General features: G+C 49.1%; 97 protein-coding genes, 2 tRNA genes and 2 pseudogenes (1 of these 101 running past the window's edge). 47 read left to right on the top strand and 54 right to left on the bottom strand.

Annotation, left to right across the window (positions count from 1 at the left end):
* Nucleotides 1–965: the start of an alpha-amylase family glycosyl hydrolase gene (locus CIL02_RS06055; RefSeq protein ID WP_094399926.1), read on the bottom strand. It extends 1,297 nt beyond the left edge of the window; only the first 965 of its 2,262 coding nucleotides appear in the window; the start codon lies at nt 963–965; the stop codon falls past the left edge of the window.
* Nucleotides 966–1,541: 576 nt separating this feature from the next.
* Between CIL02_RS06055 and CIL02_RS06045 the strand changes: the two genes are divergently transcribed.
* The 11 genes from CIL02_RS06045 to CIL02_RS05995 all read left to right on the top strand — a co-directional run bounded on the left by CIL02_RS06045 (nt 1,542) and on the right by CIL02_RS05995 (nt 14,316).
* Nucleotides 1,542–2,813, top strand: coding sequence for a replication-associated recombination protein A (locus CIL02_RS06045; RefSeq protein ID WP_094399922.1), 1,272 nt, complete (start codon nt 1,542–1,544; stop codon nt 2,811–2,813).
* Nucleotides 2,814–2,845: 32 nt separating this feature from the next.
* Entirely contained in the window at nt 2,846–3,814 is a 969-nt protein-coding gene (locus CIL02_RS06040; RefSeq protein ID WP_094399920.1) for a D-2-hydroxyacid dehydrogenase, read from the top strand.
* A gap of 3 nt (nt 3,815–3,817) precedes the next feature.
* Nucleotides 3,818–4,453, top strand: coding sequence for a trimeric intracellular cation channel family protein (locus CIL02_RS06035; protein ID WP_094399918.1), 636 nt, complete (start codon nt 3,818–3,820; stop codon nt 4,451–4,453).
* Between the two features lie 113 nt (nt 4,454–4,566).
* Nucleotides 4,567–8,118, top strand: a complete 3,552-nt coding sequence (gene ileS, locus CIL02_RS06030; protein ID WP_094399916.1) for an isoleucine--tRNA ligase — start codon at nt 4,567–4,569, stop codon at nt 8,116–8,118.
* Between the two features lie 68 nt (nt 8,119–8,186).
* On the top strand, nt 8,187–8,567 hold the full coding sequence (locus CIL02_RS06025) for a molecular chaperone DnaK (RefSeq protein WP_094399914.1): 381 nt from the start codon (nt 8,187–8,189) through the stop codon (nt 8,565–8,567).
* Nucleotides 8,564–9,250 (top strand): lipoprotein signal peptidase, encoded by a 687-nt coding sequence (locus tag CIL02_RS06020; RefSeq protein ID WP_094399912.1) that lies wholly within the window; start codon nt 8,564–8,566, stop codon nt 9,248–9,250. Before CIL02_RS06025 ends, CIL02_RS06020 begins: the two co-directional genes overlap by 4 nt.
* Entirely contained in the window at nt 9,231–10,274 is a 1,044-nt protein-coding gene (locus CIL02_RS06015) for a DUF4296 domain-containing protein (RefSeq protein ID WP_094399910.1), read from the top strand. Before CIL02_RS06020 ends, CIL02_RS06015 begins: the two co-directional genes overlap by 20 nt.
* 54 nt (nt 10,275–10,328) lie before the next feature.
* Nucleotides 10,329–11,177, top strand: a complete 849-nt coding sequence (gene nadC, locus CIL02_RS06010) for a carboxylating nicotinate-nucleotide diphosphorylase (RefSeq protein WP_094399907.1) — start codon at nt 10,329–10,331, stop codon at nt 11,175–11,177.
* Nucleotides 11,178–11,213: 36 nt separating this feature from the next.
* Nucleotides 11,214–12,881 carry a dipeptidase gene (locus CIL02_RS06005; protein WP_094399905.1) on the top strand — a complete coding sequence of 556 codons (1,668 nt, stop codon included), beginning with the start codon at nt 11,214–11,216 and terminating at the stop codon, nt 12,879–12,881.
* An 80-nt stretch (nt 12,882–12,961) separates the two neighbouring features.
* On the top strand, nt 12,962–13,801 hold the full coding sequence (gene ispE, locus CIL02_RS06000; protein WP_094399903.1) for a 4-(cytidine 5'-diphospho)-2-C-methyl-D-erythritol kinase: 840 nt from the start codon (nt 12,962–12,964) through the stop codon (nt 13,799–13,801).
* An 8-nt stretch (nt 13,802–13,809) separates the two neighbouring features.
* Nucleotides 13,810–14,316, top strand: coding sequence for an NUDIX domain-containing protein (locus CIL02_RS05995; RefSeq protein WP_094400049.1), 507 nt, complete (start codon nt 13,810–13,812; stop codon nt 14,314–14,316).
* Between the two features lie 463 nt (nt 14,317–14,779).
* Here CIL02_RS05995 and CIL02_RS05990 read toward each other — a convergent pair whose 3' ends face one another.
* Nucleotides 14,780–17,983: a beta-L-arabinofuranosidase domain-containing protein gene (locus CIL02_RS05990; RefSeq protein WP_240513547.1), complete on the bottom strand. Its 3,204-nt coding sequence runs from the start codon at nt 17,981–17,983 to the stop codon at nt 14,780–14,782.
* 368 nt (nt 17,984–18,351) lie between these two features.
* Between CIL02_RS05990 and CIL02_RS05985 the strand changes: the two genes are divergently transcribed.
* Nucleotides 18,352–18,684: a hypothetical protein gene (locus tag CIL02_RS05985; protein WP_094399900.1), complete on the top strand. Its 333-nt coding sequence runs from the start codon at nt 18,352–18,354 to the stop codon at nt 18,682–18,684.
* A gap of 77 nt (nt 18,685–18,761) precedes the next feature.
* Here CIL02_RS05985 and CIL02_RS05980 read toward each other — a convergent pair whose 3' ends face one another.
* From CIL02_RS05980 to CIL02_RS05950, 7 genes are all read right to left on the bottom strand, one after another.
* On the bottom strand, nt 18,762–18,977 hold the full coding sequence (locus CIL02_RS05980) for a hypothetical protein (protein ID WP_094399898.1): 216 nt from the start codon (nt 18,975–18,977) through the stop codon (nt 18,762–18,764).
* A 26-nt stretch (nt 18,978–19,003) separates the two neighbouring features.
* Nucleotides 19,004–19,678, bottom strand: a complete 675-nt coding sequence (locus CIL02_RS05975; RefSeq protein WP_170935025.1) for a DUF4840 domain-containing protein — start codon at nt 19,676–19,678, stop codon at nt 19,004–19,006.
* A 156-nt stretch (nt 19,679–19,834) separates the two neighbouring features.
* A complete protein-coding gene (locus CIL02_RS05970) occupies nt 19,835–22,396 on the bottom strand; it encodes a TonB-dependent receptor domain-containing protein (RefSeq protein WP_240513545.1) in 2,562 nt (853 codons plus the stop codon).
* A 108-nt stretch (nt 22,397–22,504) separates the two neighbouring features.
* Nucleotides 22,505–25,063, bottom strand: coding sequence for an outer membrane beta-barrel family protein (locus CIL02_RS05965; protein WP_094399893.1), 2,559 nt, complete (start codon nt 25,061–25,063; stop codon nt 22,505–22,507).
* On the bottom strand, nt 25,060–25,896 hold the full coding sequence (locus tag CIL02_RS05960; RefSeq protein ID WP_094399891.1) for a DUF4974 domain-containing protein: 837 nt from the start codon (nt 25,894–25,896) through the stop codon (nt 25,060–25,062). The genes CIL02_RS05965 and CIL02_RS05960 overlap by 4 nt, the downstream gene beginning before the upstream one ends.
* Nucleotides 25,893–26,468, bottom strand: a complete 576-nt coding sequence (locus CIL02_RS05955; RefSeq protein ID WP_094399889.1) for a sigma-70 family RNA polymerase sigma factor — start codon at nt 26,466–26,468, stop codon at nt 25,893–25,895. The genes CIL02_RS05960 and CIL02_RS05955 overlap by 4 nt, the downstream gene beginning before the upstream one ends.
* A gap of 187 nt (nt 26,469–26,655) precedes the next feature.
* Nucleotides 26,656–26,847 (bottom strand): Abi family protein, encoded by a 192-nt coding sequence (locus CIL02_RS05950; RefSeq protein ID WP_240513551.1) that lies wholly within the window; start codon nt 26,845–26,847, stop codon nt 26,656–26,658.
* A gap of 101 nt (nt 26,848–26,948) precedes the next feature.
* On the opposite strand from CIL02_RS05950, the gene CIL02_RS05945 reads away from it, so the two are divergent.
* The 4 genes and pseudogenes from CIL02_RS05945 to CIL02_RS05930 all read left to right on the top strand — a co-directional run bounded on the left by CIL02_RS05945 (nt 26,949) and on the right by CIL02_RS05930 (nt 31,028).
* A complete protein-coding gene (locus CIL02_RS05945) occupies nt 26,949–28,313 on the top strand; it encodes a sigma factor-like helix-turn-helix DNA-binding protein (protein WP_240513544.1) in 1,365 nt (454 codons plus the stop codon).
* Between the two features lie 75 nt (nt 28,314–28,388).
* Nucleotides 28,389–29,456: a radical SAM protein gene (locus tag CIL02_RS05940; RefSeq protein ID WP_094399883.1), complete on the top strand. Its 1,068-nt coding sequence runs from the start codon at nt 28,389–28,391 to the stop codon at nt 29,454–29,456.
* A pseudogene (locus tag CIL02_RS05935) lies at nt 29,456–30,501 on the top strand (Gfo/Idh/MocA family oxidoreductase). The gene CIL02_RS05940 and the pseudogene CIL02_RS05935 overlap by 1 nt, the downstream one beginning before the upstream one ends.
* Before the next feature lie 14 nt (nt 30,502–30,515).
* On the top strand, nt 30,516–31,028 hold the full coding sequence (locus CIL02_RS05930; RefSeq protein WP_094399881.1) for a hypothetical protein: 513 nt from the start codon (nt 30,516–30,518) through the stop codon (nt 31,026–31,028).
* A gap of 54 nt (nt 31,029–31,082) precedes the next feature.
* Here CIL02_RS05930 and CIL02_RS05925 read toward each other — a convergent pair whose 3' ends face one another.
* From CIL02_RS05925 to CIL02_RS16290, 3 genes are all read right to left on the bottom strand, one after another.
* A complete protein-coding gene (locus CIL02_RS05925; protein WP_094399879.1) occupies nt 31,083–31,412 on the bottom strand; it encodes a helix-turn-helix transcriptional regulator in 330 nt (109 codons plus the stop codon).
* Nucleotides 31,413–31,414: 2 nt separating this feature from the next.
* Nucleotides 31,415–31,753 carry a type II toxin-antitoxin system RelE/ParE family toxin gene (locus CIL02_RS05920; protein WP_094399877.1) on the bottom strand — a complete coding sequence of 113 codons (339 nt, stop codon included), beginning with the start codon at nt 31,751–31,753 and terminating at the stop codon, nt 31,415–31,417.
* Between the two features lie 759 nt (nt 31,754–32,512).
* The gene (locus CIL02_RS16290; protein ID WP_170935024.1) at nt 32,513–32,650 is read right to left on the bottom strand and encodes a hypothetical protein; all 138 of its coding nucleotides are present in this window, start codon (nt 32,648–32,650) and stop codon (nt 32,513–32,515) included.
* Nucleotides 32,651–33,322: 672 nt separating this feature from the next.
* Here CIL02_RS16290 and CIL02_RS05915 point away from each other — a divergent pair.
* Nucleotides 33,323–33,411: transfer RNA gene (locus CIL02_RS05915), tRNA-Ser, on the top strand.
* A 146-nt stretch (nt 33,412–33,557) separates the two neighbouring features.
* Here CIL02_RS05915 and CIL02_RS05910 read toward each other — a convergent pair.
* Nucleotides 33,558–34,796 carry a DUF4861 domain-containing protein gene (locus CIL02_RS05910; RefSeq protein WP_094399875.1) on the bottom strand — a complete coding sequence of 413 codons (1,239 nt, stop codon included), beginning with the start codon at nt 34,794–34,796 and terminating at the stop codon, nt 33,558–33,560.
* A 247-nt stretch (nt 34,797–35,043) separates the two neighbouring features.
* Between CIL02_RS05910 and CIL02_RS05905 the strand changes: the two genes are divergently transcribed.
* Entirely contained in the window at nt 35,044–35,862 is an 819-nt protein-coding gene (locus CIL02_RS05905) for a gliding motility protein GldB (RefSeq protein ID WP_170935023.1), read from the top strand.
* Here the strand turns inward: CIL02_RS05905 and CIL02_RS05900 are convergent.
* Entirely contained in the window at nt 35,830–36,732 is a 903-nt protein-coding gene (locus CIL02_RS05900) for a TIGR01212 family radical SAM protein (protein WP_094399873.1), read from the bottom strand. The genes CIL02_RS05905 and CIL02_RS05900 overlap by 33 nt on opposite strands.
* Before the next feature lie 111 nt (nt 36,733–36,843).
* Here CIL02_RS05900 and CIL02_RS05895 point away from each other — a divergent pair, with 111 nt between their 5' ends.
* From CIL02_RS05895 to CIL02_RS05880, 4 genes are all read left to right on the top strand, one after another.
* Nucleotides 36,844–39,048 (top strand): S9 family peptidase, encoded by a 2,205-nt coding sequence (locus tag CIL02_RS05895; RefSeq protein ID WP_094399871.1) that lies wholly within the window; start codon nt 36,844–36,846, stop codon nt 39,046–39,048.
* A gap of 23 nt (nt 39,049–39,071) precedes the next feature.
* Nucleotides 39,072–40,286 carry a DUF4861 domain-containing protein gene (locus CIL02_RS05890; protein WP_094399869.1) on the top strand — a complete coding sequence of 405 codons (1,215 nt, stop codon included), beginning with the start codon at nt 39,072–39,074 and terminating at the stop codon, nt 40,284–40,286.
* A 7-nt stretch (nt 40,287–40,293) separates the two neighbouring features.
* On the top strand, nt 40,294–40,530 hold the full coding sequence (locus CIL02_RS05885; RefSeq protein ID WP_094399867.1) for a hypothetical protein: 237 nt from the start codon (nt 40,294–40,296) through the stop codon (nt 40,528–40,530).
* Between the two features lie 32 nt (nt 40,531–40,562).
* Nucleotides 40,563–40,633: transfer RNA gene (locus CIL02_RS05880), tRNA-Cys, on the top strand.
* Nucleotides 40,634–41,005: 372 nt separating this feature from the next.
* Here the strand turns inward: CIL02_RS05880 and CIL02_RS05875 are convergent.
* The 5 genes from CIL02_RS05875 to CIL02_RS05855 form a co-directional block, all read right to left on the bottom strand.
* On the bottom strand, nt 41,006–44,995 hold the full coding sequence (locus CIL02_RS05875; RefSeq protein WP_094399865.1) for an autotransporter-associated beta strand repeat-containing protein: 3,990 nt from the start codon (nt 44,993–44,995) through the stop codon (nt 41,006–41,008).
* Nucleotides 44,996–45,045: 50 nt separating this feature from the next.
* Nucleotides 45,046–45,678 (bottom strand): SagB/ThcOx family dehydrogenase, encoded by a 633-nt coding sequence (locus CIL02_RS05870; RefSeq protein WP_094399863.1) that lies wholly within the window; start codon nt 45,676–45,678, stop codon nt 45,046–45,048.
* A gap of 27 nt (nt 45,679–45,705) precedes the next feature.
* A complete protein-coding gene (locus tag CIL02_RS05865) occupies nt 45,706–46,521 on the bottom strand; it encodes an SDR family oxidoreductase (RefSeq protein ID WP_094399861.1) in 816 nt (271 codons plus the stop codon).
* 70 nt (nt 46,522–46,591) lie between these two features.
* Nucleotides 46,592–47,815: a mannonate dehydratase gene (uxuA, locus tag CIL02_RS05860; protein ID WP_094399859.1), complete on the bottom strand. Its 1,224-nt coding sequence runs from the start codon at nt 47,813–47,815 to the stop codon at nt 46,592–46,594.
* A 32-nt stretch (nt 47,816–47,847) separates the two neighbouring features.
* Nucleotides 47,848–49,032, bottom strand: a complete 1,185-nt coding sequence (locus tag CIL02_RS05855; protein ID WP_094399857.1) for an ectonucleotide pyrophosphatase/phosphodiesterase — start codon at nt 49,030–49,032, stop codon at nt 47,848–47,850.
* Between the two features lie 277 nt (nt 49,033–49,309).
* Here CIL02_RS05855 and CIL02_RS05850 point away from each other — a divergent pair, with 277 nt between their 5' ends.
* The 3 genes from CIL02_RS05850 to CIL02_RS05840 all read left to right on the top strand — a co-directional run bounded on the left by CIL02_RS05850 (nt 49,310) and on the right by CIL02_RS05840 (nt 52,449).
* Nucleotides 49,310–49,819, top strand: a complete 510-nt coding sequence (locus tag CIL02_RS05850) for a helix-turn-helix domain-containing protein (protein WP_094399855.1) — start codon at nt 49,310–49,312, stop codon at nt 49,817–49,819.
* A complete protein-coding gene (locus CIL02_RS05845) occupies nt 49,791–51,767 on the top strand; it encodes a dihydrofolate reductase (RefSeq protein ID WP_094399853.1) in 1,977 nt (658 codons plus the stop codon). The genes CIL02_RS05850 and CIL02_RS05845 overlap by 29 nt, the downstream gene beginning before the upstream one ends.
* A gap of 61 nt (nt 51,768–51,828) precedes the next feature.
* Nucleotides 51,829–52,449: a DNA alkylation repair protein gene (locus tag CIL02_RS05840; protein ID WP_094399851.1), complete on the top strand. Its 621-nt coding sequence runs from the start codon at nt 51,829–51,831 to the stop codon at nt 52,447–52,449.
* A gap of 37 nt (nt 52,450–52,486) precedes the next feature.
* Here CIL02_RS05840 and ccsA read toward each other — a convergent pair.
* A pseudogene (ccsA, locus tag CIL02_RS16665) lies at nt 52,487–52,699 on the bottom strand (cytochrome c biogenesis protein CcsA); the annotation flags it as partial.
* A gap of 22 nt (nt 52,700–52,721) precedes the next feature.
* On the opposite strand from ccsA, the gene CIL02_RS05830 reads away from it, so the two are divergent.
* Nucleotides 52,722–53,222: a DUF255 domain-containing protein gene (locus CIL02_RS05830; RefSeq protein WP_094399849.1), complete on the top strand. Its 501-nt coding sequence runs from the start codon at nt 52,722–52,724 to the stop codon at nt 53,220–53,222.
* 468 nt (nt 53,223–53,690) lie between these two features.
* Here the strand turns inward: CIL02_RS05830 and CIL02_RS05820 are convergent, their stop codons facing one another.
* Complete coding sequence (locus CIL02_RS05820) at nt 53,691–53,978, bottom strand: HU family DNA-binding protein (protein ID WP_094399845.1); 288 nt, start codon at nt 53,976–53,978, stop codon at nt 53,691–53,693.
* A 183-nt stretch (nt 53,979–54,161) separates the two neighbouring features.
* Between CIL02_RS05820 and CIL02_RS05815 the strand changes: the two genes are divergently transcribed.
* The 3 genes from CIL02_RS05815 (at nt 54,162) to CIL02_RS05805 (ending at nt 56,389) form a co-directional block, all read left to right on the top strand.
* The gene (locus tag CIL02_RS05815) at nt 54,162–55,202 is read left to right on the top strand and encodes a TerC/Alx family metal homeostasis membrane protein (RefSeq protein WP_094399843.1); all 1,041 of its coding nucleotides are present in this window, start codon (nt 54,162–54,164) and stop codon (nt 55,200–55,202) included.
* Nucleotides 55,203–55,314: 112 nt separating this feature from the next.
* Nucleotides 55,315–55,788, top strand: coding sequence for an RNA polymerase sigma factor (locus tag CIL02_RS05810; protein ID WP_094399841.1), 474 nt, complete (start codon nt 55,315–55,317; stop codon nt 55,786–55,788).
* A gap of 4 nt (nt 55,789–55,792) precedes the next feature.
* On the top strand, nt 55,793–56,389 hold the full coding sequence (locus tag CIL02_RS05805; protein ID WP_141210143.1) for a hypothetical protein: 597 nt from the start codon (nt 55,793–55,795) through the stop codon (nt 56,387–56,389).
* Nucleotides 56,390–56,683: 294 nt separating this feature from the next.
* Here CIL02_RS05805 and CIL02_RS05800 read toward each other — a convergent pair whose 3' ends face one another.
* Genes CIL02_RS05800 through CIL02_RS05790 form a run of 3 tightly spaced genes read right to left on the bottom strand, consistent with a single transcriptional unit; the run spans nt 56,684 to nt 59,609 of the window.
* The gene (locus CIL02_RS05800; RefSeq protein ID WP_094399837.1) at nt 56,684–57,781 is read right to left on the bottom strand and encodes a glycosyltransferase; all 1,098 of its coding nucleotides are present in this window, start codon (nt 57,779–57,781) and stop codon (nt 56,684–56,686) included.
* Nucleotides 57,781–58,761, bottom strand: a complete 981-nt coding sequence (locus tag CIL02_RS05795) for a glycosyltransferase (protein WP_094399835.1) — start codon at nt 58,759–58,761, stop codon at nt 57,781–57,783. The genes CIL02_RS05800 and CIL02_RS05795 overlap by 1 nt, the downstream gene beginning before the upstream one ends.
* Nucleotides 58,713–59,609, bottom strand: coding sequence for a glycosyltransferase family 2 protein (locus CIL02_RS05790; protein ID WP_094399833.1), 897 nt, complete (start codon nt 59,607–59,609; stop codon nt 58,713–58,715). Before CIL02_RS05790 ends, CIL02_RS05795 begins: the two co-directional genes overlap by 49 nt.
* A gap of 112 nt (nt 59,610–59,721) precedes the next feature.
* On the opposite strand from CIL02_RS05790, the gene CIL02_RS05785 reads away from it, so the two are divergent.
* From CIL02_RS05785 to CIL02_RS05755, 7 genes are all read left to right on the top strand, one after another.
* Entirely contained in the window at nt 59,722–60,894 is a 1,173-nt protein-coding gene (locus tag CIL02_RS05785) for a DUF418 domain-containing protein (RefSeq protein WP_094399831.1), read from the top strand.
* Nucleotides 60,895–60,990: 96 nt separating this feature from the next.
* The gene (locus tag CIL02_RS05780; protein WP_094399829.1) at nt 60,991–61,512 is read left to right on the top strand and encodes a DUF4494 domain-containing protein; all 522 of its coding nucleotides are present in this window, start codon (nt 60,991–60,993) and stop codon (nt 61,510–61,512) included.
* The gene (locus CIL02_RS05775) at nt 61,509–62,186 is read left to right on the top strand and encodes a YggS family pyridoxal phosphate-dependent enzyme (protein WP_094399827.1); all 678 of its coding nucleotides are present in this window, start codon (nt 61,509–61,511) and stop codon (nt 62,184–62,186) included. Before CIL02_RS05780 ends, CIL02_RS05775 begins: the two co-directional genes overlap by 4 nt.
* A 30-nt stretch (nt 62,187–62,216) precedes the next feature.
* Entirely contained in the window at nt 62,217–62,699 is a 483-nt protein-coding gene (locus CIL02_RS05770) for a Fur family transcriptional regulator (RefSeq protein WP_094399825.1), read from the top strand.
* 7 nt (nt 62,700–62,706) lie between these two features.
* Nucleotides 62,707–63,984 (top strand): adenylosuccinate synthase, encoded by a 1,278-nt coding sequence (locus tag CIL02_RS05765; protein WP_094399823.1) that lies wholly within the window; start codon nt 62,707–62,709, stop codon nt 63,982–63,984.
* Nucleotides 63,985–63,987: 3 nt separating this feature from the next.
* On the top strand, nt 63,988–65,349 hold the full coding sequence (gene hisS, locus CIL02_RS05760) for a histidine--tRNA ligase (RefSeq protein WP_094399821.1): 1,362 nt from the start codon (nt 63,988–63,990) through the stop codon (nt 65,347–65,349).
* 196 nt (nt 65,350–65,545) lie between these two features.
* Nucleotides 65,546–66,547: a rhamnogalacturonan acetylesterase gene (locus CIL02_RS05755; RefSeq protein WP_240513543.1), complete on the top strand. Its 1,002-nt coding sequence runs from the start codon at nt 65,546–65,548 to the stop codon at nt 66,545–66,547.
* Between the two features lie 38 nt (nt 66,548–66,585).
* On the opposite strand, the gene CIL02_RS05750 is transcribed toward CIL02_RS05755, so the two are convergent.
* From CIL02_RS05750 to yihA, 3 genes are read right to left on the bottom strand one after another with little or no spacing between them, the layout of a single operon-like run.
* The gene (locus tag CIL02_RS05750) at nt 66,586–67,887 is read right to left on the bottom strand and encodes a GTP-binding protein (protein WP_094399819.1); all 1,302 of its coding nucleotides are present in this window, start codon (nt 67,885–67,887) and stop codon (nt 66,586–66,588) included.
* A 49-nt stretch (nt 67,888–67,936) separates the two neighbouring features.
* The gene (abc-f, locus tag CIL02_RS05745; RefSeq protein ID WP_094399817.1) at nt 67,937–69,733 is read right to left on the bottom strand and encodes a ribosomal protection-like ABC-F family protein; all 1,797 of its coding nucleotides are present in this window, start codon (nt 69,731–69,733) and stop codon (nt 67,937–67,939) included.
* Nucleotides 69,734–69,735: 2 nt separating this feature from the next.
* Nucleotides 69,736–70,332: a ribosome biogenesis GTP-binding protein YihA/YsxC gene (gene yihA, locus CIL02_RS05740; protein WP_094399815.1), complete on the bottom strand. Its 597-nt coding sequence runs from the start codon at nt 70,330–70,332 to the stop codon at nt 69,736–69,738.
* A 99-nt stretch (nt 70,333–70,431) separates the two neighbouring features.
* Between yihA and CIL02_RS05735 the strand changes: the two genes are divergently transcribed.
* The 3 genes from CIL02_RS05735 (at nt 70,432) to CIL02_RS05725 (ending at nt 73,452) form a co-directional block, all read left to right on the top strand.
* Nucleotides 70,432–71,415, top strand: a complete 984-nt coding sequence (locus tag CIL02_RS05735; RefSeq protein WP_094399813.1) for a Gfo/Idh/MocA family protein — start codon at nt 70,432–70,434, stop codon at nt 71,413–71,415.
* A 61-nt stretch (nt 71,416–71,476) separates the two neighbouring features.
* The gene (locus CIL02_RS05730; protein ID WP_240513542.1) at nt 71,477–72,577 is read left to right on the top strand and encodes a DUF4421 domain-containing protein; all 1,101 of its coding nucleotides are present in this window, start codon (nt 71,477–71,479) and stop codon (nt 72,575–72,577) included.
* Complete coding sequence (locus tag CIL02_RS05725) at nt 72,574–73,452, top strand: N-acetylmuramoyl-L-alanine amidase-like domain-containing protein (RefSeq protein ID WP_094399809.1); 879 nt, start codon at nt 72,574–72,576, stop codon at nt 73,450–73,452. Before CIL02_RS05730 ends, CIL02_RS05725 begins: the two co-directional genes overlap by 4 nt.
* Nucleotides 73,453–73,458: 6 nt before the next feature.
* Here the strand turns inward: CIL02_RS05725 and CIL02_RS05720 are convergent, their stop codons facing one another.
* Nucleotides 73,459–74,127: a DnaJ domain-containing protein gene (locus CIL02_RS05720; RefSeq protein WP_094400036.1), complete on the bottom strand. Its 669-nt coding sequence runs from the start codon at nt 74,125–74,127 to the stop codon at nt 73,459–73,461.
* 278 nt (nt 74,128–74,405) lie between these two features.
* Here CIL02_RS05720 and CIL02_RS05715 point away from each other — a divergent pair, with 278 nt between their 5' ends.
* On the top strand, nt 74,406–76,097 hold the full coding sequence (locus CIL02_RS05715; protein ID WP_094399807.1) for a SulP family inorganic anion transporter: 1,692 nt from the start codon (nt 74,406–74,408) through the stop codon (nt 76,095–76,097).
* A gap of 685 nt (nt 76,098–76,782) precedes the next feature.
* On the opposite strand, the gene CIL02_RS05710 is transcribed toward CIL02_RS05715, so the two are convergent.
* Nucleotides 76,783–78,576 (bottom strand): hypothetical protein, encoded by a 1,794-nt coding sequence (locus CIL02_RS05710; protein ID WP_141210142.1) that lies wholly within the window; start codon nt 78,574–78,576, stop codon nt 76,783–76,785.
* A 239-nt stretch (nt 78,577–78,815) separates the two neighbouring features.
* On the opposite strand from CIL02_RS05710, the gene CIL02_RS05705 reads away from it, so the two are divergent.
* The 5 genes from CIL02_RS05705 to CIL02_RS16010 all read left to right on the top strand — a co-directional run bounded on the left by CIL02_RS05705 (nt 78,816) and on the right by CIL02_RS16010 (nt 83,126).
* Nucleotides 78,816–79,376, top strand: coding sequence for a T9SS type A sorting domain-containing protein (locus CIL02_RS05705; protein WP_170935022.1), 561 nt, complete (start codon nt 78,816–78,818; stop codon nt 79,374–79,376).
* A 65-nt stretch (nt 79,377–79,441) separates the two neighbouring features.
* On the top strand, nt 79,442–80,503 hold the full coding sequence (locus CIL02_RS05700; protein WP_094399802.1) for a radical SAM protein: 1,062 nt from the start codon (nt 79,442–79,444) through the stop codon (nt 80,501–80,503).
* The gene (locus CIL02_RS05695; protein ID WP_094399800.1) at nt 80,500–81,531 is read left to right on the top strand and encodes a Gfo/Idh/MocA family protein; all 1,032 of its coding nucleotides are present in this window, start codon (nt 80,500–80,502) and stop codon (nt 81,529–81,531) included. The genes CIL02_RS05700 and CIL02_RS05695 overlap by 4 nt, the downstream gene beginning before the upstream one ends.
* 3 nt (nt 81,532–81,534) lie before the next feature.
* Nucleotides 81,535–82,230: a hypothetical protein gene (locus tag CIL02_RS05690; protein WP_094399798.1), complete on the top strand. Its 696-nt coding sequence runs from the start codon at nt 81,535–81,537 to the stop codon at nt 82,228–82,230.
* A gap of 251 nt (nt 82,231–82,481) precedes the next feature.
* On the top strand, nt 82,482–83,126 hold the full coding sequence (locus CIL02_RS16010; RefSeq protein ID WP_141210141.1) for a hypothetical protein: 645 nt from the start codon (nt 82,482–82,484) through the stop codon (nt 83,124–83,126).
* A gap of 1,072 nt (nt 83,127–84,198) precedes the next feature.
* Here the strand turns inward: CIL02_RS16010 and CIL02_RS05675 are convergent.
* From CIL02_RS05675 to CIL02_RS05665, 3 genes are all read right to left on the bottom strand, one after another.
* Nucleotides 84,199–84,942, bottom strand: coding sequence for a hypothetical protein (locus CIL02_RS05675; RefSeq protein WP_141210140.1), 744 nt, complete (start codon nt 84,940–84,942; stop codon nt 84,199–84,201).
* 197 nt (nt 84,943–85,139) lie between these two features.
* Nucleotides 85,140–86,834, bottom strand: coding sequence for a putative transporter (locus CIL02_RS05670; RefSeq protein WP_094399790.1), 1,695 nt, complete (start codon nt 86,832–86,834; stop codon nt 85,140–85,142).
* Between the two features lie 18 nt (nt 86,835–86,852).
* Complete coding sequence (locus tag CIL02_RS05665; RefSeq protein ID WP_094399788.1) at nt 86,853–87,725, bottom strand: RNA polymerase sigma factor RpoD/SigA; 873 nt, start codon at nt 87,723–87,725, stop codon at nt 86,853–86,855.
* Between the two features lie 207 nt (nt 87,726–87,932).
* Between CIL02_RS05665 and pyk the strand changes: the two genes are divergently transcribed.
* A complete protein-coding gene (gene pyk, locus CIL02_RS05660) occupies nt 87,933–89,372 on the top strand; it encodes a pyruvate kinase (RefSeq protein ID WP_094399786.1) in 1,440 nt (479 codons plus the stop codon).
* 32 nt (nt 89,373–89,404) lie between these two features.
* On the top strand, nt 89,405–89,944 hold the full coding sequence (locus CIL02_RS05655; protein ID WP_240513541.1) for a hypothetical protein: 540 nt from the start codon (nt 89,405–89,407) through the stop codon (nt 89,942–89,944).
* 148 nt (nt 89,945–90,092) lie between these two features.
* On the opposite strand, the gene leuB is transcribed toward CIL02_RS05655, so the two are convergent.
* The 22 genes from leuB to CIL02_RS05550 form a co-directional block, all read right to left on the bottom strand.
* The gene (gene leuB, locus CIL02_RS05650; RefSeq protein ID WP_094399784.1) at nt 90,093–91,154 is read right to left on the bottom strand and encodes a 3-isopropylmalate dehydrogenase; all 1,062 of its coding nucleotides are present in this window, start codon (nt 91,152–91,154) and stop codon (nt 90,093–90,095) included.
* A gap of 83 nt (nt 91,155–91,237) precedes the next feature.
* On the bottom strand, nt 91,238–92,812 hold the full coding sequence (locus CIL02_RS05645; RefSeq protein ID WP_094399782.1) for an alpha-isopropylmalate synthase regulatory domain-containing protein: 1,575 nt from the start codon (nt 92,810–92,812) through the stop codon (nt 91,238–91,240).
* Nucleotides 92,791–93,381 (bottom strand): 3-isopropylmalate dehydratase small subunit, encoded by a 591-nt coding sequence (leuD, locus tag CIL02_RS05640; RefSeq protein ID WP_094399780.1) that lies wholly within the window; start codon nt 93,379–93,381, stop codon nt 92,791–92,793. Before leuD ends, CIL02_RS05645 begins: the two co-directional genes overlap by 22 nt.
* A 6-nt stretch (nt 93,382–93,387) precedes the next feature.
* A complete protein-coding gene (gene leuC / locus CIL02_RS05635) occupies nt 93,388–94,782 on the bottom strand; it encodes a 3-isopropylmalate dehydratase large subunit (RefSeq protein ID WP_094399778.1) in 1,395 nt (464 codons plus the stop codon).
* Between the two features lie 13 nt (nt 94,783–94,795).
* Nucleotides 94,796–96,295 (bottom strand): 2-isopropylmalate synthase, encoded by a 1,500-nt coding sequence (locus CIL02_RS05630; protein ID WP_094399776.1) that lies wholly within the window; start codon nt 96,293–96,295, stop codon nt 94,796–94,798.
* A gap of 357 nt (nt 96,296–96,652) precedes the next feature.
* Nucleotides 96,653–98,170: a replicative DNA helicase gene (gene dnaB, locus CIL02_RS05625; protein WP_094399774.1), complete on the bottom strand. Its 1,518-nt coding sequence runs from the start codon at nt 98,168–98,170 to the stop codon at nt 96,653–96,655.
* A 156-nt stretch (nt 98,171–98,326) separates the two neighbouring features.
* Nucleotides 98,327–98,620, bottom strand: coding sequence for a hypothetical protein (locus CIL02_RS05620; protein ID WP_094399772.1), 294 nt, complete (start codon nt 98,618–98,620; stop codon nt 98,327–98,329).
* Nucleotides 98,621–98,682: 62 nt separating this feature from the next.
* On the bottom strand, nt 98,683–99,246 hold the full coding sequence (locus tag CIL02_RS05615) for a Maf-like protein (protein ID WP_094400032.1): 564 nt from the start codon (nt 99,244–99,246) through the stop codon (nt 98,683–98,685).
* 26 nt (nt 99,247–99,272) lie between these two features.
* Nucleotides 99,273–99,791, bottom strand: a complete 519-nt coding sequence (locus CIL02_RS05610) for an HAD family hydrolase (protein ID WP_094399770.1) — start codon at nt 99,789–99,791, stop codon at nt 99,273–99,275.
* Between the two features lie 244 nt (nt 99,792–100,035).
* Nucleotides 100,036–100,734, bottom strand: coding sequence for a tetratricopeptide repeat protein (locus CIL02_RS05605; protein WP_170935021.1), 699 nt, complete (start codon nt 100,732–100,734; stop codon nt 100,036–100,038).
* 46 nt (nt 100,735–100,780) lie between these two features.
* Nucleotides 100,781–102,703, bottom strand: a complete 1,923-nt coding sequence (locus CIL02_RS05600) for an NAD(+) synthase (RefSeq protein WP_094399768.1) — start codon at nt 102,701–102,703, stop codon at nt 100,781–100,783.
* A 19-nt stretch (nt 102,704–102,722) separates the two neighbouring features.
* Nucleotides 102,723–103,928, bottom strand: coding sequence for a DUF2027 domain-containing protein (locus tag CIL02_RS05595; RefSeq protein WP_094399766.1), 1,206 nt, complete (start codon nt 103,926–103,928; stop codon nt 102,723–102,725).
* A 67-nt stretch (nt 103,929–103,995) separates the two neighbouring features.
* Nucleotides 103,996–105,270, bottom strand: a complete 1,275-nt coding sequence (locus CIL02_RS05590; protein WP_094399764.1) for an S-adenosylmethionine:tRNA ribosyltransferase-isomerase — start codon at nt 105,268–105,270, stop codon at nt 103,996–103,998.
* Between the two features lie 5 nt (nt 105,271–105,275).
* Nucleotides 105,276–105,959: a phosphatase PAP2 family protein gene (locus CIL02_RS05585; protein ID WP_371589026.1), complete on the bottom strand. Its 684-nt coding sequence runs from the start codon at nt 105,957–105,959 to the stop codon at nt 105,276–105,278.
* Nucleotides 105,960–105,995: 36 nt separating this feature from the next.
* Nucleotides 105,996–108,527, bottom strand: coding sequence for a BatD family protein (locus tag CIL02_RS05580; RefSeq protein WP_240513540.1), 2,532 nt, complete (start codon nt 108,525–108,527; stop codon nt 105,996–105,998).
* A complete protein-coding gene (locus CIL02_RS16660) occupies nt 108,478–108,735 on the bottom strand; it encodes a hypothetical protein (protein ID WP_240513538.1) in 258 nt (85 codons plus the stop codon). The genes CIL02_RS05580 and CIL02_RS16660 overlap by 50 nt, the downstream gene beginning before the upstream one ends.
* 4 nt (nt 108,736–108,739) lie before the next feature.
* Nucleotides 108,740–109,453, bottom strand: coding sequence for a tetratricopeptide repeat protein (locus tag CIL02_RS05575; protein WP_141210139.1), 714 nt, complete (start codon nt 109,451–109,453; stop codon nt 108,740–108,742).
* Between the two features lie 16 nt (nt 109,454–109,469).
* The gene (locus tag CIL02_RS05570; protein WP_094399758.1) at nt 109,470–110,492 is read right to left on the bottom strand and encodes a VWA domain-containing protein; all 1,023 of its coding nucleotides are present in this window, start codon (nt 110,490–110,492) and stop codon (nt 109,470–109,472) included.
* A gap of 48 nt (nt 110,493–110,540) precedes the next feature.
* A complete protein-coding gene (locus CIL02_RS05565; protein ID WP_094400026.1) occupies nt 110,541–111,539 on the bottom strand; it encodes a VWA domain-containing protein in 999 nt (332 codons plus the stop codon).
* A 5-nt stretch (nt 111,540–111,544) separates the two neighbouring features.
* Nucleotides 111,545–112,627: a hypothetical protein gene (locus CIL02_RS05560; RefSeq protein WP_094399756.1), complete on the bottom strand. Its 1,083-nt coding sequence runs from the start codon at nt 112,625–112,627 to the stop codon at nt 111,545–111,547.
* A gap of 110 nt (nt 112,628–112,737) precedes the next feature.
* Nucleotides 112,738–113,607, bottom strand: coding sequence for a DUF58 domain-containing protein (locus CIL02_RS05555; protein WP_094399754.1), 870 nt, complete (start codon nt 113,605–113,607; stop codon nt 112,738–112,740).
* 69 nt (nt 113,608–113,676) lie between these two features.
* Nucleotides 113,677–114,672, bottom strand: a complete 996-nt coding sequence (locus CIL02_RS05550) for a MoxR family ATPase (RefSeq protein WP_094399752.1) — start codon at nt 114,670–114,672, stop codon at nt 113,677–113,679.
* Nucleotides 114,673–115,343: the final 671 nt, after the last annotated feature.

Below are 115,343 nucleotides of genomic sequence, written 5' to 3'. Positions count from 1 at the left end.
TCACCGAACATGAAGAATGGACTGTCACCACGTTTAGCCTTTGCTTCTGCCGATTCTGCCGCTTCTTGGAATTGCGGCAAGAAATTGTTGTTGAACGACAGACGCGGGAGGTGTCCAGCGGTGTCGATACGGAAGCCGTCAACGCCCATCTTGATGAAGCGTGAGTAGCATTCCACGATGTAGGAGCTTACTCCGGGATGCTCTGTGTTAAGATCCACGCAGTCGCCTGCTATCTGTCCCCACCAGCGTGACGGGTCGTCCCAGTCAAACCACGCCTTGTGGTGCCAATAGTTGTGAATGTCATTGTTCTTGTAATCCGTATTCTTCATTAGTGCCAAGCGTGAGCCGTACTGCTCTGTCGGCTTCATAGAGGCATAGTTCTCCGGAAGCATGCCGCCTTCACTCTGCGGCACCACTTTCATGCAGCTGATGTGTCCAAGGTCTTTAGAATAGTCCTTTTCAAACATCTTGCAAAGACGTGCTTCGCCGAAGTTGCCGGTATGTTGCAGCACAACGTCAAGAATAATCTTCATGCCGCGTCTGTGCACCTCGTCAATGAGCGTCTGGAATGCTACGTCAGCATCAGCATCAGTGTTGGACTTTCCTACGTATCGGTGGTCTATTTTAGAGAAGTCCATGGCATGGTAGCCGTGATAGTCGAGTCCGGAAGCGTTCTCAACGATAGGCGTAATCCATACGGCAGTAAATCCGAGAGCCTTGATGTAGTCGAGCTTGTCGATAAGTCCTTTGAAGTCGCCGCGCCATTCCGGGTCGTTCACGTTAAGCACTCCGTCCCAGCAGTAGGTGTTGTTTGTTGGGTCGCCATCGTAGAAGCGGGTGGTCATGGCAAAATAGATTGTCTCGTCGCGGAAATCCGTGCGATCCCCTATAAACGTTGCAGCGTTTGTAATAAGTGCTGATGTGACCAGCAATGCACTTAGCAACAATCGGTAAGTCTTTTTCATATTCAAATATGTTTTATGGTTATGTAATATATTGGAGTTTTGTAGCTCTTCTATTGACCCTTATTGCCGTAATACTATAGTTTAACTTTGTAAGTACTTGGACAACAAAATGTTCTTGCTTGTGGCAAACGGCAAAGCCGAGTGTCTCATTAAACTGTCATATCAGTTATTTCTACCTACTCATTGTGTTGCAAATCAAAATAATTATAAAACCCAAAGACATGGCAAAGATAGCAAAAAATCCGAAAAGATCACTCTTTTTTGGGGATATTTTTCAATCCTGAAGCAATTTGACTCTAAACATTCTTCCGTAATAGACTCAACCTTTGGTATTAGGTGCAAGCAGTATGGTTATCCCGACGGTATGTGCTGAATATATAATGTCTATAAAACATCCGTCACTGGTGACACACACATACTGTGAAGGGATGTTTTTTAATGTGTTGATTGTAAATAGTTGTATAACCCCGACAACGTCAACTCGTTTGCAAGGATAGTGAATGTAGTATGATTTTAATGTAAAAAATTGGGGAAATGTTTCTTTGCAATACGGAAAATTGTTACCTTTGCAACAATATGAGTGAACCATTAGCAGAACGTATGAGGCCCAGGACGCTCGACGATTATGTCGGCCAGCGTCATTTGGTAGGCGAGGGTGGTGTGTTGCGTAAGATGATAGATTCCGGGCACATTTCCTCGTTCATACTTTGGGGTCCCCCAGGTGTAGGCAAGACAACTCTGGCACAGATAATTGCCAACCGTCTTGAGACTCCATTCTTTACGCTGAGCGCCGTGACGAGTGGAGTGAAGGATGTACGCGAGGTGATTGAGCGCGCCCGCAAGGGACGTTTCTTCAATTCAGCATCGCCAATACTCTTCATTGATGAGATCCACCGTTTCTCTAAGTCACAGCAGGACTCGCTTCTTGGAGCTGTAGAGAAGGGCGTTGTCACGCTGATAGGAGCGACGACTGAAAATCCCTCGTTCGAGGTAATCCGTCCGCTGCTGTCCCGTTGCCAGCTGTATGTCCTAAAGTCGCTCGACAAAGACGACCTGCTGTCGCTTATACAACGTGCCGTCACCACAGACCCAGAGCTCACCAAGCGGAACATTCGCTTGGAGCAGACTGATGCGCTGATAAGATATAGTGGTGGTGATGCGCGCAAGCTGCTCAACATCTTGGAACTTGTCGTCGGAGCGGACACCTGTGAGCAGGTGGTTATCAATGACGATACCGTGAAGGAACGTCTGCAGCAAAATCCGTTGGCTTACGACAAGGACGGGGAGATGCACTACGACATTATATCGGCATTCATAAAGAGCATAAGAGGCAGCGACCCTGATGCGGCCCTTTACTGGATGGCAAGGATGATAGAGGGTGGTGAAGATCCTAAGTTCATTGCCCGCAGGATTGTAATCTCGGCTGCAGAGGACGTGGGACTTGCAAATCCCAACGCACTTCTTCTTGCCAACGCCGCCTTTGATGCGGTAAACAAGCTGGGGTGGCCGGAAGGACGCATACCACTTGCCGAAGCCGTGGTGTATCTGGCGGCAAGCCCAAAGAGCAATTCGGCATACCTGGCCATAGATGCAGCATTGGCCAAGGTAAGGGCAACAGGCAACCTGCCTGTGCCGCTTCACATACGGAATGCTCCCACAGAGCTAATGGCAAGCCTGGGATACCATGACGGATATAAGTACAGCCACGACTATCCAGGGCATTTTGTGGAGCAGCAGTATTTGCCCGATGAGCTGCAAGGAGAGCGGTTCTGGAACATACAGCACTCTCCGGCAGAGGAAAAGCTATATAAATATATGACGGGCTGCTGGGGGAAGAGATATGAATAGTTTTATTGTTTAGTATTTAATTTGATAGGATAATGAAAATTGTAGAATTAGACGGATACGCAGCTAATCCTGGTGACTTGAGCTACTCGGCTTTTGAAGAATTGGGAGAATTTGTAGTTTATCCAAGGACAGCGCCCGACGAGGTTGTTGAGCGTGCCAAGGATGCTGACATCATATTGGTAAATAAAGTAATAATTGACGAGAATGTTATCAACTCGTTGCCAAAGCTAAAGTATATCGGTGTTATGGCGACAGGATATAACGTTGTTGACCTTGAGGCAGCCTCTCGTCGTGGTATAGTCGTGACAAACATACCGGCTTACAGCACGGCAAGCGTGGCGCAGATGACTTTTGCGCTCATACTTAGCATCACAAACAGGGTGGACCACTATGCCTCAAAGAACCGTAACGGACGTTGGAGCTACAATCAGGACTTTTGCTATTGGGACTCGCCTCTGCATGAGCTTATGGGTAAGACGATAGGAATTGTAGGACTCGGAAATATCGGTATGCACGTTGCTGCCATAGCAAAGGATTTCGGCATGGACGTATTCGCGTATACGAGCAAGAATTCCGCTGACCTGCCTGCAGGAATACAGAAGACAACCCTCGACGGATTGTTTGCTGTTAGCGATGTGCTCACATTGCATTGCCCGCTTACGGAGAAGACAAAGAATATGATAAATGCTGACACTTTAGCAAAGATGCGAGATGGAGCCATACTTATCAATACCGGGCGTGGACCGTTGGTTGACGAATATGCTGTGGCTCAGGCTCTTCACGAAGGGAAATTGGCAGGATATGGAGCGGACGTTATGAACGAGGAGCCACCATCGGCAGACAATCCGCTCTTCGCAGAGCCTAATGCTTTCATTACTCCTCACATAGCCTGGGCTACTGTTGAGGCACGTAGCCGACTGCTTGAGATTGCCGCAGGCAATATTAAGGCTTTCCTTGATGGGAAACCCGTAAATGTAGTGAACAACATTTTGTTACGCTGACAGATGATACCACAGGATCAACATTTCATCAACATGGTTCTCTATATTATAGAGGTAATGGGAACCTTCGCTTTCGCCATATCCGGAATCAGGCATGCCGCATCAAAGCAGTATGACTGGTTTGGAGGATTTGTCTGTGGTTTTGCTGTCGCCATTGGTGGTGGAACAGTGCGTGATGTTATGCTCGGTATTACACCTTTCTGGATGACTACTCCCATGTATATGACCTGCTCCTTTGCGGCTCTTTTCTTCACAATTGTTTTTTCAAAATATCTGAAAAAATTGGATAATGCATGGTTTGTCTTCGATACCTTTGGCTTGGCTCTCTTTACCATAGCCGGTATTCAGAAGACCATAGACTGCGGTCATCCTTTCTGGGTAGCCATTGCCATGGGCTGCATTACGGGTTCGGCGGGTGGTGTCATTCGTGACGTGCTTCTTAACAAGGAGCCCGTGATATTTCACAAGGAGATTTATGCCCTTGCAAGTGTTGCCGGTGGTTTTGTATACTGGGGCATGACTATGCTTGGCATCAATTTTGCCCTTACGGCATTCGTAGTGTTCGTACTCGTTTGTGCGATAAGGTTCCTTGCGGTAAGATACCATATCTCCCTGCCCATCATAAAGCTGAAGGAATAAGGTCTGAGGACATTAGCAAAAAGATTAAAAGAATATTGCTATAATTTTGATAATACGTTTTTTTTATTTACCTTTGCGCATTATTTTAATAACGTTACTAAATAAAGTTGAGAATGGCTAAGAAGTTTGCCGAACATAGCGGATTGGATTTGACCGCTACTAACAAAGAAGTTCTTAAGGAATGGGAGAAGAATGATATCTTCCATAAAAGTATTGATGAAAGAGAAGGATGCCCGCAGTTCATATTCTTCGAGGGACCTCCTTCTGCAAACGGCCATCCCGGCATCCACCACGTTCTCGCACGCTCCATTAAGGATACATTCAACAGATATAAGACCATGAAGGGGTTCCAGGTTCACCGCAAGGCCGGATGGGACACCCACGGACTGCCCGTTGAGCTTGGAGTGGAGAAGGAGCTTGGCATCACAAAGAAGGATATCGACAACAAGAACTCGGACAAGTACATAAGTACCGAGGACTACAATGCCAAATGCCGTGAGAACGTGATGAAGTTTACTGCCGAATGGAGGCAGCTTACTGAGGAGATGGGATATTTCGTTGACCTCGACAACCCCTACATCACATACGACAACAAGTATATGGAGACGTTGTGGTGGCTGCTGAGCCAGCTCTATAACAAGGGACTCCTCTATAAAGGCTATACCATACAGCCTTACTCCCCAGGCGCAGGTACCGGACTGTCCAGCCACGAGCTTAACCAGCCCGGCTGCTACCGTGACGTGAAGGACACTACCGTTACGGCTCTCTTCAAGGCCGTAAACCCGAAGGAGGAGTGGACAAGGTGGGGAACGCCATACTTCGTGGCCTGGACAACAACTCCATGGACCCTGCCCTCAAACGTTGCCCTGTGCGTTGGCCCCAACATCGATTATGTGGCCATAGAGACATACAACTCATATACCGGCGAGCCAATAACGGTCGTAATGGCTGAGAGCCGCATCAACGCATACCTCTCACCAGAAGGCCTTCTCACCGACGACGAGCCATTGCCAGCGTACGAGAAGGGAAAGAAGTTCGTGCCTTACAAGATTGTTGGCCGATATAAGGGTACCGACCTTGAGGGACTGCGTTTCGCACAGCTCATGCCGTGGGTGAAGCCATGCGCAAAGGTCGACAACAACGCACCAGCATTTGTCGCTGAATATGCGCAGGGCAATCCTGACAAGGTGTTTGTGGCTGAGAACGGCAAGGATAAGTTCGTTGAAATGGCCGACTGCGCATTCAGGGTAATCCTTGGCGACTATGTTACCACAGAGGATGGTACGGGTATCGTACATATTGCTCCAACCTTCGGTGCCGACGATGCAAAGGTGGCAAAGGATGCCAAAATACCGTCACTCTTCCTTATCGACAAGAAGGGTGAGACAAGGCCAATGGTTGACCTTCAGGGCAAGTATTATGAGATAGCTGACCTTGACGCCAACTTTGTGGCAAAGTGCCTAAGCAAGGATGCTTACAGCCATCATGCCGGCGACTATGTGAAGAACGCTTACGACCCGCAGTTCAATCCCGACGGCAAGTGGGATGTGAAGGCCTCAGAAAAGGCTGAGGACCTGAACATCGTCATCTGCATGGAGATGAAGGCCGAGGGTACGGCATTCAAGATAGAGAAGCACGTACACAACTACCCGCATTGCTGGCGCACGGACAAGCCGATACTCTATTATCCTCTCGACTCGTGGTTCATCCGCTCTACCGCAATGAAGGAGCGTATGGTGGAACTCAACAAGACAATAAACTGGCAGCCAATGTCAACAGGTACCGGACGCTTCGGCAACTGGCTCGAGAACCTCAACGACTGGAACCTGTCGCGCTCACGTTTCTGGGGTACTCCACTGCCAATATGGCGTGACGAGGACGGCGAGGAGATATGCATTGGCTCTTTGGAGCAGCTATATGCCGAGATAGACAAGGCGGTGGAAGCTGGTATCATGGCTTCAAATCCTCTTAAAGACCGTGGCTTCGTGCCTGGTGACTATTCGCAGGAGAACTACGACCGCATAGACATCCATCGCCCGTACGTCGACAACATCGTGCTCGTCAGCAAGACCGGCAAGCCAATGAAGCGCGAGAGCGACCTCATTGATGTGTGGTTCGACTCAGGCTCGATGCCATATGCCCAGATACACTATCCTTTCGAGAACCGCGAGAAGATTGACGAGGGCAAGGCATTCCCTGCCGACTTCATTAACGAGGGAGTGGACCAGACACGCGGATGGTTCTTTACACTGCATGCCATCGCTACGATGGTGTTCGACTCCGTAGCGTTCAAGAACGTCATCTCTACGGGTCTCGTTCTCGATTCCAAGGGCGACAAGATGAGCAAACACAAAGGTAATGTTGTCAATCCATTCGACATGATACATACCTATGGTGCAGATGCCGTGCGCTTCTACATGATGACCAACTCCGAGCCATGGGACAACCTGAAGTTTGACGCCAATGGCGTGGATGAGGTTCGCCGCAAGCTCTTCGGTACATTATATAATACGTACAGCTTCTTCGCTCTCTACGCCAATGTGGACAATTTTGATATCGATGCTCCACAAGTGGAGTTCAGCAAGCGTCCGGAGATAGACCGATGGATATTGTCTTGCCTGCACACACTTATTAATAAGGTGGAGGCAGAAATGGACGGCTACGACCCGACACGCGCAGGAAGGCTCATAGACAATTTCGTCAACGACAACCTGTCCAACTGGTATGTCCGCCTAAACCGCAAGCGTTTCTGGGGTAAGGAAATGAGCGAGGACAAGCTGTCGGCATATCAGACACTCTACACCTGCCTGATGACAGTGTCAAAACTGCTGGCTCCTTTGGCTCCATTCTTCACTGACCAGCTCTATCACGACCTTGGCGGAGAGCTGCTGAGCGTTCATCTTGAGAAGTTCCCCGTTGCCGATGCTTCGTTCATCAATACCGACCTCGAGGCACGCATGGAGGTGGCACAGAAGATTACATCTATGACGCTGGCCCTGCGCCGCAAGGTGAACATCAAGGTGAGACAGCCGCTGCAGCAGATAATGATTCCTACAGTTTCGGTAGAGCAGAAGAACCATATCGAGGCCGTCAAGGACCTCATTATGAGCGAGGTAAACGTCAAGGAACTGAAGTTCGTCGAGGGTGAGGATATACTTGTTAAGTCCGTTAAGTGCAACTTCCGCACCATGGGCAAGAAGTATGGTAAGCTGATGAAGGGTGTTGCTGCCCAGATGGCGACTCTCGACCAGAAGCAGATCTCACTTCTCGAGACCTCTGGCTCACTGACCATACAGGTGGACGGACAGGACGTTGTTGTTGATGCGGCAGACGTTGACATCATCAGTGAGGACATTCCCGGCTGGCTGGTGAGCAACGAGGGCAATCTTACCGTTGCCCTTGAGGTTGAGCTTAGCGATGAGCTTATCAACGAGGGTATGGCCCGCGAGATTATCAACCGTATACAGAACCTGCGCAAGGACAGCGGACTGGAGATTACCGACCGCATAAAGGTTGTCATTGCGCCTAACGAGCAGACAAACGCCGCCCTGGCTATGTATGGTGAGTATATCAAGGGACAGGTTCTTGCCGATGACATAACCATTGCTGATAACGATGGAGTCATAGAGAAATTTGATGTTAATATCACTATTGAGAAAGTATAATTATCATGGTACGGGGGAGCCATTGATACACGCCCCCGTACCATCACACATCTTAAATATATACAGCTATGGCAGAAAAAACACGTTACACAGACGAGGAACTGGAAGAGTTCCGTCAAATCATCAATGAGAAGCTGAGGTTGGCACGCCTTGACTACGAGGACATGATGAAGCAGCTAACCAATGCCAACAGCAATGATGTTGTCGATACCTCACCCACCTATAAGGCACTTGAGGAGGGCAGCACAGGACAGACCAAGGAGGAATTGGTGCAGATGGCGCAGCGGCAGCAGAAGTTCATCATCGCACTTGAGGCAGCGCTCATGAGAATTGACAACAAAACCTACGGCATCGACAGACTCACGGGTGAGCTGATACCAAAGGAGCGTCTGCGCATAGTTCCTCATGCTACGCTGAGTGTTGCATCGAAGAACGCCAGAAAGAAATGAAGAAGGCACAAATGACTGACGGTAGGCTCGCCTGGATAATAGTCATCGCTATTCTTGCAATTGACCAGATCATAAAGATAGAGGTGAAAACATCAATGTGTCTTGGCGAGTCCATACGTCTTACAGACTGGTTTTATATCAATTTTATCGAGAACAAGGGTATGGCATACGGTATGTCGTTCATGCCCAAGATATTGTTGAGCGTTCTCCGTCTGGTGGCTATATCGGTCATCGGATGGTACATCCACCTTGTTGTCCGGGAAAAGGGGCGCACGCTCTACATTGCCCTGTTGGCCATGATAGTGGCTGGGGCAGCAGGCAATGTTATTGACTGTATGTTCTATGGACTCATCTTCAATGCCTCGTCACCATTCTATGTCTCCTATTTTGTGCCCTTTGGCACGGGGTATGCAGACTTCCTGATGGGCAAGGTCGTAGACATGTTCTACTTCCCGCTGATAGTAACCACTTGGCCCCAATGGGTACCGTTCTTCGGAGGCGAGGAGTTCATATTCTTCTCCCCGGTATTCAACTTCGCTGATGCGTGCATCAGTGTTGGTGTAGTGCTGATGCTGCTGTTCTGTCGCAAGGATATGGAGGGCATCGGCGATACGTTCAGACGTGGACTGCAATTAAAGGTAACAAGTAAGGAGACTGTTTCTGATGACGAACAGGACAAATAATAGTATAGCGGTAGTAGTTGTCCTTCTGATACTCGTCTTTTCGGGTTGTAAGCCGTCGGTACCAAGCGATTTCCTGCAACCCGACGAGATGGAGGATGTACTCTTTGACTACCATCTGGCTGACGCCATGGCAGCCCAGACGGACAACTATGGCTATTATCAGGTGCTATACCGTGAGTCAGCGTTGAGAAAGCACGGTGTCACCAGTGCTGAGTTCGACTCGTCAATGGTATACTACATGCGTCATACCGAGCGTCTACACGACATATACGAGTCTCTGGCAGACAGGCTCCACGACGAAGCCATAGCACTTGGAGCCTCCGAGAGCGACATAAACAAGTTTAGCGGAGCATCGGACAATGGAGATACTACCAACTTGTGGAATGGCAACAAGGCTATTGTACTCATGCCCATTGCTCCGTATAGCGTGTATTCTTATAGTATTGTTGCCGACAGTTCATACCGTGCTGGCGACAGTTTCGTACTGTCTTTCCGTACAAACTTCATTTATCAGGACGGCATGCGTGACGGCGTAGCGGTACTTGTTGCGAAATATGCGAATGACAGTGTTACAAGCCAGTTCATACGCATATCCTCCTCTTCATCCTACAGCATGAGGATAAACAACGATGGAAACCTTAAGGTGAAGGAGGTAAAGGGATATTTCCTGCTCAACTCTGGAAGCGGTATTGGCAGCAAGTCGACAACCCTGAAGCTGATGTCTGTTTATGACATACACCTTGTAAGACTGCGCGCAGTGAAAAAATCACCATCATCCGTACAGCAGGCAGACAAAGATAGTGCTGAGCGGACAAGGGTGCGGAAAGACTCCTTGGAACAGCGGCCTTCCGGCAACTCCATGCCTGCTGGGCCTATGGGTAAAGAGCCAATCAGACTTGAGGCAAAGGACAGGATGTTGCCACCATCACATGGCAACAGGATGTTCAGGCGAATACCTGCTGATGCTAAGCTGGAGATGACAACGCCAAGGAAAATGGAGAACGTGCAGCAAATGCAGAGATAAGCAAGCCAGATAACGATACGCTTAAAAGAAATACTTTAGAAAAATATAATTATTATGTTATCAGTAAACGAATTGGAAGACCGCCTCATAGACCTTGCTTTTGCTGAGGATATAGGTGATGGGGACCATACAACGCTATGTTGCATTCCCGAGACAGCCATGGGCAAGAGCCATCTCCTGATAAAGGAAGAAGGCATCCTTGCAGGTGTGGAAGTAGCTAAGAAGGTATTCAACCGTTTCGACCCAACCATGCAGGTGGAAGTCCTCATTGGTGACGGAGCACATGTGAAGGTTGGAGACGTCGCAATGGTAGTGACCGGCAAGACACGCTCGCTGCTCCAGACGGAGCGTCTGATGCTGAACATCATGCAAAGGATGAGCGGTATCGCCACAATGACCAACAGATATGTGGAACGACTAAAAGGTACCAACACTCGCATTCTCGATACCCGCAAAACCACTCCTGGACTGCGCATGCTTGAGAAGCAGGCAGTGAAGATTGGTGGAGGAGTAAACCACCGCATAGGACTCTTCGACATGATACTCCTCAAGGACAACCATGTTGACTTTGCCGGAGGCATCACCAATGCCATTGACAGATGCCATGCCTATCTGCAGGAGAAGGGCCTTGACCTGAAGATAGAGATTGAGGTACGTAACTTCGACGAGCTCAACCAGGTGCTTACCCACGGAGGTGTCAACCGTATAATGCTTGACAACTTCTCCGTCAGCGATACCAAGAAGGCTGTAGACATTATTGCCGGACGCTACGAGACAGAGTCGAGTGGGGGAATAACCTACGACACTATCCGCGACTATGCCGAGCAGGGTGTAGACTTCATCAGTGTTGGCGCATTGACACATTCTGTCAAGGGTCTCGACATGAGCTTCAAGGCCTGCTGATTTTCTGTTGACCCGTCAACTTAAAATAAGATACAAATGAATATTTTAGGAGAAAATACCCACCGTTTCGTGCGCTCCCTCGCAATTGCCGCCCTCGCACTGGTGGCAGAGACCTCGCACGCATGTACCAATTTCATTGTCGGAAAGAAAGCCTCCGCAGACGGTTCTGTGATGTGTACGTATAATGCTGATGACTATGGTATGTTCATCGGACTGTGCCACTATCCTGCCGCCAAGCATCCCAAGGGTACTATGCGCCAAATCATAGATTGGGACACTCATGTCTATCATGGAGAAATTCCTGAGGCAGAGGAAACGTACAACGTTATCGGAAACATCAACGAGTATCAGGTAACTATTGGGGAGACTACTTATGGCGGAAGGGAAGAGATGGTCGATAACACCGGCATACTCGACTATGGCTCGCTCATATATATTGCTCTCCAGCGTTCCAAGACTGCCCGTGAGGCCATCTGCGTGATGACAACCCTTGCACAGACCTATGGCTATTGCTCCGAGGGCGAGACCTTCACCATCTGTGACCCCAACGAGGCATGGATAATGGAGATGATGGGAAAGGGACCGGGCAGCAAGGGTGTTGTTTGGGTGGCCATGCGCATACCCGACGATGCTATCTGTGCCCATGCCAACCAGAGCCGCATTGGCAAGTTCGACATGAAGGACAAGGAGAATGTGCTCTATTCGAAGGATGTCATAAAGTTCGCACGCAAGCAGGGATGGTTCACAGGCAAGGATGCTGACTTCTCATGGAAGAACACATATGCAAAGCCCGACTTTTCAGGTCGCCGCTATTGCGATGCACGTGTGTGGTCATTCTTCAACCACTACAAGGACATGAGCAGCTACCTCCCGTGGGCACTTGGCATTGACGAGAACGCCGAGGACATGCCCCTGTGGATTATCCCCAATCGCAAGCTGAGTGTCAAAGACCTGGAGGCCGACATGCGCGATCATTACGAGAACACACCATTAGCCCTCGACTCTGCTGATATGGGTGGAGGAATATGGCAGATGCCATACCGTCCAACGCCATTGTCGTTCACTGTCGATGGCAAGAAGTATTTCAACGAGCGTCCAACAAGTACCCAGCAGACAGGTTTCTCCTACGTCAGCCAGATGCGTAGCTGGCTGCCACGTGAGATTGGTGGTATTCTGTGGTTCGGCAACGACGATGGCAACATGATAGCCTATACGCCAGTCTACTGCTGCTCTACGGAACGCCCCGAATGCTACAATACTCCCGGAGCCGATGCCGTGACGTTCTCCATGCGTAACGCCTATTGGGTATGCAACTGGGTGAGCAACATGGTATATCCCAGATATTCCATGATGTTCCCAAGCCTGGCTGCTGTACGTGACAGCCTTGAGCAAAGCTATTTCGCAGCCCAGCCGAATATTGAGGCACACGCTGCCCAGCTATATGCCGAGAACCCTGAGAAGGCGCGCAAGTACCTCAACGACTATTCCGTTGAGAAGGCGCAGCAGATGCTCCATCGCTGGCAGCAACTGGCAACATATCTGATAGTGAAATACAATGATATGGCAGTAAAGCCCGAGGAAAACGGACAATTCAAGCGTACACCAGAGGGCATCGGAGCACGCGTCTCACGCCCCGGCTATCCCGCAGCATTTGCACGTAAGCTGGTAAAGGCCACAGGCAATAAGTATCAGTGTCCTGAGTAAAATTCTAAGGTCTAAGGTCGAAAGTCTAGACCTTAGTCCTTAACTCTTCTACCATACAACCTATTTTAATCCCCAATAATATGATAAACTTTCCATGCGCTAAAATCAATCTGGGACTGAACGTTGTCTCCAAGAGACCCGACGGTTATCATGATCTTGAGACTGTATTCTATCCAGTCAACCTCACGGACGCGCTTGAGATAAAGCTCATGGGCGACCAGTTCCCTTCCGACACAGCCTGCGACCTCAAGATTACAGGCAACGCCATAGACTGCAGCGAGGGAGACAACCTCGTTGTAAAGGCTTATGACTTGCTTGCCCACGATTTCAATATCCCCCGTGTTCACGCTCATCTCTTTAAGCGAATACCATCACAGGCTGGATTGGGCGGAGGCAGTAGCGATGCTGCCTTCATGATAAGATTGCTCGACGAACGCTTCCGACTCAATATCGGCAATGCCGAGATGGAGAGATACGCCGCAATGCTCGGTGCCGACTGCGCGTTCTTCATTACTGCCGACCCGTCTTTTGCCACAGGCATAGGCAATATCCTTGAGCCTGCAGACGGAGTAGAGGAACAGCTGCGGGGACGTTACATCGCAATCGTAAAACCCGATGTGCAGATTTCCACAAAAGAAGCATACAGCAATATCCGTCCCGCTGCACCCGCAAAATGCTGCAAGGAAATAGTCAGTCAGCCCATAGAAACATGGAGGACAGAACTGACCAACGACTTCGAACAGCCTGTCTTCAAGATGTGCCCTGTACTGAAAACTATTAAGGATAAGCTATACACCCTCGGTGCCATTTATGCGCAGATGAGTGGAAGTGGCAGCGCCCTGTATGGCATCTTCAGCGAACGGCCAGACCATCTTGACGCTCATTTCAGAGGGTGTTTTACATATATAAGCAGGCTATGAATGGAACCATGAGCGACAATGCCAATGAGCTGTTCCCTACCGTAGACGATCAGGGCAACGTTACGGGATGTGTCACTCGAGGAGAGGCCCATGGAGGAAGCATGATACTACATCCTGTAGTTCACCTTCATGTCTTCAATGCCCATGGCGATCTGTTCCTTCAGCACCGACCAGTATGGAAAGATATACAGCCCGGCAAGTGGGATACAGCATGCGGAGGCCACGTAGCATATGGAGAGACTATAGAACTGGCCCTCAGTCGGGAAGTAAGCGAAGAACTCGGCATAACAGACTTCACGCCTAAGTTCATCGGACGATACATCTTCGAGAGTAGCCGGGAACGGGAATTGGTGAATGTCCACATTACAACATACAGTGGTATTATTACACCCGATGCCAACGAACTTGACGGAGGCCGGTTCTGGAGCCGTGCGGAGATATTGGCAAACATTGGCAGTAATGTCTTTACACCAAACTTTGAAAGCGAGTACCTCCGCTTCTTTTCACCCTCCTAAAGACAACCTTAAAGGAAGGTCGAAGGACGAAGGTCGGATGATTGATTATAGATTATTGATGGTTGAAGATTGATGATTGATGATACCATTATCGAGGGGTTCGAAGGTCAAAGGTCAAAGATAATTATCGCGCTGTAAGCGCAAAAGAACATAGCCCAGGGTAGAGCGTAGCGACACCCTGGGTTATTGCATGTAGTTGATGGTCGCCCTGAAAGGGCAAAAGCGTAGACACCAGCAGGACAGATAACGCTTTTGCGCTTACAGCGCGCATTGATTATAAACCCTTATACCCAGGGTGCCGCTACGCTTTACCCTGGGCTGTGCGCTTCTGCGCTTACAGCGCGTGCAGCCTGCGGTATTCGCTGAACATTTATTGCAGAGTGTTAAGAGGGACTAAGATCTAAGGACTAAGGTCGAAGGTCTAAGGACTAAGGTCTAAGGTCGAAGGACTAAGGTAAAAGGTCTAAGGTCGAAGGTTATTCACCTGCTTCTTTCCATTTTTTATGTATACGCCTTTGTAATTGCCATGTTTCCTGATGCCTGAGAGAGTATAGGCGGGGGAGGATACTTGTGGGTTGATGGTTTGTAGGGTGACGGCAGTTGATGTTATAAAGTCATCAATGGAGCTTTCGAAACCAATGTAGTCTATGGTTGAAGTACCTGTTGTGGATGTCAGTCCGAAGATGGTCATACCGTTGCAGATGCTGAACCTCTGTCCGGTGTTGTTAGCATCAAGTCCGCTTGCCGTCATGTCCCATGCTATTACTTGCTTGTAGGTTTTTGTTTCGCCATTGCTGATGGTAACGGTGGCTGTTCGTGTGGGAGCCACGCTGGTTCCCTTGTTTATGCCGTTGAGCCACCACAGGTATGATTTTCCTGCCAGCAGGCTGAGATTGGTTCCGCGTACAACCAGGTATTTGCGTGCTGGGGTCAGTGTGTAGTCGGTATTGGCATGATTGAGGCCGAGGCAGACGTTGTTGGCGCCTGTCCCAGCCTTTAAAGTAATAGTGTTATTAATGTCATCGTAGGTTATGTTCGCCTGTGGCACGCGCGCCTCGTCACCCGACCGCCAGTCCCTGGCTCTGAAGACATAGTCGTGGGCATCGTAGCCGCTGACAAGCCGCAGATAGTATAGGCCTGGGCAGAGGGTTGCCTGCGATGCCACAATCTTGAATGTAATGGACGTCTTGCCGTTTCCCTCAGCATCAGTCATCACCTCTGCTGGTATGGGGAACTCTATGTTGAAGAAGCCTTTGTCGTCCGAACCCTTTATTGTCTCAGGAATGGTGATTGTGCCAATGGACTGTCCGTCGATGTAAACAGTTGCGCTGCGTCCCTTGTCGGCAACGGTGAAGCGGCACATCACGGCCATGCTGTCAGTACGGCCAGAAGGGTTGGCAAGGGTGTACTGTATGAATTCTCCAGCGCGTGCGTCACGGTAGGTCTCACCGTTGTAGTTTCCCGATGTCGAGCCTGTGCTGTAGAGTGCGTCGTGTCCAGCCTCACTCTGCTGCTCACCAGTCGCAACGAAGTCTATGGTGCGGCTGTTTATGGCCTCTTCCTCAGCATCCTTTTGCCCCATGTCGCTATTGGCGTAGTTTTCCTCAGTCTGCTGATACCAGTAGCATGAGTATCGTGAGTGATGAATGGTATGGAAGGGCTGTAGTGTAAGCCATGACTTTGTGCCCTGCGGTCCTTCGAATGTGGAGTTGCCCTCCCTTGTGCAGTCTATGGCAAAAGTTAGCTTCCCGGCATCTATTGTCTTTATCCTGTTCAGAACGTCGGCTCTCTCGCCAATGAGCAATGGTGCTGACGACAGTGACTTCATGGTCGCCATGCTGCCTGGAGCGTGGTCCATACGTCCCTCACCACCATATTCGTTCTGCAGTTTCTCGTACTCAAGTCCTGTTGCTGTTGCCTCCTCCTCTGTTGCTGCAGTAGTCTTTGCTGCCAACAGCACCGGGCCATACTTGAATGCGATATAGTCTGGATAGTCGGGGCATGGCTCTATGCGCATGGTCATGGGAAGCTTAACGCTAATGACATCTCCGGCCTGCCAAGAGCGCGACACCCTGACATACGATGCCACACCTGCAGTTACCTCGGCATCCTGCTGTATGCCGTTCACCTCTACCGAGAAACCTTCTGTCGCCCATGACGGATGCCGTAGGGCAACGGTGTAGGTTCCGGCCTTGTTTATCGTAATGGTTGACTGCTGGCCGTATGGGAATTCAGTCTGCTGCTTCAGGCCGAATTTGTCGTTCTGCAGCTCGCTGGCGGTGTATAGGTTGACGTATATGACGCTGTCGCCCTGATGAGTGTATATAAAGTGTGCGTATTTGCTGTGGTTCTCCATACCCGTGCCTACGCAGCACCACATGCCCTGATTAACTTGTGAGTATACGCGGTAGCTCTGTGGCCGTAGCGATGTGAAATACACATATCCTCCTGTCTCGGGGTCTTGTGTTGACAGTATGTGGTTCCACATGGTCTGCTCATAGAAGTCGGCATATCTTGCGTCATGTGTTCTGTCGAAAAGCATTTCCGAGAGTTTCAGCATGTTGTTGGAGTTGCAGCTCTCAGGACCGTCAAGGTTGGTCACATACTGCTCTCCCTTGCTGTGTGCGAGGAAGTGCTCGGAGACGCTGTTGCCACCTATGCATACGGTGCGGTTGTCGGCAACATCGCTCCAGAAGTTGCGTGCCGCCGTGGCCAGTCTGGCGTTGTCGCCCGTTGTCAGTGCTGCAATACGCTCGAAGCCTATGAACTTAGGTACCTGAGTGTTGGCATGCTGACCGTCGAGGAAAGTGCGGCTGTAGCTCTGACTGGTGCCCTGCATACCGTTCACCTCATAGGCGTGGCAGTATTTTTGTGCGACTTCGAGCCATTTGCTGTCGCCAAAGATATGGTAGGCATCGGCCAGCACCTCGTTCATACCTCCGTGTTCCCATCCGAGGACGTTCTGCATGTCGGAGTATGACAACTTCGACACTACGTCGGCACTCCATTGGCACAACTTCCTGAAACATTCCTTCGCCATTTCGTTGCCTGCATATATCCATGCATCGCGGAGTCCGGCCAGCACCTTGTGCTCGCAATAGAATGGCACCCATCCGCCATATTTTCTGAATTCTGTGAGGTCGTTGGCGTAGAGTCCCGTCCATATCTGGTTTATGGGCTGTCCGCCAATAAAGCCTTTCAGTCCGTTTGAGTTGTCATCAAATGCCTCTTGGCAGTCGTTAAGTATAGTTATGCAATAGTCGAGCCTGTCCTTGAGCTGTCCGCGAAGGTTCTCGTCGCTTATGGCCGAATATGCCATGGCGAGGGCTGTCAGATAGTGTCCTCCTACATGCCCATCAAGTGACCAGCTGTCGAGTCCCCAGTTGGGGAACGACGGATGGGTGGTTGTCCATCCTTGGTATTTGGAGCCCGCCTTGTCGAGTCCGGCTTGACGGATAAACGGCGTCATCAGCCTGTCGGCATCGTAGTCCAGGAGCAACCGCGCGTTGCGGTACATGGCGGTGGCAAACGGACTCTCGCCCAGACGCACCTCGCTCAAGTCGAAATGCTGGTCGTAGAGTTTGCTCTGGGCATAAGAGACAGATGGGGTGGAAAGCCAGCCGGCTATTGCCATGGCGGCAGCAAGAACAGAATGTTTCTTCATCATATATTGTTTAGTTAGGATGTTGTATTGGTTAGTATCTATGTCGTTTATAAATTCTTCTGCAAATTTACACAAAATAACCGGTAAAAAAGTATTTATATCATTTTTTTCAGAAGAATAACTATAGGCACAATAAGTATGCGCCATTACATACAAAACATTATTTGATTTCTGTGTACACATGTTTGCCACAGAGAGTACTGCAAAGAGTAGAAATAGAATTGATATTTTCATCTGTTTTGTAGGGTGTACAGTTTGATGTGCAAATATCAATAACAACGCTCTAAACCAAAGGTCGCCGGCTGAACCAAAGGCAAAGGAAAGGCAAAGGAAAGGCAAAGTCTTCCTATATCTACCGCATTGAGGAGGGCTTGCTGTTTTGCATCAAAGCCATTCAGGACTATGCCTATTCAGGTTTCGGAGGTCGTGGCGGCAAGCATGGTGACATCTTCTGGGACAATGAGTCATACGCCATCAAGCAATACCTGAAGATGTTTGCCGAACTTGCCAGTGCCACCTTGAAGCAGGAAGCGGAGCGTTTTGTCTGGCTGGCAAGCACCTTGGGCAGGTTCTTCGACGAGCGAAGCGGCAAAGCCGAGCGCAATGCCAACGAGCTCAGACGTGCCGACCATGAAGACCACGACATTGCCGATGGCAGATACGATGGACGAATACAGAAGTTCCAGCAAGGGATGTCAAGGTGACTAAGATAATTCCTCGTAGAGTAGATACAAGCAGGGGGAGTATCACATAATGACAACTCCCCCTGCATACGTTTGTTTTACTTCTTCTTGATCGTAAACTCCACCTTTTGTATTCCGCGCTTATAAACATTGCAGAGAACAAGGCCGTAGTGCAGCGTGTCGGCGTTGGCCGAAACTTCTGTGCTGCTTGCTTGTCGTTCCATTTCTGTCTTTTGTGCAGATTGGCGGCAAGAGGCAAGGGAGAGGGCAGCAAGCATCGCATAGGCGAGTATCCAAATCTTCGTTGTTCTCATTTGCTTTATAAATTTTTATATGCTTTTTATTCGGCCTTAAAGATGATGTGCATATAGTTGCCCTCTGAGCCAAATTGTTGGATAAGCGTCGGGCCGTCGTAGATGGATTTCAGTTGGAGGACTATGCCGTTTTCGGCAAGAGGGCGGAATGCTCTCGGCTGTTTCAGTTCGTCCTCAGTAAACGTGTAATACTGGCTGTTGTTGTCAAACTCCACGCGGATGTGGTGTTCTGCACCGCTATAGTTCAACTGTAGCAGCATGACGTTGGGGATGAAGGCCCATTTGATGTGCGAATAGTCCGTATCGTAGTCGAAGCCGTAGCGGGCGGTGATGGCCTGCGGAGAAGCCTCGGCAAGTGCATGGCTCAACTCTTCGTCCGCATCCACGACCTTTGTAATCAGAGACACTGGGAAGTCTTGAAAGAATACGTGCAGCATCTTATTGTTGGACACATCAACCTGTACGCCGTTGAAGGTTTCGCTGTGGGCTTCCGTTACGCGCCGTCCTTCCTCGTTTATCCATTCTTTGCAATCCTTGTTTTTGTAAATAATGATATACTGACCGGGATATTCGCCGGAAATATTTTGCGCGTAGGTTTCCTTTTGCTCGTTCGTCAGCCGTTTCTCCCAATGGTCATCGCTGCTGCAAGAGGCGATGGAGAAGGCAGCAAGCATCGCAAAGGCGAGTCTCCAAATCTTCATTGTTTTCATTGAATATGATTATATGTTCTGTAATGTTCTACTATAATAAACGCTAGAAGTCAGACAATATTACACCACTGGGCGTTATCTGTTCTTAAAAAGAGGAATGGCAGCGTTAGCACAAGGCCGACGACTGCCCATCAAAACGAGGGAGATTTATAGTCGGTTCTTTTCGTCATTACCTGCACCAGTGCCCTTGTACTTACTTCGTTTAGCGTTGAAGTTGTAGGTTACTTGTAGTGAAATGCTGCGAGTATAGTTGTAGCAGTCCTTTGAACTCTCTGCCCCCTGACCATACATCGTCCAGCGTTCACGCCAAGTCTTGAAGATGTCAGAAGCCATAAGATAGACTACCCACGTGTCTTTTGCAAATGATTTGCGCAGGGTAAAGTCGACGAGAAGCCCTTCACGCTTCATACGGAAACCGCCGTACTGGCGAGTAACGCCTTGCAAGGACAGGGTGGCCATCAATGATTCGGTGAACGCGCAGCGGTTATTGAATCTGAAACCAAAGCCTGGTTTGCTGAGGGCTTCGCGTGAACCATAGCCCTGCGTGTCGAAGAACTGCTGCTGGTAGTTCACCTCTACCATTGGCTGGTACTTGCCGAATCGCGGTGAGAGTGAGATGGAGGCAAAGAGCATCTGCTGGTGGTCGAAATTTCTGTTGGTAGTATAGGCAATCTCCTGTTGTCCGAGCAGCGAATTGGTCCACACCATTTCGTCCTTCACATACTTATGTCCGAGGGAGGCGTACACCCACTTGTAGATAAGGCTAGCCTCTGTATTATAAACACGTTCTGGCAGCAGCGACGGATTACCCCCTTCGTACAGGTAACGATTGTCATACTGCATATAGTTGCTCAGGCTTCTATAGCTGGGGCGGTGCATCTTTTCGGTGGCATTAAGTTGCAGGCTCCACTCGCCCCGTTGCCATGAAAGCGAGAGATTGGGAAATACGTTGTTATAACGTCGGCTGACATCGTTCTGTCTTACGCCCTCTGAGAAATAATCTCGGACGACATTTTCGTAGCGGATGCCTACCCCTATGCTCCAACGCTTCAGCGACTGGGCGTACTGGGCAACCCCGGATAAATTACGCTCGTGAATATCCGTCTCAGAAGAGGGTACGTACTGCTCCAGATTACGAAACAGGCCATGAGACTTGGTTTTTGACATTTCAGTTCCAAATGACAGTTTACCACCCAGCAGCGGATAGTCGAACATCAGTTTGGCTGCATAGACCTGGCTATGCTGACGGCTGTCGGAGTGAACGTTGCGACTGCCCAGTTCGATACTTGTTTCAACTGCTTCATCATCTCTTCCACTGCGGTAGTTGAAATATGAGCCGTTGAAATCAATCCCAAGTTTGCCCATCTTTCCCACATAGTAGATATTGGCCGTGTGCCGCTGGTAGTCACTCTCAACAACTTCCGTCATATCCACGATGCCTTCCGGCTGGTTGTTTCGCAGAATGGTCTGATGACTGCTGCCCTTTAAGCGGCCATGCAAGCTTCCGTAATACCGATACGAAGCCCCAATGGAGTTGCTGTCATTAACGTAATAATCGGAGGCAAAATATTCCGATAGAGCCGTACTGCTCATCTCAACAGGGATTTTCTGGCTGATGTGAATTTTATTCTCGTCAGTATAAAGATTTATATCAAGTTGATTGTCCTCACCGCTTTTATCCGCATCAACATACGTACTGTTGATAAACTCAAATTTCTTCGTCTGATATTTCAAGGTCAGTTGGTCGAAGCCCGACATCCATTTGTTGTATGAACCGTATGCATCGTTACGTATGCTGAATCCGCTTGATTGACGGCGCTTCGTCTTAATACGGATGACAGCCTCCACCTCGGCATCGTATTCCGCTCCAGGGTTAGTGATGACTTCTATTGACTTAATGTCTTCCGATTTCAATTCGCGCAGTTCCTGACTGTTCGTCATGCGCTTGTTGTTGATATAGATGAGCGGTGCACCCTTGCCAAATACGGTGACGGCATCATTGTTCACTGACACACGCGGCAGTTGGCTGAGCACATCAAATGCCGTTCCCATTTTAGCAAGGATAGTGTTTTCGATTGCAACTTCCATGCCACCATTGGTCATCTTCATTGTTGGCTTGTAGCCCTTCACGGTCACGGCATTCAAAGTGTAGTTGTCTGGCTGTAAGCGAATAGTACCTACTTCGGGCTGGTTACATATCTTGAATATGGTCTTGTAACCGACGTATGAAATGCGGGCAAGAACTTTATCTTGTTCGTATGGAATAGCGAAGTAGCCACTTTCATTCGAAACGCCACCGCCAAGGAGGGTGCTGTCGGCAAGGTTTAGAATGGCAACATTAGCGTATGCCAACGGCAATCCTTGTTCGTCGATGATGGTGCCCTTCAGGTGGCGGTCGGTCTTGTGGGTACACTCCACATAGATTTCTCGGTCGTCGGGTTTCACTGTCATGCGGACGGGATAGAAGCCTATCATCTGCTGGATGGCATCGGGCAGACGCTTGTTCTTGATGGTGGCTGTGATGCGGAAGTCCTCCAGCTCGTTGTAGAGGAAGTTGACGATGTATTCCGTCTGCTCGTTGTTCAACTGGAGCAGGGCCTTGCTGAGCGACACATTATTATATGTATGCGTGACACGCTGGGCGAAGGTGCCAAGTGGCATGCAGAGGATGCAGGCCACGAGCGTCAGAGTATATAGCGTATGTCTCATTTTACTACCAATGTTTTGTCTTCTCCCTGATATTTGTCTGACATTTGCAGTTATGGATGGGGCAGCGTCAGCACAAGGCCGACGACTGCCCATCGAAACGAGAGAGAGTTATAGTCGGTTACGTTCACTTTGTCCTGCATGGCTACCCTTGTATCTGCTCTTCGTGGCATTGAACCGCCAAGATACATTGAACCCAATTCGACGGGCATCGCGATAAAGACGAAAGATATTTCTGTACCCTATACCGCCATATGCCGTTCCTTCGTCGTATTTAGTGCGCAAGATGTCACTGGCGACGAGGGCTACATTGAGGCTTTTGTCCCGCAGGAATTGTTTGCTAAGGCGGAGGTCGAGACTTCCAGTTGTCTTGTTTATCCAATAGGCTGACTTCTGATAGGGCGTGATGCTTCCCGTTACATTCAGCATCCATGCGTGAGGCAGGGTAAAAGTGTTGTCGAACGTGAAGTCAGTCATCAGTCCGTGCCAGTTGTGGGCAATGCCCAACTCCCCGTAATCATGGTCTTGCACAGCGAACTCTGCTGAATAGTTCATCTGCCAGATGCCGATTTTGGGTGTGGCGTTGAGAACTATCATGTAGTACTGTGTCTTTGGAACGGTGCGGAAGTCGGTTAGAATCGCACCAGGATGGTTGACATCGTCGTAGGTAGAACGTATAGAGTGATATACATTTTCCTGATACCCGTAAATGGCTTCGGCGTATATCCACTTCCACTGCGATTTCCACTCAACACGATGGTTGGTTTGGGGCTGAAGGAAAGGGTTGCCACTATTGTATTCATACTTACTGGTATAGGTGACTGCCGATGACAGGATGGAATATGGCGGGTTGTTTCGTGTACACTGGTAGGAGAGCGAATGGGTCCAAAGTGAGTGCTGATAACTGATGGACAACCGGGGTATCAACACGTGGTAGTTAGGACTCATCTCGTCGTTGCGCACACCGTCAAGTTCGTAACGGTTGTGCTCATTCTGCCAGCGCAGCCCTGCATTGACGGAGAGGCTCCCCACTTTTAGCGAGTAATTGGCAAAAACGCTCCAGATAGCAGTTTGCTGTCGGATGTGGTTGTCGGCAGAGAAGCCGCTTTGGGTGAAGTCGCTGGTGCGGTCAACGGTGGATGCCTCCTCTCCAAAGGTTAGCTTGCCAATGGGAACAGGGGCTGTGATGACCAGTTTCTCGGCAATCAGTTGGTTCTTCGTGGCCGTACTGCTGCTAACGGGTGTCTCGCCCTCTGTGCCTCCGCTCATCTCGTTTTGGGAATGGGCATTGTAATAGTCTGCACTGAAATCCACCTTCCACTTCCCGATTTCTCCGATATAATAGGCATTGATACTATGCTTTAACTTAGGCTTAGTCAGCGTCGTTGTCGTACTATGCCCTTCGTCCCACATCATACCGTCCTGCATGGTTTGCATGTCATTGGCGCAGATATACTTTCGGTCGCCGATATAGTTGTTGGCCGTATAGGTAAAGCCAATGGAATGGTGGTCGTTGATTTCCCAGTTCCATCCGAGGTCGGCAAAATAGTATTTCATCTGATACTTGTATTCCTCTTCTTTTCGATGGTTCCAAATGGACGATGCCTGCAATTGTTCGTCTGTTGTTTTTACCGTCTGTGTGTTGTTGTCTGTCAGGTAACCTCGAACGAAGAAGTCCATACCGTTCCGTAGGCGATAGTTCAGGGCAGCATTGGCACTCTCATAATGTTCGTACCCTTGTCGGTAAGCACCAGAGAAGTTGCCGCTCCAGCCTTCGCCTGTGCGACGGACAGTCTTGATGCGGATTACCGACGAGACAGCGGCGTCATATTCAGTTCCTGGCTGTGTGATAATATCTACCGACTTGACCTCATCTGCTCGCAGACGCTCTAATTCGTCCTCTCCTCTCACTTTCTTGTTGTTGATGTAGATTTCGGGCTTTCCATGACCTGCTATCTCGCCGTTGCTCATCATCAAGGGCAGATGGGTGAGCATTTCGTTGGCAGAACCGAATTGCTCCAAAGGAGTGCCTTGAATCGAGACCTGCAGGCCCCTGACTGTTGAAGTATATAGCAGCCTATGACTTTTCACGGTAACTCCTTTTAATGTATAGTTATCTGGCTGCATCCGAATTGTCCCCACCTCGGCCTTATCGCAGAGTCTGTAGACGGTCTTGTAACCGACGTAGGAGATACGGGCGATCACGGTGGGCTGTTCGTAGGGAATAGCAAAGTAACCGCTTTCGTTGCTGACACCACCGCTAAGCAGCGTGGAGTCGGCAGGATTGAGGATGGCAATGTTGGCGTAGGCCACAGGCTGGCCCTGTTCATCAATGATGGTTCCCGTCAAGTGGCGATCTGTCTTGTGGGTACACTCCACATAGATTTCGTGGTCATCGGGTTTCACGGTCATACGAACTGGGTAGAAGCCTATCATCTGCTGGATGGCATCGGGCAGTTTCTTATTCTTGATGGTGGCTGTGATGCGGAAGTCCTCCAGTTCGTTGTAGAGGAAGTTGACGACGTATTCCGTCTGCTCGTTGTTCAACTGGAGCAGGGCCTCGCTGAGCGTCACATTATTATATGTATGCGTGACACGCTGGGCGAAGGTGCCAAGTGGCATGCAGAGGATGCAGGCCACGAGCGTCAGAGTATATAGCGTACGTCTCATTTTACTACCAATGTTTTGTCTTCCATGCCGATGTTCACGGCCTCGAAGGTGTTCAACTTTTCTACAACACGCGAGAGACTGTCTTCACGTTTCCATACAAAGTGGAAACGAAGGTGGCGGTCCGCTTCATTCTCAAACTTCACGCCGACACCGTGGGCTGTAGCAATGGCTGTGAGCATGGAGTCGAGTGGCACATTGTTGAAGATGTATGGCTCAACGGAAATTGTGTCGGCCTGAACCGTATCTGCTGGCAGGGAAGTGACTGGATTAATGTCTGTCGTTTTCTCTGTTGTGGGCTGTTGCGGTTTGGGCGTGCTGATATTTCGCACAACTTGGATAGCGGCAAAGGCAATGCCCGAAACCAGGAGTACACCGATGAAGGATGCAGCTATCTTGCGAGGTGCGAGGTAAGCGCGAAGACGGGGCTTATATTCTCCTTCGTCGAGGATTTCCAACTGACTTTCGTCTTCTTCCTCCTTGCAAGGCATAGTGCAAGCAAGCTTGCCCTCTGCCCTTGCTGCGTTCGTCAGTTCTTCTGAATGGCTGGCTGCAAACTTCTCCCATTCGGCATCCACATCTGGGGTGTCGTTTTTAAGCGCGTCGTGCTTGAAGGCACGCTTGGCAAATCCAAGTTGCTGCACGAGGTGACGCATCTCGTCTTCGGCGAGTATCTGCTGCAACTGCTCGTCGGTCAGTTGCTCAGGGTGGTCTTGCAATTCCAGAAGCCACTCTATACGCTGTTGCATTTCATGCGACTTTTTCCTTGCCTCGGCATAGTCCATACGAGCATGGCCTCTGCTCTCGTCTTCATGAAAACGTTCTTCGGTCATCATATTGCTTTTGAGTTTGAATTAAAATACTTTCTTATTTTCTCCACAGTCTGCTTCAGGTGGGTGTGGACGGTCTGACGGCTGACGTTCAGCGCTCCGGCCACTTCCTGGCAGGTCATCTCCTTTAGGTAGCGCAATCGGAAGATTTGCTGCTCTAACGACGAGAGGTTTTCCCGCACGTAGCGCATCAGTTCTTCCATCCGCATTTGCTCTTCCACCAGATTGTCGCTAACAGGTGTATCAGTGCCCTCGGTAAGCAGGCGTGCAAAGCGTTCTTGCACCTGTTTGTGCTGCAACATATTCAGACAGCGATGGCGCACGCTCGCCAAGAGGAATGCCTTTGCGTTGTCTGCTCTCACAATGGTGCTACCGCTAAGCAGACTGGCGAACACATCGCTCACCACGTCCTTGCTCTCCGCTTCATCGAAGAGCAATGTGAGTGCCAGATGATACATCTGCGTGTAGTGTGTCTTGAACAGACTTTCGATTTGACTCCGTCCAATTCCTCCTCGCTCGGCAGAGTTGATGCGAACATCACTCTGCGCTCGCTCGTTCATCATTTCTTTTCGTGTCATACACTTATAATACAGTTCAGACGTAGAAAATGTAAAGCAGAAATGCGATTATTTTTCAATTCAAACTCAATTTTTCTATTGTTGGGGCGTTTTTTTTTCAATCAAATCGGGCGAGGATGTGCTGTTTCCCATCCTCGCCCGTCTTGTATAATTGTATCGTACGGTTCCATACGCGAGCGTGATGACTTCAGTTGTTTCTGGCAAAAGTGATAATCGTCATCCATGAGTTAAAGACAGGCACTCCCAGGGAGAACTCTTGTGCTGTCTTCTTTCGAATCTGGTTGCTCCTGATGTTATCGTATATCCTTGTCAGCACACCTAATGGAAGTCTTTGTATAATGTGCCATAATAAAACAAAACGACCCGCACATTTGAGCATCATGGAGAGGCTTGGCGGGTTTTAATGAGAGCAAAGGTACTGCTTTAAGTTGGAATAACCAATTTTTTTATGTGGAAAGTTCTTATACTTCAGATTCCAATTTGGAAGAAAAAGAGCTTTTTGAGCTAATCGATAAGCTGCCTTCCGGATACCGCAACGTGTTCAGAATGGCTGTCATTGATGGCTTTTCGCATAAAGAAATAGCTGAAAAGCTTGGTATTGAGCCACACAGTTCATCATCACAATTGACAAGAGCAAAGGTGTTGTTGCGCAGCATGATAAACAGGCGAATGCTGGCTGTCATTTCCATATTGCTCGTCAGCATACCAATATATAAGTTTTGGAAAAGAAGTACGGAAAATGAGCAACATCCTGTAACCAATATAAATAATGCTGCCAAGGGAAAACGTTCTGTTGATCGTGAAATTGTGCAGCCAACTACCCAATCTTCTGTGGTTGACAAGAATATATTAGCAACGGCAAGTCCAGGCAAAATGAAATTACCGGATTACGTTATTGTTGATTCTGTTGGCATTCAAACAGATCATGAAACTGATTATGAAAAGACTGATTCGGCAATCAATGTTGTAATAGCAATAGAAAAAGATACCGTATCACTCGATACAATGAAACAGGTTGTTCCTAAGTTAGAAGAATTTATAGCAAAGCAAGTGGCTTCAAATTACGAAAGCAAGTGGCAACTACTTGCCATGGGCTCTTTGGGTTCTGCATTGGCTCAGACTGCTTATAAGATGCTTGTTGGCAATAAGGGAGAAGATATTACTGATGGTCCTCAGCCTTCAGGTCCACAAATGTTTTCAACTTGGGAGGAATATTCTCAGTATTTACAGCAGAATGCGCATGGCAATATGTCGGAGGCAGAAAAGGCTCTTATGGAAATTGCCATCAATAACACGAACAACATCAACAACATTAAAAACGGTGGAAAAATCGTAGAGCATGAGTATCATGACAAACCAATCACATTTGGATTGTCCATGACTAAGACTATCAATAGAAATTTGAACGTAGAGACTGGTCTTCAATACTCCCTACTGAAGTCTGAATTCATATTGGGTGAGGATGACTACTATGTACAAAAGCGACAGAAAATCCATTACTTGGGTATTCCATTACGCTTGTCATACAAGTGGTTGAGCGCAAACAGGTGGACAGCATACACTTCCGCAGGTATCATCCTGAACATACCTTTATCTGGCAAGACAGATGAACAATATGTAACAGGAACTGTGACCCCATATTCAAATAGCTGGCATTTTACCCCACCATTCCAATGGACTGTTGGTACGGGTGTCGGATTACAATATAATTTTGCGGATAATTGGGGCGTTTATCTGGAACCAACATTCAGTTGGCACATACCTAATGGTAGTACTACTCGTACCATTTGGACAGAGCATTCATTTACCATTACCGTTCCATTCGGAATCAGATTCACATGGTAAAAACAATGCCTCATGCAGTCTTTGGAACTTTTGGTGTATCTTTAATGATAGAAGCACAAAAGTTTCTTATGACGCATGTACAAGACAAAAGACTATATACGAAATGGGGTTATGTACCTCAACAATATGTTACGTCCTCGGCACAAGATGCTGAGTACGTTAATGTTGTATTCCACAACAAAATGCCAATCTCGTTGCAAGCATTGCTCAATTTGGCAAAAACCAGTAGAGCATCTTTCTTTTAAAGACATCAGGGAAATTATGCGCAGTAAATGCATCTCTCAGCATACGGTAGTTGGATTGGAAGGTGGGGAGTTCCTGCTTCATCCTGAGGCAGATGTAATAATGGAGTGGTTTAAGGAGAACCATCCCAATTATACATTACTATCCAACTGCTTAAATCCCCAAAAAGTGATAGATGCCGTGAGAAAGTTTCATCCTGCTCATTTGTATGTATCTCTTGATGGTGATAAGGAAACATACAAGAGCATGAGAGGATGCAATGGGCATGATAAGGTAATAGAGGTTGTGAAAGCGGTGAGAGATGAGGTTCCTATCTCCCTCATGTTCTGCCTGTCACCCTGGAATTCCTTTTCTGATATGAGATATGTCATAGAGGTGGCAAAGGAATATGACATTGACGTGAGAATCGGAATTTATGGAACGATGGATTTCTTTGATACTACGGCAGAGCTTCTTTCTGTAGATTTTGAAAATTACATTCAAGATATACCTCAGAACATACATGATACAGAAGAAAATTTTGATTTTGTAGCCTTGTATGAAGAATGGCGAAACGGTAATCTCAAATTGCGTTGCCAAAGTATCTTTAGCGAATTGGTGATTCACTCGAATGGCGATGTTCCACTATGCCAGAATCTCGATGTGAAGCTTGGCAACATCCATACACATTCGCTGGATGATATATTCAATTCGAGATTCGCACATAAGGAGCAATGCAGATACTCGAAGGAATGCAATGCCTGTTGGATCAATTTCCATCGCAAATATGATTTGATATTGCTGCGAAACCTTGAAAGATTTCTGCCAAAAAAGATTATTCAAGTCGTTTACGGAAAATATCAATGGACAAACAACGTTAATGAAACATATAGGGAATACATAAATCGAATTAATAGCTAATGGAATATATAAAGAACATCATCGAACGTTATAAGCGGATAAGGAGCATGAGGCAGTTGAAGCAGATATATGGTGGCAATTATGCTTTTGTGGGCATTGGTAACCATAGTACAAATAATCTGTACCCTGTTCTGAACTATCTTCATGTTCCATTGAAATATATTTGCTGCAAGTCAGAAGACAAGTTACCGTTCATAGAAGCGGCTTATCCCAATGTCTGTGCGACAACATCTTTAGATGATATTTTGCATGATGATGACATTAAGGGCGTGTTTGTGTCGGTTTCTCCAAAATCTCATTTCACGATAGCTTCGGAGGTTATCAAGAGTGACAAGGCTCTATTTATAGAAAAGCCTCCATGCCAGAGTGAAGACGAACTGTTGCAACTAATCGGAATGAGAAAAGCGGCCGGCTTTCCGCAAGTAACTGTTGGATTGCAAAAGCGGAATGCCCCCGTCATCCGTATCCTAAAAAAGAAATTACAGAAGTGCAAGGGAAGAATGAGCTACAATCTCAAATATCTTACAGGGTCATATCCTGAAGGTGATGCGATGTTGGATCTTTTCGTTCATCCATTGGATTACGTGACGTTTCTATTCGGAAAGGCAGAAGTTAAGTTTGCTGGCTGGATAGAGCATCATACACTTATGTTGGTACTCGAACACGAAAAAGCTACAGGTGTTTTAGAACTGTCAACTGGTTATTCCTGGATGATGCAAAAGAGTGCATGACGGTAAACACTTCATCTGGTATCTTTGAAATGGAGCAGATGGAGAGTTTGATATATAAAGGTAAGCAATCTACGTTGATGGGCGTACCTATCGAGAAAGTCTATCAACAAAAGAGGGTCGATGTTAATTTATTCGACAGAAATAATTTCGTGCCAACTATCCGTAATAATCAGATAGTTACACAAGGCTACTTTGATACCATCAAAAGTTTTGTCGATGCTGTAGAGAAACGAAAGAGTTCCCCAGAACAATCGTTAGAAGCAATAATCGATACTTATAAGTTGATTGAGTCAATTCGTTCAATTCAAAATTAAAAATAGATATAGTTATGGTTAAACAAGTTGTATTTTTAGTTATGGCTGCTATGGCAATGGGAGCTTGTTCTACGGAACAGAATGTCATGGAGCAGGTAAGAATGAGTGATGTGGTAAACTCTGGCTGTATTTCTTCCTTCTCAGCAACAGAAAGTCGTCCTGAATATTATAAAGCAGAAAAAGAAAAGCCTACACAGATGTCGGTTTCTGTTGATGCAAAAGGTGTTGCTCATTTCGAAGTGGCAGGTCTCCAAGCCAATTGTGCGGTAAATGGGTTTCAACCGCAAGTATATTCACAAGACGGAGAAATCCGTATAGTATTGATTCCTTTGGGGGATTCCACGATTGAGGCAGATTGTATGTGCAACTACAATGTGAGTTTTAAGCTGTCAAATTTAACAACTGACGGTTATCATTTGGCTGTCTATCTCTCTGATTTCGCAGGCAAATATGATTCAACCCAACCACTTTATGAAGGAAAAGCCTCTTTTCTGCCCAACAAAAGTATAGAGATAGAGTTAAAGTAAGCAACAAAGTCCTTTCTGTTTTTGCCAACAGAAAGGACTTTATGCTATTACTATTTACCACAATGCCACTTTTCCTGCGATGCCCAAGTCTATGGTTGCAGTTACAACACCAAGAGCCTTGAAAACTCTTCTCATTGTTGGGATGGTTATGCTATAACCTCTTTCCAAGCGAGAAATCTGCGCTCTTTTCACACCGATACGCTCACCCAACTGTTCTTGGGTCAAGTTCTGTTCAATACGAGCTTTCTTGATGGCTTCTCCCAAACGATAAGCATGCAACGCATCATCCACATCACTTTCAAAAGCGTCACGTTTTGGAGTGCCTATTTTACCGAAATGCTTGTCAAGAACATCATCCAATGGAGTAAGATTCATCTGTGCCATAATTACTTGTTTTTGAAATATTCTTTTCTGATTGCTTCTGCTTTCGCAATTTCCTTACTTGGTGTCTTTTGAGTTTTCTTGATGATACCGTGAGTGGCAATCACCAATGTCTCTTTGTCCCTATCCCAAAAGGCAAAAAGCCGATAAGCAGTCTTATTATATAATGTACGGAACTCCCATATCTCCGAATTTTCCAACTTCTTGAAAAGTTCCTTTTTGCGTTCTCCTCCTGCAATACGCTTGATGTTGTAGTATATCTTGTAAGATACCGTTTCGGGTAAACTCTCAATGAAGTCCTGTGCCTCGTCTGTCAAGACAAGTCGGAAGATATTTTGTGCCATATTATTCTTTTTGGTTGACAAAGATACTCATATTGTTTCGTAAAAAAGAAACATTAGCGATAAAAAGCCATCTTATGCTACATTTTTAACATTTTAGCTACATATAATTGCGCATCAAGAACTAACAGGCAAGTTGCGAAGTACATTTGTAAACTCAGTTGAAATTATCTAATCATAACTGAAAATAAATCATAAAAGATAAACTATATTTTTGCGAGCCGAAGTTTTTGTTGTACTTTTGCAACCGACAAGAGTTGTTTGACAAGCAAACGTATGCACATTGCAGAAATTAGAACCGTTGCTAAATCATTACCTCCATTGAGGTAAAACACTCATAAATCGCTCATTTTAAGCTATTCGGCAGATTTTAGCGTAATTTTTTCAGAAAAAAGCGGTGAGGACCAGCTTTTAAAATAAAAGCTGCCTAAGAAATCCCCTTTTTGCCACAAAGTGTTACCTCATCCTTTCTTTTCCTTACCTATTTGAATCAATATGAAACAAAGATCACGCAAAGCTTTGCAATCACCAACGCAAAGCTTTGCAATCACCAACGCAAAGCTTTGCAATCGCCAACGCAAAGCTTTGCAATTGCCAACGCAAAGCTTTGCATCTGTCCTCGCAAAGCATTGCATAGCGTAAAGGCGCTTTCATTTAGGAATCCTTCTTATGTATTTCCACTGAGCCAGAACATGACTCATAAAAAGAGAACGGGCAGTACGACCTCGGAAGGTAGTACTGCCCGTATGGTGTATTGGCGTATTATCTCACGTATTTCTTTCCGTTGCGTATGTATATACCCTTGGCGGCTGATACTGTTGACAACTTCCTGCCACTGAGGTCGTAGATGTCGCCGGACGTGGTGGAGAGGGTGGTTGTGACATTCTCAATGCCTGTCATGTCGGCCGTGTTCCATGTGATGCAGTCGTAGCCACTGCCAAGAAAGACGTTTTCAAGGTTGTAGAGGTAGGCGTAGATGGTACAGCTGTAGTCAGCGTCGAGTGCTTCGGAATAGTAAGGACCTATTGTGCTATTATAGTCTCCTCTGGCGCCAAGGTCCTATGTTCGTCCAGCTTTTACATAAGCCAGACGACAGTTAAATACAGAATACAGTCGGGCTAAACATTACCGCCCTATACCGATGAAGCTCTGATAGGGCTTGGCCTGAATACATGTCAAAGTACATTCTTTTCATAAATTACTCTCTTAAGTCTCAATGATGGCGCAAAGTTAAGAAATATATTTTAATACCGTAAACAAATAGCAACTAAATTTAAGGTTTTATTATCTAAAAGTTACAATTAAGCGGTTTTTAGAGACAGATTGACTCGTATAGCGTATAAAATTATGGAAATATTGTTTTTCAATCAATACTATCAGGAACCCACCTCCTACTATTAAAATAGGTATAAAAGAAACAAATAAAGAGAGAATTTGAAAATATTAGGTATAAATGTACATTTTGTCACTAAATGCGATATGCGAGAGGCATAAAAATCTTGTACAGACAATAATAATGTTTGAAAAAGTTTGGTGGTTTCCGAGATTATTGCTACTTTTGCAGCCGTAAAAGGAAGATTGGCAGAGTGACCGAATGCGCTGGACTCGAAATCCGGTATACCCTTTTCCGGGTATCGGGGGTTTGAATCCCTCATCTTCCGCAAAATAAATTGGGAAGTCACGGGGTGGCTTCCCAATTTTGTTTGTTAGCAGTTTGTTACCTTGCCAAGTTTTCGGTTGTCAATATAAAGGTATGAACTCAGTATAAATAATGTGTGGCGAAGATAGTCATGCTCTATTAGTTTCATTATAGCGAACCCTGATTTATATGTATTGTGACGGGGTTTTGTTTTTGTTTCTTCCATTCTTTCAGGAAGCCGAACCATTCCTTGTCGCTGTGGTAGCCGAAATCCTCGTTGTCGCTTGTGTATGTGAGCGAGTAGTGGAGGCGGTTGTCCTTGCATCCAATGACGTATGCGTAGTTGTCTTTGTTGGCCGGGATTTCCTGCTTGCGGTATTCGTCGGGCACGTATATTCCCAGTCCCACGGTCTCTCGTTTCCAGTTTATGGTGTCCTTGGTTCCCGCTGGCCAGTCGGTGCCCCAGCATCCTCTGAGTCCTTTTCTGTCGGTCAGCTCAACGGAGTTCTTTACATTGATGATGCCAGTAGAGAAATCGTATTCCTCCACGTTTCTGTTGAACGTGACGTCAACGTCGAAGTCACGGTGCCCGGCATAGAGCGTGTATCTTATCGTAGCATTCACCGGGCGGTCGCCTTTTCTGATGGTCCATCCGTTGTCCTCAACCTCCACGATAGTTCTCAGAGGTCCGGTAGCGACAATCCTCTGAGTTCTGCGCTCCACGTCCTCGAGCATGGCCGGAGCCTTGCCGTCCCATCCGCGTAATGCGCCGAGCCCGAAGGTGTTGCCCACCCACAGCACGTCGTCACCAAATCCCTGCGCCTTCTGTTCTTTTGTAGTATAGAACTGCGTTTGCTCTATCTCCAGTCCCTTGTGGAATTTGCCATACAGGTCTATGGTCTGTCTTTTGTCCATGTATATCCTCATTCCTATCAGATCGCTCTCGAAGGCCACGCCGTGGTGGTGCAGGACATTGTAGGGGTTGGTGGTTCTCTTGTCGATGGTTATAGACGACAGGTATATATCGTGCTTGTTCTTCTCCTTCACTGACGGGTTGCGCAACACTATCTCCGCAAAGGTCCTCGGAGTCCATTCCCTTGCCTGCGTCTTGTCGCTGAGAGTAACTGTCACAGTCTTTGTCTCCCGTCCCTTGAGGTTGGTGAGGAAACACAGCTCGTCGGCGTTGCCGTCTTTGTCGAGGTCGTCTATCTGGTATGGTATCTCCTTGCCGTCAGCGACAACAGTCGCCGACTTGGTGTCCGGCCATTCTTTCAGGCTTACTGTTGCGGGAACATCATTAAGCTCGCATTTCAGATTGTTCTTCAATGTCACCGTTACCGTTTGTTGCGCAAAAGCAACAGCTGCTGCCATCATAGAGATAGACAGGCATATAGTTTTTCTTCTCATAGTTTGTTTTGATATATACTTTGTTGTTCAACAGATAATATCACAAAGTTAATGGTTTTCCCGTAGAAATCAATTTCAACAAGACATTATTAATCAATATTTCAATAAAATAAACTTAATTTATGCTTTCGTGCCATTTTTTTTAATATTTTTAGCCTATAGTTTGCTGTTTACAATATTTTTTAGTACTTTTGCAACAGGATACATTATATAATATATAATAGACAAAAAAACCAGTTACTGTAAGTTGCCACGAAAAATATTCTACATATTGTTTTCCGTCATATTCCTCTGTTCGGCATGTGAGCTGAAGCTCAAGCCCTATGACGACAACGATGAGTACTCACTCATCGAGGTTTCTCGTTATGACAGGCTTGAGAGCAGGTATCTCACAACGGGTGACTTCTCGGCCTTGCAGCAGATGAACATGGACTATCCCATTGAGACGAGGACTCTCGTGGAGAAGATGCTCAGGCTCGGAGAGGTAAGCGACCCCGACATCAGCACTCGTTTTCTGCGTTTCTATCAGGACTCCGTCTTGCAGACACTCATAGCCGACGTGGAGGCGGAATACGCCAACATGAACGACATAAACATGCGGTTCCGCAAGTCGTTTGACAAGCTTACCGAGTTGCTTCCCAACCTTCCGGTCCCCAATATATACGCACAGATAGGTGCTCTGGACCAGAGCATCGTCATAGGCGAGAAGATGATTGGTATCTCGCTCGACAAGTATATGGGGGCAGACTATCCTCTTTATCAGAAATACTACACGGCCGACCAGCGCAAGAGTATGACCAGGAAGTATATCGTTCCCGAAAGCCTTGCCTTCTACCTTCTCAGCATCTATCCGATGGACAATTACGACAGCCGCACGCAGATAGAGAAGGACCTGCACATGGGCAAGGTCATGTGGGTAGTCAACAAGGCGTTGGGAGAGACATTCTTTGACACCCCCTACGTTCATGCCGTTGGCCGCTACGTTCAGAAACACCGCCTTGAGGTTTCTGATCTTCTTGCCGATGATGACTATTCACACTTCCCCACTGTCCGCGGAGGCAAGTAGGCGGTTTCTCAGCAGGTTTGTGAACTCGTAGTTCTTCAGTCCCCACTTAGGAGCTATCAGCAGCTCGGGTGGCGACTGGCTGACAAACCGTTCCAGTACGAGGTCTCTGCGCAGCAGCCTGATATATTTCGTTATTAGGTCGAGGTATTCCTCTACGCTATACACATGAAACGGGTTTCTTGCGTATTCCTCCGCAAGCCGTGTGCCTTTTATTACCTGCATCTGATGGATTTTCAGCACGTCGAGTGGCAAGGCCGATATTATCGGTGCCTGCCTCAGGCTCTCGCCGGCATCCTCGCCCGGCAGTCCCAGTATGATATGTCCCCCCGTCAAAATGCCCCTTTCGTGCGTCTTCTCGATGGCCTGCCTGCTGCACTCGAAGGTGTGTCCTCGGTTTATCCTTCTCAGCGTCTCGTCATTGGCCGACTCTATGCCATATTCCACCATCACGAAGGTTTCCCTGCTCAAGTCAGAAAGATAGTCGAGTAGGGAGTCGTCGATGCAATCGGGACGTGTGCCGATGACGATGCCTACGATGCCGTCGACAGACAGCGCTTCGCCGTACAGTGATTTCAGGCGGTCTATCCCGGCATAGGTGTTGGTGTAAGCCTGAAAGTAGGCCAGATATTTCATGTCCGGATATTTCCTTGCAAAGAATGCCTTCCCGTCCTCCAGCTGCTCCGTGACGCTTTTGCTGCTGTTGCAGTATGCGGGGTTGAAAGTGCGGTTGTCACAGAACGTGCAGCCGCCCGTCGATATCCTTCCGTCTCTGTTCGGACAGGAGAACCCGGCGTCGACAGACAGTTTCTGTACCCTGAACTGGAAGCGGCTCCTTATCCATGTGCCAAAGTCGTAGTATGGTTCTGCCATGTTTTAATGTGAGTTAATCGGGACAATCATTGTCCTCTTTTCTTGCAAAGTTACGGATTTTTGTTTAACTTTGCGCTATATTTGCCTGAAACTTAAAATAATTAATCATATATGAGGAAACTATTCATTTTTTGTTCTATTATGCTTATGGCCACATCGTCTGTCATGGCAGCCGGCAAGATAGACCTGAAGTCGGTTACCGACGGTACTTTCGCGGCTAAGCGCATCAGCGGCATAGACCCTCTGAAAGGCACCGACCAGTATGCGCAGATCTCGCAGGACGGGAAACAGATTGTGCAGTATTCGTTCCGCACGGGCAAGCAGACCGCCGTGCTCTTCGACGTCAGCAACACCGTTGGCGAGAAAATCGACGCCTTCGACGGCTACATACTCTCTCCCGACGGCAAGCGCATGCTCATACGCACACAGACGGAGCCTGTATACCGCCGCTCCTACAAGGCGGTATTCTATATCTACAACATGCAGAGCCACCTGTTGCAGCGTCTCTCCGACGGAGGCCCGCAGCAGGTACCCGTATGGTCGCCCGACGGCAACCAGGTGGCATTCGTACGCGACAACAACATCTTCCTCGTCAAGCTGCTCTACGACAATAGCGAGAGCCAGGTGACCACCGATGGCAAGTTCAACCATGTCATCAACGGAATACCCGACTGGGTGAACGAGGAGGAGTTCTCCTACAACTCCGCCCTTGAGTTCAATGCCGACGGCACAATGCTCTTCTGGACGAAGTTCGACGAGAGCAACGTAAAGACATACTCCTTGCAGATGTTCCGCGGCATGAAACCCTCCAAGGACGAATACGAGGTCTATCCCGGCGACTACAGCTACAAGTACCCCAAGGCAGGCGAGGACAACGCAAAGGTGTCGGTATGGAGCTTCGACATCAAGACCAAGAAAACGCAGAAGATGCAGGTACCGCTCGATGAGGACGGATATATACCGCGCATCAAGCGCACCAGCGACCCGGAGAAGATGGTTGTCTATACCATGAACCGCCACCAGGACGTGCTCACGCTCTACACCGTCAACCCGCGCTCTACCGTCAGCCAGATGCTCTTGCAGGACAAGGTTAGCAAGTATATCAAGGAAGAGGTGGTGGCAGCCGTAACCATCGGTCCCGACCATATCCTCATGCCGAGCGACCGCGACGGCTTCATGCGCATATATCTCTACGACATCAACGGCCGCCAGCAGAGGGTTGTAGGTGGTGACTTTGACATAACGGCCATCTACGGTTACGACAGCAAGACGGGCGACATCTATTACCAGGCGGCAGCACTCAACCCGCACGACAGGCAGATATACGTCAGCCACAAGAACGGAAAGACTCAGAGACTCACCGACAAGGAGGGATGCAACTATGCCGTATTCTCGGGCGACTTCAGGTATTTCGTCAATACTTGGAGCGACTATGACACCCCTTATATATATAGTACGCGCGATAACCAGGGAAAGGTGATAGCCACCAACCTCGACAACGCTGAGCTGAAGAAGAAAATTGCCGACTATGGATGGACGAAGAAGGAGACTTTCTCGTTCACCACTTCCGAGGGCGTAACCCTCGACGGATGGATGGTAAAGCCGGCCAATTTCGACCCCTCACGCAAATATCCAGTCATCATGTTCCAATACAGCGGACCGGGCAACCAGCAGGTGATGAACTCATGGAACGCCGGCTCGATGGGGCAGGGTGGTGCCTACGATATGTACCTTGCCCAGCAGGGATATATCGTAGTGTGCGTTGACGGACGCGGCACTGGCGGACGAGGAGCTGACTTCGAGAAGTGCACATACCTGCATCTTGGAAACCTCGAAGCACGCGACCAGGTGGAGACGGCACTATACCTTGGCACACTTCCGTATGTCGACAAGGACAACATAGGCATTTGGGGATGGAGCTACGGAGGCTATTGCACCATTATGAGCATGAGCGAGGGACGGCAGGTATTCAAGGCCGGAGTGGCAGTGGCTCCTCCAACCTCTTACCGCTTCTACGATACCATCTATACAGAGCGCTACATGCGCACTCCTAATGAGAACCCGGAGGGATATGACGACAACGCCTTCTCACGTGTCAACAACCTCTCTGGCGCACTGCTCCTCTGTCACGGACTGGCCGACGACAACGTTCACCCGCAGAACACCTTCGAGTACTCCGAGGCTCTCGTCCAGGCTGACAAGGACTTCAAGGAGAATATCTACACCAACCGCAACCACAGCATCTATGGCGGCAACACCCGCAAGCACCTCCTCCGCCAGATTACACAGTGGTTTGACGAGCACCTAAAGAACTAACAACTAAAAACCATATTGCAACTATGAAACTATTACATCAGACCTGCCTTGCAGCCCTCGCGCTCCTCATGCCAGCCTCCGCCCTGGCAGCCGATGTCAAGGTGACAGTCACCAACGAACAGAAAACACAGCGTCAGGAACTTGTTGAGATTGACGCCCGGACGGTTTATCAGAAACTTGGCATCGCCGAGGGACAGAACATCATCGTCAAGAACGCCATGCGCCAGCAGGTGGCCTATCAGATAACCTACGATGGCAAGCTGCTTATCGACGCGGCTGTGAAGCCATGCGGCAAGACGGTCTTCACCATCACTCCCGGCAATCCCGAGCCCATGCGCTCGTGGGTGGAGGGAAAGATGTACCCCCTACGCAAGGACGACATCGCATGGGAGAACGACCGTGGGGCCTACCGTGTATACGGGCCGCAACTGCAGAAGTCAGGCGAGCGCTCCTTCGGCATCGACGTATGGACCAAAAACAGTCCTGACCTGAACGTGCCAGAGCGTTATTACAAGGACTACGAGGGCAACGTGCGCGGCTACGAGATTGGCAAGAACGGACGGAAGGACGAGTGGATAGACCTCCATACATCATTCCATCTCGACCACGGAAAGGGTCTCGACTGCTACGGCGTGGGACCGTCGCTCGGATGCGGTACGCCCGCACTCATGGACGGCGACAAGCTCATCTTCCCATACTGCTACAGGAAATACCGCATCGTCGACAACGGTCCCCTGCGCTTCACCGTGGAGCTTACATACAACCCCGTGAAGATTAAGAACGACGAGAATGTTGTAGAGCACCGTATCATAAGCCTCGACAAAGGATCCAACTTCAACAAGATGACCGTATGGTACTCTGGACTCACCTCGCCATGCAACCTTGCCTCCGGGGTTGTAGTCCATACCGCCGACACAGAGAGCATGGTCATAGGGAAGAACTACGTACAGTATGCCGACCCCACCGACCAGCCCGAGCGTCACGGTTTTCAGCTCTACGTGGCAGCCCTGTTCCCCGATGGCGCCAAGTGCAGGAAGCTTTTCTACGACAAGCCCGAGGGTGCCATCGCCGGACATGCCCTTGGCATCATTAAGGACATCAAGGCCGACCAGAAGTACACTTATTATTTCGGCAGCGCATGGAGTGAGTACGACGTACGCAATCAGGATGAGTGGCAGGTGCGCATCGACGGCTTCCTCAACGCCCTCGACATGCCGCTCGTAGTGACAGTAGAGTAATATCCTTATGTGGCAGTATATCATATCAGCGATTATCATAACAGCAGCCGTGGCCTGCGCCGCATGGAAAATCTACTTGCTCGTCAGGGGCAAGGCAAGTCCATGCGACGGATGCCATGGCTGTGCGCATAAGGCCGAGGGCTGTGCGCATAAGGCCGACGACTGCTGCGGAAACCACGCCGTCACAGGAAAACCGCACTGTTATCAAAAAAAAGAAGATGAAAAATTTGGTGGAATAAAATAAAACCACTACCTTTGCACCGCATTAAAACAAAGGGTACCTTGTCCGAGCGGTTAGGTACCGGTCTGCAAAACCGTTCAGGGCGGTTCGACTCCGCCAGGTACCTCTAAGGTCAGCTCTATTTTGAGCTGACTTTTTTTATTCTATTTTGCCTCCTCTTTCTTATGCATTCATTTTGGCACAGTGGAAAAAAACATGGGGATGGTACTCCTAAATGAAGGCAATGCTTTGCGTAGGCAGATGCTAATCTTTACTATTTAAGTACCAGATTCTCTTTCGATTGTACGAGTTTGAAGATGAGAATAAAACACTAATCTCACGTATGTACTATCACAAGCGTAAGGGGATGAAACCTCGTATCAGCACGAAGATGAATTGACAAATGTATAGAGCAACCTTCAGATTTAGTTACGGGCAGTACGACCTCGGATGGTTGTACTGCCCGTTTTTAGTTATATTGAAACAAGATGCTGACGTTTTATCTCACGTACTTCTTTCCGTTTCGTATGTATATACCCTTGGCGGCTGATACAGATGACAGTTTTCGGCCACTGAGGTCGTAGATGTCGCCGGACGTGGCAGGACGTGTGGTTGTGACATCCTCGATGCCCGTCGGGTCGCGCCGTGTCGTTATGGTAAGTTTCGGTGCATAGGTGGCAGAGCCCTTGCCGTAGATGTTGCCACCGGCGGCACCATTGGACATGATGAACAGGATGTAGTCCTGTCCTGCGGCGAGCATTTCGTTCACGGCATCAGTACATTCCACTGTCTTGGCAGCATACGTTGTCGTGATGTCACTGTATGTGGCCAGCTGGGTTCCGACCTTGGCTGTAAGCTCGGGTATGTCATCAGCAGATGTTATACGCGGCGTGCCTGCCGGCATGTAGCAGATGTCGAATGTCCTCGTTCCGCGCGAGCAGTTAACATATACTGTGTATTCGGCCTTGGTAACCTCCTCGCCGGCCGGAATGTTGAGCGTGAACTGCGAATAAGCCTGTGCGTACCATGACGTGCCCGAACCCCAGTTGTTGTAGTAGTGTGTCTCGCTGTCAAGGAACTTGCCATATTCGTTGGCACCACCCTGAGAGCTGGCCGTGTGCTCAAGGGGAGCATCATAGACCTGCGTTGTTATGGCTCCGCCCTCATAGATTTCTCCTTCGTTCTTCACGCGGAGCATACCGTCGACGAGTAGGGTAGAGGTTTCCCATTCCAGTCCCTCACCCGGTGTCTGTGGAATGATGTTGAACGAGCCTGAGCCCGTCTCGATGGTAGAGTTTGTGAATACTGGTATGGCATCGCCCCTTCTGAACTGATGCTTAGTTGCACGTGTGAGGTCGAGCTCAAGGTTTGCTCCCTGGCTGATGTTCACGTTGCCGTTCACCCTTACGGCGTTTATTCTGACAGCTTCCTCGCCATTCTCTGCCACGGGGATGAGCAGTGTGCTTCCGGTATTGAAGGTCACGCCACCGTTCAGGGTGATGCTGCTGTTGTCGACAAGCGTGTCACCGGGACATAGTATGCCGCCATTGTTTACCGTTACCTTTCCCTTGAGCGAGCCCTTGCCCTTCAGGGTTGCACCACCGAGCACGCTTACTGCTCCCGTGCCCGTATGTGTTCCGTTTACTACGAGCGTGCCGGCGCTGACGATGGTTGTTCCGCTGTATACGTTCTTGCCAGTCAGTCGCCACAGGCCGGTTCCCTCCTTGGTGATAGACACTGTACCCGAATATGCGCTGTTGAGTCCTGCCGGGAGGTCGTTGATGACTCCGTTGAAGGTCTCGTCGCTATTTGCGCCGCCCACCTGCCATAAGCATGTGAAGCCCTTGGTCTGCTTGCTTGAGCCTCCGAGGAATGTACCTGCGTCGCCAGAGAGTCCGCCGATGACATTTGTGGCGTTGGTTGTCCATGCCACCATGGTGATGCCTCCCTTCAGCTCGAACCGTACCCTTGGTGCGCTCCATTGTGTCTCGTGCAGTAGTATGGTGCCGCTCTTTGTTCCGTTGCCGATAATCTTTCCTGTAAACAGCGACAGGTTTGGCTTGAGGTAAGACCTCAGGTAGGGGATGTCGAGATGCAGGATGCCGTTGCCGGTAACTATTGAGCGGAAATAGCAATGTGACGGCAATGCGAGCGTTCCCTCAGACTCGTCCTCCACCTCCACGGGGAAGCTCAGCGTCTGATAGTCTTCGTTCTTGTAGGCAAACTGCATGGTACCGCCGTCGAGGATTATTTTCTTCCCTGATGAGCCAAAGGCTTTGCAGGCCTTCTCCGTGTCGCTGAGGTATAGCTTTCCGCTCTTCAGGCGTGTAGCGCCACTGTAGCCAAAGAAGCCGGCGTCGGCAACAGACACGGTGCCCTCGCCACCAATGGTGAGCGAGCCATCGCCCTCGAAGACTCCGTTCATGGAGAGTGTTGTCGTCGGCTCTGCTACAGACAGTGTGGCATCGCGAAGTATCCGGGCCGAACGGTCGGAGGATGCGCTCTCGCCTATGTAGTTGAATGTGCCGCCATCGAATACCCAGTTCTGGGCAAACGACTGCGAGGCACCGAGCGATGACGGCTGTCCGCCGTTGGCTATGGTGGCGAAGTCGATGGTGCCGCCATGGGTTACGGTAGCTCCTGTATAGGAGTTCTGGTTGTTGAGCACGAGCTTGCCGTCGCCATCCCTGTTGACGGACGTGCCCTCTCCCTTGATTGCGCTTCCGCTTATGGTAACGGTACCCTCGCCCTTGACGACTACGCTTGCTGGCGCAATCTCGTTGAGCAGAGTGTACATGTAGTTGGTGCCCTTGCCGGCTGTAAGCAGCAGTTTCTGTCCCTCTGCCACTTCCTTAGTATTAGTAACATCAGGCTCGTAGGTGTCGATGTCGACCATGCCAACCTCTAACGGGCGTGTGAGGAAAGAGCACACGTCGGTATAGTCGGAGAATGCCTCGTCAGCACCATTGTGCCCGAATGCCCTCAGCCTAATCTGATATGCCGTTCCGGGGGTCAGCCCGGTAATGGTGTACTCGGTCTGGTTTGCCTCCGTACGGCCAACCTCTGACCATGTGCCGTCAGCAGAGACCTCAAGGGCAAAACCCTCCTCGCCCTCTGTGTAGTCGCGCCATTCTATGGTCATGGTAGTGGTAGTAGCCGACTTCTGAGCAGGCGTTATTGGCTGTCTGAGGAAGAACTCGCGCCGCGAGAGGCTGATGGAGTTGATGTAGTTCTCTATGTTCAGATAGCCGTTGGCAGCCACTGTGCAGGCATCGTCGGCAGCGGGGTTGGTGCCGTTCTCGGTCTCCCACCAGTCGGGCATGCCGTCGTTGTCAGCATCGGCAGCCTTGGTGCCTGCCCACCACTTCCACGTGTCTGGAGCTCCTATGGGGAGTGCAGTCTCGTAGGTGATGAGATTGCCTTTCTTTCCGAACGACATCACCTCGTCTATCATGTAGCAGTCGGACTGGTCGCGGTAGGGCAGTGAGGCACCCACCTCGGGCAGGCTCTTCTCGATAAGCTCCTTGCCATTCCACAAGTCGAGCTCGGGATAAGGATAAGGTGTGGTCTCGCGTGTTGCCGCGCTGTAGCTTGTCACCAACGTTGGATTGTAGACACCGTCGGTATTCTTGTCCTGCCAGTTGTCGTCGGCATAGCAATGGAAGTCGGCGTTTGCGCCTGTAAAGGCGTCGCCGCCACCCGAAGGACCATTGATGAAGAGGTTAGACTGTATGTTGACATACGAGGTACCCTCGGAGTCTCCTCCCATGATATAGGCGCCGTTCTTCCAGTTGTAGACTATGTTGTTGGCAAACTGGTTGATGCCCTTCACCTTATTGTTTCGTGTGGAGTTGTCGCAATAGAGGTTTCTGTACAGGGTGATATTGTCGGCTTGTATCAGACCGCCCGCAGAGTGGGTCATAAGTCCCTGGCCGATGATGGTGTTCTGGATGGTGATGTCGCCGATGTCGCCCTTGCCGTCGGGGTTGATGGAGAATGTCTCGTCGAGTCCCCACGAGAACGAGCAATGGTCGAAGATCATGTTCGTGCCGTTGGAGATGCCCGCGCAGTCCTTGCCCGACGTGCCGTCATGTCCCATTCTCACGCGCAGGTAGCGGCAGATGATGTTGGTTGAGCCCGAGAAGCTCACTCCGTCGCCATAGACGGTGATGCCCTCGCCCGGCGCTGTCTGTCCTGCCACATAGATGTTGCTTGCGAACACTATGCGCGAGCTTATCTTGATAACTCCCGAGACGTCAAACACTACGATACGTCCACTCTGTGACACTGCATCGCGAAGCGACCCCGTACCGGAGTCGTTGAGGTTTGTTACGTGGTACACCTTGGGTGAGGACACAGCCCTCGCACCCTTTGCGTAGCGTCCCCATCCCTGAGCCTCAGGGAAGGCGAGCTGTTGCGCCACTGTCGTGCTATGCGACAAGGCGCATAAGGACAGGGCCAACAGGAAAGTCTTTGATTTAAAGTTCATAGATAAAAAGTAGTTTTGTTTTTAAATAAAATGTTCCGCCTCATACACGCTTACTTAGGAGCATAGCCTACCGGATGGTTCAGCAGCAGGTCGGTGTCCGCATCCAGCTTCAGCTCTGTTCTCAGTATCTCGGAATCCATGGACATTCTTGGCACCGTGTTCAGGCCAAGGGCCGTGCACATTAGCGCAATGTTCTCAGAAACATATCCTGAGTCTATACATCCCATTCTCTCTGCGCCGTTCTTGTGGTCGCCAAACTTCTTGTGGTCGCTTGCGAGCACGAGACATAGCGGAGCTGCTGCCACCGCCTCCTGTCTGCCTGCCACCGCCTTGCGCAGGTCCTTGCCGCTAACATTGACAAGTATGTTCTGCTGCGGGTAATAGCGGTATGCTCCGTCCTTGCGTACGACATAAACCACTATGTCCTGGGCGTTGATGGCAGAGGGTGCCGTTATCTTCTTGCTTTCGGGACGGTTTATGCCGCAGGCGGCCCAAAGGAGCTGTGAGAGTACGGAGTCGGAGATTTCAGTCTCTGCAAACTCACGTGAGGAGTGCCGGTGGCTGAGGGCGTCGCCCAACGTCATCTCCGTAATCATCGACGGGGCTGGGAGTGCGATGTCCTGAGCATTGGCGCAAGATATCATCAGGGCCGATGCCGCAATTGCGAATGTTGATTTAAACATATTATGATAGTCTTATAAGGTAAAACGTCACATTGCGAAAATATTGAAGCCTCCGTCAACTACGGCAACCGTGCCTGTAACGAACTTCGCAGCGTCGCTCATCAGGTAGTGGATGGTGCCGCAAAGCTCCTCAGGGTCGCCCATGCGTCCGAAGGGAGTCTGCCTGATGACATCCTGGCCGCGCTCGGTGTACGTGCCGTCGGGATTGGTGAGCAGCGACCTGTTCTGCTCGGTGATGAAGAAACCTGGGGCAATGGCGTTTACCCTGACGGTCTCGCCGAATTTCCTTGCGCACTCATGCGCCATGTAAGCAGTGAAATTGGAGATGCCGGCTTTGGCCGCCGCATAGCCGCACACGCGCGTCATGGGGCGGAAGGCTGCCATGGAAGAGAAATTGATGATGCTGCCCTTGCCCTGGCTGACAATAGGCTCCAGGAAAACCTGTGTCGGTATGACGGTGCCAGTGAGATTAAGGTTCAGGACGGTCTGGAACTGGGCGGGGTCGAGGTCGAAGAAGTTCTGGTCGGGACCGATGGTCGCTCCCTTCATGTTTCCTCCGGCAGCGTTCAGCAGGGTGTCAACCTTCCCGTATCGTGCCAGGATGTCGGCACGGTTCTGCTCAAGTGTTTCCTTGTTCATGACGTCCGTCTTATAGAACGAGGCCTCGCCTCCGGCATTGGTGATTTCCTCTACGATGCTGTTGCCCACGTCTTCCTTGCGTCCAAGTATGGCCACCTTGGCACCCTGTCCGGCAAGATACTTTGCTATGGTGCGTCCGAGAACTCCTGTTCCGCCTGTTATCACTACAACATATCCGTTAATGTCGAAAAGATTCTGTTTCATTGTTTGATAAAATTCTTAGTAGGTATGAATGACTGTCTTTTGTTACCGCTTGTTTTTCAATAATCAGCCGTTACTGTCGGAAGTTTACTGGCTGCTTATACTCTATTCCCAGTTCTCTGTCCACCGTCGCAAGTATGCCCTGCACCTGTCCCATGGCGAACATTCGTCCAAGGAAGGAGTAGCCGGCGTTGTATCCCCTGTTCTCGTCGCCAAGCATCGTCATGCCATGGTCCACCCGCATTGGCAGCTGTGGGTTGACGCTCTCGAAAATCCTTGCCAGCTCTATGAGGTCAGCGCGTCCCCCGAGGTGTCCGGCCTCAGTGAAGTCGCCATTGTCGAAGATGTGGCATGAGCGCATGTGCACGAACCATGTCCTGGCGGCGTACTTCCTTGCCAGAGCCGTGATGTCGTTGTGCTTTCCGGCAGAAAGGGAGCCAGCACAGAACGTCAGTCCGTTATGAGGATTGTCCACGGCATTGAGGAACCACTCTATGTCCTCGTCGCAGGTAACGATGCGTGGCAGGCCAAGTATCTGGAATGGAGGGTCGTCGGGATGCACGCACATGTACATGTCGCACTCGTCGCATACGGGCATGATGGCCGACAGGAAGTAGCGCATGTTCTCGCGCAGCTGGTCTTTGGTGATGCCCTTGTAGAGCGAGAGCAGCTGCCTGAACAGCTCCACGGGATGCTCGTCCTCCTCGCGGATGTTTCCGCTTACGAAGCCCTGGGTCTTGACGATGATGTTCTCCACCAGCTGGTGGTCGTCCTCCGGTGTCATAGTCTGCCTGAGTGCGGCGGCCTCCCCAACGATGTCACGGTCCATTTTCTCGCCCATAGCCTTCCAGTCCTGCTCCGCATTCTCGCGCTTCAGGATGTAGATGTCGAAATAGGCGAACTGTGCGAAGCTGAAATAGAGGTTGCTCGTGCCATTGGGATTGGGGTGCAGAAGGTCCGTGCGTGCCCAGTCGAGCACGGGCATGAAGTTGTAGCAGATGGTGTGGATGCCTTCTGCCGCGAGGTTGCGCAGGCTCTGCTTGTAGTTCTCGATGAGCTGGTCTCTGTCCGGACCGGCATATTTGATGCTCTCAGAAACGGGAAGACTCTCCACGACGCTCCATCGCATGCCGTAGCTCTCGATATATTCACGCAGGTCGCGTATCTTCTCCCTGGTCCATATCTCTCCGTTCGGCACGTCGTGCAGGGCTGTGACAATACCCTCTACTCCTATTTCCCTGAGCATGGCAAGCGTAATCTTGTCATTCTTGCCAAACCATCTCCATGTTTTTTCCATTTTGCTGTGTGTATGATATGTTTTAGTATGAGTTATTTCAATATCTCTGCGATTTCCTCTACGCATCCGTCGTTGTCGGCAGGCTTTATGCCAAGCAGCCTGCATAGCAACGGATAAATGTCCACGTTCCTGAAGTGCGGGATTTCGACATGCTTGAAATCCGGTCCCATTGCACGGAACAGTGCGTGCATGTCAAGACAGGCAGGGTCGAAGCCGTGCATGCCTCCTCCCGGCAAGTCTCTCTCGTCAATGATATATCCGAGGTCCGGGTCTACGATTACTTCTCCTACTCTCTGGTTGGTGCCATAGTTGAGCCTTGCCGGGACATTCTCTTTTTTCCATACCCTTGCGTGGTCAAGTCCTTGCAGGGCGTTGACCACCGAGTCGGCAAACCCGTCACGGCAATAGATGTTGGCAGGCAGGTTGCCGTCTATTTTCTCTATCCATTCCGGTCTGAGCCTGCTGGCAATCTTCACGCTGTTGCCGGCTCCAACCCAGCTCATGCCATGGTCAGCCAATACTATCAGGTTCACCCTGTCGGCAATCGGTAATTTTACTAACTTCGCATGGAAATCCGTCAGCAGGGAGTCTATATGTCCGATGACACTTCTTGTCTTCTTGCTGAACGGACCATATTCATGGCCGTAGGAGTCCGGTTGCTCGTAATACGCCATTATCAAGTCCGGGCGCTGGCTTTCCGGCAGGCTCAGCTGTCCTATTACGCCGTCGAGCCTTTCTTCTATGGTCAGCCGCGGTTTCCGGTCATACATATAATATGTATTAGGATATTGTCCGCCAATCCGGACATCCGACCCAGGCCAGTAGAATACGGCCGTGCTCAGCCCCTGTTTCTGCGCTGTTACCCAGACGGGTTCTCCTCCATAGTAAACGGGATTAATCTTCTGTTCGGGATTTCCAAGCGAGAAGCTCTCGCCCGTGGTCCTGTCAAGGAAGCTGTTGGCGACAATGCCGTGATGGTCGGGATACAGGCCAGTCACTATTGAGTAATGGTTGGGGAAAGTCTTCGAGGGGTATGATGGTATCAGAGCGGACTTCACGCCCTTGTCGGCCATCATGTCCATAAATGGAGTGTCGTACCATTCAGGATAGTCCCACCTGTAGCCATCGAGGGAAATGACCACAGTATAATGCTTCTGAGCCGTTGCCGTACAGAATACTGACAACGCCAAAAAATAAATAAATGCAAGTTTCTTCATTATGCAGTTCTTAGTCTTTTTCTTGTTTGCAAAGGTAGCTTAAAAAAACAAAAGAAACAAGCATATAACAATTTTTTTTGAAAAGGAGGCGTTTAACAAGCCTATGAGGTCAGGACTTAGTTATCAAACACCACTCAACATTCCCGAAGAGCCAAAAAATGAGCACTATAGGGGAGGTTAAGTTTTTTTAATATATTTTTTTCTCAAAAATTCGGTTATATAAAATCTTTTCTTTAATTTTGCGAAAAATTCTAAGAACTAATCAGTAATCATTTCTATGGGTAAGTACAACATCACAGAGCGTAAAGAGAAAGAAGCAGCCTATCGCACATTGGTAAGCCCCAAGCTCATGGACGAGCTTAAGGAGAAAATTCTTGAAATCATTCTTATTCAGAAGAAATATAAGGATAAGGATTATTCGGCCAAGAAGCTGGCAGAAGACCTCGGGACAAACACCCGTTATATCTCTGCCGTGGTAAATGTCAGGTTCCACACCAACTACACGTCCTTCGTCAATAAGTTCCGCATAGAGGAAGCCATGACGCTGCTTGTGGACAAGCGTTACCAGGACCTGAACATGGAGGACATCTCTGACATGGTGGGCTTCGCTAACAGGCAGTCCTTCTACGCCTCGTTCTACAAAATCAACGGCATGACCCCACGTGACTACAAGATGAACCATCTCGCACAGCATCCGTCACTGCTGGAGAAGCCAAAGAAGCGCGGCAGGAAGCCCGGCTCTAAAAACAAAGCGAAAAATGACACAACACAAGACAACAACGCATGACGACAACTCCTTCTGCTATAGCGGCGAGCGTTTTGCCGACATACAGATGCTCAGATACCGTCTGAATGGTTTCGACGAGCTGCCGTTACAGAAGAAGAAGTACATATACTATCTGAGTGAGGCAACATTGGCCGGTAGGGATATCACTACCGACCAATTTGGTTTTTATAACCTGCGTATCAGGAAAGCCCTTGAGGCCATATACCAGCACTACGACGGCGACAGAGCCGACGCTGAGTTCCAGGCAATGGAGACATACCTCAAGCAAGTATGGTTCTCCAACGGCATATACCACCATTATGGTTGCGGGAAGTTCACCCCTGGCTTCACTGAGCGTTTCTTCCGCCAGGCCCTGAGCAGCATCAGTCCGTCACTGCTGCCATTGGCCGATGGCGAGACAGCAGAGTCCTTGCTCGACATACTCGTCCCTATAATCTTCAACCCCGACATCCTGCCCAAGCGCGTCAACAAGGCTGAAGGCGCAGACCTCGTATTGACCTCAGCATGCAATTATTATATAGGTGTAAGCCAGGCCGAGGTTGAGGAGTATTATGGCAAGCTCAAGGAGCAGGCAGGAGAGAGACCACCTTCGTTCGGGCTTAACTCACGGCTGGTGAAGACAGACGGAGTCCTGCGAGAAGAACTCTGGACGGCCAACGGACTCTACTCCCCCGCCATAAGACACATCATCGGCTGTCTTCGCAAGGCGGCAGACCATGCTGAGAACGAGCAGCAGAGACATGTTATAGCCTTGCTCATAAGCTACTATGAGACAGGCGATTTGCATACTTTTGATGAATATTCCATCCAGTGGCTCAAGGAGCAGGAGGGAATGGTCGACTTCATCAACGGCTTCATCGAGGTCTATGGCGACCCTCTCGGCATAAAGGCCTCCTGGGAAGGCATCGTTGAATACAAGGACTTGGAGGCCACACGCCGCACACGGGCCATCAGCGACAATGCCCAATGGTTCGAGGACCATTCCCCCGTTGACCCCCGATTTAGGAAGAGCACCGTGCGTGGCGTGACGGCAAATGTCGTTTGCGCGGCAATGCTCGGCGGCGACGAATACCCCTCCACGGCCATAGGAATAAATCTTCCCAATGCCGACTGGATAAGGGCCGAGCACGGCTCGAAGAGCGTAACCATCGGCAACATCACGGAGGCCTACAACAAGGCCGCACATGGCAACGGCATGCTCGAGGAGTTTGTAATTGACAGAGAGACCCTCGACATAATCAACCAGTATGGCGACCTGTGCGACGAGCTCCACACCGACCTACACGAGTGTCTCGGACATGGCAGCGGCCAGCTGTTGCCCGGCGTGAGCGCCGACGCTCTCAGGGCCTACGGCAACACCATTGAGGAGGCGCGTGCCGACCTCTACGGCCTATACTACATTGCCGACCAGAAACTCGTCGACCTCGGCCTGCTGCCCGATGCCGGTGCCTACCGCTCACATTATTATACTTATATGCTCAACGGCCTGATGACTCAGCTGGTGCGCATAAAAGAGGGAGACGTCATCGAAGAGGCGCACATGCGCAACCGCGCCCTCATAGCCCGCTGGGTATATGCGCATTCTGATGGTGCGGTAAGAATGGTGAGACGTGAGGGGAAGACCTACGTGCAGATAACCGACTATCCCCGCCTGCGAAGCCTGTTTGCCACGTTGCTGGCAGAGGTGCAGAGGATAAAGAGCGAGGGCGACTACGACGCTGCCCGCAACCTCGTCGAGACCTACGGCATAGCCATTGACGCACAGCTGCACAGCGAGGTGCTAAGCCGCTACCGCCTCCTGGACATCGCACCCTACAAGGGATTTCTAAACCCCTGGCTCAAGCCCGTCATAGGGGCCGACGGAGAAATCGCCAACATAGTGCCCGACTATACCGAGACATACCACGAGCAGATGCTCAGATACAGCCGCGATTACGGGTTCCTATAGGCTGCACGCATACACCATAATACAACAGAACCCACCGTAACACATTAATAACTCATCACTGATGACAGAGGAAACCAACGAGAAACTGAAGGCGATAAAACGCTCGTTCCGCACAGTCATGAACGGCGTTGCCAGCCACTCCATGCGCGAGAAGGGAGTGGGGTATAAGCTGAACTGGGGAGTGAGCCTTGTCCATCTCCGTGAGATGGCCGCCACCTACGGCAAGGACTACGACCTTGCCATATCCTTGTGGAAAGAGGATATACGTGAATGTAAGATACTCGCCACGCTGATAATGCCCGCCGAGAGGCTTCTGCCCGAGATCGCCGACATCTGGCTTGAGCAGACCACGTCGCAGGAGCTTGCCGAGATGCTTGCTGCCAACCTGCTGAAAGATGTCAGCTACGCCCCCGAGATAGCCTACCGTTGGATGGCTTCCGATAACGACATCCGTCAGATATGCGGTTTCTGCATCCTGTCACGGCTCTTCATGAGGGGACAGGAACCCAACGAGCGAGGCATCAACGAGTTTCTCGACCAGGCCGTCACGGCATTGCTGGGAACCTCCGTGGGAGTGAGACATGCCGCATGGAACTGCACCAACCGCTTTGCGGAACTTGGAGAAGACTATGAGGCCATAGCGCAAAAAGCACTGCAGCAGGCTGGCATAGACTTCTTTTAATAAAAACCCTGTCGCACTGCACCTTAGCCGTGCATGGCTACGCGTAGCTGTGCATGCCATCCAGCAGCATGTTTACACCCCAGTATGTTATGGCGACGGAAACCAACGATATCACAATATACAGATGATATACCCGCGGCTGTGAGAATGCCGGGAGAAGCCAGCCGTGCAACGGTACCGCATAAACCATCAGCGTTATCAGTGCCCATGTCTCCTTCGGGTCCCAGCTCCAATAGCATCCCCAGCTGACCAAAAACAAAACAAGAAAGACTATGATCAGACTTTTAATTACATTTCTTCTATATGGAGTAGCTGTTGCCGGTATCAACGCACAGGAGGCTCTGAAAAAAGTATACGACGAGAATGTCGACCCGATGGCACAGATTGACGATGCTATTATCAGGGCTAAGGCTGAGAACAAATTCATAATCTGCCAGGTTGGAGGCAACTGGTGTCCCTGGTGCCTGCGCTTTGCAGACTTCATGGAGAAGGATTCTACTGTTAGCCGCTTGGTGGCGGAGAACTTTGTATACCTGCACGTGAATTATAATCCGCGAAAGAAAACCGACGAGACAAAGGCCGCACAGGCAGCGGCATTGATGAAGCGCCTTGGCAATCCGGCACGTTTCGGCTTTCCCGTATTCGTTTTCCTTAATGCCGAGGGAAATGTCATTCACATTCAGGACTCCAGCTTCCTTGAACAGGGCAACGGATATGACACGAAGAAGGTCGTGCGGGCATTTGCCAACTGGACTCCCAAAGCTGTCTTTTAGTTTGAAATTATGGGCAGGGGCAGGACATTGTCCCATTGTACTGCATTTGCCGAGCTGAAGCAGAATAAGTCAACCCTGCGTATGGCGGCCCTACATGGGTTATGTATAGGTGGGTCTACAGTGCCCCATGTGGTGAGTCTTTCCTCCCTTTTCTCTTATCCAGAATAGGGCAGACGATTTCGATGCCTGTTTTTGCCCATCTCAGACGCAAAGCATTGCATGTGCCAACGCAAAGCTTTGCAAGTGCCAACGCAAAGCTTTGCATCAGCCCACGCAAAGCTTTGCGCTAGCCCATACGTTTTTTTGCGGGGAAAAAGCGCATACATTTTGGTGACTTCCTTCCCCATGTTTTTCTATAGAGACTTTACTTGGCATAAGCCATGTTGACATGATGAACAAAAAAAGATACCCTCGAGCTTTTTGCGAAGGTATCTGTATGATGAATGAGAGATTGTATGTTTGTGCGCCTTATACTCCGTGCTTGCGCGAGAAGATGTTCAGGTTGTCTGATGCCTTGAACGTCACCTTCTCGTGTGCGGGTATAGTGATGGCCTCCTTGGTTGCGGGGTTGATGCCCTGTCGTTCGGGCACACTCTTCACGAGGAAGCGCCCGAAGTCGGGTATGGCAACTTCCTTGTCGCCCTCGGTGAGGGTGTCGGCAATGGTTCCGAGGACTGCGTTAACATACTTTGCGGCATCAGCCTTCGAGATGCCTGTCTTCTCTGCCACAATGGCTGTCAGTTGTGTCTTGTTCATCAAGTCTTAGTTTTTGTTCGTTAATTATTAGTTGTGCAAATTTATAAAAAAAATACGTATCGTTTATGTCTTTGGGGGTGTTTTTTTAGTCATTTTAGGTTTAGTAACATATGAAACGTGCTTTAATTTGTTATTATTCCCTAACTTTGCAGCTCAAAAAGATATTAATCATTATTTATAGCAATGCATTTATCAGAACTAATTTTCTTTGGTTGTTTCCTGACAGTCATAGTAGGTATCTTGCTTCTCGACATGCTGGTCATTGACAAGAAGGCACACGAGGTGTCGATGAAGGAAGCGGGCTCGTGGACGGCTGTGTGGATAGTGTTGGCGCTGGCCTTCTCTGTATTTCTATGGTTCCACGGCGACATGGTACACGGCATAAGCAATTTCGACGAGCTGCAGGCTGTGGCCTCGCGCTATGCCTCGAACCTGAAGCTCGACCCTGACGACTATGAGGGCAGCCTGCAGAAGTACCGTCACTACATGACCATATCATACATCTCGGGCTACCTGATAGAGAAGACTTTGTCCGTGGACAACCTTTTTGTGATGATGATGATATTCACGTCGTTCGGCGTGAGCAAGAAGGAGTACCAGCACGTGCTCAACTGGGGTATACTCGGCGCTATTATTCTACGTTGTGTCTTCATCTTCCTGGGTGCGGCCTTTATCGCCCGCTTCAGCTGGCTGCTGCTTGTCTTCGGCCTCTTCCTTGTCTATAGCGGAGTGAAGATGTTTGTCGACCGCAACAAGAAAGAGGAGATCAGTGCCGCAGACCATCCGGTGGTGAAGTTTCTGTCCCGCCACTTCCGTGTGACCAAGGAGTTCCGTGGTGACAAGTTCTTCGTCAGGGAGAACTCAAGCCTTTATATAACGCCGCTGCTGGTCACGGTGGTTTTCATTGAGTTCAGCGACCTGATATTCGCTTTCGACAGCATTCCCGCCGTGTTCTCTGTTTCGCTCGACCCTTATGTGGTGTTCTTCTCCAATATTTTCGCGATACTCGGACTGCGTGCTATGTTCTTCCTGCTGGCCGGAGTGTCGGACAGGTTCTGGCTGCTGAAGCCCGGTGTGAGCCTGCTGCTGCTGTTCATCGGCGTCAAGCTGCTTATACACGAGTTTGTAGACATCGACGCCATGCTGTCGCTGGCTGTCATCCTGGTAATCCTTGTAGGCAGCATAGTCGGCTCGCTATTGATAAAGGAAGATAAGGGAAGATAAGGGAAGATAAGAGGAGATAAAGGGAGATAAAGGAAGATAAGAAAAAAAATCTGTAGTATTCCTCATGTTACTGCGTCTAACAGGCAGAAGACAATAAAAACATGACAGAACAATGGATCCATTAGAACAGAAATTCACCAAGATGGTGAATGAGCAGAAGTCCACCATCTACACGGTGTGCTACATGTTCTCAAAAGACAGCGATGAGGTTGGCGATCTCTTTCAGGAGATACTGGTCAACCTGTGGAAGGGGTTTCCCTCCTTCGAGGGACGCAGCGACATCAGGACCTGGGTATACAGGGTCAGCCTGAACACCTGCATCTCTGCCGACCGCAAGAAGAAACGCCGCAAGAAGTCGGAGAGTCTTGACATGAACATAGACCTGTATGCGGACAACGATGCTGACACCAAGCAGGTGAAGCTGCTTTATGAGCGCATCAACCGGCTGGGCGTTTTCGACAGGGCCATTGTACTGTTGTGGCTTGAAGGTCTTCCCTACGACGAGATTGGCGACATCGTGGGCATATCGGCAAAGAATGTCTCGGTGAAGCTGGTCAGAATACGCGAACAACTGAAAAAAAAGTAACATTATGGAAATGAATACAGAAAACCATCTGGATATGGAGTCCATGCGCATGCAGCTGGAGACCCTGAAAAAGAAACTTGACAAGCAGCAGATAGTAACCGACAAACTTGTGCAAAAGGCTATGTCGAACAAGATGTCGTGGATAATGAAATTCTTGTGGACGGAGCTGATAGTGCTGCTGCCATTCACTGCCATTGCCTTCTGCAACCTGAAGAGCATGGTACCGGGAATGTCCTGGTATCCCATTGTGGCCATCCTGGTCTTCATGCTGGCATGTATAGCAGTAGACCTGTACGTGAACTACACGTCGGAGAACGACTGGAAAAGTGAGAACCTTGTCAATACGGGCATGAAGCTGCTGAGGATGAAACGCCTGCGCTGGATGCAGGTGGCCGTCAACTTGCCGATAGTGTTTGTGCTCTTCGTATGGCTCTTCTACGACCTGGAGTTCGAGGGCAAGGATGCCATGGTATACGGCTCTGTTGTCGGAGGACTAATAGGTATGGCGATAGGAATCGGAATTCTCATTAGGATGAACCGTACCAACGACGAGCTTATCCGTCAGATAAACGGACTGAAGGAAGAAGACGATGACTGTTAGTCTCTGGAGTTTTTTGAAGATAAGTGGAGTTAAGAGGAGATAAGGGGAGATAAGGGACAATACCGTAGTCAGCACGCGCTGTAAGCGCAGAAGCACATAGCCCAGGGTAAAGCGTAGCGGCACCCTGGGTATTATTGTAATATAATCAATGCGCGCTGTAAGCGCAAAAGCGTTATATTTTGTCCTGCTGTTGTCTATGCTTTTGCCCTTAGCAGGGCGAACATCACCCACATTACATAACCCAGGGTGTCATTTCGCTACGCTACATTTACCCTGGGCTGTGCGCTTCTGCGCCTACAGCGCGCATTGATACAGCGCCTCGTATTCCCTTGCCACTTTTATATAGTCGTGGTGCTTGCGTATATACTCCACGCTCTGGCGCTGCATGGTTGTTATGTCCTCTTGTCTTGCGGCAAGGTCTACGATGGCGTTGTAGACACTCTCGTAGGTAGGAAGGACATTTACAATTGGACGGAGGCGGTCCTCGTGCAGTATGGCATAGTTCTCCGGCTCTCCGCCACCAATACATATTATGCCGCGCGACATGGCCTCAAGCGGATTCATTGACGGCGTGTAGCTGTATAGCTGGTCGAGGATGGCGTCGCTGCCCTCCATCATCCTTGTGTATTCGGCAAAAGGAATGTTCTCTGCAACAGCGAGCTTTATCTTGTCGGGATAGTCGCGTGCGGCGTCGCGTGCGGCACGGAGCATGATATCAGTACCCTTGTATGCCGAGCGTGGCTTGTTGACGCCAATGAAGAGCCGCAGAGGCTGGTTGCTCTGCCGTGGGCCGATGGTGACATCCTTGCTGACAATGGGGAACGGAATGAACTGCGTCTTGTCGGGAAACAGCGGATGATAACATTCATAGTATTCGTAAAGTCCTGCCACGATGCTGTCGCAGTCGTGTGCTATGAGCTCGTTGAGCCTCTGTTTGGGGGTACAGAGCCAGTCTGCCTTCTCCTTGCGTGTGTCAGGAGTATCGCGCAGGGTGTCGCCAATGTTGAAGTCGCCATACCGGAAAGGCTTCCTCGTGATATTCTCGTGCACCCAATAGTAATCCATGCCGAAAGCTCCAAGAATGACCTTCCCGTTGTGCCTGCGCAGGAAGTTGTATATCGGGAACAGCCTCTCGGCCTTCAGTTCCATGAACATCGGATTGATGAGCTGTACGATGTCATAGCCCCTCATCCTTGGCAGGCTTGCCGCAATCCTGCACATGAGCATGGCCCCGCCAAGAGGTCCCTCGTGGCGCGCAAGGTCTATGTCGCGGGGATAGTTTTTCCAGAAGTCCCCGTTTGAGGCAACCGTCACCTCATGGCCAAGAGTCCTGAGACCTTTGGCCAACGTCCAGTGGACATTGCTGTATTCGCCTAAGAGCAGTATCCTCATCACTTTGCCGTCATTAACAAGAGAAGGTACCTGCCAGCCTTGTAATTGACAAGACGGCGGAACAGTGAGTATTTTGCCGTGTAGTGTTTGTCGGGGAGCGGGAACAGCCCCAGTTCGCGCAGCTTGCCGGTGGCCTCGTTGAGCTTGTCGATGGAGTGTGTCAGGCGTGCGGTATTGTAGAGATAGTCCATAGACAGCTGGGCCACCCTGCGCCGCATGGCCATCTTGGCAGCCTCGGGCAGACGCTCGCCAATGTAGTGTAGACGGCAAATGGTATCAAAATGATTGGTCAGCCTTGTCATCACTTTCCTTGGTGTCCGGCTTCCCGTCAGCGACTCCGAATGTAGCCGGTAGTAGTAGGCGTGAGCATCTGTGGCAATGAGCTTCTCAGCCCTGAGGACAAGCCGAGCCGTAAACTCCTCGTCCTCGCAGTAGTTCTGGCCTGACGTGAAGCGCAGGTCGCCAAGGATGTTCCTGCGGAAGACATACGTCCAGACACTGCCCCGAAGGTTGTTGTTGTGCATATACGAGGTGCCCGTCATCGGACCGTCAAAGCTGAAGGGAGTCTCGGTGACAGAGCTGTTCGTGAAATTGAACACCACCATGTCCGGCGACTGGTATCTGACGATGTCTATGCAATGCTCGTAGGCTCCGCGCAGCAGCATGTCGTCGCCATCGATAAACTGTATGTATGTTCCCGTAGCGGCCTTTATTCCCATGTTCCTGGCCTCGGACGGTCCCTTGTTTGGCTGCCGTATATATATAATGTCGTCCTGTATGTCGGTCAGTACCGTTATTGCGGGAGGGTCACTCCCGTCATCGACAATGATAATCTCCCTGTCACTATTTGACAATGACAGGCAGGTAATACTGTCAAGACAGTCGGCAAGCATCTCGACAGGAGTATTGTATGTTGTAACGATGAAGCTGATCAGCGGCTTCTTCGGTAGAACCTGTGTAGGAACTTGTTCAGTTGGCATAGTTTCTTTAGTCCTATTAAGTTTAGTACTTTCTGTTTCAGCGTTAGCGAATAGTCAAACCGGGGCAGTTCGTGGGCAATGCCCGTACGCTCATATACATCGAGAGCGATATTCAGAACGTGGGAATGGTATATGGCGTCGTGGACCTCGGGGAGTACTTGCAAATGAGCTTCGAGCAAGTCTGTCATTGCCTTCCCGTCAGCAGTCTGGGTGATGCCGCGCGGGTTCAGGTAATAATGGTACAGTCCCACGGAGGTGGTAGCGACGAGCTTGCAGCGGCTCAACAGCTGCGGAAGGATGTAGACATCCTCGAATTTCTTGCCCACAGGATAGGTGAGTCCGCGGAACAGTTCCCTTCTATATACCTTGTTCCATGCGTAGGCATGTCTGTATGCCTTGCCTTTCAGCCAGTATTGCCTCATGTCGGCATACTCTGTGTCCTTCCCGAAATAGAGTATGCGCTGACGGGCTATGTTACCGTATTTCTCGTATACAGGATATTCAAGGATGTCATAGTCGGGATGTGAGTTCAAGATGTCGAACAGCCTCTTGTACGTATCTGGCGCAACGGTATCGTCGCTGTCGACGAAGGTGACATATTCGCCACGGGCTTTTGCGAGAGCGGTGTTGCGTGCGGCACTAAGCCCCTGGTTATCCTGGTGGTATAGGGCCTGCACCCTATGGTCTTTTTCCTTCCATGCCTCGCACTTGTCCCTGCTGCCGTCAGTAGATGCATCGTCGACAATGATGACCTGCATGTCATGAAACGACTGCCCCAATACGCTGTCGAGACACCTGTCGATGGTGTCCTCAACGTTGTAAACCGGTATGATGACTGTTAGTTTCATGTTTGCAAAATTACGAAAAAAAACGATAATAATGTATCTGATGATGTTTTTTTATATTACCTTTGTACGGAAAAGATAATAATAAGGTTAAATTGAAGCATTGACTATTCGAATGGACACACACAGAATTGGACACCCACGCGTGGACGTTGCCGACGTGCTGCGCGGACTGGCCGTAATGGGCATTATCATCCTACACTCTATTGAGCATTTCAACTTCTACTCGTTTCCTGATACTGCTGGCCAATGCGACCTGCTGAGGTTTACCGACCGTGCTATATGGGACGGACTGTTCTTCACCTTTGGCGGTAAGGCCTATGCCGTTTTTGCCCTGCTGTTCGGTTTCAGCTTCTTCATCCAGTATGACAATCAGCGCATGCGTGGCTACGACTTCCGTGGCCGTTTCTGCTGGCGCCTTGTACTGCTGTTCGTCTTCGGAAACATCAACGCCTGCTTCTTCACGGCCGAGGTGCTTGTGCTATATTCGCTTGTAGGCTTCATATTGCCTCTTGCCTGCCGGATGAAGGACAAGTGGGTACTGGCGTTGGCCTGCCTGCTGCTCATCCAGCCTATGCCACTATACTATGTCCTGCGCTCAATTGCCGACCCCGCCTTTGTGGCTCCACAGCTGCCCACACGTGCCTTCTGGGACGCCACATTCGCCGTGCAGTCGTCAGGGACATTCCTCGAGACGGTGAAGGTGAACCTGTGGGAGGGACAGCTTGCCAGCCTTGCATGGGCATGGGACCACGGCCGGGTGTTCCAGACTGCCGCCTTGTTCCTGCTGGGCATGCTCATTGGCCGTAGAGGACTGTTCCTGAGGGAAAACCTGGGCTTCTGGTGCAAGGTGTTAGGGTTCTCGCTGACGGCATTCTTCCCGCTCTACGGCATCGGCAACATGCTGCGCGACTTCGTCTCCAATGAGTCGCTCTATGGCCAACTGTATCTAATCATCAGCTCACTGTCAAATTTTGCCTTCATGCTCGTGCTCGTGTCGGGAGTCGTTATCGTCTTCTACACCACCAAGCTGCACAGCAAGCTGATGTTCATAGCCCCTTACGGAAAGATGAGCCTAACCAACTATATATCACAGAGCGTCGTAGGCTCAATGATGTATTACAACTGGGGATTTGGCCTCCACAGATATATGGGCATCACCGTGAGCAGCATTGCCGGTGTCGTACTCTTTGTGCTGCAGCTGCTCTTCTGCCGTTGGTGGATGTCCAAGCACAGCCATGGACCATTGGAGCATCTGTGGAAAAAGGCAACATGGATATGCAAATGACATTTATCCTCACTTTTTGCCTCTTAATGTTTCGTTTTCGATAAAAATTGCTAACTTTGCAATCTAATTCTAATAAATAAACAGAAATATATAATTATGAGAAGTAGAACAGCTGACTGGTACGAGACCAAAATCAGATATGAGAAGACCATGGAGGATGGTGCACAGAAGAAGGTTACGGAGCAATATGTGGTTGACGCCCTGAGCTTCACGGAGGCCGAGAACACCATCATAGAAGAGATGTCCTCATACATCAGCGGCGAGTTTAAGATTACCGACATCAAGCATGCCGCCTACCGCGAGATATTCTTCAGCGAGAACACCAATGACGACAGATGGTACAAGGCTAAGCTGCAGTTCATAACCCTCGACGAGAAAACGGAGAAGGAGAAGCGTACAGCCGTCAACTATCTCGTACAGGCAGCAAGCCTGCCCGGTGCCGTGAAGCATATCGACGAGGTGATGGGCAGTACACAGATAGACTATGTCATCTCAAGCGTGGCTGAGACCATGATAATGGATGTATACGAGCACTCGTCAGCAGCGAAGACTGTAGAGCGGCATGATGTCCCCGAGTATCTTACAGACGAGAACAAACAGCAAGGAGAAAACGCATGACGGACGTTGATGTAGCAAAAAATCTTCATCAGGTGCTCGAATGTTTGCCTGATGGCGTGAGATTGGTTGCCATCAGCAAATATCATCCTGCGGAATACATCCAGGAGGCATACGACGAGGGACAGCGCGTCTTCGGCGAAAGCCATGAGCAAGAGCTTAAGATGAAGGTAGCGACATTGCCAAATGACATAGAATGGCATTTTATAGGACACCTTCAGACTAACAAGGTGAAATACATTGCCCCGTACATATCCATGATAGAGGCCGTGGACTCCCTGCGACTGCTTAGGGAGATAGACAAGCAGGCGGCACGCAACAACCGCGTAATAGACGTGCTGCTGGAACTGCACGTAGCACAGGAAGCCACTAAATACGGGCTGACCATTGACCAGTGCAGGCAACTGCTCGAGGACGGAGAATGGCGCAAAATGCATAACGTCCGGATAGCCGGACTTATGATGATGGCATCGAACGTTGATGACGAGGAGCAGATACGCCGTGAGATGACCATTGCCGCCGACTTCTTCGACGAGGTGAAAAGCAAGTATTTCACTGACGACGACCATTTCCGCGAAAGGTCATGGGGCATGAGCCACGACTACAAGATTGCCGTGGAATGCCGTTCCACGATGGTGAGGGTAGGGACGGGCATCTTCGGACCGCGCGTGTATTAGTAAGTGGAGATAAAGGGAGACAAATGACGTATGGACACTGAGACAAAGGCACAACTGAAAGCCACTCTCGATGGCTATTTAGAGACAAGCCGTCACAGGAAGACGTCTGAGCGATATGCTATCCTGGATGCGGTGTGTGAGATGACGGGTCATTTCACTATCGAGGATTTGGGAGAGAGGTTGCTCAGTAGGAATTTCCCCGTGAGCCGTGCTACGCTCTACAACACCATCAGCCTGTTCATAAAGCTGCACATCGTCATCAGGCACAGGCTTCCTGCCGGCACACGCTACGAGATTTGCGACATGGAGAACAATCATTGTCATCAGATATGCAACGTGTGCGGCAAGATTACGGAGATAAAGTCGCAAATAGTGATAGATGCCGTTGGGGCCATAAAGCTCCAGAGATTCCGGCGCGAGGGCTTCTCGCTATACATATATGGTATATGCAGCACTTGCATGGCTAAGAATACACGCAGCAAAACATTAATGGAACAACAAAAAAACAAATAATACACAAATGAGTACAGGTAAAGTTGACGTCCTGCTGGGACTACAGTGGGGCGACGAAGGTAAAGGAAAGGTAGTCGACGTTTTGACTCCCAAGTATGATGTGGTGGCAAGGTTCCAGGGCGGCCCCAACGCCGGTCACACACTTGAGTTTGAGGGCGAGAAATATGTCCTCCGCAGCATCCCGTCGGGAATATTCCAGGGTGGCAAGGTCAACATCATCGGCAACGGCGTTGTAATGGCCCCCGACCTCTTCATGGCAGAGGCCAAAGACCTTGAGCGCAGCGGACATAACCTGCGCGACAGGCTCCACATTTCACGCAAGGCACACCTCATAATGCCTACCCACCGTCTGCTCGACGCCGCTTACGAAGCTGCCAAAGGAAAAAACAAGGTGGGAACTACCGGTAAGGGCATCGGACCCACATACACCGACAAGATTAGCCGCAACGGCCTGCGAGTAGGCGATATCCTCGACAACTTCGAGGCAAAGTATAAGGCGCATAAGGAGAGACATCTGCAAATGCTCGCATCACTGAACTATACCGACTTCGACATTACGGAAGTTGAGAAGACATGGATGGAGGGCGTAGAGTATATGAAGCAGTTCAGAATTGTAGACAGCGAGCACGAGATAAACAATCTCCTGCGCTCGGACAAGAGCATTCTCTGCGAGGGCGCACAGGGCACTATGCTCGATGTGGACTTCGGCAGCTACCCCTTCGTGACATCCTCCAACACCATTTGCGCAGGAGCATGCACGGGACTTGGCATCGGCCCTAACAGGATAGGCAACGTTTATGGCATTATGAAGGCATACTGCACACGCGTTGGTGCAGGACCGTTCCCTACAGAGCTCTTCGATGAGACCGGAAAGCTCATCCGTGACCTTGGCCATGAGTATGGTGCCGTAACAGGCCGTGAGCGCCGTTGTGGCTGGATAGACCTCGTTCAGCTGCGCTATTCCGTTATGGTGAATGGCGTTACGGAGCTTATCATGATGAAGAGCGACGTGCTCGACGGCTTCGAAACCATTAAGGCATGCGTGGCATACAGGCTGCCTGACGGCTCTGAGACTACTGAGCTGCCATACGAGATTGACAACGTAGAGCCAATATACAAGGAGATGAAAGGATGGAAGACCGACATGACTCAGTTTACAAGCGAGGAGCAGTTCCCGGCAGAGTTCAACGACTATGTCGCCTTCCTTGAGGACTTCCTCGAAACACCTATAACAATTATCTCCATCGGCCCGGACCGTGCACAGACAATAATTAGAAACAAGTAAGCAATGGCAAACAAACCAAGCATACCTAAGGGGACGCGTGACTTCGGCCCCGTGGAGATGGCTAAGCGCAACTACATCTTCGACACCATAAAGGAAGTCTATGCCCTTTATGGCTTCCAGCAGATTGAGACACCTGCCATGGAGACATTGCAAACCCTCATGGGCAAGTATGGCGAGGAAGGCGACAAGCTGCTGTTCAAGATTCTGAACTCTGGCGACTTCACAAGCAAGCTTAGCGACGGGGAACTGACAGAGCGCAATCCTCTGCGCCTTGCCGCCCGCCTTTGCGAGAAAGGACTGCGCTACGACCTTACTGTTCCGTTCGCACGGTATGTCGTCATGCACCGTGATGAGCTGCAGCTGCCATTCAAACGTTATCAGATACAGCCCGTATGGCGTGCTGACCGTCCGCAGAAGGGCCGTTACCGTGAGTTCTACCAGTGTGACGCCGACGTAGTAGGCTCTGACTCTCTCCTCAACGAGGTTGAGCTGATGCAGATTGTCGACACCGTTTTCACCCGTTTTGGAATAAACGTCTGCATCAAAATCAATAACCGCAAGATACTCACAGGACTGGCTGAGACTATTGGCGAGGCTGACAAGATAGTGGACATCACGGTTGCCATAGACAAGCTCGACAAGATTGGACTCGACAATGTCAACGAGGAGCTGCGTGCCAACGGCATCAGCGACGAGGCAATAGCTAAGCTGCAACCGATAATGTCGCTGACAGGCACCAACGACGAGAAACTCGATGTCATTGCGGATGTACTCCGTGACAGCGAGACCGGCCTGAAGGGAGTGCAGGAGACAAGGTTCATCCTCGACACCCTGAAATCATGCGGACTCAAGAACAGCATGGAGCTTGACCTGACACTTGCTCGGGGACTGAACTATTATACAGGCGCCATATTCGAGGTGAAGGCATTGGACACACCTATGGGCAGCATCACTGGCGGCGGACGCTACGACAACCTGACTGGCATATTCGGAATGCCGGGACTCAGCGGAGTGGGCATATCCTTCGGAGCTGACCGCATATATGATGTCCTCAACACTCTCGACCTCTACCCCAAGGAGGCTATAAGCACCACGCAGTTGCTGTTCATCAACTTCGGCGAGAAAGAGACGGCATACTGCATGCCCGTTGTTTCTCAGGCAAGGAAAGCAGGCATACGCACGGAGATTTTCCCCGACTCTGCTAAGATGAAGAAACAGATGGCCTATGCCAACGCAAAGCATATCCCGTTTGTGGCTCTGGCCGGAGAGAACGAGATGAACGAGGGCAAGTATACTCTCAAGGACATGGAGACGGGAGAGCAGAGACTTGTCACGGCACAGGAGCTCATAGAACATATCTCCTAAGAACGCACCTCGCATTTCGATGAGACATGCATCGTGTTTTTGATGAGACATGCACCCGTGTTTTGATGAAATGCAGGATATAATAGAGAATAGCCTGAAAGACGGTACCTAAGGATGAAGGTAAAGCTTTCAGACTATTCTTGAAAAGATTAAGGCATAAGGACTTACACTACTAAAACAAACTATCAAAATAATCATGATGAGGAAACATCTTACTAACCTATTCCTGCTTGTCCTTGCAGCGATACTCTTTACTGCGGGAACCCGACAGACAACAATATTCATCATTGGTGACTCTACGGCCGCAAATAAGTCGAAACCTGAGACAAATCCCGAAAGAGGGTGGGGGATGGCCTTTCAGGGCTTCTTCAGTTCTAAAATCCGGGTGGACAATCATGCCGTCAACGGAAGGTCATCGAAGAGTTTCATCGACGAGGGACGTTGGGACAAAGTGCTCTCGCTCATAAAGCCGGGCGACTATGTGCTCATACAGTTCGGCCACAACGACGAGAAACCTAAGCCCGACCGCCATACCGACCCAGGCAGCACGTTTGATGCGAACCTGGCACGCTATGTCACTGAGACTCGTGAGCGTGGAGGCATACCGGTACTGCTGAATGCTGTGGTGCGCCGCAACTTCTACCTGCAGCCTGACAACGAAACCGATGACGAGTCTCTGCGCAACACCACATACGAGGACGAGAAAGTAAACTCCGACACCCTTATAGATACTCATGGAGCCTATCTATTGTCGCCGCGTAACGTTGCCCGGGAACTCTCCGTGCCGTTTATTGATGCCAACCGCATAACTCACGACCTTGAGCAGGGTATGGGTATTGAAGGCTCCAGGAAACTGCACATGTGGTTCAAGCCTGGTGAGGTAGCGTCAATCCCCAAGGGCAGAAAGGACAACACCCACTACAACGTCTATGGTGCACATCAGGTGGCATCGCTTCTTGCCGACGCACTTGTACAGGCTGTGCCGGCCCTGAAGAAGCATCTCCGCCACTACGACTATATAGTCTCCAAAAAGGGGTTCGGCAACTATATGGACATAACGGAAGCCATTGATGCTGTGCCACAGGGCAAGCGCACCCGCATATATGTTCTTGACGGAACGTGGAATATACCAAAGAATACCCCTCGCAATATCTCTTTTGACCTCTATCCAGGTGCAAAAATAATAAAGGAGGGATAGCGTCCCTCCTTTATTATTCTGAAGTATAAAACTAAAACTTATTCTGCCAGACAGTCGTCAAGCATTTTTGCTATAGCCTTCTTGTCGAGCTTCTGTCCGATGAAAACCAGTTTCTGCATGCGGTCGCCATACTTGTCGTCCCAGTCACGGCGCAGTCCTGGCTCGCGTTCCTTAAGCTCAGCCAATTCGTCGGCAGGCATCGTGGCATACCATTGGCCTGCATTGGCAAGAGACACCTGGCGTCCTGCCTGCTCGAAGAGATAGCAGTTGTCGGGCTCTTCCGCAAAGTAACAGATGCCCTTACACCTTATTATATTATGCGGCCACAGACGGGCAACGAAATCGTCAAACATTGATAGGCTGAATGCCGGACGACGATAGTAGACAAAAGTTCCTATGCCGTATTCCTCAACTTCACCTCCCTCGTCGTGGTGATGGTGATGATGATGGTGTCCATGCTCGTGATGCTCATGCTCATCCTCATGCTCATGGTCGTCCTCATGTTCATGCTCATGCTCATGATGATGGTCATGATGATGATGCTCGTCCTCATGATGATGGTCGTGATCATGCTCCTCATCGTCCTCATCGTCCTCATCCTCCTCGTGATGTCCTTCTATTTCCTTTATCCATGTGGCTGAGGTGGCAACGGAGTCGAAGTCAAACATCCCGGTATTGATAATTCTGTCGAGGTCTACATCACCATAGTTGCATTCAATGATTTCGGCTTTTGGCTGCAGGGCACGGATAATTTGCCTGATTTTTCCAAGCTCCTCGCTTGTCACCTCATCGGCCTTGTTGAGCAATATGATGTTGCAGAATTCTATTTGCTGTATGAGCAGGTTCTCGATGTCGTCCTCCTCCAAGTTTCCTCTCATGAGGCTGTTGCCGTTGCCAAACTCGTCTCTCATTCTCATGGCGTCGACAACTGTTGCTATGCAGTCGAGCCTTGCTATGCCCTTGCGTATAAACTCTGGCCCCATGGTAGGGTAGGAGCATATAGTCTGTGCGATGGGTGCCGGCTCGCAGATGCCGCTGGCCTCAATGACGATATAGTCGAAACGCTCCATCTCTGTTATATCCCGCAGCTGGCCTACAAGGTCCATTTTCAGCGTACAGCATATACAGCCGTTCTGCAATGCCACAAGGCTGTCGTCTTTCTGGTCAACGATGCCGCCTTTCTGTATGAGGTCTGCGTCGATGTTCACCTCGCCGATGTCGTTAACTATGACTGCGAACTTTATGCCCCGTCTGTTGCTGAGTATCCTGTTCAACAATGTAGTCTTGCCACTACCGAGATAGCCCGTAAGCAGCAGGACTGGAATAATGTTTGTTTTCATATTCTTCTGTGTGTTATGTTTCGGTTTAAATATATGTCCCTTACACCCCTCATGCCATTTCCGACAGCTCGAGCCATCTCATGGACTTCTCGTCGAGCTCGTCCTTGAGAATAGGCAGTCTGATGCTGTATTCCGTAATCTTGTCTATGGGCAACTCTCCAGAACACAGCTTTTGCTCTATTTCCTGCTGCTCGGCCTCCAGCTGGCTTATTTCCTTTTCCAGTCTTTCATACTCCTGTTTCTCCTTGAACGAGAGTTTCTTCTTCTCCTGATTCCTGGTTCGGTTTCGGTCCTTGTTCACCTCTGTCACCTCAGGCTTGGCCGTCTGTTCGTTCTCGCTCTGCAGTTTCTGCCATTCCCGGAATTGGGTGTAGTTGCCGGGGAAATCCTTTATGTCACCACTGCCCCGGAATACCAGCAGATGGTCCACAACCTTATCCATGAAGTATCTGTCGTGGCTTACTACGATGACACAGCCGGGGAAGTCCTGAAGATATTCCTCCAGCACTTGCAGTGTCTGAATGTCAAGGTCGTTGGTAGGCTCGTCAAGTACCAGGAAGTTGGGATTACGCATCAGCACCGTACAAAGGTACAGCTTGCGCTTCTCACCTCCGCTGAGCTTGTAGACGTAGTTCTGCTGCTGCTGTGCCGTGAACATGAAGTATTGCAGGAACTGCGAGGCCGTCATGTGCCTGCCTCCACCGAGGTCGATGTATTCCGCAATGTCCTTGATGATATCAATGACCTTCTGCTGCTCGTTGAATTTCAGTCCTTCCTGCGAGAAATAGCCGAAACGCACGGTATCGCCGATGTCGAAGCGTCCGCTGTCGGGCTGTACGATGCCGAGCAGCATTTTTATGAACGTTGACTTGCCAGTGCCGTTGTTGCCGACAACGCCCATCTTCTCAAACCTCGCGAAGTTGTAATAGAAATCCTTCAGTATTACGGTCTCCTTCTCGCTGTCATGGAAAGCCTTCGACACATACTGGCACTCAAAAATCTTCGAGCCTATATACACGTTTCTCGATTTCAGCCTCAGCTGCCGTTCCTCTATTCGTTGTTTAGCTATTCGCTCAAGGTCGTAGAAAGCCTCCTCACGATAGCGTGCCTTGTGCCCCCTGGCCTGCGGCATGCGCCTCATCCATTCAAGCTCAGTCCTGTAGAGGTTGTTGGCCCTGGCTATCTCGGCCCTCTTGTTGTCTATTCTCTGCTGGCGTTTTTCCAGATAGTAGCTGTAGTTGCCGCGGTAGGTGTATATCGTGTTGTCGTCAAGTTCCAGGATGATGTTGCACACGCGGTCGAGGAAGAAGCGGTCGTGGGTGACCATAAGCAGCGTTTTGTTGCCCCTGTTCAGGTAGCCCTCCAGCCATTCTATCATTTCGAGGTCGAGATGGTTGGTAGGCTCATCCAATATCAGTAGGTCGGGGTCGGTGATAAGCACATTTGCCAACGCCACCCTTTTCTGCTGTCCTCCCGACAGTTGTCCCATGGGCTGCTCAAGGTTGCTGATGTGCAGCTGCGTAAGTATCTGCTTCGCCTTAAGCACCCGTTCCGGGTCGCCATGATGGTTGAAGCAGGCATCGAGCACGGACTCGTTTTCGTCAAACAACGGCGACTGCTCCAGGTATCCCGTGCGAAGGTCGTTGCGGTAGATGATCTCGCCCGAGTCGTAGCCCTCTTTACCAGTAATCACCGACAGCAGGGTAGACTTGCCCGTACCATTCTTGGCAACGAGTCCTATCTTCTGTCCTGCCGCTATGGAGAACGATATATCCCTGAAGAGCAGATGCGCTCCGAAGCTCTTTGTCAGATGCTGTACGTCGAGGTATGGTGTCTGTAGAGCCATGGTTATAGGGTTTTCATTATTGTCCCGATATAGTCCAGAACCTCATCCCTTCCGGTGCCTTTCTCACTTGATGTGATAAAGTATGGCGGCAACGTCTCCCAGGTGTCCTTCAGGGCGTTCATCCATTTCTCCGCATTCGCCCTTGCCTTGCCAACGCTGAGCTTGTCGGCCTTGGTGAAGACTATTGAGAAAGGAACGCCGCTCGCACCTAACCAGTCCACGAACTCCCGGTCAATGGCCTGCGGGTCGTGCCTGATGTCAATAAGTACGAACAGGTTGACAAGCTGCTCTCGCTGCAGTATATATCCCGTAATCATCTGCTGTATCTTCTGCTGTACCGACTTCGAGCGTTTTGCGAAGCCATATCCCGGCAGGTCGACAAGATACCATTCGTTGTTTATGATAAAGTGGTTGATGAGAAGAGTCTTTCCAGGTGTGGCGGAAGTCTTTGCAAGTCCCTTGTGCCTGCACAACATGTTTATGAGGCTCGACTTGCCCACGTTAGACCTTCCGATGAACGCAAACTCCGGCTTGGTGTCGTTTGGGCAAAGCCCTACGTTGGGTGCGGAGATGGAGTATTCTGACTTTTTGATTTCCATGATTATAATCGGATATTTTGTGCAAAGTTAATAAAATCTTGAGATTTTAGAGATAAAGTCTATTGTTTTTTGTAATTTTGTAGGCAAAACATCATTGGAATGAAAGAGATTAAATGGGGATTTATCGGCTGTGGCGAGGTGACGGAGAAGAAGTCCGGTCCTGCATTCTCAACCATTGAGGGTTCGCAGGTGGTAGCCGTCATGAGCCGCTCCGAACAGAAAGCACGCTCCTACGCCGAGCGAAACCATATCAGAAAATGGTACACCGACCCTCAGTCGGTAGTCGACGACCCTGATGTCAATGCCATATACATAGCCACACCGCCATCCAGCCATGCCACGTATGCCATCATGGCCATGCGGGCGGGCAAGCCGGTGTATGTGGAGAAGCCGTTGGCGTCAAGCTATGAGGACTGTGTGCGCATAAACCGCATATCAGAGCAGACGGGCGTACCGTGCTTTGTGGCTTACTACCGCCGCTACCTGCCATATTTCAAGAAAGCCAAACAGATTGTCGACGAGGGAACATTGGGAAAAATAATCAACGTGCAGATAAGGTTCTCCGTTCCTCCCCGCGACCTTGACTATTCCGCACCGGAACAGCTGCCATGGCGCCTGCAGCCCGACATTGCCGGAGGCGGCTACTTCTATGACCTTGCGCCTCATCAGCTGGACATCCTTCAGGAGATATTCGGAGTAATCACCCGTGCGCATGGCTATTGCGCCAACCGTGCCCATCTGTATAATGCCGAGGACACCATCTCCGCGGTATTCATGTTCCAGAACGGACTGCCCGGTTCCGGCAGTTGGTGCTTCGTAGGCCATGAGAGCGCACGGGAGGACAGCATAGAGATTATCGGCGAGAAAGGTATGATGTCGTTCTCCGTTTTCACTTACGATCCCATAAGGGTGGTGACGAGCGAAGGCGAGGAGTTAATAACGGTGCCCAACCCGCCATACGTCCAGTTGCCTATTATCACAGAGGTCACAAGGCACCTCCAGGGGTTGTCCATCTGTGAGTGTACAAGCGTCAGCGCCACGCCGGTCAACTGGGCTATGGACCGCATACTGGGGAAATACTAACACCCTCACAACACGCCATTTCCTACATACAAAACAAACACCAGCTGCCATGCCGAGAATAGTGACTGTACTATCATTTCTTCTGCTCATTCACCTTCCGCTATGCTCTCAGGAGATAGCAGAAGGCGATACCTGCGCTATGGAAACGCCACATCAAAGCAGGCATCAGCTGAAAAACAAGTTTCTTAACAGGCTATATGAGAAAGTAAAGGATTTTTCGCGCGTGGACACCAACTACATAGAACCGCAGAAGTACAACTACACCTTCATGCTGCAAAACACCTATACCTACGAGATGTACCAGCTTACAAGCAAGAGCGGCAACACCATCACCTTCTCGCCAGAACCGTCATATAAGCTCGGACCATACATCGGATGGAGATGGATTTTCCTTGGTTACACCATTGACCTTGCCCATCTCAGCGGCGATGATAACAGGCAAGACCTCGACATCAGCCTGTACAGCAACCAGATTGGCATAGACCTCTTCTACCGCAAGACGGGAGACAACTATAAAATCATGCGCATGTCGTTAGGGCAGAATGTCGACACCCGACCAATACGCAACGCCAACTTCAACGGCTTCAAGGCCAGCATCAAGGGTTTCAACCTTTATTACATCTTCAACCACAAGAAATTCTCCTATCCAGCCGCATATAGCCAAAGCACCATACAACGTCGGTCGGCCGGCAGCCCTCTCGTTGGCATCGGCTATACCAAGCATAGCATAGACATTGACTGGAACAAGCTGCAAGACGTGGTAGCCTACAAGCTGGGCGACGAAGTGGCGGCAACAAAGCTCGACAGCACCATGAGGTTCGGCAAGGTAGCGTTCACAGACTACTCCGTCTCTGGCGGCTATGCCTACAACTGGGTGTTTGCTCACAACTGGCTGTTCGACGCATCGCTGTCACTGGGCGTCAGCTACAAGCACACCATCGGTGAGGTCGACAATAACGGTGTGTTCCTGAAAGATTTTGATTTCAAGAATTTCAATATAGATGGTGTGAGCCGCATAGGCATAGTTTGGAACAACATGAGGTGGTACGCAGGCGCAAGCGCCATATTCCATACATACAACTACCGCAAAAGCCAGTTCCGTTCCAACACCGTCTTTGGTTGCGTTAACCTATATGTGGGTGTAAATTTCGGAAACAGATGACAACAACATTCCTCCTTAGGCTTGCCGTCACGGCAACCATGCTGGCAGCCACGGCTGTAGCCACAGCCCAGCGTCCGCAGTATCAGGCTGAAGACTCAATACTCGTAGAGAAGCTGCTTGTAGAGGGAGCCTCTCAACCCAAGCAAACCAACCTTATGGTTTTCTTCGGAAAAAAACTATGTGGCACACCATATGTCGCCAAGACCCTTGAGCGTAACAATACAGAACGTTTGGTCATCAACCTGCGCGAACTCGACTGCACTACTTTCGTGGAGAATGTGCTTGCCCTGACATTATGCACAGAGAACGGCAAGACTGACTTCTGTGACTTCTGCCGATACCTGCGCAATATCCGCTACCGAAAGGGACATGTCACCTATCCCGACCGCCTCCATTACTTTACAGAGTGGATTGAAGATAATACAGCCCAAGGGTTCGTACACGAGGTACAAGGTCCAAATCCGCCATTCACGGCCGTGCAGACAGTAAACGTCAACTATATGACAACTAACACCTCGCAATATCCCATGCTCAAGGGAAACAGAGATTTTATAAGGCAGATTGCACGCAACGAGCGAAACATCAGCAAGCGTCGCTATCGCTATATCCCGAAGTCATCAATAGCCAACAATCGCTTGTTCAGAAACACCATCCACGATGGTGACATCATTGCCATTCTAACTTCACGCAAGGGACTTGACACCAGCCATATAGGTATCGCCGTGTGGCTCGATGACGGCCTTCATCTGCTCAATGCCTCGAGGCTGCATGGGAAAGTAGTCCTTGAGCCCAAGCTGCTGCGTACATATATGGCTGGTCAACGGATGCAAACAGGAATAAGAATCATAAGAAAGAATCAGGGCGTATTACCCTAAGGTATCTCACCCTCTCATTTCCCTGAGCAGTTCCTTCTGCCGTTCTGTCAGATTCTCTGGCAGACGGACATTGTAAGTGATAATCAGGTCGCCCATGGTGCCGTCGCCACGGTCGTAGCCCTTGCCCCTAATTCTGACTTTCGTCCCTGGCTGGGTACCGGGTTTCACCTTCAACTTTATCTTTGAGCCGTTGCTAAGCTGTATTATCACCTCGCCGCCAAGCAGGGCACAGTACAGGTCGATGGTCACACTGGCGCTCATCTCCCCACTATGGGGCGTGCCGCGCCTGCTGGATGTCCGTGCGCCACCGCCGAAAAGGTTCTGGAAGAAACTTGAAAAGCCACCATTTCCAGAGCCGAACGATGAGAAGTCGAAACCTTCAAACGGTGAGCCGCCACCAGAGAAACCGCCAAAACCGCCGCCTGAGAAACCGCCACCGTATGCGTCGGCTTGTTTCCACTGCTCGCCATACTGGTCATATTTCTTCCTCTTCTCCGGATCTCCGATAACATCGTAAGCCTCGCTCAATGCCTGAAACTTGGCTTTCGCCTTCGGGTCGTCGGGGTGAAGGTCGGGATGAAACTGCTTAGCACGTTTCCTATATGCCGCTCTTACCTCGCTTTGAGGTATATTTCGGTCAACACCCAAAATCTTGTAATAATCTATAAATGCCATATTGTTACCCTCCATTAATTAATTATGTATACGAAATACAAAAAACATGCCAAAAATGCCACCTGACAGATATAACGTTCCATTAGACATCAAGGATGTGTAAAAGACGGAAGAGAAGAGGAAAATACAACAAAGCAAAAGTGAATTAACATTTAGTGGTAAGTAATTTTGGTTTTTTAAATAATTGGTTGTACCTTTGCAGTGGTTTTCAGAAAGATAATAACACAAGTATACATAATCGTATCTTTTGGTATAAATGTTAAAATCAGACTTTCTTTATGGTACAGACATTTGATTTCAGACCACGTTTGCTCCATTGCCTGCGCAAGTACAACCGCAAGACATTCATAGCTGATGTTATGGCGGGAATTATTGTAGGTATCGTTGCCCTGCCTTTGGCCATTGCTTTCGGTATAGCATCAGGAGTAACACCAGAAAAGGGTATTATTACTGCTATTGTTGCCGGATTTGTAATCTCCGCATTAGGAGGAAGCAAGGTCCAGATCGGTGGCCCAACGGGAGCTTTCATCATCATTATCTATGGTATTATACAGCAGTATGGGCTTGAGGGACTGACCATAGCGACGATTATGGCGGGGGTCTTCCTGATACTGTTCGGATTACTGCATCTCGGTACAATAATTAAGTATATTCCATACCCCATAGTAGTAGGTTTTACCAGTGGTATTGCCGTAACAATCTTCACTACACAGGTGAAGGACCTGTTTGGACTGAGCATCAGCAATCTGCCGTCTGACTTTATTGAGAAATGGCAATGCTATGCCGCCAACTTCTCGACTGCTGATCTGTGGAGTTCCATCGTTGGTATTGCGAGTGTGGCTGTCATCATGCTGATGCCGAAGATAAACAAGAAGATTCCGGGTTCACTTGTAGCCATCATCATTATGACTGTTCTGGCATTGTTGCTCAAACAATATGCTGGCGTTACCACTATTGAGACTATAGGTGACCGTTTCTCCATAAGCAACTCGCTTCCACAAGCCGACATGCCACATGTCACATGGGAAACCATTAAGAGCCTGGTGTCACCTGCACTTACCATAGCCATTCTTGGAGCTATTGAGAGCTTGCTCTCTGCAGCTGTTGCCGATGGTGTCATAGGCGATCACCATAATTCAAACACAGAGCTCGTAGCACAGGGTGTTGCCAACCTTGCTTCACCAATATTTGGCGGTATTCCAGCAACAGGCGCCATTGCACGAACAATGACCAACATCAACAATGGTGGACGTACACCTATAGCAGGAATTGTACATGCCGTCGTATTACTGCTCATATTTTTATTCCTCATGCCTTTGGCAAAATATATCCCAATGGCATGTCTTGCCGGTGTTCTGGTTGTTGTAAGCTATGGCATGTCCGGATGGCGTTCATTCCTCGCTCTTATGAACAACCCCAAGAGCGACGTAACGGTTTTGCTTATAACATTCTTCTTGACCATAATCTTCGACCTCACCGTAGCCATAGAGGTGGGACTTATCATTGCTTGTTTGCTCTTCATGCGACGTATGTCCGAAACTACTGATGTAAAGGTTATCTCTGACGAAATTAATCCTGATGAGGAATATAGCAGTCTGGAGCTTGGCAACCTCGAGCATCTCACCATTCCCAAGGGTGTAGAGGTGTACGAGATAAATGGCCCATATTTCTTCGGTGCCGGTAACCGCTTCGAGGAAATAATGGCAACATTCGGCGACAGGCCAAAAGTCAGGGTTATAAGGATGCGTAAGGTACCTTTCGTTGACTCTACGGGTATACACAACCTTACAAACCTCTGCCTCATGAGCAAGAAAGAGGGCATACAGATTGTACTCTCTGGTGTGACTCAAAAAGTAGATGCCCAGCTCACCAAGGCAGGCTTCCAAGACATTGTTGGCACAGAGAATATTTGCAGTCATATCGACCTTGCACTTGCAAGAGCCAGGGAAATTATGGCAGAAAAAAAATAGCTTGGTCTTAATATATTATATGACCTATTTTACGAAGAGACCTTCGTGGGCCTACGAAGTTTTTTGGGGGAGGCTCACGAAGGTATCTTCGTTTTTTTTATGTCAGTTTTCTGAAATTTTTAGGGCTTTATATCCTTTTGACAAAGGAGGATATTGCCCTCTTCATTACCGACGGACGGCTTTGAAGAGAACAATATCCCAACCCCTTAATTAAGGACGCTCTATAATAATGATTATCACATCATCGCCATCTTCAATGACAATGATGACAACATCGCGACTTTGCATCTGAACGCTTTTGGAAACTTGGCTTTCAGACACAGGATTGACAGTTGGCGTAGCTGCAAATGAAGTAGAAGCGAATCCTAATGCCAAAAAAATGTAGCAAATAACTTCTTCATTGTTTCTTTTTTTATTTGTTAATACTCACCGCTAAGGCATTGCGACATTACCCCTTTGTGCCAGTCTAGTCTGTATAATATCGGACTCTATTATTCGAGCTATTAAATGCTTTGACGCTGCAAAATTATAATTCAACAAATTAACTGCCAAGAGAAGTCACGAATATGAATTTTTAAAAATTTCAACATAAAAATGTAAGTCTTTGACTGCCAATTCCATAAAGAACGAGTAGATAATTTTAAATAATTATCTCTTTGTGTTACACTCTGCTTACATGAGTTGCTTAGTACATCAGTATGATTCTCTTGTCGAAGTCAGAAGCCTTACCATCTATGCCGTAGATTTTCTTTAGCAGACGACTGCGGGTAAGCGAGACCTCTGGGAAACGGCAACCAACAAGGACGGCAATGTCTTTGGGTTTGAACATCAGGCGGGTGAGGAGACAGATTCTGAGTTCACGCTCGCTTACATTGTAGTTTCGAAGCATCACATACAGTTTTGGGAAATTGCTCTTGGCGAACCTTATGAGTTTGTCCCAGTCCTTGCTGGAGGGCTGCTCCATGACGTTCTTCAGATAATAGCTGAAATCGTCTTTCAGCGGTGCCTTCTGAATCTCGTCCTCCAAAACGGCAATGTCTTTGATATGCATTTCGCGTTCATATCCAGCCACCCGTTCTTGTAACTCTACTATAGACTGTTCGCGCTTTCCGATTTCGATATTCAGTTCGGCTTCTCGTCGTTCCAACAAATCTTCCTTGGTTTCCAACAACGACTGCCGCTTCTCAAGAAGGGCGTTCATCTCTTCCATTTCGCGCTGAAGTAATGTCTTTTCCGTCTCATAGCGTTCTTGCATCATGGCTATTCTCCGCCCTGCAGCCCTTTTCTTCTTTTTATATATAAATGAGGTGGAGCATACAACCGCGACAAGTACAGCAAGTGAGGCAAACAGCCACCATCCAAGCGTGGCTGCACGCTCTGCACTCCGAAGTGCAGTCTCTTGATGCTTGCTGTAGTTATACAAAGCTTGCTGCCTTATCAGAGTCTCACTTACTCTTTTATCGTATGCAGAATCGTTAGCGTTATATGCCAACAATGCGTATTTCGCTGTGGAGTCTGCTGGCCCAATTTTGTCATAAAGTAAACTTAGACCATGATAGGCGGATACTTTAATATTGGGGTCTGCTATATAATTTAGACATTTTTGAAACATTGTCCGTGCAGAATCAGTATGATTAACACTAAGATAGTATAGCCCCTTGTAATAATAGTACACTTCTTTACCCGATTCGATTTCGCCATTATGGAAATAGCCCGACTCCGTTTCATATATCTTCATACGCTCATGTGCCTTTCCGATTTCTCCTTTCTGTAGAAGATACCTTATATTATATGCACACATTTGGGCTGCATATTGTTGACATCCCATTCTCTTAAACATATTGATGCAGGAGTCAATGACAATCTCTGAAGAATCCATCTTGTTAACGAGAGAATATACAGGAGCTTTTACGCTAAGTATAGTCAAAGCATCTATAGTATCACCGGCAAGTATGGAATATTTGTAAGCAACATCCAGTTCACGTAATGCATTTTCGGCTAAAGATTGCTCCTCCAATAAATACGCCATCTGGCCGTGTATATGTGCAAGCGTCTTATATGTAGGAATGTCTTTCCCATCAGATTTCGTAGCCCGTTCGAGATATTTCATCGCTGTAGGGGCATCGCCTAGGTCGCGATATACACAGCCAAGCAGATAGTTGGCTGTCATCTTCTCGTAACCAGAGCCGTAACGTTCGTAGTAGTCCACAACTTTCAGCATGATGCTATCGGAAGTGAAGTCTACATACGCCTTATTCATGGCCTTGGCCTGGAGCAGATGGTACCTCATCCGCTGAGCCTCTGTCATTCCGTTGATTCGCGCTTTCAGACTGTCAAGCACTATCAATGACTTATTGGCATCATCCTGACGAGTCTCCATGATCTTTTCCGCTTGGTTCATGACAATGTCAATCTCGGTTGTCTGACTGCAACCTATTACAGTCAGCAATACGGTAAGGTATAAAAAGACTTTCTTCATATACTTTACATCTTTAGTTTTCGAGTGCAAAATTAATCAAAATTCGCTGAAGCCAGTGCTTTTTAAACTGATAATAATTTTCAAAAATTTCAAGTTTATTTTGTAATTCATTGAAAAACAGGTAAATGGAAAATTACTATATAATTTCTGAAAATTCTCATTTTGATTTTTTCTTGTCATCTTTTACATCAATCTTTAATTTTGCATCCGATTTCATTTCATTCATTAAATTTCAAATTATGAAAAAAGTAGTACTAATCCTATTCGTATTTGCGATAAGTACATTAAGTACATTAGCAAGTGTAGAAAAAGAGGCAATGGGGGTAAATATTTATCTTTCCTGTAGTCGCACTCATGAAGTCCCCTTAGGAATACCTGATGCGGTGAAGACTGATGAGGAAGGCCACAAAATGATAAATTACACAGCCATGATACCGATGCTTGTACAGGCCATTCAAGAAATGCAATCAACAATAGAGGCTCAGGCTCAAAAAATCGATATGCTGTCAAATGGAACGGTAGCAAGTACGAATATCTCCGATTCTGGCAGTAAAATAATAAGATGCAGCCCTAACCCTGCCAGTGGCAATGTCACCATAACCACTAAATTGCAAGACGGAGTATCATCAGGCCAACTCGTAATAAGTTCCATGACTGGAAATCGAGAAAAAACACTTGTGGTTTCAAATGTGATGCCAAATGTTACTGAGAATATATCATCCTTAAATTCTGGCATTCATATCGTGTCACTATATGTAAATGGAAAACTTACCGATTCACAGAGATTAATAATAGAATAGATTAGTATAGATGCGGGGAGATATGTTCTTCCTGCATCTACATTCGTAAACAATGTATAAGAACAATGTATAAGGCTAAGGATTATGTCCTCAATGGACTGCTCTATCTGAACAACGTTGCGAGGCCACACCATAAGTGGCTATCGCAACTGATGATTTACTCGACCACGCTCTGTCAGTCGAAGTGCAAGCACTGCAACATCTGGCAGAAACGTCCGGTGGAGCATCTTTCGCTCGATGACATTCAGTGGATGATGCAGAGTCGATGTGTGACACAGAGAACCACCGTAGGATTGGAGGGCGGCGAGTTCATCCTACACCCACAGGCTGATGAAATCATGGCCTGGTTTCAAGAGAATCACCCTAACTACACGCTGCTATCCAACTGTCTCGCGTTCCGTCGTGTTATTGATGCCGTCCGTCGCTATCAGCCTTGTCATCTGTACGTCTCTCTCGACGGTGGCCGCGAGACTTATCAGCGGATGCGGGGACGCGACGGCTACGACCGAGTGATCGAGGTGGTGGAAGCCCTTAAAGGTGAAGTGCCTCTGTCGCTGATGTTCTGTCTGTCGCCGTGGAATACATTCGACGACATGGCGAATGTGATAGACGTTGCCAAGCATTACGGCGTGGATGTGAGGATTGGTATCTACGGGACAATGGCTTTCTTCGATACGACGAGTGGACTGCTGGCGGCATCGGACTTCGTGACGCAGATACCGCAGAGCATCCACGACACACAAGAGAACTACGACTTCGTGGCACTCTATGATGAATGGCGAAATGGACATCTTCGGCTTCGTTGTCAAAGTATCATGAGCAGTCTCGTGGTACATAGTAATGGCGATGTACCGCTCTGCCAGAACCTTGATGTGATGTTGGGCAATATCCACGAGCAATCACTCGACGAGATTTTCAACGGAGCATCGGCCTGTCAGACCCAATGCCACTATTCACACCATTGCAACGACTGCTGGATTAACTTCCATCGCAAATACGACATCATCCTTGTGCGCAATTTCGAGCGACTATTGCCTAAATGGCTCATCGAGAAGTTCTACGGCCCGTATCAGTGGACGGCAGACCCCAAGCAAACCTATAGAAGACATCTAAAAGCGATATTATGATACAATCTGTTATCAACCGATATAAGCGTATGCGCACGGAGCGATTCCTACGTCAAACGTACCAATATCAATATGCCTTCGTGGGCATGGGCCAGCACTCGCTCACCAATCTTTATCCCGTGCTCCACTACCTCGGCATACCGTTGAAATACATTTGTGTCACGTCGGAAAGGAAGGCACGGCTGATAGAACGGAAATTCCCACAAGTGAAAGCCACGAGCTCGCTTGACACGATATTGAATGATGATGAAGTAAAAGGCGTTTTTGTTTCTGCTTCACCCTCTGCTCATTTCCTCATCGCCTCACAGATATTAAAAAGCGGCAAGTCATTGTTCATCGAGAAGCCACCCTGCCAGTCGCTACAGGAACTTGAAACCCTCATTGATATGCAGCGACTTTACGGCTCGCCCGTCGCTATGGTCGGCTTGCAGAAACGCTACGCCCTTGCCGTGCAAATCCTTCGTAAACGTCTGCGCAAAGAGCATCTTGTCAGTTACGATCTCCATTACCTCACTGGTAACTATCCAGAAGGTGATGCCTTGCTCGATCTTTACATCCATCCCCTGGACCTTGTCTGTCTCCTCTTTGGCGAACCAGAAATCATCGCCTGTCAGCAAGTCGCCCCAGCATCCTACATCCTCATGCTCCGGCATCCCCATATCGTCGGCACCCTCGAACTCTCCACATCCTACGCATGGACTTCTGCCGAAGAATCCCTCAAAGTCTGCACGTCAAACGGCATCTACCGCCTCTCGCAGATGGAAGAATTAACCTTCGAACCAAAACCTTCCACCATTCTCAGCATTCCCACCGAGAAAGTCCGTCCCCACAATAAGACCGTCGAATACTTATACACCCGCAACAACTTCGCCCCCATCCTTGAAAACAACCAAATCCATTCGCAAGGCTACTTCAACGAGCTTTCTGCTTTCGTGGAGTCAGTGGGGGGCAAAGCAGACAAGGTACTCACAGACCTGTTATCAGTCAGAGACACATATCAGTTATTATCAACCCTCAAAAACAAATAGAGTATGAAAACAAAAACCATCATCACTGCAATCATTGCAGCAGCAAGCATCAACACGCTGGCGGCACAGGAGTTATTGACCGATGGCAAAGTGTGGAACTGCGTACAGCGTATGTATAACGACCAGACGGGCGAATACGACCGTCCGTTTACCATCACCGTCGTTGGTGACACCATTGTCGGCGGTACGAAATGTAAGCGACTGGAACAGGTCTGGCATGATGATACAGGAACCCTATTCCACTTTGCTGCCCTCGAACGGGATTCACGCGTGTATCACGTAACAGACGATTGCGAGAAAGAGTTTCTGAACTTCAATCTTTCCGTTGGCGACATCGACGGCCTTTCTGGTCGTGTCGTTGCAGTCGATAAAGTGACGGTTAACGGCATCACTCGCAAGCGCATCACTATCGACCGCGACGGTCATCTTCAATACCTCGTTGATGGCATCGGGCTAAGCGATGACTACCTCCGCAGTTATGAGCTGTGTTCCTACTACACGATTCTGCAATCTGTCACGGAGCAAGGCTCCCAGATCTTCGCCACCCGCGACTTCACGCAAGGAACCACTGCCATCCATTCTGCAAAGGCCCCAATCAACGACCTCCCTGCGCAGTCTTTCGACCTGTCAGGGAGGCGTGCAAGCAAGTCCATCCGTGGGATAGTTATTGCAGGATGTAATAAGAAAGTATTGAAATGAAATAACTAAAATTGTATATACACTATAAAGCGTATAGAATAAAGAGCAATGTTTTAAGCTTAAAGATGGAATATTAAGAATTGCAATGAAAAGAAAAAAAATAGTTCATAATGGTTGTACAAAACGTATGCCATCTGTATTGTGGATATTTATCATACTCATAAACTGGGGATGTGCTTCTAAGGATTACATCCTTCATGTTAGCATGAAGGACGGCAATATTATTACTGTTGATTACCACCCTAAATTCTATGAGTCTGAGGAAGCCTTTATACATAGCGTATCATTTCCCGCTATGGAAGACGGCATGTTCATCTGATGAAAATCAATTATTTACCACAGAGAACAAAGATGGGAGTATTATAAGCCTTTCAAATGGCGAGACACTCCTTTTAAGTTATACAACCACATATGAATTAGAATTTGATGAAGCCTTGGCAATAGGCACAAATTCACATTGTGAAGACAGTTTCTCGTCTCAGACAAGGGCATCATCTCCTACACAACTGGATTACGGATTTGACTATGAGGAGCCCGAAAGTGACTGGAGAAAATACTCTTTAGGCAGTTCTTGGAGCCAATATGGAATCTCATCTGGCATTTATATTGCAAGATATATAAAAGTCCATAAGAATCTGTCGATTCAACCCAACAAATCGATTATCGCAAGAAGATATGACTCTCCTAATGCGCCAGAAAATGCTATGGGCTGGAAGGGTACAACGAAAACTATTGGTTTTACAGCATCCCCCTCCAACGATTCTATCGCAGATGGCGTAACCAGAGTCTTTTACATCAATTGTAATCTTTCTGGCGTTTCTTACAACAAATACATACCTGCAGTTCCCACGAATTTTGTGTGGGGACACATATTAGAAGATGAGGATGATTGGTGATTTTATGAGGGTGTAAAACACCCTCAAAAATCATAGTCCCAGTCCACGCTTTTTTTCTTCTTCTGTTGTAAACGGCGGCGAAAATCTTCATCTTCGGGGTCATAGACATCAGTAGTTTCTCCGATGTCTTCTCACTAACGCAAACAATAGAAAGGAGAAACTTTACCCGCTCATTTCTTAGTTTACTCAATGCGGAATACTCAGAGTATGTCTATTATATGAGGCAAGTTATAGACTGTAATACTTCCTGTACGGGTAATTCTGTCATACTCGACCTAAGCAGAGAAGTCAATTATGTTTATATAGTATGGTGCGACATTAACATTGCCATCAACCGGGCTATGTACGACATTCCAGCCCGCATTCAGGATGACGTTTTCAACGATTTAAGAGACTTGCTTAGTACGGCCATAAGCGATTACCATAGACTACGGATCAACTCGGCGAACGTAGTAGGAAGGATGAGCGAGATACAAGAAGCTTTAGAACTTCTAATTAACACGTTACAGCATAATCGTCATGATGCCTTTTTTAGCCAGTTTCAGATTCAGCAGAAATTTCCTGTGTTCTACAGTGACTCATGTGATGAGTCATTCCTTTTCACTTATCCAAAATAGGACTGTCGATTATTGTGCAAGGATTGCCCATCTCACGCAAAGCGTTGCATCTGTCTACGCAAAGCTTTGCATCTGCCAACGCAAAGCTTTGCAACCGCCAACGCAAAGCTTTGCAATCGCCAACGCAAAGCTTTGCATCTGCCAACGCTAAGCTTTGCATAAAAGGTGCCTTCATAACCAAAAATGAAACCTGTTCCTGATTTACTCTGACTACTTGCTCGCAGAAAATACATTGACCAGCACGCGCTGTAAGCGCAAAAGCGTTATTATCCTGCTGTTATCTACGCTTTTGCGCTTACAGCGCGACCATAACCTACATAAAATAACCCAGGGTGTCGCTGCGCTCTACCCTGGGCTTTGTGCTTTTGCGCTTACAGCGCGACAATTATCGACTTGAATTCAGAATTAGGATATTCAATTATTGCACATCAAATTGTACCCCTTAGCCAACAACCTCACTGATTCTGCTTTGTACGGTTTGTAATGCTCTGTTTCAAGCTATTGATTTTCTCCGTAGCAGCATTAGCGGCTTTCTCCACCTCAGAGTTAACTTTCTCTGCAGCGGCAGCCTTAGCATCGTTAGCGGCTTGTGTAGCATTAGCCTTAGCATCGCTGACTGCCTTGTTGGCAGCCTCAGTAGCTGCAGCCTTGATATTTTCGGGCGCATTCTGTACAGCCTCAACAGCTTCTGTGACAGCTTTTGTAGTGGTCTCTCCCTTTGCGATACTTGGTGCTGCAAGGTTTACAATGTCAGAGACAACGGCTTTTTTAGCCTCGTCAACTGTTGCCTCTGCTGAGGTAGGAAGGTTCTTAACACCATCGATAAGTGAGCTGACAGTTGTGTTGCCACGTGCTATTTCCTTCAGTTGCTCTGCATTCTCGCTAACAAATGTCTTGATAGCATCGCCATATACCTTTGCCTCTTCAAGTTTACCTTCCTCTACAAGGTTCTTGTAGATTACCAGCATATTGGCAAGAGTTGTCACAACGGCAGAGACATCCTTCTTCTCAATGCATGAGGTAAGTTCGCCCTGAAGTGCAGTTAATGTTGAGTTGATGCCTTCAGACAATCCTTCTACCGATACCACGGAATCTGCCGCAACGGCTTCATCTGAACCTACCTTTACCTGTTTTGAATCTCCACAACTGCCAAAAGTCAAGGCTGCGAGACATAACGAAAGAAAATAAGATTTCTTCATCTGTTCTGTTTGTTTAGTTAATGATTAATTAGTGCGTACTTTCAGTTTGCAAAAATAATGCAAATCCAATTAATAATCATTCTTTTTTTGACTATTTAACCTATTTGACCATCTAAATAATATACTAAACGATGGAGCATCGTCACATTTGTATGTAACGATGCTCCATGTATGTCAGTTTGTGCGTTAGCGGAATTCTACATTCCACAACAGAACAAAACAATTATCTGTGCGGTGAATATCCTCAGGAACATGCTAAGAGGATAAACGGTTGAATAGCCTACTGCAGGTGCCTCTTTGGAGCAACATTGGTTGGCGTAGGCCAATGCAGGAGGGTCGGTACATGTACCGGCGAGCATACCCATTATGGTGAAATAGTTGAACTTGAACTTCAGTCTGGCTATCGTACCAATAATTAATATAGGTATGATGGTAATGAGGAAACCTGTATATACGTACTTCAGTCCGTCTCCCTGAACAACAGTCTCCCAGAAGTTTGCACCCGCCTTGATACCTACGCTGGCAAGGAACAGGACAAGACCTATCTCGCGCAACATCATGTTGGCGGATGTTGTTGTGTAGGTGACGAGCTTCATTCGATAACCGAAACGGCCAACGAGAATAGCGATAATCAGCGGACCGCCGGCGATACCGAGCTTCAAAGGAACAGGCATTCCAGGCAATGCTACTGGTATGCTTCCGAAGAGGATACCTACAAGGATGCCAATGAAGATTGTAGCGATGTTTGGCGCATCGAGCCTCTTCACGGAGTTGCCCATGAGGTCGGCTACGCGGTTTACGTTGTCCTCTGGGCCAACAACCATAATCTTGTCACCATAGTGGAAGTGGTGGTCACGGCTGGCGAAGAGGTCCATTCCCTGACGGGTGATACGCGTAATGTTGACTCCATATACACTTGAGAAGTGCATCTTGCCAAGAGTCTTGCCGTTGATGGCAGGATTGGTAACAATAATTCTGCGGCTAACCATTGGCTTCTTCTCGTCCTGCTCTGTCCATACATTCTCCAACTCAGGACCTATGAATGCCTGAATAGCCTCGGCGTCGGCCTCTGCGCAGACAATGAGAACCTCGTCGTCAAGATGAAGGATGGTGTCGCGCATTGGATTGTAGACCTTGCCTTCATGGAGGAGGCGGGTACATACGATGTCGCGGTTTAGGAAGCGGGAAAGTTCCTGCAGGGTGCGGCCAGTTATAAACTTGTTTGTCACTTTGAGCCTCATCTGGTGTGGCTTGGCATGTGGGTTCTGTGCCTCAGCATCCTCCAATTCCTTCTCCTCTTCGTTAAGGTCTACGCGGCAAATGTACCTTACGGCGATGGTTGCTCCTATAATACCGAGCACACCGAGAGGATATGCACAGGCGTAACCTGATGCAATCTGCGGTACTTCACCATTGGCGAATACTGATGTAAGAGCCTCGTTGGCAGCACCAAGACCAGGGGTATTGGTGACGGCACCATAGAGTGTACCGACCATCATAGGTAGGTTCTTCACATCGGTAGTGTCGAAGAAGAGATAGTAGCATGCAAACATCACAGCAATGTTCAGCATGATGAGAGCGGTAGAGAGCATGTTCAAGGTGACGCCACCTTTCTTGAAGCTCTCAAAGAATCCCGGACCCACCTGGAGTCCAATGCAGAACACGAAGAGGATAAGACCAAAATCCTGTACGAATGTGAGGATGTTGGTAGGACCTGTAAATCCCATGTGTCCAGCCACAATGCCCGCAAAGAGCACGAAAGTCACGCCAAGCGAGATACCTCCGACCTTGATCTTGCCAAGGTAGACTCCGATGGCGATTACAATGGAGTAGAGTAGGGCAATATGCGCTACAGAATCCGTTGTGGTGAAAAGATTAACTAACCAATCCATATAATGAATATTTGATGATTATCCAAGATATTTCATCAATATGCGTGAATATCCGCTCTCACGAAGTTTCACGATACTTTTTTCCCTTATCTGTCTTACACGCTCGCGAGTCAGTCCAAGCTGGTCACCAATCTCCTCAAGTCCTTTCTCGTGACAACCTATTCCGAAACACTCCCTTACGATGGTTATCTCCCTCTCTTTGAGAACGCTTCTGAGAACGTTGTCCAACTCCATAGACATTGACTCGAAGTCTACGTTGCGGTCCGTCCTGCTGTCGTCACCAGAGGCCAATACGTCGGCCATGCTGTTGTCCTCACCATCGGCAAAAGGTGCGTCTATGCTCATGTGATGGTTGTCGGCTTTGATGGTCTGATCGAGTTTTGCCTCTTCCATCTTGGTAAGCTGTGACAGCTCTGCTACTGACGGACGGCGCTGGTGCTCCTGCTCGAACTTGGAGATCTCGTTGTTAATCTTGCTCAACGCCCCGACCTGATTGAGAGGCAGCCTTACAATACGGCTCTGCTCTGCTATGGCCTGAAGGATGCTCTGACGAATCCACCATACTGCGTATGAGATGAACTTAAAGCCACGTGTCTCGTCAAATTTCTCGGCAGCCTTTACAAGTCCAATATTGCCCTCGTCTATAAGGTCGGTAAGGGATAATCCCTGGTGCTGATATTGTTTGGCAACAGATACGACAAATCGCAAATTGGCCTTGACAAGTTTGTCCTTAGCGCGTTCTCCTTCTCTTCCTCCTTTTCTAATCGCTTGCGCGAGTTCTATTTCCTCATCTACTGAAATCATCGGCACACGACCAATCTCAACAAGATATTTGTCCAAAGCCTCGCTTGAGCGGTTCGTGATACTCTTCTGAATTTTTAATTGTCGCATGTTAACCTAATATTTTTAAATCTTATACCTTTATCGTTTGGGTCTGCAAAGTTACAAAAAAAATACGATATTGCTTCGGCATGTACGTATATTTTTCCCATTTCATTGCGTTTTTCAAAATAAAAGCCGTAACTTTGCATGAGTTAAGGTGGCAGATATACCAAAACCGCCTCTACTTAGGGTAATTTATTATTAATTGCAGGTATTATGAAACAGACAAAGATTGTATGCTCTATCAGCGACAGGAGATGTGATGTGGAATTTTTGAGAAAACTCTTTTTCGCTGGGATGAACGTTGTCAGGATGAACACAGCCCACGCCACACCTGATGGTATCAGGACAATAGTACGTAATGTCAGAACGGTGTCTCCACACATTGGTCTGCTTATTGACACGAAAGGACCGGAAGTGAGGACAACGGATGTGGAGTCACCAATTAATTACAAGACTGGAGACGTGGTGAAAATTTTCGGACGCCCGGGAATGGTTACCACTCACGACATTATCAACGTCAGCTATTCCGACATCACAAATGACGTGAAGGTTGGTGACGAGATGCTTTTCGACGATGGTATTCTATCTGTGAAAATCATCGAGAATACTGGCCCCATGCTTGTTGGTGTCGTACAGAACGACGGTGTCCTTGGCGCACACAAGAGCGTGAACGTTCCTGGCGTACATATCGACCTGCCCGCAGTCACAGAGAAAGACAAAGCCAACATACTGCTTGCCGTTGAGGAGGACATCGACTTCATAGCTCACTCCTTTGTCAGAAACGCTGCCGATGTGAAGGCTGTGCAAGACATCCTTGACTCAAAAGGAAGCGATATCAAGATTATATCCAAAATAGAAAATCAGGAAGGCGTAGACAATATCGACGAGATTATCGATGCATCATACGGTATAATGATAGCACGTGGTGACCTCGGCATAGAGGTTCCTATTGAGAGAATACCGGGAATACAGAGGCTTATAATAAGAAAATGTATACAGAAGCACAAGCCTGTAATCGTTGCCACACAGATGCTCCACACCATGATAAACAACCCAAGACCAACCAGGGCCGAGGTTACGGATATTGCAAATGCCATTTACTACCGAACGGACGCACTGATGCTGAGCGGAGAGACGGCAACAGGCAGATACCCCGTAGAGGCGGTGAGAACCATGTCAGCTATTGCAGAGCAGGCAGAGAAAGACAAGATAAGGGACAACGACATAACAGTACCGTTGTCTGCCAACTGCGACCAGAGAGAGTTTCTTGCACATGCGGCCATAGAGTCTACACAGAAAATTAACGTGGCAGGCATCATAACAGACAGCGAGACGGGAATGACCGCCCGCATACTGGCATCATTCCGTGGCCCCCATCCAGTATTGGCCATCTGTTACCGGGAGAAGACACAACGGTGGCTGAACCTCAGCTATGGGGTAATCCCTGTATATCAGAAGGAACAAGTATCTTCGCAATATGTTTTCTATGCCGCTCTACGCATGTTGAGACAAAAAGGATATATCGGACTCGAAGACAAGATAGCCTACCTTAGCGGTAGTTTCGGAGAGGGTGGGGGTACTACTTTCCTCGAGATAAACAAGGTTAGACAAGTGTTCGAGAACAAGTATAAGTTCCACCTTCCAAATGATTGAAATTTAAGAGTTTAGTAACGCTGTCCTATATTATGGTAAATATAGTTGAGAAATATCACGACACGTTTGAATCTACGCTTAGGTCATATCTTTCAGAGAGGGACCTGATTGACCCTATATTGCCAGAATGTGATGACGTTGAGCAGAAATGGGAACAAATAGCAACATCATTTATGCCTGACGCTTTACGGGAATTTGGTGATTATCCTGATGCTGTATTGGCGTGGATGATATATATTGGCATGGCAGTTGCCAAATACTGGGATGTAGAATGGAACATATATGACAAAATTCCGGACCTCTATAAATATATACGAGAAAAAAGAGGTTTCGACAATATTGATGACTATATCTGTGATGAGGTGTTGTTGCTGACATCCGACGAGAAAGCAACAACACAGAAACAGGTTGTGAACGTGGCCTCGTTCGCAGACTCATTGCTAATGCATAGCGGAGCCGAGAATGGAACTGAGAATGCATTCAAATGTTTCCTTATCACATTGAACTCATTATATAGGTACGGTTGCTATATGCAACTGAAGAGAATGGGATATAAAATGACGAGAATGTGAAATGATGAGAATACAAACAAGGTGGGTTACTTGAACCCACCTTATTTATTTCAATACCGTATATTTATCATAACTCCGATTATAAACACAAAAATATCTATGTCATTAGGACTTTAACTTTGTATTCAATTATGATAAATAAAAGCAGTTAGTGTTTGCGTATATAGTCAGCAATCCATTCACCAACTTCTACAGTACCATATTTATTGCCGCCCTCAACCTGAATTTCAGGAGTTCTGACGTTAGCGTCAAGGCTTGCGTTTACAGCTTCTCTTATGAGAGCACCTTCGGCTGTCAAACCAAAATGCTCAAGCAACATGGCTGCCGAAAGAATCTGAGCTACAGGATTTGCCAAGTTTTTGCCGGCTGCCTGTGGCCAGCTTCCGTGAACAGGCTCAAACAATGGCGTATGCTCACCAAGTGATGCTGACGGCTGCAATCCCATAGAACCTGTGATACATGAAGTCTCGTCTGTCAGAATGTCGCCAAACGTGTTTTCTGTTACTATGACATCAAAGAATGTCGGTTCTGTCAGCACACGCATAGAGGCATTGTCAATGAACATGTAGTCTGTAGTGACATCAGGATATTGTGGTTCCATCTCCTTGGCAATCTGCCTCCACAAACGGCTGCTTGCCAGCACGTTGGCCTTGTCGACAACAGTGAGATGGCGGTTACGCTTCTGGGCAAACTCAAAAGCAACCTTCAAAATACGCTCAATTTCGTGGCGATAATAGATATCGGTATCGTAAGCCTTGTCGTTGTCCTGATATTTTTCTCCGAAATACATGCCACCCGTAAGCTCACGAATAACGATGAAATCGGCACCACGGAGCAGTTCGTCCTTCAATGGACTCTTATGAAGCAGACACTCAAAAGTGGCTACAGGACGTATGTTGGCAAACAGTCCGAGCTTTTTCCTCATGGCAAGCAGACCCTGCTCAGGACGTACCTTGGCTGTAGGATCGTTGTCAAAACGTGGGTCGCCGACAGCAGCAAACAAAACAGCATCAGCATCCATGCAGGCTTTATAGGTGTCATCAGGGAATGGATCACCAACAGCATCTATAGCATGGGCACCACAAAGAGCTTCCGTGTAATGAAACTCATGGTTGAATTTTTCAGCTATGGCATCAAGAGCTGCCACGCCCTGTTTCATAATCTCTGGTCCTATTCCGTCACCGGGCAGAACCGCAATATTCAATTTCATAATTTGTATATTATATAATGTATAATTTATAAACTTTGACCTCAAACCTTAGTCCTTAGTCCTTTGACCTCAGTCCTCAGTCCTCATGAATAACTTTTGCTTTCGTCCTCAAACAAGTTGAGCATTTTGAAGGTAGCCTTTATTGCAGCCTCTGTCTGGTCAGCATCCAGTCCTCGTGTGCGAATAATCTTACTGCCATATTGCCATGTAATGATAGTCTGTACGAGAGCGTCAGTTCTTCCACCAGGAGGAATAGAAACCGTATAGTTGGTCAGCACGGGGAATGTGCGGTCGAGCTCTTCCCTGTATATTTTCCTCAACGCCTTCACGAAAGCGTCATACTGTCCGTCGCCCGTTGCGTCGGCAGCAAACTCCTCGCCATTTATCTGCACCTTGATACTTGCAATTGGTTTCAGACCATAACTGGTACTTACCATATAACTTACAAGTTTAACTTTATCCTCTGGCGCAGAATGCTTGAGAACGTCAGAAACGATATATGGAAGGTCATCCTGTGTTACCAACTCCTTTCTGTCACCCAGCTCAGTTATTCGCTGAGTCACCTTCTTTGTCTGTTCAGGCGTGAGCGACAAACCTAGTTCCTCAAGGTTGCGAGCGATATTAGCCTTGCCGCTGTTCTTGCCAAGAGCATACTCTCGCTTTCGTCCGAACCTCTCAGGTACCAGGTCGTTGCAGTAAAGGTTGTTCTTGTTGTCTCCATCGGCATGAACTCCAGCTACCTGAGTGAACACGTTTTCTCCAACAATTGGCGTGTTGGGGGCAATAGCTATTCCCGAATATCCCTCTACAAGTCTTGACAGCGCAACCAGCTCACTCTCAACTATATTAGTCTTAGCATGGAACATATCCTTTAAGATAACCTGCACGCTTGCCAACGGAGCGTTTCCACATCTTTCGCCCAATCCGTTTACCGTCACATGCAATCCCTTGCAACCCGACAATACTGCCGCCAACGAGTTGGAGACTGCAAGGTCGTAATCGTTATGGGCATGGAAGTCGAAATGGGTATCGGGATATCGTTTCACCATTTTGCGCATGAACTCCACACATTGCAGGGGGTGCATGATGCCGAGCGTGTCAGGGAGCAGGAAGCGCTTAATCCTGGTCTTGGTGAGCACGTCGAGCATCTTGTAGACGTAGTCAGGCGAGTCCTTCATTCCGTTGCTCCAATCCTCTAAATACAGATTAACGTCCATACCCTGCTCAAGCGCGTAGTCAACAGTATGTTGGATATCAGAGAGATGCTCGTCTACGGTCTTGTGAAGCTGGTGTGTACAGTGCTTGAGCGACCCTTTGGCAAGCAGGTTGATGACCATTCCTCCGCAGCTGCGTATCCAGTCTACGGACAGGTGACCGTCAACGAAGCCCAGCACCTCTACCCTATTCAGTTTGCCTACACTCTGTGCGTAGTTGCATATCATTCTGACAGCATCCTTCTCGCCATGAGAAACACGTGCCGACGCCACCTCTATCCTGTCTACGTTGACATCCGTGAGGAGCTTCTTGGCAATCATCATTTTCTCATGAGGAAGAAACGACACTCCGCTGGTCTGCTCGCCGTCGCGGAGTGTGCTGTCCATAATCTCTACGAATGGGTGTCGGGCATAGTCGTGGGTTACTTGTTCTGCTGTTCCCATGCTTCTATCTTATCCTTGTTCTGTATAAGATAATCAATGTCGTCGAGACCGTTCATCAGACAATGTTTCTTATACCCATTTATCTCGAAATGCTCGGTGTTGCCCGTTGCCAGGTTGGTTACAGTCTGGTTGGGCAAGTCAACCCTTACCTTAGTTTTGTGGTCTTTGTCAATGCTGTCGAAGAGTTCCTTCAGGAATGGTTCCGAGACGACAACGGGCAAAACGAAGTTGTTGAGCTCGTTGTTCTTGTGGATGTCGGCAAAGAAGCTGCTGATAACCACCCTGAAGCCATATCCTGCTATGGCCCAGGCAGCATGCTCCCTTGAGGAGCCTGAGCCGAAATTCTTTCCTGCGACAAGTATTACTCCCGAATACGATGGGTCGTTAAGCACGAAATCCTCTTTCAGCGAGCCGTCTTTATTGTATCTCCAGTCTCTGAACAGGTTGTCGCCGAAGCCTTCCTTGTCGGTAGCCTTAAGGAAACGGGCAGGTATTATCTGGTCTGTATCAACATTCTCTAAGGGAAGAGGATAGCATGAAGATGTAATTACGTCGAATTTCTGTTTCATAGCTGTTTACATTAAAGTTCTTGGATCTGTTATTACACCCGTAACGGCAGCTGCGGCAGCAACCAATGGTGATGCGAGGATGGTGCGTGAGCCTGGTCCCTGCCTACCCTCAAAGTTGCGGTTGCTTGTCGACACGCTGTATTTTCCCGCAGGTATCTTGTCGTCATTCATGGCAAGACATGCAGAGCATCCGGGCTGGCGTATCTCGAAGCCTGCTGCCTCAAGAATCTTATCGAGTCCTTCTTCACGGATTTGTTTATCAACAAGCCATGAACCCGGTACCAACCAAGCAGTTACGCCATCTGCCTTCTGCTTTCCTTCAACAACGCTTGCGAAGGCGCGGAAATCCTCGATACGTCCGTTTGTGCAAGCACCAAGGAATACGTAGTCAATCTTATGACCGAGCAGTTTGTCACCCGGCTTGAAGCCCATATAGTCGAGGCTCTTCAGGAAGCTTGCCTTTCCGTTCTCGTCTATCTCGTCAAGTGTAGGTATGGCCTCGGTAATACCGATGCCCATTCCTGGATTGGTTCCATAAGTGATGCGTGGCTCTATATCCTCGCCATTGAAGTCGAGTTCCTTGTCAAATACTGCATCCTCGCCACTCTTTAGCGTTTTCCAATAAGCAACAGCCTTGTCCCACTCGTCACCTTTGGGGGCATACTCCCTGCCCTTTATGTACTCGAATGTTGTTTCATCAGGAGCAATAAAACCACCACGGGCACCCATCTCTATTGACAGGTTGCAGAGGGTCAGACGTCCTTCCATGGACATGTCGCGAACAACATCTCCGGCATATTCCACGAAATATCCCGTTGCACCGCTTGTTGTAAGTTTCGACATCAGATACAAGGCCACGTCCTTTGCCGTTACACCCTTGGCCAGACGTCCGTTGATGTTTATGCGCATGGATTTTGGCTTCTGCTGCAGAATGCACTGGCTGGCCATTACCATCTCAACCTCAGACGTTCCGATACCAAACGCTACGGCACCCATAGCACCATGAGTGGAAGTGTGGGAGTCACCACAAACGATGGTCATGCCAGGCAGCGAGAGTCCTTTCTCGGGGCCCACTACGTGGATGATGCCATTGTCCTTAGAGAACATCTTGTACTCAGTAAGCCCGAAATCCTCGCAGTTCTTGTCTAGAGTTTCAAGCTGCTTGCGTGATATTGGGTCGTCTACAGGCTTGTCCTGGTCGTGGGTAGGCGTGTTATGGTCAGGCATACAGAATATCTGTTGTGGCCTGAAGCACTTCAACCCTCTTTCCCTCATGCCTGCGAAAGCCTGCGGCGATGTTACCTCATGACAGTATAGCCTGTCGATGTAAAGCTGTGTGGGACCGTCGTCAACAATCTGAACGACGTGCTTATCCCAGATTTTGTCGAAAAGTGTGTTCATATAAAAATCCTGATTACTTTCTAAACTTGTTTATACAATCTATGTAAGCCTCTACCGAAGCCGTTACGATGTCTGTATTTGCTCCGAAGCCGTAGTACACGTTGCCGTTGTACTCCACCTGCATGTGTACCTTGCCCACGTCGTCAGAGCCTTTCGAGATGGCCTGTATGGTAAACTCTTTGAGCACCATCTGCTTCTGGATGATTTTCTTCAAGGCCTTTATGGCAGCGTCCACAGGTCCGTTGCCCGAGCTTGCCTCTTCAAACTTCTGTCCGCTAATGTCGAGTCCGATGCTTGCCACGCTCTTGCATCCCATGCCCGTCGTTACCTGCAGGAAGTCGAGCTTCACGGCATGCGACTCAGCGGTATCGGCACCAGCCAGAATGAGTATGTCGTCATCTGTAATTTCCTTCTTCTTGTCGGCCAGCTCAAGGAACTTCTTGTATATCTTGTCCAGACGCTCCTCGCTCTCGATATCGCACCCGTTGACATGCAGCCGGTATTTCAGGGCTGCCCTACCCGACCTTGCTGTCAGCACAATGGCGTTGTCGTCGAGTCCAACGTCCTTCGGGTCCATAATCTCGTATGTCTGAACATTCTTCAGCACGCCATCCTGATGTATGCCGCTTGAGTGTGCGAAAGCATTACGTCCAACGATAGCCTTGTTTGGCTGCACGGGCATGTTCATCAGGCTCGACACCATCCTTGATGTGGGATAGATCTTTGTGGTGTTGATATTGGTGTCTATGCCAACATGCTTATGGCATCTGAGTATCATCGCAATCTCCTCGAGAGAAGTGTTTCCGGCACGCTCTCCAATACCGTTGATAGTAACCTCCACCTGTCTTGCTCCGTTAAGGACTCCCTGCAAGGTATTGGCCGTCGCCATGCCGAGGTCATTATGGCAATGGGTGGAGATGATGGCCTTGTCAATGCCGTTGACATGCTCCATGAGATACTTTATCTTTGCTCCATACTCGTCGGGCATGCAATAGCCGGTAGTGTCGGGTATGTTCACGACAGTTGCTCCGGCCTTGATGACAGCCTCTACAACGCGTGCGAGGTATTCGTTGTCTGTGCGGCCAGCGTCCTCGGCGTAGAACTCCACATCCTCAACGTAGCGCTTGGCATAGGCAACAGCCCTAACGGCACGCTCTATAATCTCCTCGCGGTTGGAGTTGAACTTATATTTGATATGGCTGTCGCTCGTTCCGATACCCGTGTGTATACGCTTGTGCTTGGCATACTGCAGCGACTCCGCAGCAACGTCAATATCCTTCTCTACTGCTCTTGTCAACGCACATATTGTTGGCCATGTAACAGCCTTGGAGATTTCTATCACAGAATTGAAGTCACCTGGTGAGGAAATGGGAAATCCTGCCTCAATAACATCAACCCCCAACAGCTCAAGCTGCTTGGCCACTTGAATTTTCTCAACCGTATTCAGCTGGCATCCTGGTACTTGCTCACCGTCACGGAGTGTGGTGTCAAAAATAAATAGTCTGTCGCTCATATCATTTATTGTTTATTCATTATTATCTGATTCAATTAAAAAAAAAGCCTTTCGCACTCGTCGGAAGTGGAAAGGCTCTTTTAGTATCTGAAATATCAAACATACATGCATACCCTATCACCTCCGACATGGCTTGTAAGTCGAATTCGAATAATAATGCTAAGTATGTTGTTCAGTGTTCTCATATTCGTTGTTTTTTCTTTTAACGGTTGCAAAGATAAGCATTTTAGATGACCCGCACAAATAATTCGTAATCTTTTTGCGTCAAAAAGTGACATTTATACCAGTTGCGAGTGGTTAAAGTATCATTTTTGTTTTTTTTCAGCCCATTAACCTATTACCTCCTTAAATATAGCATCAGAAGGACAGGTCTTCCGCAGAACCGCCTGCAGCACCCAACGGGTCATCGTCGTTCATACGGCTTCCGACAATTTCTCCTCCCATATCCTCGCTGACAGATGGCCGGTTGTAGTTGTCTTCAGGGTTGGCAAACCTGGTATACTTGCCAAGGAAGGTCAGGAGTACGTCGCCCGTTGCTCCCTTTCTGTGTTTAGCAATGATGATTTGCGCCATACCATGAAGGTCATTGCCCTTTTCATCCTGATATATATGATAGTACTCCGGCCGGTGGACAAATACCACCATGTCGGCATCCTGCTCGATGGCACCAGACTCACGAAGGTCACTGAGCTGTGGGCGTTTGCCCTCCAGACCCTCACGTCCCTCAACGGTACGGTTAAGCTGCGATAGCGCAATGATTGGAATATCAAGCTCTTTGGCCAGTCCCTTGAGCGAGCGCGAGATGGTAGACACCTCCTCCTGACGGCTGCCAAACTTCATGCCGTTGGCGTTCATCAGCTGCAGGTAGTCAATCATTATTATCTCCACATGCTTCTCCCTGACAAGTCTCCTCGCTTTGGTTCTGAGCTCAAAAACCGACAGTCCAGGCGTGTCATCAATATATACAGGTGCGCCGGTAAGTTTTCTCAGATTTCTGTCCAGCCGTTCCCACTCGTCCCTGCTTAGCTGTCCGTTGAGGATTTTCTTACCCTCAATCTCGCACACGTTGGAGATAAGACGGTTTACCAGCTGTACGTTGTTCATCTCAAGCGAGAAGAAGGCTATGGGCTTACGGAAATCCACAGCAATGTTCTTGGCCAACGACAGCGCAAACGAGGTCTTACCCATGGCGGGACGTCCGGCAATGATTACGAGGTCAGACTTCTGCCATCCGCTCGTCATGTCGTCAAGCTTGGTATATCCTGTAGGAATACCTGTAAGTCCGCCGGAGTTTGCCGATGCCTTCTGCAATATCTGTACGGCCTGGTGAATGACAGGGTCTATCTGGGTATAGTCCTGCTTCATATTCCTCTGTGAAATCTCAAACAGCCTGCCCTCCGCTTCCTGCATCAGTCCGTCTACATCAACAGTAGGGTCAAAGGCATCGGTCTCTATGCGGCTGGCATAAGAGATGAGCTGACGGGCCAGGAACTTCTGGGCCAGTATCTTGGCATGATATTCTATGTGTGCCGACGATGCAACGAGCGAGCTTAACTCAACGACATATGGCGAGCCGCCAACATCCTCGAGTGTTCCCTGACGTGCAAGCTCGTCAGTAACAGTCATTATGTCGACAGGGTTCTCGTTCATGTTCAGAGTCCTGATGGCATGGAATATCTTCTGGTGCCGTGGCTCATAGAAAGTCTCGGGAGACAACAGCTCGCTGACCACAGAGAAGGCGTCCTTGTCGACCATTAGTGCTCCAAGAACAACTTTCTCCACATCCGTAGCCTGGGGCTGAAGGTGGCCGTATGTATTGTCAATTGCCTGCTGTTGGCGTTTGTGCGTGTTTGTAGCTTTGGTGTTTTCTGCCATATATATTGATGGTTTTCCTTGATTTCTGCTGCAGTATTCTTTAATAACAGACCACAAAAGTAGGCATAATTAACGAGACTGCCAAATGTTTGCCTACATAAATAAATAGGGTAAACGGCTAACTGGACACCATAATAAATAAGTCAAGATACCTTTTTATGTCCAAAAAGCCTTTTTGCCTGTATACCTCATATCAGCACCGCATTTCGGACATGTATGTCCATTCCAATGGTTTATGTTTGGGCTGCCGCATCTAAGGCACAGTCTGCCAGCCTCGCTGCGGTATGACGGGGCGACATCACCGATAATTCCACCAACAACAATGTTCTGTATGGTATGACACTCACTACACAACATCGGGACTATCTCCTGTTGGAACAGTCCCCTACCCTCGTAGATATCAACGGAATATCCACAACCTATACATTTATACTGTTTCTTGCTGGACATACTGGATGATATATATAAGAATGCTGGTGTGAGGACAGGCTGCCGTTAAACGCTCAAAACTGTCATTCGAAATCAGCCAAAGCCTCATAAATACGCTGTACGGGCAGTCCCATAACGTTGAAATAGCTGCCTTGGAGTGAGGTGACGCCAATATATCCTATCCACTCCTGTATGCCGTAAGCACCGGCCTTGTCCAAGGGATGATAGTTGGAGACATAATAATCGATTTCGTCATCAGTCAGCTCCTTGAATGTGACATCCGTTGTTACGGAAAAGCTATGCTGCTTTTTTGTAGTAGTGAGACATACGCCCGTAATGACCTGATGTGTCTTGCCGCTTAGCTCTCTCAGCATCCTTTTTGCGTCGGCATCATCAACAGGCTTGCCCATCACCTCATTACCAAGCACTACTACGGTGTCTGCGGTAAGCAGCAGCTCGTTGTCGGCTATGGTATATGCGGCGGCCTTCTCGCGTGAAATGTATGTGGGTATCTCTGCAACAGGCAGACTGTCGGGGTAAGTCTCGTCAATATCCTTAAGTACCCTCACCTCGTAATCGACATCCAGACCAGCGAGCAGTTCTCTTCTTCGTGGAGAGTTGGATGCCAAGATAATATTGTATTTCATCTTTTCAAGCATAAGTAAAACATATCCTACCAGCCAAATGCCTTGGCATCGGTCATCCATTTTGCCTGCGCCCTTAGCACCTGTTCCACGATGTCTCTCGCACATCCGCATCCGCCCATCTTGTCACTAATGTACAGGCTGATTTCCTTGATGTCGCTGCAAGCATCCTTAGGACAGCAGGGGCATCCGCAAAGTCTCATAACCTCGTAGTCGGGTACATCATCGCCCATAAATATGATATCCTCATCAGAGAGAGAATACTTCTGCTTAAATTCCTCGTAGCACTTCACTTTTACGGGAATGCCCATATAGATGTCCTCAACGCCAAGATATTCGTAACGCTTTCTTACAGACTCTGACTTTCCACCAGTAATGATGGCAATTCTGATACCAGACTTCTGTGCCAGCCGCAATGCGTACCCGTCCTTAATATCTATTGTACGAAGTGGCTGTCCTTCTGCATCCATGGCAACGGTCTGCCTCGACAATACTCCGTCTACGTCGAAGATTATCGCTTTAATTTTTGAGAGGTCGTAATTAATCATATTGTTTGCAAAAGTACAGCAATTTACCCGAACAACAAAATTTTCTTTGATAATTTGTTGATACGTTTAAAGTGGTACAATGTGTTATGAAATACTTGAAGCCTTATTTGCAAAACTAAGAAGCAAGTTTCGCTTAAACTCGTAAATCACGTACATAAAATCCCACAGAGTTTATGATTATACCCTTATTGCAGCCAGTTTCGGCAAGATGTGTTAGCAGACAGCGATAGTTACGATATAAAAGTCATCGGCGTAGCCGGCGGTAGAAAGCCTTAAGTGAGGACTGTGGGATGCCAAGCGCGACCAGTGTGTCAAGGTCACGTCTTGCTGCATCCCACAATCTCATACGTATCCGCAGGTCGGCTCTTGACAGCAAGTAATCGGTATTGGCGGAGTCGCGGCGCAACGCTTCGGTATAATCGTACTCCGCCAGCTCACACATACCACGTTCCGACTCCATGCCGGCCCTTGCTGCATAAGCCACCGCACTGTCCGGGTACTGGCTGACGAGCCTGTTGGCCATGTCAATGGCCTCTGTGAAGTGCTTGTCCTTAAAGTTGAGCAGCGAAAGTCCGAGCTGTGCCTCGAAATGTCCTGGGACAATGGTCAGCAAGGTCTCGTAGTCGAGCCGTGCGAAATTGAGCCTGTTGAGCTTCTCGTTGGCATATGCACGGAAGAAGAGAGCTGCAAGATTGTATGGTTCAAGGCGCAGCACGTCGTCGTAAGAGTCCTTGGCATATTGCCATTGCCCGAGTTCTATGTTCCATGATGCCTTTTTCAGGATAAGGTCTACAGAGTCGGGATGGTATGCCAACGTCTCCAGGGCCTTGCTGAGACTGTCACGCAGATGACTTCTATCCTGCGCATTAGATGACAGCATCACAGCAGTCAGAATGAGCGATAATGTTATGCGTGACAAGTATGGGATTATTATTTGTCGCATAATTGTATTATTTAGGAGTTAAGAGGAGTTACCCTTGACAACTCCCCTATCCTATGTCGTTCAGCCACATGGTGCTTGCCGCATCGCTGGGCATTCTCCAGTCGCCGCGTGGGCTTAGGCTTACGCTTCCTACTTTCGGCCCGTCGGGCAGGCAGCTTCTCTTGAACTGCTGCGAGAAGAAACGGCGGCAGAAGGTAGAGAGCCAGTGAGTGATGACCTCGTCGGCGAACTTGCCCGCAAAAGCCTTTTGTGCCATGAGGAAAATCTTCTTTGGACGGAAGCCATGACGCAGGAAGTGATAGAGGAAGAAGTCGTGCAGCTCGTATGGTCCCACGAGGTCCTCGGTCTTCTGCTGTATATTTCCATCCTCGTCTGCCGGCAACAGCTCCGGGCTTATAGGAGTATTGATGATGTCACGCAGTATGTGGGCAGAGGCATTGTCGGTGACCTCTGCAAAGTGCTCTACCAGATACCTGATAAGGGTTTTCGGAACACTTGCGTTTACGGCGTACATGCTCATGTGGTCGCCATTGTAGGTGGCCCAGCCAAGTGCAAGCTCTGAGAGGTCACCCGTACCGATAACCATCGCCCCAAACTTATTGCTCAGGTCCATGAGTATCTGAGTGCGCTCGCGGGCCTGAGAGTTCTCGTATACAACATCGTGTACCGACGCGTCGTGGCCGATGTCCTTGAAATGCTGCTCAACGCTCTTTGCTATAGGTATCTCATACATAGTCACTCCGAGGCTCTCCATGAGTGCTACGGCATTGGTATGCGTGCGGTCGGACGTGCCGAATCCCGGCATGGTGACGCCGATGATGCCCTTGCGCGGCAGCTGCATTTTGTCGAAGGCGTGGACGCAGACGAGCAATGCGAGCGTAGAGTCAAGGCCTCCGCTAATACCCACTACCACCCTCTTGCATGAGGTGTGTGTTAGACGCTTCACGAGTCCCATGGCCTGAATGTTCAGTATCTCGTCACATTTCTCCTTCATCTCGCCACTCTTGGGTATGAATGGCGTAGGGTCTATCTCACGTTCGAGCACGAAGTCGCGCTGGCAGGCCGAGTGCATGTCAATGATATTGATTTTCTCTGTTGCCATGCGCCTCTGTGCGTTGGTGAATGTGGTGTTGGACCGTCTGTCGCCACGCAGCTTCTCTATATCTATCTGTGCGGTGACAAGCTGCTCGCTCATGGCGAACCTCTGCCCCTTGGCAATCACGCTTCCATTCTCGCAGATGATGGCATTGCCTCCGTAGACAACGTCCTGTGTGCTCTCGCCAAACCCCGCAGAGGCATAGACGTAGCCCGTGATGGTGCGTGCGCTCTGCTGCTGCAGAAGGCTCATCAGGTAGTTGTGCTTTCCTGTCAGCTCATCGCTGGCGGAGAGATTGAAGATAATCTCTGCTCCGGCAAGGGCCAGATGGTTGCTCGGTGGTGTGGGTGCCCATACGTCCTCGCATATCTCCACACCGAAGAGTACGCCGTCGGAGGTGCGGAAAAGGGTTGGCTCAGAACTGATGCGGATCATGTTGCCGGCTATGCGGACTTCAGCGGGACGCAGGTCCTGAGCCGACGAGAACCAGCGTTTCTCGTAGAACTCGGAATAGTTGGGCAGATATGTCTTTGGAATAATACCCATCACCTGTCCGCTCTGTATTACCACTGCACAGTTGAGCAGCAGGTCGCCAACGGCAAGCGGAATGCCGATGATGCAGATGACATGAAGCTTGCGGGTAAAGTCGAGGAGCTGGAATATGGCGGTCTCTGAGGCCTGAAGAAGAAGCTCCTGACGGAACAGGTCCTGACAGGTGTAGCCCGTCATGGAAAGCTCTGGAAACACTATGACTTCTACGCCCTGTCCCTCGGCCTGTGCTATCAGGGACTCCATCTGGCGTAGGTTATATTGGCAATCTGCAACCTGGACTGTCGGTACAGCAGCTGCAACTTTTATGAAACCGTATTGCATAGTCGTATGTATTATTGAGTTATCTTACTGTTACTTGTGTGGCACCGTAGCCGTACTCCTGGAAAGAGGCATCCTGATAGGTATAGCTCTTGTAGCGGTAGTGAAGGTCATTGACCAGCGCGCGGCGCAGCACACCCTCGCCCTTGCCATGGATGAAGACAATCTTCTGTCCTTTCTTGTTCTTGTATGAGGCCAGCACCTCCCGGAACTTTGTCAGCTGATAGTTCAGTATGTCTGCAGAGCTCATGCCAGCAGTAGTGTCGAGCAGGGAGTCGGCATGCAGGTCTACCACCACCACATCCTCATCCTCCTTCCTCTTCGATAGGAACGGATTGCCCTTCTTGCCTCCGTTGTCGTATCTGCGCACGTAGGAATCCTTTGTGTTTTCCTTATTCGTGCCGTTGCCGCTGCCTGCATCCTTGTACATGCTCTGCTTCAGCTGCTTGGCATCTACGACAAGTGAGCGGACGGGGACGTCGTTCTCCACGATATTGAATATCAGCGCAGGCGACTCGAAATATATATTGTCCGTAAAGGTATGGAGTTTGAAGAATTTCACGGGGTCTATGCGGAACTGCACGTCCACAGCAGGCTTGAGAATGAATGGCTTGTCTGTCTTGTATGCAAACAGCTGCACGCAGACTTTCGACAGCGCGTCAAGGTCTTCACGGCCAACTTCCTGTATGAATTCCTTGGTGTTGGGGTCTATGGTGCCCTGCGACAACAACGACCAGTTTGCGCCCTCAGCGGTAAGAAGGCTGTAGGTTATGTGATAGTTGGAGTCGTTGACGAAATACAGCTCGAAGCGTGTTGACGTCATGCTCGTGATATCCATAGGCACGAAAGCAAGGCATGCCGTAAGCATGTTGCCGCCCTTGCGTTCCTCTGGCTTCGGCTTGAATGTCACTGTTCCCTCGGGGTCGGTGACATCGAACGAGTCGTAGTCGAAAGCAGCCTCCTCGTCGTCCTGTCCCTCACGCATCATGGCCCTGATGGACCGTCCGTCGCGTACGGCCTGCTGTTTTTCTTCCTGCTGCCGCATCTTGGCCGTAACGGTTGCCTTGCTGCTGTAGTCGTCGCTCTGTATAGGCACGACGTCGTTGATACGTGTAGGTATCTGAAATCCGTCCTCGTCCTCAACGAGTACTATGTCCTTGCCCTGGAAACCGGCGACGGTACCTCCGCCAAGGGAACTGAGAAATCTTACCTTGTCTCCTATCTTCATATTGGTATCTGTCTTTTTCGGTATTTGGTTTTTATATTTATTATTCCTTATATCGCCTCACCATGGGCTATTTGTCCACATCTTCAATCCTGCGTGGTATTATCAGGCTGCTGTCTCCATAACTCAGGAACCTGAAGTCGTGACTCAAGGCATAGTCGTATATTGTCCTCCAGTCACCGTCAACAAACGCGCTTACCAACAGCAAGAGTGTGCTCTGTGGCTGATGGAAGTTGGTTATCAGAATGTTTACAATCTTGTACCTGTAACCGGGAGCAATAATAATCTGCGTGCTGGAGTGCAGGGCTTTCAGGCCGTTGCGGTCGAGCCAGGCGACAATGTTCGAGATGGCCCTCATGGGAGTGATGCCGTTGATGAGACCACCCTCTGCTCCATCCTCGTATGGTTCCCATTGGCATACATGCAGCTCCTGCTCAGAGGCATCGGGATTGTTCTCAAGCCTTACACCTATATAATATAGGCTCTCGAGAGTCCGCACGCTCGTCGTGCCAACGGCTATTGTATGGCATCCGTGGCTGAGCAGGGCCTGCAGCGTCTCACGCCTTACACAAATATACTCCGTGTGCATGGAGTGCCCCTCAATCTCTGCGCTCTTCACGGGCTTGAACGTTCCTGCCCCCACGTGCAGCGTCAGTTCCTCACGACATATTCCGTGGCGGTCGATGTCAGCAAGGACATTGTCAGTAAAGTGCAGGCCGGCTGTGGGTGCAGCCACACTACCCTTGATTTTGGAGTATACGGTCTGATATGTCGTCTTGTCACTGTCCTGAGTCTCACGGTTAAGGTATGGTGGGATGGGAAGCTCTCCCACGGCATCAAGAATTTCAGCAAATGAGACTCCGCCGTTGTCCCATGCAAAGTCTATCCAGTAGTTGGTGCCTCCGCTGATGCCGTCGGGCTGGTCTCTGCGCATGGTTGCGGAGAACTCCACCGGCTGTCCCTTGATGTCGATGGTTCTTACAAGCGGGCCTTCCTTCCATTTCTTCAGATTGCCGACCATGCAGTACCATGAGCAATGCCCTGTGGTCTGGAACATCTGCTCATAGTCGGCAGGCGCGGCAGGCTCCATGAGGAATACCTCTATAAGCGCGCCTGTGGACTTGCGGAAATGAAGCCGGGCCTGTATGACCTTGGTGTTGTTGTATACCATGAGCGAATGCTCGGGCAGATAGTTGGCGATATTATAGAAATAATCCTCGCTGACCTCCCCCTGCCTGTAGACGAGCAACTTGCTGTGGTCGCGCGGTGTTACTGGGAAGCGGGGTATACGGCTGTCGGGCAGCTCGTAGCTGTAATCGCTGATTTGAATATGCTTGGTATCCATGTGCTTTATATCATTGAGAAGATCACCGCCACAGCGTAAATCATGACAAGAACCGTCAGGACCATGTCTATGTCGGCTATGCTGTAGCCGGAAGATGAATATTGTGATGATATGTAATTGAACCTCGGGCTAATCTTGAAATAGAAATGACGGCATACAAAGAAACAGGCTACGCCTACCAATATGCCACACACTATGCCCGTAAGGATGTCGAGGGGATAGTGGACACCAAGGTATAGCCGGGAGTAGCAATTGACGAGCGACCAGAACACAAGCGCGAATGTAAAGATGCGGTTGCGTACCAGCAGGCTCAAAAAGACTGTCAACGACATGGTGTTGGCGGCATGTGCCGAGAAGAAGCCGTACATGCCAGGGCGGTAGTTGTCGACTACGTCGATGGTGTATTTGATGAGAGGGTCGCTTGTCGGACGCCAGCGTGCCACTACAGGCTTGGCTATGAAGTCGGCGAGGCCGTCCGAGAGGAGTATGCACAGCAAGGCGCAACCCGTGATGAGCATAATCTGTGCCATTGACTCGTTGTTCTTTATGACAAGAATGAACAGGGCTATATAGAGCGGAAGCCACGTGAAGCCATTGGTAAGCATCATCATAACTCCATCAACGAAAGCCGAGTGGCTGCCATTGACGAGGTATAGAAGTTTGGTGTCTAAATCTAACAATTGCTCCATAATAATAACTTTCTGAATGCTGCCAATTAGCGGAAATCATATCTCCTCTATCTGGCTGGCCTGCAACCATCCCTCTCTGCCGTCGGCGAGCTTTATGCCGCGCCATTCCTTCATGCTCTTGTCGGTGATGTCCACCCGTGTACCCTCGTGTATCACGAAGACGTCAGTACCAGTGGCAGAGGGAGTCTTCTTTACGTTCACCGTAGTGGCTATTACTATAGCCCCCTTCTTGTTCTCCAGCTCCGCCTTCTGCTGCCATGCGAACAGGTTTGAGAGTATGAAGAGAACGAGGAATGCCGCCGAGCCATAGAAGCCCGTCTTCCGTGCCCACATTGACGGTGCGAAGAGGAAGACAAGAATCAGAAGAAGGGCAAGGATTATTGACGCTATGGCCGTCTTGCCCCACGTGTCGACGCTCGTGAAATTGACGAGCGAGTGATACCATGTGACGAAGAACATCTCGTTGGCCGGAGTAATCTTGTCGATGGTCTTCGACCTCGCATACTGAAGGTTGTAGCGTATGTCCTCGTCACCGGGCGACAGCAGCAGGGCACGCTCGTAAGCCAGCACAGCCTGTGTGATGTTGTCCGTGCGGAACCATGCGTTGCCAAGGTTGTAGTATATGTCTGCCGAGACTCCGCTGCGCAACAGCTCCTGATAATCCTTTATTGCCTGCTGGTAGTTGCCCTTTGCATACTCGTCGTCCGCATTCTGTTTCGTTATGGCATGCGACTGAAGGGGCAGCAGCGCAATGAGCAGCAGCAGGAAGGTATAGCCTGTGGTATTGGCTTTCTTGACGTTCTTCTTTTTCTTCATCGTATTCTCTATTTCCATGATGGCAGTCATGGCGCTGTCGAAAGTCTTGTTCATATTGCCTTCGGGGTCACCGGGTGCAAAGCGCATGAACTCACACTCGTCGAGTGCTCCGATAAACTTGTCCACCGTAGCACTGTCCACATCGTACGAGGACAGCTTCCCGGAAATATTGTCACGCGAGAGCTGGTCGACAGGAATGTTAAGCTTGTCGCCAACATATCCCCACAATGCGCGCAGCACCTCGTCGTAGAACTCGTTACCCTTGCCTTGCGCCATGAGCTTGCTGGCTGTGCGCAGACGTCGGGTGGCAACCTTGTTGGCCTTCTTGCCACGCATCTTCACGATGTCGGCATTGTCGATGGCGCGCTTGCGGAACAGTACCAGCAGGGTGATGAATGCTATGAACGGTAACAGCAGGCTCACGAGATACTCTGTAGAGCCAAAGAAGAAGTCCTGGACAGAATGTTGCTCGCTGTTGCCGGTCTTGATGCCGCGGATGTCCTTGCTGGTGTTGTCGCTGCTGTAGTCAATGACGTCAGACTTGCTGCCGCTGCCCTTTGCCACGTCAATCTCAAAGCTCTGTGTCTTTACGGTCTTGTAGGCATTGGCAGAGGTATCATAATATGTGAACTCTATCGGAGGAATGGTATAGTGGCCCTGATTGCGCGGAACAGCCAGAATGTCGTACACCATGTTTCCCTCCAGGCCATTAGCGGTAAGCTTGGTCTTGTCCGTAACCTTCGGGTCGTACTTGTCCCAGTCTTTAGGGAACTGCACCTCTGGCTGCTTGATAAGTTTCAGGTTGCCTGTACCACCAATAACAATTCTTAGCGACAGCGGGTCGCCGGCCTTTAGCTCCGTCTTGTTCAGTTGTGCGGAGATGTTGAACTTGCCTACGCCGCCGGAGAAGTTGGCAGGCTTCTGAGGAAGCGGCTTCACGTCGATGGTTAGGCCTGGTGCGACAATATCCCTCTTTACTTCCACATATCCCGAGCCACCATTGAAGAATGCCTCGAAGGGGTCAACGGCACGGTTCTGCTGCACCACGATGCCCTTGAAAGTGATGCTTGGTATCTCAAGCTTGCCCGTCATCTGAGGGTACATCACATACTGGCTCCATGTTACCGTACGGTATGGCTTGCCGTTGACACGCTCTATGTGGAAGCTCTTCTGCTGCGGGAGTGGTATCTCCTGGGTATGGAAGCCCGTCAGGTCGGGCATCTTGCCGTCAAGCTGCGTAAGGTCTACGAGAGTATATACCTTGTAGGTGAGCAATATCGGTTCCTGCTCGTGTACCGTGCGCTTGTTTGCGCTGACCTTTATGAAGAGGTCCTTCCCGGTTATGGCAGTGCCAGCCTGGCGCATGCCGCTCCTGTTGTCGTCGTCCTCGTGCATCTTCGGTGCTCCTCCGTTATTGCTTGCCGTTCCGGTCACCGTTATTTTGTGTGCTGCGGAGCTTATCTGCTTGCCTCCTGCCTTTACGGTTGCTGCAGGGATGTTGAAGACTCCACTCTTGACGGCATACAATGTGTATGTGAACGTTACCGACGATGACGAGCTTGTATGGCCGTTAACCATACGGAAGCTCGACTCCGAGGATGTGTATGGCCCGGCTATCACCTCCACAACGTCTGTCGAATGGAGTCCGGACTTGAAGTCGTCAACATCCTGAGTCGTCACCTTGTACGACACACGGAAATTCTCACCGGCCTCTACTCTTGACGGTGCCGATACCTGAATGCTCTGTGCCATACACACAGAGGTGAGTAACATTAGTATAAACAGTATATGATATCGCTTCATAATAGCATTCTGAATAATTATCATTATTTGAGGGCGAAGGACGAAGGACGAAGGTCGAAGGACGAAGGACTAAGGTCGAAGGGATCCTCTCTATCTCCTCTATCACATCTATCTCCTCTATCCTCTCTATCTCCTCTATCTCCTCTATCCTACGCATCCCATCACCAGTTGTTGTTCAGAGAGCGTCGCTGCGGCTGTTGCATCTTCTGCTTCATGCGCTTTTGCGTTGCTTTCTCCTCCTGCATGGCGGCATTGAGCAGCTGCTCGGCATTCTCCTTGCTCATCTGCTGCTGTTGTTGCTGCTGTTGCTGCTGGTTCTGTTTGTCCTTATCTTGTTTCTGCTGTTGGTCTTTCTTGTCCTTGTCCTTATTCTTGTCCTGCTTCTTGTCCTCGTTTTGCTTTGAGCCGCCATTTTGGTTCTGCTTTTTCAGCTGCCGCTTGCAGAGCTCAAGATTATATCGTGTCTCGTTGTCGCCGGGATTGTTGCGCAGGCTCTCCTTGTATGCCTCTATAGCTTCCTGGAAGAGCTGGTTTTTCTGACATATCACGCCAATATTGTGATAGGCCATTGACTTGCGTCGCTTGCTGGTCTCAGCCTTGCCGGCTTTCTCATACTGCACTATAGCGGCGGAGTCTTTCTGCTGCATCTGAAGGGCGCAGCCGAGATTGTATATAGCCGTAGTGTTTGCGGCGTTGGCGGCTATTGCCTTGCTGTATTCCACCTCGGCCTTGGCGTAGTCCTGCTGTCTGAAGAACTTGTTGCCGTTGCGGACAAACTGCCGGTCACTCTGTCCCGATGCTGTTTGGAAGGACAGTATCAGAAGAATGGCGAAGAGGATATTTCTGAATATATTATTTTTCTTACTCGCTGTCATGGTGTTGCCTGTATGATTATTTCTTCTTGAATAGCCTGATGTTCCTGAGCATGGGGTTCCTGCATTCCAGCACACATATCTCTGCCATGAGCAGCAATATTGCGAGAATGCCAAAAGCCTGGAACTGCTCGTCGTACTCGCTATATATTACGCTCTCGCTCTCGCCACGTTGCAGTCTGGCCAGCGAGTCGTTGAGTTTCTCCTGTGCGTCTCCTGTGTTGTCTACATGAATGTATGTGCCGCTGCCCGCCGAGGCCACCTCCTGGCACATCCTGGTGTTTAGTGCTGTCATGACGGTCTCGCCTTGACTGTTGGTCAGATAGTTGCCGTCACCCAATGGTATGGGAGCACCCTTGGGGTCGCCGACACCGAGTATAAACACATTCATGCCACGCTTTCTCGCTTCCTTGGCAGCCTCCAGCGCTCCGCCCTCATGGTCCTCGCCATCGGTTATGACAATTATGGCCCTGCCTACTCCCTCCTGCTTTGTGAAGCTTTTGCTTGCCATGTCGATGGCTCTTGCGAGGTCGGTACCCTGAACGGAAATCAGCGAGGGGTCTATATTCTGCAGGAACATCTTGGCCGATACATAGTCGCTCGTGATAGGCAACTGCACGAAGGCGTCGCCAGCAAAGACTATCAGGCCTATCTTGTCGTTGGTGAAGTTGTCGATGAGGTTCTCAACCAGCAGCTTGCTCTTGTCGAGCCTGCTCGGCACCACGTCCTGTGCAAGCATGGAGTTTGATATGTCCATGCAGATGATGGCCTCTATGCCGTTGCGCTTCTCACGCGATATCTTGCTTCCCATCTGCGGGCGCGCCAGCATGAGGACAAGGAGCACGTAGGCAGCAACCAGCAGCCAGAACTTCACGGCAGGACGGTATCTCGACACGTCGGGCATGAGAGAGGACAGCAGCCGGGGGTCGCCAAAGGCTCTCAGTTTTCGTTTCCTTAGTCGCCAGCTGAGCAGCCGTAACAACGCAAGCAGCGGAACGGCTATCAGCAGGTAGAGGTATATTGGGCTTTCAAATCTAAGCATAAGAATAATCTCTTTATATTACACATGGTGTTTGGAACATTCTGTGACTTACGGGAGCTTTCTCAGTACGGTGTTGCGCAAGAGTATCTCGAGCAGCAACAGCACCACAGCCGCCAGTGCGAACGGCTGATAAGCCTCGTATCTCTTCGAGAACTTCCGCACCTTCATCTTTGTTTTCTCCAGTTTGTCTATGTCCTGATATATTTTCTTCAGCTCGTTGTTGCTCGTTGCCCTGTAGTAGTTGCCGTCCGTGATGGCGGCAATGTCGCCGAGCGTCTTCTCGTCTATCTCCACAGGTATGTTGACATACTGCACGCCTCCAGCCACGGGCATAGGATAGCGGGCCACCTTGTTTGTTCCCACGCCAATGGTATAGACCCTGATGCCGAGGCTCTTGGCAATCTGTGCCGCCGTCATCGGCGATATGTCGCCACGGTTGTTCGAGCCGTCGGTAAGTAGTATGACAACCTTGCTCTTGGTCTTCGACTCCTTCAGCCTGCTCACGGCGTTGGCCAGTCCCATGCCTATTGCCGTACCGTCCTCGATAAGTCCCGTAGCCGCCATGTCCGTACGCACGTTCTGCAGAAGGTTGAGCAGGCTGGCATGGTCTGTGGTCATAGGGCATTGTGTGAACGACTCTCCGGCGAAGATGGTGAGTCCGATATTGTCGTCAGGACGTCCGGAGATAAACTCCGCCGCCACGTCCTTTGCAGCCTCCATGCGGTTTGGCCTGAGGTCTTCGGCAAGCATTGATGTCGATACGTCCATTGCAAGCATGATGTCTATGCCCTCTGTAGTACGGCTTCCCCATGAGCTATGTGTCTGAGGACGTGCCAGCACTATCACTACAAGGGTAAAGATGCAGCACCTCAGCACCATGGGCAGATGGACAATCCGTACCCTCCAGCTCTTGTGGGCATACAGATATGCGAATGTGTCGCTCATGCGCAGCGTAGGCTCCTTCTTCCTGTTGTCGAGGAAGTACCACAGCACATAGGGTATGAGCAGCAGCAGTAGCAGAAAATATTCCTTATTAGCAAATTCCATCATTGTCAGTTCAGCAGTTGGTACATATTATATATGACATACGCCAGCAACAGCAGCAACACGGTGACAATACCGTATATGAAGCCCTTGATGGTCAGGCGGACCTTGATGGTACGCTGGTCGTTCTCGCTCAGTTTGGGAACGATCCTCTCCTCTGTGGGCTGCCCCTCCACCTTTGTCTGGTCAATGAAGTTGATGGCGTTGACAAGATTCAGGTCGTTCTCGTTGATGAGCGTAGAGTACTTGGCAAACTTCACGAGGTCGGCAGTGCTGAACAGCTCGCGCAGCTCGTCAATCATCGTCTTGTCGCCATTCTCCCTGAGCCTTTCAATGATTTCGCCCGACGTCATCTCCATTGCCGAGAAGCCGAAACGCTCCTGTATGTATTGCCTCAGGGTGTCTGTAAGCTGCGTGTAGTAAGTCTTCTGGTCCTCGCTCGTCTGCATCTTCTCAGCCTTTATCCTGTCGATGGCGTTCAACGCCTTCTGATGGGCAGGAACCTTCTTGACGATGCGTATGTGGGTGATGATGGGTTTGTTCTGCTTGAGCCGAACCGTCAGGTAGAACAGGGCGACGGTAAGCAGCAAGGCAAGCAGGGAGAACCAGAACAGCGGGCTCCACTCACTCCACAGGAACGGATTGTCCTGGACGTCCTTCGGTGGGAAGAACTGGTTGGGGTGCACCGTGTCCACGTCGAGGGTGAGCACCTTCAGGGCACAGGTGTTGCCCTTGAAAGCCTTGCCGTCGACCTTCAGTTCCATGCCTGGGATGGAATACAGTTTCTCGTCGAAAGCCGTTATGGTGAGCGTGCGGCTAACCTTCACCTTGTTGTTGTCCAAATGGCTTGTGTCTGCGTCCGTAATCTCTATTATCTCCACTCCCGGTACGAGATACTGCCTTGGCTGTAGCTGTGGCCATGATATCCTGGCACCCTCGTTGGCCGTTACGTCCACCGTCATGTGAGCCTGCTCACCAATCAATATCTGCACGGAGTCGATGGCTGCCTCTATTGATACCTGCGCCCTGACACTAACGGCGCATGCAACCGCAAATACAGCAACCAGTACAAGGCGCGCACGACTATGCATGCCCCTGTCTGTACTCGTCCGCCAGTCAGCAAACGTAGCAGAAAGGAATGGTTTAGTAATATGTGATAATACTCTAATATTCATTGTGTTGATTGTTTATTGCGCAAGCATTAGTTGCGGCGTGCGAACAGCCCCATCATTGCCTTTACGTAATCCTCGTTGGTAGCCACGCTCGTCCAGTCGACATTACACTTGGCGAATGTCTGCCTGAGCGCGCTTTCCCGTTCCAGCCAGTAGCGGTTGTGCGCATGCCGCAGTTTCTTGCTCGACGTGTCGATGTACATCTCGTGTCCTGTCTCAGCGTCACGCACCTTGAGCAGGCCGGCATCGGGCAGCATCTTTGCTATGGGGTCGAACACCTGTATGGCGACAATGTCGTGCTTGGAGTTGGCTATCTGCAATGGCCTCATAAAGTCGCCACGCTGATAGAAGTCGCTAAGCAGGAATGCCGTACACTTGCGTTTCATCACTCTTGTCAGAAACTCAACGGCCATGCCGACATCGGTCTTCTTGCTCTCTGGGGTGAAGTCGAGCATCTCGCGTATAATATATAATATGTGCTTGCGGCCTTTCTTTGGCGGGATGTACTTCTCTATCTTGTCCGAGAAGAATATCACCCCAATCTTGTCATTGTTCTGTATGGCGCTGAACGCCAGCGTGGCGGCAATCTCCGTAGCCATGTCACGTTTCATCTGCCTCGCCGTACCGAAGTCAAGCGACCCCGAGACGTCTATGAGCAGCATTACCGTCAGCTCACGCTCTTCCTCGAAGACCTTCACGTAGGGACGGTGGAAGCGGGCAGTGACATTCCAGTCTATATCTCGCACGTCATCGCCAAACTGGTATTCCCTAACCTCAGAGAACGCCATTCCCCTACCCTTGAAGGCTGAGTGGTACTGGCCCGCGAAAATATTCTGGCTGAGCCCGCGCGTCTTTATCTCAATTTTTCTGACCTTCTTTAATATCTCTGATGTTTCCAAAACATTGTCTCCTTAGTGTTATAACTAACTGCTCACCCATCCTGGTATCCGCGCTTGCAGGCACCGTCATCATGGCACCTCCACCTTGTTTATAATGCGTGAGATAATCTCCTCGCTGGTGACGTTGCTTGCCTCTGCCTCGTAGGAAAGGCCAATGCGATGGCGCATCACATCGTAGGCTACAGCCCTCACATCCTCTGGCACTACATATCCGCGGTGCTTGATGAAGGCATAGGCACGCGCGGCCTTGGCCAAGTTGATACTTGCACGCGGACTGCCGCCAAACGTGATCATGTCCTTAAGGTCGGCAAGCTGGTAGCGGTCAGGATAACGTGACGCGAATACTATGTCGGCAATATACTGCTCTATCTTCTCGTCAATATACACCTGATTGACAACCTCGCGGGCACGCAGTATCTCGTCTGCCGTCGTCACTGGCGTTACGCGTGTGGCCTCGCCCTTGATGTTCTGGCGAATGATGAGTTTCTCCTCCTCAAGTGTAGGGTACTCGATAACCACCTTCAGCATGAAACGGTCCACCTGGGCCTCTGGCAACTGATACGTTCCTTCCTGCTCAATAGGGTTCTGGGTAGCCATCACGAGGAAGGGGTTGGGAAGCTTGAACGTGCTCTCGCCTATTGTCACCTGATGCTCCTGCATAGCCTCAAGCAATGCGCTCTGAACCTTCGCGGGCGCACGGTTTATCTCGTCAGCAAGTACGAAATTGGCAAATACGGGACCCTTCTTCACCTGGAATTTCTCCTCTTTCTGCGAGTAGATCATCGTACCGATGACATCGGCTGGCAACAGGTCGGGAGTAAACTGTATGCGAGAGTAGTCGGCGTCTATAAGCTGTGCCAAGGTCTTAATAGCCAAAGTCTTTGCCAATCCTGGCACACCCTCAAGCAGTATATGCCCATCGCTAAGAAGTGAGATAAGCAGCGAGTTTACCAAATGTTTCTGTCCTACGATTACTCTGTCCATACCCGTGACAAGGTTTGTCACGAAAGTACTTTGTTGTTCTATTCTGATGTTCAGTTCCCGAATATCAATAGATTCTGCCATGATAATAATATTTTTGTATTAATCTTCTGTTTTTGAATTTACGGGCAAAATTACAACAATTCTTCATATACTAAACATAGATGCCAACTAAATTATATTAAAATAAGATTGCGAATATGATAATTATTCCTAAACGACGGAACAAAAAGGCAGACAAAATAACAAATAAACATCTCACTGATATGGTTGATGAACTGCTTGGTGGAAATCACCTCGTTGAGCTGCACCCTTGCATACGCCTTTTCTGTTTCGTCTGGGTTCGCCGGGTTAGACAACATCAATACAGAATACTTGATTGTGTTCATAGTTTTTAACGATTTAAGAGTTTAACATTTAGTTGGTTGTTGTGTTTTTCGTAACGTTACAGGTGCAAAGTTACATAATTTGCCTGAGTCCTGCAATAGGTTTTCGGGACCGTTTTTGCGGTTTTCGACAGTTAAGGTTATTTAACGCCCCTCTCCTGCAAATATAGCGTTTTTTCGGGGAAAACGGACAATATCATCCCCCATGAAGATGTAAAATATAACATTAAACATTAAACATTAAGACAATTTTTAGTTGTTCTAACTTTATATATATATTATATAATTATAATTATATAATATATATATAACTATTATCAATAGCAAGAAATAGCTTAATGCTTAATGTTTAATGTTATATGTTATATT

The sequence above is a fragment of the Prevotella sp. P3-122 genome, assembly GCF_002251365.1.
Lineage (GTDB): Bacteria > Bacteroidota > Bacteroidia > Bacteroidales > Bacteroidaceae > Prevotella.
This window is presented reverse-complemented; position numbering and strand designations above follow the sequence as displayed.

Bases quoted from the DNA above. Each gene is read 5' to 3' on its own strand.
- hisS (WP_094399821.1), top strand. From the start codon at position 63,988: ATGGCAAACAAACCAAGCATACCTAAGGGGACGCGTGACTTCGGCCCC.
- nadC (WP_094399907.1), top strand. From the start codon at position 10,329: ATGTTATCAGTAAACGAATTGGAAGACCGCCTCATAGACCTTGCTTTT.
- CIL02_RS05595 (WP_094399766.1), bottom strand. From the start codon at position 103,928: ATGAAGATAGGAGACAAGGTAAGATTTCTCAGTTCCCTTGGCGGAGGT.
- CIL02_RS06020 (WP_094399912.1), top strand. From the start codon at position 8,564: ATGAAGAAGGCACAAATGACTGACGGTAGGCTCGCCTGGATAATAGTC.
- CIL02_RS05895 (WP_094399871.1), top strand. From the start codon at position 36,844: ATGAGGAAACTATTCATTTTTTGTTCTATTATGCTTATGGCCACATCG.
- CIL02_RS05755 (WP_240513543.1), top strand. From the start codon at position 65,546: ATGATGAGGAAACATCTTACTAACCTATTCCTGCTTGTCCTTGCAGCG.
- uxuA (WP_094399859.1), bottom strand. From the start codon at position 47,815: ATGGAAAAAACATGGAGATGGTTTGGCAAGAATGACAAGATTACGCTT.
- abc-f (WP_094399817.1), bottom strand. From the start codon at position 69,733: ATGGCTCTACAGACACCATACCTCGACGTACAGCATCTGACAAAGAGC.
- CIL02_RS05870 (WP_094399863.1), bottom strand. From the start codon at position 45,678: ATGTTTAAATCAACATTCGCAATTGCGGCATCGGCCCTGATGATATCT.
- CIL02_RS05925 (WP_094399879.1), bottom strand. From the start codon at position 31,412: ATGGCACAGATGAATCTTACTCCATTGGATGATGTTCTTGACAAGCAT.
- CIL02_RS05970 (WP_240513545.1), bottom strand. From the start codon at position 22,396: ATGAGACATACGCTATATACTCTGACGCTCGTGGCCTGCATCCTCTGC.
- CIL02_RS05865 (WP_094399861.1), bottom strand. From the start codon at position 46,521: ATGAAACAGAATCTTTTCGACATTAACGGATATGTTGTAGTGATAACA.
- CIL02_RS06015 (WP_094399910.1), top strand. From the start codon at position 9,231: ATGACGAACAGGACAAATAATAGTATAGCGGTAGTAGTTGTCCTTCTG.
- CIL02_RS05700 (WP_094399802.1), top strand. From the start codon at position 79,442: ATGTATAAGGCTAAGGATTATGTCCTCAATGGACTGCTCTATCTGAAC.
- CIL02_RS05720 (WP_094400036.1), bottom strand. From the start codon at position 74,127: ATGGCATTTATAGATTATTACAAGATTTTGGGTGTTGACCGAAATATA.
- CIL02_RS05655 (WP_240513541.1), top strand. From the start codon at position 89,405: ATGGTAAATATAGTTGAGAAATATCACGACACGTTTGAATCTACGCTT.
- CIL02_RS05675 (WP_141210140.1), bottom strand. From the start codon at position 84,942: ATGAAGAAATCTTATTTTCTTTCGTTATGTCTCGCAGCCTTGACTTTT.
- CIL02_RS05570 (WP_094399758.1), bottom strand. From the start codon at position 110,492: ATGCTTAGATTTGAAAGCCCAATATACCTCTACCTGCTGATAGCCGTT.
- CIL02_RS05795 (WP_094399835.1), bottom strand. From the start codon at position 58,761: ATGCCAACTGAACAAGTTCCTACACAGGTTCTACCGAAGAAGCCGCTG.
- CIL02_RS05950 (WP_240513551.1), bottom strand. From the start codon at position 26,847: ATGCTCAAATGTGCGGGTCGTTTTGTTTTATTATGGCACATTATACAA.
- CIL02_RS05705 (WP_170935022.1), top strand. From the start codon at position 78,816: ATGAAAAAAGTAGTACTAATCCTATTCGTATTTGCGATAAGTACATTA.
- CIL02_RS05820 (WP_094399845.1), bottom strand. From the start codon at position 53,978: ATGAACAAGACACAACTGACAGCCATTGTGGCAGAGAAGACAGGCATC.
- CIL02_RS05750 (WP_094399819.1), bottom strand. From the start codon at position 67,887: ATGAAAACAAACATTATTCCAGTCCTGCTGCTTACGGGCTATCTCGGT.
- CIL02_RS05885 (WP_094399867.1), top strand. From the start codon at position 40,294: ATGTGGCAGTATATCATATCAGCGATTATCATAACAGCAGCCGTGGCC.
- CIL02_RS05735 (WP_094399813.1), top strand. From the start codon at position 70,432: ATGAAAGAGATTAAATGGGGATTTATCGGCTGTGGCGAGGTGACGGAG.
- CIL02_RS05815 (WP_094399843.1), top strand. From the start codon at position 54,162: ATGCATTTATCAGAACTAATTTTCTTTGGTTGTTTCCTGACAGTCATA.
- CIL02_RS05565 (WP_094400026.1), bottom strand. From the start codon at position 111,539: ATGGAATTTGCTAATAAGGAATATTTTCTGCTACTGCTGCTGCTCATA.
- CIL02_RS05850 (WP_094399855.1), top strand. From the start codon at position 49,310: ATGGGTAAGTACAACATCACAGAGCGTAAAGAGAAAGAAGCAGCCTAT.
- CIL02_RS05840 (WP_094399851.1), top strand. From the start codon at position 51,829: ATGACAGAGGAAACCAACGAGAAACTGAAGGCGATAAAACGCTCGTTC.
- CIL02_RS05830 (WP_094399849.1), top strand. From the start codon at position 52,722: ATGATCAGACTTTTAATTACATTTCTTCTATATGGAGTAGCTGTTGCC.
- yihA (WP_094399815.1), bottom strand. From the start codon at position 70,332: ATGGAAATCAAAAAGTCAGAATACTCCATCTCCGCACCCAACGTAGGG.
- CIL02_RS05630 (WP_094399776.1), bottom strand. From the start codon at position 96,295: ATGAGCGACAGACTATTTATTTTTGACACCACACTCCGTGACGGTGAG.
- CIL02_RS05900 (WP_094399873.1), bottom strand. From the start codon at position 36,732: ATGGCAGAACCATACTACGACTTTGGCACATGGATAAGGAGCCGCTTC.
- CIL02_RS05690 (WP_094399798.1), top strand. From the start codon at position 81,535: ATGAAAACAAAAACCATCATCACTGCAATCATTGCAGCAGCAAGCATC.
- CIL02_RS05620 (WP_094399772.1), bottom strand. From the start codon at position 98,620: ATGTCCAGCAAGAAACAGTATAAATGTATAGGTTGTGGATATTCCGTT.
- CIL02_RS05560 (WP_094399756.1), bottom strand. From the start codon at position 112,627: ATGCATAGTCGTGCGCGCCTTGTACTGGTTGCTGTATTTGCGGTTGCA.
- CIL02_RS05980 (WP_094399898.1), bottom strand. From the start codon at position 18,977: ATGAGAACAACGAAGATTTGGATACTCGCCTATGCGATGCTTGCTGCC.
- leuB (WP_094399784.1), bottom strand. From the start codon at position 91,154: ATGAAATTGAATATTGCGGTTCTGCCCGGTGACGGAATAGGACCAGAG.
- leuD (WP_094399780.1), bottom strand. From the start codon at position 93,381: ATGAAACAGAAATTCGACGTAATTACATCTTCATGCTATCCTCTTCCC.
- CIL02_RS16660 (WP_240513538.1), bottom strand. From the start codon at position 108,735: ATGCGTAGGATAGAGGAGATAGAGGAGATAGAGAGGATAGAGGAGATA.
- leuC (WP_094399778.1), bottom strand. From the start codon at position 94,782: ATGAACACACTTTTCGACAAAATCTGGGATAAGCACGTCGTTCAGATT.
- CIL02_RS06005 (WP_094399905.1), top strand. From the start codon at position 11,214: ATGAATATTTTAGGAGAAAATACCCACCGTTTCGTGCGCTCCCTCGCA.
- CIL02_RS05990 (WP_240513547.1), bottom strand. From the start codon at position 17,983: ATGATGAAGAAACATTCTGTTCTTGCTGCCGCCATGGCAATAGCCGGC.
- CIL02_RS06045 (WP_094399922.1), top strand. From the start codon at position 1,542: ATGAGTGAACCATTAGCAGAACGTATGAGGCCCAGGACGCTCGACGAT.
- CIL02_RS05805 (WP_141210143.1), top strand. From the start codon at position 55,793: ATGGAAATGAATACAGAAAACCATCTGGATATGGAGTCCATGCGCATG.
- CIL02_RS05725 (WP_094399809.1), top strand. From the start codon at position 72,574: ATGACAACAACATTCCTCCTTAGGCTTGCCGTCACGGCAACCATGCTG.
- CIL02_RS16010 (WP_141210141.1), top strand. From the start codon at position 82,482: ATGAGTCTGAGGAAGCCTTTATACATAGCGTATCATTTCCCGCTATGG.
- CIL02_RS05845 (WP_094399853.1), top strand. From the start codon at position 49,791: ATGACACAACACAAGACAACAACGCATGACGACAACTCCTTCTGCTAT.
- CIL02_RS05695 (WP_094399800.1), top strand. From the start codon at position 80,500: ATGATACAATCTGTTATCAACCGATATAAGCGTATGCGCACGGAGCGA.
- CIL02_RS05855 (WP_094399857.1), bottom strand. From the start codon at position 49,032: ATGAAGAAACTTGCATTTATTTATTTTTTGGCGTTGTCAGTATTCTGT.
- CIL02_RS05765 (WP_094399823.1), top strand. From the start codon at position 62,707: ATGAGTACAGGTAAAGTTGACGTCCTGCTGGGACTACAGTGGGGCGAC.
- CIL02_RS05710 (WP_141210142.1), bottom strand. From the start codon at position 78,576: ATGAAGAAAGTCTTTTTATACCTTACCGTATTGCTGACTGTAATAGGT.
- dnaB (WP_094399774.1), bottom strand. From the start codon at position 98,170: ATGGCAGAAAACACCAAAGCTACAAACACGCACAAACGCCAACAGCAG.
- CIL02_RS05550 (WP_094399752.1), bottom strand. From the start codon at position 114,672: ATGGCAGAATCTATTGATATTCGGGAACTGAACATCAGAATAGAACAA.
- CIL02_RS05960 (WP_094399891.1), bottom strand. From the start codon at position 25,896: ATGATGACCGAAGAACGTTTTCATGAAGACGAGAGCAGAGGCCATGCT.
- CIL02_RS06025 (WP_094399914.1), top strand. From the start codon at position 8,187: ATGGCAGAAAAAACACGTTACACAGACGAGGAACTGGAAGAGTTCCGT.
- CIL02_RS05670 (WP_094399790.1), bottom strand. From the start codon at position 86,834: ATGGATTGGTTAGTTAATCTTTTCACCACAACGGATTCTGTAGCGCAT.
- CIL02_RS05770 (WP_094399825.1), top strand. From the start codon at position 62,217: ATGGACACTGAGACAAAGGCACAACTGAAAGCCACTCTCGATGGCTAT.
- CIL02_RS05995 (WP_094400049.1), top strand. From the start codon at position 13,810: ATGAGCGACAATGCCAATGAGCTGTTCCCTACCGTAGACGATCAGGGC.
- CIL02_RS16290 (WP_170935024.1), bottom strand. From the start codon at position 32,650: ATGACAGGCATTGAGAATGTCACAACCACCCTCTCCACCACGTCCGGC.
- CIL02_RS05790 (WP_094399833.1), bottom strand. From the start codon at position 59,609: ATGAAACTAACAGTCATCATACCGGTTTACAACGTTGAGGACACCATC.
- CIL02_RS05955 (WP_094399889.1), bottom strand. From the start codon at position 26,468: ATGACACGAAAAGAAATGATGAACGAGCGAGCGCAGAGTGATGTTCGC.
- CIL02_RS05785 (WP_094399831.1), top strand. From the start codon at position 59,722: ATGGACACACACAGAATTGGACACCCACGCGTGGACGTTGCCGACGTG.
- CIL02_RS05615 (WP_094400032.1), bottom strand. From the start codon at position 99,246: ATGAAATACAATATTATCTTGGCATCCAACTCTCCACGAAGAAGAGAA.
- ileS (WP_094399916.1), top strand. From the start codon at position 4,567: ATGGCTAAGAAGTTTGCCGAACATAGCGGATTGGATTTGACCGCTACT.
- CIL02_RS05875 (WP_094399865.1), bottom strand. From the start codon at position 44,995: ATGAACTTTAAATCAAAGACTTTCCTGTTGGCCCTGTCCTTATGCGCC.
- CIL02_RS05585 (WP_371589026.1), bottom strand. From the start codon at position 105,959: ATGGAGCAATTGTTAGATTTAGACACCAAACTTCTATACCTCGTCAAT.
- CIL02_RS05920 (WP_094399877.1), bottom strand. From the start codon at position 31,753: ATGGCACAAAATATCTTCCGACTTGTCTTGACAGACGAGGCACAGGAC.
- CIL02_RS05775 (WP_094399827.1), top strand. From the start codon at position 61,509: ATGACGGACGTTGATGTAGCAAAAAATCTTCATCAGGTGCTCGAATGT.
- CIL02_RS05940 (WP_094399883.1), top strand. From the start codon at position 28,389: ATGTACAAGACAAAAGACTATATACGAAATGGGGTTATGTACCTCAAC.
- CIL02_RS05930 (WP_094399881.1), top strand. From the start codon at position 30,516: ATGGTTAAACAAGTTGTATTTTTAGTTATGGCTGCTATGGCAATGGGA.
- CIL02_RS06035 (WP_094399918.1), top strand. From the start codon at position 3,818: ATGATACCACAGGATCAACATTTCATCAACATGGTTCTCTATATTATA.
- CIL02_RS05800 (WP_094399837.1), bottom strand. From the start codon at position 57,781: ATGAGGATACTGCTCTTAGGCGAATACAGCAATGTCCACTGGACGTTG.
- CIL02_RS06040 (WP_094399920.1), top strand. From the start codon at position 2,846: ATGAAAATTGTAGAATTAGACGGATACGCAGCTAATCCTGGTGACTTG.
- CIL02_RS05715 (WP_094399807.1), top strand. From the start codon at position 74,406: ATGGTACAGACATTTGATTTCAGACCACGTTTGCTCCATTGCCTGCGC.
- CIL02_RS05665 (WP_094399788.1), bottom strand. From the start codon at position 87,725: ATGCGACAATTAAAAATTCAGAAGAGTATCACGAACCGCTCAAGCGAG.
- ispE (WP_094399903.1), top strand. From the start codon at position 12,962: ATGATAAACTTTCCATGCGCTAAAATCAATCTGGGACTGAACGTTGTC.
- CIL02_RS05590 (WP_094399764.1), bottom strand. From the start codon at position 105,270: ATGGATACCAAGCATATTCAAATCAGCGATTACAGCTACGAGCTGCCC.
- pyk (WP_094399786.1), top strand. From the start codon at position 87,933: ATGAAACAGACAAAGATTGTATGCTCTATCAGCGACAGGAGATGTGAT.
- CIL02_RS05610 (WP_094399770.1), bottom strand. From the start codon at position 99,791: ATGATTAATTACGACCTCTCAAAAATTAAAGCGATAATCTTCGACGTA.
- CIL02_RS05780 (WP_094399829.1), top strand. From the start codon at position 60,991: ATGAGAAGTAGAACAGCTGACTGGTACGAGACCAAAATCAGATATGAG.
- CIL02_RS05580 (WP_240513540.1), bottom strand. From the start codon at position 108,527: ATGGCACAGAGCATTCAGGTATCGGCACCGTCAAGAGTAGAGGCCGGT.
- CIL02_RS05810 (WP_094399841.1), top strand. From the start codon at position 55,315: ATGGATCCATTAGAACAGAAATTCACCAAGATGGTGAATGAGCAGAAG.
- CIL02_RS05975 (WP_170935025.1), bottom strand. From the start codon at position 19,678: ATGAAGATTTGGAGACTCGCCTTTGCGATGCTTGCTGCCTTCTCCATC.
- CIL02_RS05645 (WP_094399782.1), bottom strand. From the start codon at position 92,812: ATGGGAACAGCAGAACAAGTAACCCACGACTATGCCCGACACCCATTC.
- CIL02_RS05605 (WP_170935021.1), bottom strand. From the start codon at position 100,734: ATGCGACAAATAATAATCCCATACTTGTCACGCATAACATTATCGCTC.
- CIL02_RS05965 (WP_094399893.1), bottom strand. From the start codon at position 25,063: ATGAGACGTACGCTATATACTCTGACGCTCGTGGCCTGCATCCTCTGC.
- CIL02_RS05910 (WP_094399875.1), bottom strand. From the start codon at position 34,796: ATGAGAAGAAAAACTATATGCCTGTCTATCTCTATGATGGCAGCAGCT.
- CIL02_RS05575 (WP_141210139.1), bottom strand. From the start codon at position 109,453: ATGACAGCGAGTAAGAAAAATAATATATTCAGAAATATCCTCTTCGCC.
- CIL02_RS05600 (WP_094399768.1), bottom strand. From the start codon at position 102,703: ATGCAATACGGTTTCATAAAAGTTGCAGCTGCTGTACCGACAGTCCAG.
- CIL02_RS05890 (WP_094399869.1), top strand. From the start codon at position 39,072: ATGAAACTATTACATCAGACCTGCCTTGCAGCCCTCGCGCTCCTCATG.